Source organism: Paenibacillus sp. 7523-1 (assembly GCF_002276415.1).
Lineage (GTDB): Bacteria > Bacillota > Bacilli > Paenibacillales > Paenibacillaceae > Paenibacillus > Paenibacillus illinoisensis_A.
On the sequence record NZ_NPBR01000004.1, the window covers coordinates 57672 to 173014 of the forward strand.

General features: G+C 44.2%; 94 protein-coding genes and 1 pseudogene (2 of these 95 cut by a window edge). 78 read left to right on the forward strand and 17 right to left on the reverse strand.

The features are described 5' to 3' along the window. A protein-coding gene (locus CHH60_RS02275) for a carbohydrate ABC transporter permease (protein ID WP_255247781.1) crosses the window boundary here: on the forward strand, window positions 1–507 show its 3' portion. 168 nt of this gene lie to the left of the window's left edge; the window shows 507 of its 675 coding nt (coding positions 169–675); its start codon lies beyond the left edge, outside the window; it ends in the stop codon at window positions 505–507. 18 nt (window positions 508–525) lie between these two features. After that, window positions 526–1383 (forward strand): carbohydrate ABC transporter permease, encoded by an 858-nt coding sequence (locus tag CHH60_RS02280; RefSeq protein WP_255247782.1) that lies wholly within the window; start codon window positions 526–528, stop codon window positions 1381–1383. Here CHH60_RS02280 and CHH60_RS02285 read toward each other — a convergent pair. Continuing rightward, window positions 1373–2179, reverse strand: a complete 807-nt coding sequence (locus CHH60_RS02285) for a helix-turn-helix transcriptional regulator (RefSeq protein ID WP_095357715.1) — start codon at window positions 2177–2179, stop codon at window positions 1373–1375. The genes CHH60_RS02280 and CHH60_RS02285 overlap by 11 nt on opposite strands. Window positions 2180–2288: 109 nt before the next feature. Between CHH60_RS02285 and CHH60_RS02290 the strand changes: the two genes are divergently transcribed. Further along, window positions 2289–3710, forward strand: coding sequence for a family 43 glycosylhydrolase (locus tag CHH60_RS02290; RefSeq protein WP_095357716.1), 1422 nt, complete (start codon window positions 2289–2291; stop codon window positions 3708–3710). 91 nt (window positions 3711–3801) lie between these two features. Here the strand turns inward: CHH60_RS02290 and CHH60_RS02295 are convergent, their stop codons facing one another. Then, the gene (locus CHH60_RS02295) at window positions 3802–4716 is read right to left on the reverse strand and encodes a helix-turn-helix domain-containing protein (protein WP_095357717.1); all 915 of its coding nucleotides are present in this window, start codon (window positions 4714–4716) and stop codon (window positions 3802–3804) included. 169 nt (window positions 4717–4885) lie between these two features. On the opposite strand from CHH60_RS02295, the gene CHH60_RS02300 reads away from it, so the two are divergent. From CHH60_RS02300 to CHH60_RS02330, 7 genes are all read left to right on the forward strand, one after another. After that, window positions 4886–5761: a fumarylacetoacetate hydrolase family protein gene (locus tag CHH60_RS02300; RefSeq protein WP_095357718.1), complete on the forward strand. Its 876-nt coding sequence runs from the start codon at window positions 4886–4888 to the stop codon at window positions 5759–5761. Between the two features lie 21 nt (window positions 5762–5782). After that, the gene (gene gucD, locus CHH60_RS02305) at window positions 5783–7249 is read left to right on the forward strand and encodes an alpha-ketoglutaric semialdehyde dehydrogenase GucD (protein ID WP_095357719.1); all 1467 of its coding nucleotides are present in this window, start codon (window positions 5783–5785) and stop codon (window positions 7247–7249) included. Window positions 7250–7265: 16 nt separating this feature from the next. Then, entirely contained in the window at window positions 7266–9239 is a 1974-nt protein-coding gene (locus tag CHH60_RS02310; RefSeq protein WP_095357720.1) for a YjhG/YagF family D-xylonate dehydratase, read from the forward strand. A gap of 58 nt (window positions 9240–9297) precedes the next feature. After that, window positions 9298–10887, forward strand: a complete 1590-nt coding sequence (locus CHH60_RS02315; RefSeq protein WP_095357721.1) for a glycoside hydrolase family 43 protein — start codon at window positions 9298–9300, stop codon at window positions 10885–10887. 375 nt (window positions 10888–11262) lie between these two features. Continuing rightward, window positions 11263–12936 (forward strand): carbohydrate-binding protein, encoded by a 1674-nt coding sequence (locus tag CHH60_RS02320; protein WP_095357930.1) that lies wholly within the window; start codon window positions 11263–11265, stop codon window positions 12934–12936. A 137-nt stretch (window positions 12937–13073) separates the two neighbouring features. Beyond that, window positions 13074–13724, forward strand: coding sequence for a hypothetical protein (locus tag CHH60_RS02325; RefSeq protein ID WP_095357722.1), 651 nt, complete (start codon window positions 13074–13076; stop codon window positions 13722–13724). Window positions 13725–14105: 381 nt separating this feature from the next. Beyond that, entirely contained in the window at window positions 14106–14528 is a 423-nt protein-coding gene (locus CHH60_RS02330) for a DUF3237 family protein (RefSeq protein ID WP_095357723.1), read from the forward strand. 147 nt (window positions 14529–14675) lie between these two features. Here the strand turns inward: CHH60_RS02330 and CHH60_RS02335 are convergent, their stop codons facing one another. Then, window positions 14676–15140, reverse strand: a complete 465-nt coding sequence (locus CHH60_RS02335) for a Rid family hydrolase (protein ID WP_255247783.1) — start codon at window positions 15138–15140, stop codon at window positions 14676–14678. A gap of 329 nt (window positions 15141–15469) precedes the next feature. Here CHH60_RS02335 and CHH60_RS02340 point away from each other — a divergent pair, with 329 nt between their 5' ends. The 6 genes from CHH60_RS02340 to CHH60_RS02365 all read left to right on the forward strand — a co-directional run bounded on the left by CHH60_RS02340 (window position 15470) and on the right by CHH60_RS02365 (window position 24970). Continuing rightward, window positions 15470–15940 carry an NUDIX domain-containing protein gene (locus CHH60_RS02340; protein WP_095357724.1) on the forward strand — a complete coding sequence of 157 codons (471 nt, stop codon included), beginning with the start codon at window positions 15470–15472 and terminating at the stop codon, window positions 15938–15940. Window positions 15941–16263: 323 nt separating this feature from the next. After that, on the forward strand, window positions 16264–18585 hold the full coding sequence (locus tag CHH60_RS02345) for a helix-turn-helix domain-containing protein (RefSeq protein ID WP_095357725.1): 2322 nt from the start codon (window positions 16264–16266) through the stop codon (window positions 18583–18585). Window positions 18586–18919: 334 nt separating this feature from the next. Continuing rightward, entirely contained in the window at window positions 18920–19774 is an 855-nt protein-coding gene (locus tag CHH60_RS02350; RefSeq protein ID WP_095357726.1) for an ABC transporter permease, read from the forward strand. Window positions 19775–19801: 27 nt separating this feature from the next. Beyond that, window positions 19802–20728 carry a carbohydrate ABC transporter permease gene (locus tag CHH60_RS02355; RefSeq protein ID WP_095357727.1) on the forward strand — a complete coding sequence of 309 codons (927 nt, stop codon included), beginning with the start codon at window positions 19802–19804 and terminating at the stop codon, window positions 20726–20728. A gap of 34 nt (window positions 20729–20762) precedes the next feature. Beyond that, complete coding sequence (locus tag CHH60_RS02360; RefSeq protein ID WP_095357728.1) at window positions 20763–22412, forward strand: ABC transporter substrate-binding protein; 1650 nt, start codon at window positions 20763–20765, stop codon at window positions 22410–22412. A gap of 281 nt (window positions 22413–22693) precedes the next feature. After that, window positions 22694–24970 carry a glycoside hydrolase family 95 protein gene (locus CHH60_RS02365; protein WP_095357729.1) on the forward strand — a complete coding sequence of 759 codons (2277 nt, stop codon included), beginning with the start codon at window positions 22694–22696 and terminating at the stop codon, window positions 24968–24970. 192 nt (window positions 24971–25162) lie between these two features. On the opposite strand, the gene CHH60_RS02370 is transcribed toward CHH60_RS02365, so the two are convergent. After that, the gene (locus CHH60_RS02370; RefSeq protein ID WP_255247785.1) at window positions 25163–26236 is read right to left on the reverse strand and encodes a HAMP domain-containing sensor histidine kinase; all 1074 of its coding nucleotides are present in this window, start codon (window positions 26234–26236) and stop codon (window positions 25163–25165) included. Continuing rightward, on the reverse strand, window positions 26226–26903 hold the full coding sequence (locus CHH60_RS02375; protein ID WP_095357730.1) for a response regulator transcription factor: 678 nt from the start codon (window positions 26901–26903) through the stop codon (window positions 26226–26228). The genes CHH60_RS02370 and CHH60_RS02375 overlap by 11 nt, the downstream gene beginning before the upstream one ends. Window positions 26904–27208: 305 nt before the next feature. On the opposite strand from CHH60_RS02375, the gene CHH60_RS02380 reads away from it, so the two are divergent. The 3 genes from CHH60_RS02380 (at window position 27209) to CHH60_RS02390 (ending at window position 32353) form a co-directional block, all read left to right on the forward strand. Continuing rightward, window positions 27209–28174: an alpha/beta hydrolase gene (locus CHH60_RS02380; protein ID WP_095357731.1), complete on the forward strand. Its 966-nt coding sequence runs from the start codon at window positions 27209–27211 to the stop codon at window positions 28172–28174. Window positions 28175–28267: 93 nt separating this feature from the next. After that, window positions 28268–29776: an alpha/beta hydrolase family protein gene (locus CHH60_RS02385; RefSeq protein ID WP_095357732.1), complete on the forward strand. Its 1509-nt coding sequence runs from the start codon at window positions 28268–28270 to the stop codon at window positions 29774–29776. Window positions 29777–30025: 249 nt separating this feature from the next. After that, window positions 30026–32353, forward strand: coding sequence for an ABC transporter ATP-binding protein/permease (locus CHH60_RS02390; RefSeq protein WP_255247786.1), 2328 nt, complete (start codon window positions 30026–30028; stop codon window positions 32351–32353). Window positions 32354–32469: 116 nt separating this feature from the next. On the opposite strand, the gene CHH60_RS02395 is transcribed toward CHH60_RS02390, so the two are convergent. Continuing rightward, window positions 32470–33795, reverse strand: coding sequence for a PepSY domain-containing protein (locus tag CHH60_RS02395; RefSeq protein WP_095357734.1), 1326 nt, complete (start codon window positions 33793–33795; stop codon window positions 32470–32472). A gap of 246 nt (window positions 33796–34041) precedes the next feature. Between CHH60_RS02395 and CHH60_RS02400 the strand changes: the two genes are divergently transcribed. Next, window positions 34042–34500: an NUDIX domain-containing protein gene (locus CHH60_RS02400; protein WP_095357735.1), complete on the forward strand. Its 459-nt coding sequence runs from the start codon at window positions 34042–34044 to the stop codon at window positions 34498–34500. 148 nt (window positions 34501–34648) lie between these two features. On the opposite strand, the gene CHH60_RS02405 is transcribed toward CHH60_RS02400, so the two are convergent. Together CHH60_RS02405 and CHH60_RS02410 are read right to left on the reverse strand one after the other, a co-directional pair. After that, window positions 34649–37594, reverse strand: a complete 2946-nt coding sequence (locus tag CHH60_RS02405) for a hybrid sensor histidine kinase/response regulator (protein ID WP_255247787.1) — start codon at window positions 37592–37594, stop codon at window positions 34649–34651. Between the two features lie 231 nt (window positions 37595–37825). After that, on the reverse strand, window positions 37826–38968 hold the full coding sequence (locus CHH60_RS02410) for a response regulator (RefSeq protein WP_095357736.1): 1143 nt from the start codon (window positions 38966–38968) through the stop codon (window positions 37826–37828). Between the two features lie 266 nt (window positions 38969–39234). Between CHH60_RS02410 and CHH60_RS02415 the strand changes: the two genes are divergently transcribed. The 15 genes from CHH60_RS02415 to CHH60_RS02480 all read left to right on the forward strand — a co-directional run bounded on the left by CHH60_RS02415 (window position 39235) and on the right by CHH60_RS02480 (window position 58894). Next, complete coding sequence (locus CHH60_RS02415) at window positions 39235–39408, forward strand: hypothetical protein (protein WP_176475948.1); 174 nt, start codon at window positions 39235–39237, stop codon at window positions 39406–39408. Between the two features lie 382 nt (window positions 39409–39790). Then, complete coding sequence (locus CHH60_RS02420; protein WP_095357738.1) at window positions 39791–40828, forward strand: NAD(P)/FAD-dependent oxidoreductase; 1038 nt, start codon at window positions 39791–39793, stop codon at window positions 40826–40828. Between the two features lie 342 nt (window positions 40829–41170). Further along, the gene (locus CHH60_RS02425) at window positions 41171–41791 is read left to right on the forward strand and encodes an NAD(P)-dependent oxidoreductase (protein WP_095357739.1); all 621 of its coding nucleotides are present in this window, start codon (window positions 41171–41173) and stop codon (window positions 41789–41791) included. A gap of 85 nt (window positions 41792–41876) precedes the next feature. Continuing rightward, entirely contained in the window at window positions 41877–41990 is a 114-nt protein-coding gene (locus CHH60_RS30045) for a DsrE/DsrF/DrsH-like family protein (protein ID WP_217989969.1), read from the forward strand. 154 nt (window positions 41991–42144) lie between these two features. Continuing rightward, window positions 42145–42699, forward strand: coding sequence for a cupin domain-containing protein (locus tag CHH60_RS02430; protein ID WP_255247788.1), 555 nt, complete (start codon window positions 42145–42147; stop codon window positions 42697–42699). A gap of 183 nt (window positions 42700–42882) precedes the next feature. Next, window positions 42883–46233: a DUF5107 domain-containing protein gene (locus CHH60_RS02435; protein WP_095357741.1), complete on the forward strand. Its 3351-nt coding sequence runs from the start codon at window positions 42883–42885 to the stop codon at window positions 46231–46233. A gap of 234 nt (window positions 46234–46467) precedes the next feature. Then, the gene (locus CHH60_RS02440) at window positions 46468–47841 is read left to right on the forward strand and encodes an extracellular solute-binding protein (RefSeq protein ID WP_095357742.1); all 1374 of its coding nucleotides are present in this window, start codon (window positions 46468–46470) and stop codon (window positions 47839–47841) included. 175 nt (window positions 47842–48016) lie between these two features. Beyond that, window positions 48017–49033, forward strand: coding sequence for an NAD-dependent epimerase/dehydratase family protein (locus CHH60_RS02445; protein ID WP_095357743.1), 1017 nt, complete (start codon window positions 48017–48019; stop codon window positions 49031–49033). Beyond that, complete coding sequence (locus CHH60_RS02450; RefSeq protein WP_095357744.1) at window positions 49034–50131, forward strand: dihydrodipicolinate synthase family protein; 1098 nt, start codon at window positions 49034–49036, stop codon at window positions 50129–50131. Next, entirely contained in the window at window positions 50128–51000 is an 873-nt protein-coding gene (locus CHH60_RS02455; protein ID WP_095357745.1) for a Gfo/Idh/MocA family oxidoreductase, read from the forward strand. Before CHH60_RS02450 ends, CHH60_RS02455 begins: the two co-directional genes overlap by 4 nt. 70 nt (window positions 51001–51070) lie before the next feature. After that, window positions 51071–52660, forward strand: coding sequence for an extracellular solute-binding protein (locus CHH60_RS02460; RefSeq protein ID WP_095357746.1), 1590 nt, complete (start codon window positions 51071–51073; stop codon window positions 52658–52660). An 86-nt stretch (window positions 52661–52746) separates the two neighbouring features. Beyond that, window positions 52747–53724, forward strand: a complete 978-nt coding sequence (locus CHH60_RS02465; RefSeq protein ID WP_095357747.1) for an ABC transporter permease — start codon at window positions 52747–52749, stop codon at window positions 53722–53724. Next, entirely contained in the window at window positions 53718–54581 is an 864-nt protein-coding gene (locus CHH60_RS02470) for a carbohydrate ABC transporter permease (RefSeq protein WP_095357748.1), read from the forward strand. Before CHH60_RS02465 ends, CHH60_RS02470 begins: the two co-directional genes overlap by 7 nt. Window positions 54582–54607: 26 nt before the next feature. Beyond that, entirely contained in the window at window positions 54608–55615 is a 1008-nt protein-coding gene (locus CHH60_RS02475) for a zinc-dependent alcohol dehydrogenase (protein WP_095357749.1), read from the forward strand. A gap of 24 nt (window positions 55616–55639) precedes the next feature. Then, window positions 55640–58894 (forward strand): PQQ-binding-like beta-propeller repeat protein, encoded by a 3255-nt coding sequence (locus CHH60_RS02480; RefSeq protein ID WP_255247789.1) that lies wholly within the window; start codon window positions 55640–55642, stop codon window positions 58892–58894. Window positions 58895–59475: 581 nt separating this feature from the next. Here CHH60_RS02480 and CHH60_RS02485 read toward each other — a convergent pair. Beyond that, entirely contained in the window at window positions 59476–60744 is a 1269-nt protein-coding gene (locus CHH60_RS02485) for an S-adenosylmethionine decarboxylase related protein (RefSeq protein WP_095357751.1), read from the reverse strand. A 259-nt stretch (window positions 60745–61003) separates the two neighbouring features. On the opposite strand from CHH60_RS02485, the gene CHH60_RS02490 reads away from it, so the two are divergent. The 8 genes and pseudogenes from CHH60_RS02490 to CHH60_RS02525 all read left to right on the forward strand — a co-directional run bounded on the left by CHH60_RS02490 (window position 61004) and on the right by CHH60_RS02525 (window position 68100). Continuing rightward, window positions 61004–61783: a hypothetical protein gene (locus CHH60_RS02490; protein WP_095357752.1), complete on the forward strand. Its 780-nt coding sequence runs from the start codon at window positions 61004–61006 to the stop codon at window positions 61781–61783. 65 nt (window positions 61784–61848) lie between these two features. Further along, window positions 61849–62211, forward strand: coding sequence for a hypothetical protein (locus tag CHH60_RS02495; RefSeq protein WP_095357753.1), 363 nt, complete (start codon window positions 61849–61851; stop codon window positions 62209–62211). Between the two features lie 28 nt (window positions 62212–62239). Continuing rightward, a pseudogene (locus tag CHH60_RS02500) lies at window positions 62240–62910 on the forward strand (Type 1 glutamine amidotransferase-like domain-containing protein). Window positions 62911–63098: 188 nt separating this feature from the next. Beyond that, complete coding sequence (locus CHH60_RS02505; RefSeq protein ID WP_255247790.1) at window positions 63099–63416, forward strand: ArsR/SmtB family transcription factor; 318 nt, start codon at window positions 63099–63101, stop codon at window positions 63414–63416. Further along, entirely contained in the window at window positions 63413–65920 is a 2508-nt protein-coding gene (locus CHH60_RS02510) for an FAD-dependent oxidoreductase (RefSeq protein ID WP_095357754.1), read from the forward strand. The genes CHH60_RS02505 and CHH60_RS02510 overlap by 4 nt, the downstream gene beginning before the upstream one ends. Window positions 65921–66168: 248 nt before the next feature. Further along, window positions 66169–67386, forward strand: coding sequence for a DNA polymerase IV (locus tag CHH60_RS02515; protein ID WP_176475967.1), 1218 nt, complete (start codon window positions 66169–66171; stop codon window positions 67384–67386). Continuing rightward, a complete protein-coding gene (locus CHH60_RS02520; protein ID WP_095357756.1) occupies window positions 67383–67748 on the forward strand; it encodes a YolD-like family protein in 366 nt (121 codons plus the stop codon). The genes CHH60_RS02515 and CHH60_RS02520 overlap by 4 nt, the downstream gene beginning before the upstream one ends. Next, window positions 67732–68100: a hypothetical protein gene (locus tag CHH60_RS02525; RefSeq protein WP_095357757.1), complete on the forward strand. Its 369-nt coding sequence runs from the start codon at window positions 67732–67734 to the stop codon at window positions 68098–68100. The genes CHH60_RS02520 and CHH60_RS02525 overlap by 17 nt, the downstream gene beginning before the upstream one ends. A 519-nt stretch (window positions 68101–68619) precedes the next feature. Here the strand turns inward: CHH60_RS02525 and CHH60_RS02530 are convergent. Then, complete coding sequence (locus tag CHH60_RS02530) at window positions 68620–69168, reverse strand: hypothetical protein (RefSeq protein ID WP_095357758.1); 549 nt, start codon at window positions 69166–69168, stop codon at window positions 68620–68622. A gap of 227 nt (window positions 69169–69395) precedes the next feature. Between CHH60_RS02530 and CHH60_RS02535 the strand changes: the two genes are divergently transcribed. The 13 genes from CHH60_RS02535 (at window position 69396) to CHH60_RS02595 (ending at window position 87789) form a co-directional block, all read left to right on the forward strand. Beyond that, window positions 69396–70190, forward strand: a complete 795-nt coding sequence (locus CHH60_RS02535) for a Cof-type HAD-IIB family hydrolase (protein ID WP_095357759.1) — start codon at window positions 69396–69398, stop codon at window positions 70188–70190. Window positions 70191–70426: 236 nt separating this feature from the next. Further along, window positions 70427–71446 (forward strand): LacI family DNA-binding transcriptional regulator, encoded by a 1020-nt coding sequence (locus CHH60_RS02540; RefSeq protein ID WP_095357760.1) that lies wholly within the window; start codon window positions 70427–70429, stop codon window positions 71444–71446. A gap of 434 nt (window positions 71447–71880) precedes the next feature. Beyond that, complete coding sequence (locus CHH60_RS02545; RefSeq protein WP_095357761.1) at window positions 71881–73071, forward strand: MFS transporter; 1191 nt, start codon at window positions 71881–71883, stop codon at window positions 73069–73071. A gap of 45 nt (window positions 73072–73116) precedes the next feature. Next, complete coding sequence (locus CHH60_RS02550; protein ID WP_095357762.1) at window positions 73117–74304, forward strand: MFS transporter; 1188 nt, start codon at window positions 73117–73119, stop codon at window positions 74302–74304. A gap of 28 nt (window positions 74305–74332) precedes the next feature. Continuing rightward, window positions 74333–75238: a shikimate dehydrogenase gene (aroE, locus tag CHH60_RS02555; RefSeq protein ID WP_095357763.1), complete on the forward strand. Its 906-nt coding sequence runs from the start codon at window positions 74333–74335 to the stop codon at window positions 75236–75238. A gap of 282 nt (window positions 75239–75520) precedes the next feature. Beyond that, window positions 75521–77299, forward strand: a complete 1779-nt coding sequence (locus tag CHH60_RS02560) for a sensor histidine kinase (protein ID WP_095357764.1) — start codon at window positions 75521–75523, stop codon at window positions 77297–77299. Next, window positions 77272–78846: a response regulator transcription factor gene (locus CHH60_RS02565; protein ID WP_176475950.1), complete on the forward strand. Its 1575-nt coding sequence runs from the start codon at window positions 77272–77274 to the stop codon at window positions 78844–78846. Before CHH60_RS02560 ends, CHH60_RS02565 begins: the two co-directional genes overlap by 28 nt. Before the next feature lie 228 nt (window positions 78847–79074). Continuing rightward, entirely contained in the window at window positions 79075–80676 is a 1602-nt protein-coding gene (locus CHH60_RS02570; RefSeq protein ID WP_255247792.1) for a glycosyl hydrolase, read from the forward strand. 54 nt (window positions 80677–80730) lie between these two features. Then, complete coding sequence (locus CHH60_RS02575) at window positions 80731–82893, forward strand: alpha-galactosidase (protein ID WP_095357766.1); 2163 nt, start codon at window positions 80731–80733, stop codon at window positions 82891–82893. Window positions 82894–83113: 220 nt separating this feature from the next. After that, complete coding sequence (locus CHH60_RS02580; RefSeq protein ID WP_095357767.1) at window positions 83114–84073, forward strand: ABC transporter permease; 960 nt, start codon at window positions 83114–83116, stop codon at window positions 84071–84073. Window positions 84074–84087: 14 nt separating this feature from the next. Then, window positions 84088–85026, forward strand: a complete 939-nt coding sequence (locus tag CHH60_RS02585; RefSeq protein ID WP_095357768.1) for a carbohydrate ABC transporter permease — start codon at window positions 84088–84090, stop codon at window positions 85024–85026. 91 nt (window positions 85027–85117) lie between these two features. After that, window positions 85118–86797, forward strand: a complete 1680-nt coding sequence (locus CHH60_RS02590; RefSeq protein ID WP_095357769.1) for an ABC transporter substrate-binding protein — start codon at window positions 85118–85120, stop codon at window positions 86795–86797. A 29-nt stretch (window positions 86798–86826) separates the two neighbouring features. Then, entirely contained in the window at window positions 86827–87789 is a 963-nt protein-coding gene (locus tag CHH60_RS02595) for a glycosyl hydrolase (protein ID WP_095357770.1), read from the forward strand. Between the two features lie 123 nt (window positions 87790–87912). Here the strand turns inward: CHH60_RS02595 and CHH60_RS02600 are convergent, their stop codons facing one another. Further along, window positions 87913–88962 (reverse strand): YeiH family protein, encoded by a 1050-nt coding sequence (locus CHH60_RS02600; protein ID WP_095357771.1) that lies wholly within the window; start codon window positions 88960–88962, stop codon window positions 87913–87915. 154 nt (window positions 88963–89116) lie between these two features. Between CHH60_RS02600 and CHH60_RS02605 the strand changes: the two genes are divergently transcribed. The 6 genes from CHH60_RS02605 (at window position 89117) to CHH60_RS02630 (ending at window position 94336) form a co-directional block, all read left to right on the forward strand. After that, window positions 89117–90010: a LysR family transcriptional regulator gene (locus CHH60_RS02605; protein ID WP_095357772.1), complete on the forward strand. Its 894-nt coding sequence runs from the start codon at window positions 89117–89119 to the stop codon at window positions 90008–90010. Between the two features lie 181 nt (window positions 90011–90191). Continuing rightward, complete coding sequence (locus CHH60_RS02610; protein WP_176475951.1) at window positions 90192–91154, forward strand: zinc-binding dehydrogenase; 963 nt, start codon at window positions 90192–90194, stop codon at window positions 91152–91154. A 217-nt stretch (window positions 91155–91371) separates the two neighbouring features. Next, complete coding sequence (trxA, locus tag CHH60_RS02615) at window positions 91372–91689, forward strand: thioredoxin (protein WP_095357773.1); 318 nt, start codon at window positions 91372–91374, stop codon at window positions 91687–91689. Between the two features lie 122 nt (window positions 91690–91811). Further along, window positions 91812–92582 (forward strand): SDR family NAD(P)-dependent oxidoreductase, encoded by a 771-nt coding sequence (locus CHH60_RS02620; RefSeq protein WP_095357774.1) that lies wholly within the window; start codon window positions 91812–91814, stop codon window positions 92580–92582. A gap of 50 nt (window positions 92583–92632) precedes the next feature. Beyond that, entirely contained in the window at window positions 92633–93739 is a 1107-nt protein-coding gene (locus tag CHH60_RS02625) for a flavin monoamine oxidase family protein (protein WP_095357775.1), read from the forward strand. 21 nt (window positions 93740–93760) lie between these two features. Beyond that, window positions 93761–94336 carry a TetR/AcrR family transcriptional regulator gene (locus tag CHH60_RS02630; protein WP_095357776.1) on the forward strand — a complete coding sequence of 192 codons (576 nt, stop codon included), beginning with the start codon at window positions 93761–93763 and terminating at the stop codon, window positions 94334–94336. Window positions 94337–94414: 78 nt separating this feature from the next. Here CHH60_RS02630 and CHH60_RS02635 read toward each other — a convergent pair whose 3' ends face one another. After that, window positions 94415–95080: an ArsR/SmtB family transcription factor gene (locus tag CHH60_RS02635; protein WP_095357777.1), complete on the reverse strand. Its 666-nt coding sequence runs from the start codon at window positions 95078–95080 to the stop codon at window positions 94415–94417. A 250-nt stretch (window positions 95081–95330) separates the two neighbouring features. Between CHH60_RS02635 and CHH60_RS02640 the strand changes: the two genes are divergently transcribed. Beyond that, window positions 95331–95618 carry a hypothetical protein gene (locus tag CHH60_RS02640; protein ID WP_095357778.1) on the forward strand — a complete coding sequence of 96 codons (288 nt, stop codon included), beginning with the start codon at window positions 95331–95333 and terminating at the stop codon, window positions 95616–95618. Between the two features lie 172 nt (window positions 95619–95790). Beyond that, a complete protein-coding gene (locus CHH60_RS02645) occupies window positions 95791–97101 on the forward strand; it encodes an MFS transporter (protein ID WP_095357779.1) in 1311 nt (436 codons plus the stop codon). A gap of 144 nt (window positions 97102–97245) precedes the next feature. On the opposite strand, the gene CHH60_RS02650 is transcribed toward CHH60_RS02645, so the two are convergent. Next, window positions 97246–98781 carry a carboxylesterase/lipase family protein gene (locus tag CHH60_RS02650; protein WP_095357780.1) on the reverse strand — a complete coding sequence of 512 codons (1536 nt, stop codon included), beginning with the start codon at window positions 98779–98781 and terminating at the stop codon, window positions 97246–97248. Window positions 98782–98982: 201 nt separating this feature from the next. On the opposite strand from CHH60_RS02650, the gene CHH60_RS02655 reads away from it, so the two are divergent. Further along, window positions 98983–99798 carry an AraC family transcriptional regulator gene (locus CHH60_RS02655; RefSeq protein ID WP_095357781.1) on the forward strand — a complete coding sequence of 272 codons (816 nt, stop codon included), beginning with the start codon at window positions 98983–98985 and terminating at the stop codon, window positions 99796–99798. 47 nt (window positions 99799–99845) lie between these two features. On the opposite strand, the gene CHH60_RS02660 is transcribed toward CHH60_RS02655, so the two are convergent. Then, window positions 99846–100049, reverse strand: a complete 204-nt coding sequence (locus CHH60_RS02660) for a hypothetical protein (protein WP_095357782.1) — start codon at window positions 100047–100049, stop codon at window positions 99846–99848. Beyond that, window positions 100050–101213, reverse strand: coding sequence for a glycoside hydrolase family 27 protein (locus CHH60_RS02665; RefSeq protein ID WP_095357783.1), 1164 nt, complete (start codon window positions 101211–101213; stop codon window positions 100050–100052). It abuts the gene before it with no gap. Between the two features lie 358 nt (window positions 101214–101571). On the opposite strand from CHH60_RS02665, the gene CHH60_RS02670 reads away from it, so the two are divergent. The 6 genes from CHH60_RS02670 (at window position 101572) to CHH60_RS02695 (ending at window position 107625) form a co-directional block, all read left to right on the forward strand. Beyond that, window positions 101572–103503: a fructose-1,6-bisphosphatase gene (locus CHH60_RS02670; RefSeq protein WP_095357784.1), complete on the forward strand. Its 1932-nt coding sequence runs from the start codon at window positions 101572–101574 to the stop codon at window positions 103501–103503. 219 nt (window positions 103504–103722) lie between these two features. Then, window positions 103723–103911, forward strand: coding sequence for a hypothetical protein (locus CHH60_RS30150; protein WP_095286843.1), 189 nt, complete (start codon window positions 103723–103725; stop codon window positions 103909–103911). A gap of 90 nt (window positions 103912–104001) precedes the next feature. Further along, window positions 104002–104922: a helix-turn-helix transcriptional regulator gene (locus tag CHH60_RS02680; protein WP_095357785.1), complete on the forward strand. Its 921-nt coding sequence runs from the start codon at window positions 104002–104004 to the stop codon at window positions 104920–104922. A 23-nt stretch (window positions 104923–104945) separates the two neighbouring features. Beyond that, the gene (locus CHH60_RS02685; RefSeq protein ID WP_095357786.1) at window positions 104946–105944 is read left to right on the forward strand and encodes a hypothetical protein; all 999 of its coding nucleotides are present in this window, start codon (window positions 104946–104948) and stop codon (window positions 105942–105944) included. Window positions 105945–105962: 18 nt separating this feature from the next. After that, the gene (locus CHH60_RS02690; protein ID WP_095357787.1) at window positions 105963–106979 is read left to right on the forward strand and encodes a hypothetical protein; all 1017 of its coding nucleotides are present in this window, start codon (window positions 105963–105965) and stop codon (window positions 106977–106979) included. Window positions 106980–107247: 268 nt separating this feature from the next. Further along, window positions 107248–107625: a MarR family winged helix-turn-helix transcriptional regulator gene (locus CHH60_RS02695; protein WP_217989970.1), complete on the forward strand. Its 378-nt coding sequence runs from the start codon at window positions 107248–107250 to the stop codon at window positions 107623–107625. A gap of 214 nt (window positions 107626–107839) precedes the next feature. Here CHH60_RS02695 and CHH60_RS02700 read toward each other — a convergent pair whose 3' ends face one another. Beyond that, complete coding sequence (locus CHH60_RS02700; RefSeq protein WP_095357789.1) at window positions 107840–108691, reverse strand: aldo/keto reductase; 852 nt, start codon at window positions 108689–108691, stop codon at window positions 107840–107842. Window positions 108692–108859: 168 nt separating this feature from the next. Between CHH60_RS02700 and CHH60_RS02705 the strand changes: the two genes are divergently transcribed. From CHH60_RS02705 to CHH60_RS29670, 3 genes are all read left to right on the forward strand, one after another. Further along, window positions 108860–109312, forward strand: a complete 453-nt coding sequence (locus tag CHH60_RS02705) for a MerR family transcriptional regulator (RefSeq protein WP_095357790.1) — start codon at window positions 108860–108862, stop codon at window positions 109310–109312. 369 nt (window positions 109313–109681) lie between these two features. Beyond that, complete coding sequence (locus CHH60_RS02710; protein WP_095357791.1) at window positions 109682–109903, forward strand: hypothetical protein; 222 nt, start codon at window positions 109682–109684, stop codon at window positions 109901–109903. A 279-nt stretch (window positions 109904–110182) separates the two neighbouring features. After that, complete coding sequence (locus tag CHH60_RS29670) at window positions 110183–110329, forward strand: hypothetical protein (RefSeq protein ID WP_176475952.1); 147 nt, start codon at window positions 110183–110185, stop codon at window positions 110327–110329. 204 nt (window positions 110330–110533) lie between these two features. Here CHH60_RS29670 and CHH60_RS02715 read toward each other — a convergent pair whose 3' ends face one another. After that, the gene (locus CHH60_RS02715) at window positions 110534–112132 is read right to left on the reverse strand and encodes a PucR family transcriptional regulator (RefSeq protein ID WP_176475953.1); all 1599 of its coding nucleotides are present in this window, start codon (window positions 112130–112132) and stop codon (window positions 110534–110536) included. A gap of 273 nt (window positions 112133–112405) precedes the next feature. Between CHH60_RS02715 and CHH60_RS02720 the strand changes: the two genes are divergently transcribed. The 4 genes from CHH60_RS02720 to CHH60_RS02735 form a co-directional block, all read left to right on the forward strand. Beyond that, window positions 112406–113203, forward strand: a complete 798-nt coding sequence (locus CHH60_RS02720) for an ABC transporter ATP-binding protein (RefSeq protein ID WP_095357793.1) — start codon at window positions 112406–112408, stop codon at window positions 113201–113203. Window positions 113204–113233: 30 nt separating this feature from the next. Beyond that, a complete protein-coding gene (locus CHH60_RS02725; protein ID WP_091037235.1) occupies window positions 113234–114112 on the forward strand; it encodes an ABC transporter permease in 879 nt (292 codons plus the stop codon). Between the two features lie 26 nt (window positions 114113–114138). Further along, entirely contained in the window at window positions 114139–115167 is a 1029-nt protein-coding gene (locus tag CHH60_RS02730; protein ID WP_095357794.1) for an ABC transporter substrate-binding protein, read from the forward strand. Window positions 115168–115230: 63 nt separating this feature from the next. Further along, window positions 115231–115343: the start of a cysteine hydrolase family protein gene (locus CHH60_RS02735; protein WP_095357795.1), read on the forward strand. It continues 700 nt past the right edge of the window; only the first 113 of its 813 coding nucleotides appear in the window; it begins with the start codon at window positions 115231–115233; its stop codon lies beyond the right edge, outside the window.

A 115343-nucleotide genomic window follows, 5' to 3' on the forward strand; every position in this document is an offset into this window, starting at 1 on the left:
TGGATTTTTAATGCCCAGTTTGGCTTTATCAATTATTTCCTTTCTCTATTCGGTATTACCGGTCCTAACTGGTTAAGCGATACGAAATGGGCGATGCCGGCGATTATTATTATGGGGATCTGGACCATCGGGAATTCCATCATCATTACACTGGCGGGGCTGCAGGATATTCCGGAAGCCTTGTATGAGAGTGCAGAGATTGATGGAGCGAGCAGTTTAGTTAAAATTACGCAGATTACCCTGCCGCTGATCACGCCAACGCTTTATTTTAATCTGATTATGGGGATCATTGGTGGTTTCCAAATCTTTATGCAGCCTTACATTCTGACCGAGGGTGGCCCCAGCTACTCCACCTACACGTACATGATGCATATTTATAACAGCGGATTTAAATACAACGAGATGGGTTATGCATCAACGCTGGCCTGGTTATTGTTCGTCGTTATTATGATCATCACGCTAATCGTAAACCGGACTTCCCGACACTGGGTTTATTACGATAACTAAAATTTGGGAGGTGCAACCATGGAGGCTTATTACAAAAGTAAAAAAAACAGCGGCCGGATTAAAGTCAGCCTGAGTTATGTGATATTGACGATCATTGCAGTCGTGTTTATCTTTCCGTTTATATGGATGCTTTCAACCGCCTTTAAAATCCCTTCGGAAGCCTATACGCTGCCTCCCAAAATCATCCCGGAAACGTTTACTTGGGATAACTTCATTCAGGGCTGGCAATACGCGGATTTCACCCGTTATACATGGAATACCTTAATCGTAACAGGACTTGCGACGATTGGAACGGTTCTTTCTGCCTCATTCGTAGCCTATGGCTTTGCGCGGTTTAAATCTCGATACAGCGGATTGTTATTTACGCTCGTGCTTGCTACCATGATGCTCCCCAGTCAGGTCACTCTCGTTCCTACTTACCTCTTGTTCACCAAGCTTGGTTGGCTCGATACCTTGATGCCTCTTATCGTTCCGTCCTTTTTTGGGGGAGGTGCGTTTAACATTTTCCTGCTGCGGCAATTTTTCAAAACGATTCCGAAAGATTTGGATGAAGCCGCATATATTGACGGTGCCAATGCATTCCAGATTTATTACAAAATCCTGCTGCCTGCAATCAAACCGGCTTTGATTACGGTCGGTCTCATGTCGATAACCTTTCACTGGAATGATTACATGTCTCCGCTGATTTATCTGAACAGCGATCAGAATTTCACACTCGCTATCGGTTTGCAGTTCTTCCAGAATTCTTTTGGCTCCTCGCAAATACAGATGCTGATGGCCGTTTCATTAATTACCGTTATTCCTGTGCTGATCCTCTTCTTCATCGGACAGAGATATTTTATTCAGGGGATTACCATGACCGGAATCAAAGGATGACCTTTTCGGAATCTGCTGGGCCGGGAGTTAAGTTACTCGCGCGTTTGTGGAATTTCTTGGGTGATGAACCTGTCATTTGTTTGAACTGTCTGCAAAAATGCTCCACATTGCGGTAACCGCACCGGTCTGCAATCTCCGCAACCGTATACTGATCATGCCTGAGATATTCTTTGGCTAGGCGAATCCGGCTGTGAATAACATCATCCATACACGAGAGGCCAAACAATTTTTTGTAAATCAACTGCAGGTATCCCGGACTGATGCTAATAATTTTAGCCATTTCCGATATGGTCCAGGGGTGGCTTGGATTGTTATGAATGGCCGCACGCAGCTTTAAAAGGTTGTAGTGCTGAGGACTAATTTCCTCTTGAAAGTAAGACTCCAGCAGTTTGTTGAACAGGGTTCGGAGCAGACAATCAATGGAGGATTCTCTGTAATCCTTATTGAATGAATTCTCTACGACGAGCAGCTGGAACAGCTTGTGGCAATATTCAGGATCATCCAAAGGAAAAGGCTTGCCATAGGGAAGCGAAGTTTCGGTTACGTAAGGTTCATCGCTTGCAAAGCGGATCCAGTCATTAATATATTTCCCTGCGGAAGCCCGATAGTAAATTTTTTGATGGGGCTCGAAAAGAACAGCACAATGAGGAGGGTATTCCTTGAGTTTTCCATCTACCCAGAACTGAGCGGGAGTCTTTGTAATGACCAAAAGCCAGCAGGGATGTCCTTGGGGAATATCAAAAACAAAATTGCTATGATGTGCTGCGTCATTTTCAACGTAAAATATATTTGTCATTGATTTTCACCTATATCATGTAAGTTTGTTAGATGGACTATTTTTCTATTATACCGAATTCATTTTCGATTCATATTGCTTAATTACTTTGACGAGGAGTGTAGCTTTTATGAAAAAACAGGGGTTAAATCCATATCTCCCATCCTGGGAGTACGTCCCTGACGGTGAGCCTTATGTATTTGAGAATAGAGTTTATGTGTACGGTTCGCATGACCGGTTTAACGGACATGTCTTTTGTCTAAACGACTACGTATGTTGGTCGGCGCCTGTGGACGACCTCGGGAATTGGCGCAATGAAGGCGTAATCTACCAAAAGGCAGATGATCCGCTTAATCCGGGCGGCAGTATGTGCCTTTACGCCCCAGACGTTACGCTTGGTGCTGACGGACGATATTATCTTTATTATGTGCTGGATAAAGTGCCGGTTGTTTCTGTGGCTGTATGCGATACACCTGCAGGCAAATTTGAATTCTACGGATACGTGAAATATGCGGATGGCACCAGGCTGGGGGAAAGGGAAGGGGACGAGCCCCAATTTGATCCAGGCGTGCTGACCGAAGGAGAGCGTACATATCTGTATACCGGATTCTGTGCGCCCGGAGACCGATCGAGACACGGTGCGATGGCAACGGTGCTTGGTCCCGACATGCTCACGATTGTGGATGAGCCCGTATTCATAGCGCCGAGTCAGCCATACAGCGAAGGCAGCGGATTCGAAGGACATGAATTTTTCGAGGCTCCTTCCATCCGGAAAAGAGGGGAAACCTACTACTTGGTTTACTCCTCCATTGTCATGCATGAATTATGTTATGCTACCAGTAAATTTCCTAACAAAGGGTTTGAATATCAGGGTGTAATCATAAGCAACTGCGATCTACATATTGACTCCTATAAACCAGCTGACAAGCCGATGTATTATGGCGGGAACAATCACGGCAGCATCGTTGAGATCCATGAAGACTGGTACATTTTCTATCACCGCCATACCAATGGGGACGCATTTAACCGTCAGGGCTGCATTGAACGTATCTCTTTTGACGAGCATGGATTGATATCTCAGGTCGAAATGACTTCCTGCGGCGTGAATAGGGGCCCTCTTGTAGGAAAAGGGGAATATCCCGCTTACCTTGCATGTAATCTTTTTGCAAAAGATGATCAAATGTATACCGGTGGTTTTGGAGGGGGCGCTTGGCTGGACAGCCGCTTTCCGAAGATTACCCAGGATGGACGAGACGGTGATGAAGAGGTCGGATATATTGCCAATATGGTGGATTCAGCCACAGCAGGTTTTAAATATTTCAATTGTGATGGGATTCGCCAGGTCACGGTGAAGGTCCGCGGATATTGCAATGGAGAATTTGAGATTAAAACCGCATGGGACGGTCCTGTACTGGGAACGATTCCGGTCCATTTTACAAATGAATGGAAAAAATATACGGCTGACATTACCGTTCCAGACGGCAAGCAGGCTTTGTATTTGACTTACAGGGGAGCAGGAGGCGCGAGCCTGGCTTCTTTTACATTAGCATAACGGATACCACAGATGGATTGAAACATCGTTAAGACAAGGCAAAGCAGCTGCTGGTAACCCGGCAGCTGCTTATTTCATGTGGAAAGGTTCTTCAATCACCGAGATGCTCGGCTGCAGCAGTCCGCTGGGAATGGATGCGAAATTCGCTTGGCGTGATGCCCGTCCATCGCTTGAACTGACGGCTGAAATGCGCATTGGTCTTGTACCCCAGCATCATCGCAATATGGTCAATGTTCAGGTCTGTTTGTTTTAACAGCCGCTGGGCTTCGTTCAGAAGGGTTTCTGATAAAAACTTGCGCGGGGCTGTACCATATACCTCCCGAAAGATCCGGTTGATCTGTGAAGGGCTAATGTTCAGTGACTTCGCGATGTCTTGGATCCAGGTTCGTTCGCTCTCCCGAACGTCACCATGAAGATGGATATATCTTACGGAGTCCTCAATGTGCTCGGCAATTTGGTGGGCGATGGTTTCTTTTCTCGATAAGGTAACGGATGCGTTCTGAGATAACTGGCCAACCAGGGAGCCGAGCAGTTCGAATACGGCGGCATGGACTTTCATCTGTTTGGAGGAAGACAACGGCATGGATAAGTGTTCTGTAGCCAGATCATACAAGGTACACAGTGAAGAGGACAGTCCTGAAGCCAGGCTCGAATCTGCCGGATAATAAATGTCCTTACAGCGGTTGAGTTCTCTGCAGAAGGAGGTATCGTGTACGCTGAAATGAACAGAAAAGTATGTGAAACCCTTCGGTCCGGCACCTGTGCAGGAGTGAGTCATACCCGGACGGATAAACAGAAGGTCTCCAACGGATTGACTGTACGACTGACCGTTGACCACCATGTTCATCTCGCCGTCCAACATCCAGTGAATTTCATACATGGAATGCTCATGAGACGGATACGTCCAGTTGGAATCGACTTGTCTTGCATGCAGTCCCAACAATTGAAAAGACATGCGAACATCGGGCAGACGGCCTAAATATACGGCTTCTGAAAGTTTGGTCACAGCTACCTCCTCGTAACGCTCTGTATTCCAAATACGAATAGATTTATTTTAACAGAAAAATAATGCGTGAAAAGGGTAAGTCGTCGGAGTGATAAGTACATCGTCATGAAACATCGCTGGTGCTATGGTAATGTTATCAACCCGGTAGGGAGATAGGGGGCAAGCTGGAATGAGAATTATTCGATTTTTGGATGGACAACAGAAGTGGTTGGCAGCCGTTACGGATGATGAACAAGCGTATCGTTTGCCGCAAGCAGATTTTATGACTTTAATCTATCAGGCGAGGGAGAAGGGTGTTACTCCGGTTCAATGGATTGAAAGCGCTCTTAAACCGGTAAACAAGCTGACCGATGATTGGACTTCTCTGCACCTGATCACACCAGTCGATGCACCGGAAGTGTGGGCAGCAGGTGTGACATATCAGCGGAGCCGGGAAGCGCGGAATTATGAAGCTACGGATGGAAAGTTGGATGCGGAAACTTTCTACGATAAGGTCTATGACGCAGAGAGACCGGAGATCTTCTTTAAATCCACAGCAGCCCGGACTGTCGGGCCGAATGAGGCAGTCACGCTGCGCAGCGATTCTACTTGGCAGATCCCGGAACCTGAGCTGGGATTGGTGCTTGCCGCGGATGGCAGCATTGTGGGATACATCGCCGGAAATGACATGAGCTGCCGCGATATCGAGGGGGAAAACCCGTTGTATCTGCCACAAGCCAAAATATGGCGCAATTCCTGTTCCATAGGTCCAGCTATTCGACTAGCGGAAACGGTGAAGAATCCCTATGAATTCAGCATTGTCTGCCAAATCTATCGGGATGAATCAATGGTTGTTAAAAGTGAAGCGAGTACGTGTGAATTAAACCGCAAGCTGGATGAACTGGTTTCCTTTTTGGCAAGGGATAACGATGTGTATGACGGTACGGTACTTTTGACAGGCACTAGCATCGTGCCTCCGAATGATTTCACCCTTGAACCAGGAGACCGCATTGAAATTTCCATAAGTGATATCGGAACACTGATCAATCCTGTCATTACAAACTAGTTTAGAAGGAGGATGAATGCGATGAGCGCATTTCAGTTAGAGCAGACCTATAACAATTTTATTAACGGGGAATGGGTAAAACCAACGTCCGGATCGACGGAACCGAGCATTAATCCGGCGAATCGCAAAGAAATCGTGGGTTATGTGCCAGCCTCGGGTGTAGAGGACCTGAACAATGCAGTCGCAGCGGCAAAAGAAGCAGCGAAGGCCTGGCGGAACTTAACGGGTGCGGAACGGGGGAATTATCTTTTTCAAGCTGCTAATGTGCTGGAGCGCCGGGCCGACGAGGTGGCAGAAGCCATGACCAGAGAAATGGGGAAGACATTCCCGGAAGCCAAGGGAGAAACGATGCGCGGCGTCGCCATTTTGAGATATTACGCAGGGGAAGGCATGCGAAAAACGGGTGATGTGATTCCCTCCACGGATAGGGAGGCACTAATGTTCACAACCCGTGTGCCGCTTGGCGTAGTAGGTGTAATTGCACCTTGGAACTTCCCGGTGGCTATTCCCATCTGGAAAACGGCACCGGCTTTGATCTATGGCAACACCGTTGTGTTGAAGCCAGCTCAGGAAACGGCGGTTACAGCAGCCAAGGTTTTGGAATGCTTTGAGGAAGCCGGCATCCCGGCTGGTGTTCTCAATCTCGTGAGCGGAAAAGGCTCGGTAATCGGCTCGGCACTTGCTGAGCACCCCGATGTAAACGGGATAACTTTTACTGGTTCCAATGAAGTCGGGAAGCGGGTCGGCGCCGCAGCACTTGCTCGTGGAGCTAAGTATCAGCTTGAAATGGGTGGCAAAAACCCGATTATCATCGCGGCAGACGCTGATTTGGATTTGGCTGTTGAGGCCACGATCAGCGGCGGCTTAAAATCAACTGGCCAAAAATGTACGGCCACCAGCAAGGTCATTATTGAACGAAAAGTATATGATGCCTTTAGAGAAAAACTCCTGTCGCAAATCCAGGAAATCCGTCTGGGTGACGGGATGTCTTCCGGAAGCTGGATGGGTCCATGTGCGAGTGAAAGCCAGCTGAGTACCGTGCTTGGTTACATTCAAAAAGGACAGGATGAAGGTGCCGTACTGCTCGCTGGAGGAAAAAGACCGGACAATCCTGAGCTCGCAGAAGGATTTTATGTACAGCCGACCGTATTTGAAGGTGTCGAATCGCACATGTCCATTGCCCGGGAAGAAATATTCGGCCCCGTTCTGGCCCTGATTCCTGTGGATTCCTTGGAAGAGGCCATCGCGTCGGCAAATGACAGCGATTATGGTTTGAGTGCTTCAATCTATACACAAAACGTTGGGGCCATGCTGTCCTTCATCCGGGATATGGATGCCGGACTCGTAAGAATTAATGCGGAAACTGCCGGCGTAGAACTGCAGGCACCGTTCGGTGGAATGAAGATGTCAAGCTCGCATTCCAGAGAACAGGGGCAAGCGGCCATCGAGTTTTTTACGGCGATCAAAACAGTCTTTGTGAAGTCATAAACTGTGGGAGGCTACCATGTACGAACAGATAATGTCGATTATGGGGGAGAAGGAGTCTAGCAGCTATGATATTATAGCGCATGCTCCAGGGGCAACAGGACGTCTGCCTTTAACCGATGATTTGCTGCGGAATGCTCCAAGCGGCGACTTGTTCGGCATGTCCCAGAATGTCGGAATGGGCTGGAAGCCTGGAGAATTGAACGGAAAACAGTTTCTGATCTTAAGTACGCAGGGCGGTATCCGCAATGAAGATGGCAGTCCCGCAGCTCTTGGCTACCATACGGGACACTGGGAAGTCGGTTTGCTGATGAAAGCTGCCGCAGAAGAAATATCGAGCCACGGAGGAATCCCGTTTGCTGGCTATGTCAGCGACCCTTGCGACGGCAGGTCTCAAGGAACAACCGGCATGTTCGACTCACTGCCGTACCGGAACGATGCCGCGATGGTATTCCGCAGATTGATTCGATCCCTGCCCACGCGAAAAGGCGTGCTCGGCGTTGCAACTTGTGATAAGGGATTACCCGCCATGATGCTTGCACTTGCAGGTATGCCGCAGCTGCCAGGAGTTATTGTTCCCGGCGGCGTTACGCTTCCGCCTACCGATGGGGAGGATGCAGGTAAAATCCAAACCATTGGCGCAAGGTACGCGAATGGAGAGCTCTCTCTTGAAATGGCATCGGAGCTAGGGTGTCGGGCCTGCGCTACACCGGGCGGCGGCTGTCAGTTTCTAGGGACCGCGGCAACCGCCCAGGTGGTAGCAGAGGCGATGGGCATGACGGTGCCGCATGCCGCTCTGGCACCTTCAGGGCAGCCCATCTGGTTCGAGATGGCGCGCCAATCTTCGCGTGCACTGATCAACATGGAGTCCCAAGGGATTAAGATGGCAGACATTGTTACAGATGCGTCCATTCGCAATGCTATGGTCGTTCATGCCGCGTTCGGCGGATCTACCAATCTGCTTCTTCACATCCCGGCTGCTGCCCATGCAGCGGGTTTAACTGTGCCAACGGTACAGGACTGGATACAGGTGAACAAGAACGTTCCAAGACTGGTTAGTGCTCTGCCGAACGGACCGATCTTCCATCCGACCATACGGGTTTTTCAGGCCGGAGGTGTTCCTGAGGTTATGCTTCACCTTAGACAGCTTGGCCTGCTGGATGAATCTGTACTTACAGTAACAGGTGCGTCACTGGGTGAAGTGCTGGATTGGTGGGAATCGTCGGAACGTCGTCATCTCATACGCAAGCAATTGAAAGAGAAGGACGGGATTGATCCGGACAGTGTGATCATGAGCAGAGAGCACTCGCAGCGTCTTGGGATTTCTTCGACCGTGACCTTTCCAACCGGGAATATCGCGCCAGAAGGCTCTGTCATCAAATCCACATCCATTGATCCTGATGTGCTGGATGAGCATGGCGTGTATCGGCATCGTGGCCGGGCAAAGGTATTTACAACTGAACGCGAGGCAATCCGTGCCATTAAGACTGGCGGGGTTCTGGCTGGCGACGTTGTTGTACTGCTCGGTCGTGGACCTTCAGGAACCGGGATGGAGGAAACGTATCAGCTTACTTCTGCGCTCAAGCATTTGTCTTTTGGGAAGTATGTTTCGCTCATCACCGATGCCCGCTTCTCGGGAGTTTCAACCGGAGCATGTATTGGCCATGTTGGGCCCGAAGCACTGGCAGGGGGGCCCATTGGCAAACTCCGAAACGGCGACTTGATTGACATCGTTGTGGATCGGAGCAAGCTGGAGGGCAGCGTGAACTTCATTGGTGAAGGAGATACGGAGTTTTCGCCGGAAGAAGGAGCTATCATTCTGGCTCAAAGGACCTTCCATCCAGATATGCGTCCTGATGAAAATTTGCCAGATGATACCAGGCTGTGGGCTGCGCTGCAAGCTGTCAGCGGCGGAACATGGAGAGGGAATATATATGATGTAGACCGGATCATAACTGCCCTGGAAGCCGGCAAAAAAGCACTGGCATGGTGATGCATTTTTATCATTTGTTGTATCTGCCATTATTTTAATACCGGAGGTTGCTTCTATAATGAATATGATTACCAACCCCATTCTTCCCGGTTTCCATCCCGATCCGTCCATATGCAGGGCGGGGGAAGATTATTATATCGCCACTTCCACCTTCGAATGGTTCCCGGGTGTACGAATTCACCATTCCCGGGACCTAGTTCATTGGCGGCCGATAACTTCTCCGCTGACCCGCAGCACTCAGCTGAATATGGAAGGAAACATTAATTCCGGAGGGGTATGGGCGCCATGCCTTAGCTTTGACAACGGCGTATTTTACCTGATCTACACAGATGTCAAAAGCCGTGTAGGGGCTTTCAAAGATACTCACAATTACCTTGTGACCGCAACAGATATCGAAGGGCCATGGTCCGAACCGGTTTTTCTGAACAGCAGCGGCTTCGATCCTTCCTTGTTTCACGATGAAGATGGTCGCAAGTGGCTGGTTAACATGATCTGGGATCATCGGAAGGGCAAAAATCGGTTTGCAGGCATCGTGTTGCAGGAGTACTCTGTTCAGGACCAAAAGCTGATCGGACCTGCCATTAACATTTTTAAGGGAACAGAACTGGGGCTGACAGAAGCGCCTCATCTATATAAATACAAAGACTATTATTACTTGATTACGGCTGAAGGCGGTACGGGTTATGAACATGCCGTTACGGTTGCCCGCTCTCGTTCCCTGCAAGGTCCTTATGAAGTTGATCCGGCGAATCCAATTCTTACTTCATACGGCAGGCCGGAATTGACTCTGCAAAAGGCCGGTCATGGCAGTCTTGTCGAAACTCACACGGGTGAATGGTATATGGCTCATCTGGTCGGAAGGCCAGTTCATGAGAAATTTTGCATCCTAGGACGTGAGACTGCTCTTCAACCGTGTACGTGGAGCGATGAAGGCTGGCTGAAGCTTTCAAACGGTGGTCGGCATCCGGAGGTTTCGGTGCCTGCACCGAAAATCTCGTCGGTTCCATTTGAACCGGCACCCGAAATGGACCAATTCGATCAATCAGAGCTCCGGAACGATTGGAATACCCTTCGTATCCCACCAGATCCATCTTGGCTCAGCTTGACGGAACGTCCTGGTTACTTGCGCTTGCGCGGGATGGAGTCCATGAGCTCGACACACAGACAAAGCATGGTTGCCCGGAGGCTTCAGGATTTCAGGTGTGAAGCTGAAACTTGCCTGGAATTTGCCCCGGACCATCCACAGCAAATGGCAGGACTAATACTGTACTACGATACCAAAGACTATCTCTATTTACGGGTCACCTATCATGAAGAGAAGGGAACGTGCTTGGGAATTCTTCAGTCGAGATACGGAATATACGATGAACTGTTGGAGGATATTCCCTTGAAATCAGTGAGTCGGATTCGGTTGAAGGTGGCGTATGAGTATGACCGGGCCTGCTTTTACTATGCATGTGATGATGAACCATCCTGGTATCCTGCAGGTGGATGGTTGGATGTCACAAATCTGTCCGATGAATCTCCGGAATACATCCGGTTTACAGGAACTTATATTGGTCTCTGTGTGCAGGATCTTGGCGGTACCCGCAAGCATGCTGATTTTGATTACTTTTTGTATAAGAAAACAAAGAACGAAACGACATAAATGAACCGATTCAATGCTGAATTAAGACCTTTGTAGTAAACAGGTGAGGACCAACCTTGAAGTTGCGAAGTACTTAACAGATGACTCCTGTATTCTTCAGGGGTCATTTTTTTTTTAGCTTTGACATCTGCCAAGCTGCTGATCTGGTGGTCTGCTATATATCTCCAACTTACGCAAACCAGAAATAACCTATAATTTGTCAGGTTTTAGCTAAATGAATAATATAGTAAGATTTACAAATAAAATCTAGTTTTTGTTTTTGATCTGAAAGGGAGTGGTACATGAATTTCTATTCGCTGCTGGACAAGTTGATATTTTTGAATACGCTTTCATAACTACAACAATTTGAGGAAGGTGAAGATATTGAAATTTAAGATGAATTTAAAAAAATCAGTTCATGTTCTGTTGGCCTGTTTAACAGCCCTGCCTCTAATGTTAACGCCGACACACGTATCAGCAGCAAGTGATGCCAACATTAATTTGTCTTCCGAAAAACAGCTTATCAAGGGGTTTGGAGGCATTAACCACCCAGCCTGGATTGGCGACTTGACGGCAGCTCAGCGAGAAACGGCCTTTGGCAACGGACCGAATCAGCTTGGTTTTTCCATACTGAGAATCTATGTCGACGAAAATCGAAATAACTGGTACAGGGAGGTGGCTACCGCGAAAAGAGCCATAGAGCAAGGTGCGCTCGTATTCGCTTCTCCCTGGAATCCGCCAAGCGACATGGTCGAAACCTTCAATCGCAACGGGGATACAAACGCCAAACGATTGAGATACGACAAATATGCCGCGTACGCACAGCATCTGAACGACTTTGTCACTTACATGAAAGATAACGGTGTAAATCTGTATGCCATTTCGGTACAAAACGAGCCGGATTATGCCCATGAATGGACATGGTGGACACCGCAGGAGATGCTTCGTTTCATGAAGGAGAATGCAGGATCCATCCAGAATACCAAAGTCATGGCTCCTGAATCGTTCCAGTATTTGAAAAACATGTCTGATCCGATTCTAAATGATCCTCAGGCACTCGCCAATATGGACATTCTGGGAGCACATACGTACGGGACACAGTTCAAAGATTTCGCATACCCGCTCTTTAAGCAAAAGGGAGCCGGCAAAGAACTGTGGATGACCGAAGTGTATTACCCGAACAGTGATAACAACTCGTCAGACCGTTGGCCTGAGGCACTGGACGTATCTTACCATATGCATAATGCCATGGTTGAAGGGGATTTCCAGGCTTATGTATGGTGGTACATTCGGAGACAATATGGCCCGATGAATGAGGATGGAAGCATTAGCAAACGTGGATATAATATGGCCCACTTCTCCAAATTCGTGCGGCCAGGCTATTACCGAGTCGATGCAACCAAAAATCCGGATACCAATACTTTCGTTTCAGCCTACAAAGGTGATAATAAGGCGGTCATTGTGGCGATTAATCGCGGCACCTCGGCTGTAAGCCAAAAATTTGTCCTGCAGAATGGTAACGCTTCCACTGTATCCTCTTGGGTTACGGATAGCAGCCGAAACCTGGCAAGCGGAGCACCGATTACGGTGTCAGGTGGAGCCTTTACAGCACAACTGCCAGCCCAAAGCGTAACAACGTTTGTAGCCAATATTACCGGTGGTAGTGTCACTCCAGGCAGCGGAACCACGTACGAGGCGGAAACGGGCACTACACTTACCGATGCCGTGATCGAGACGCTCTACCCGGGATACACTGGGACCGGATACGTGAACTTTAATGCGTATACAGGTTCAGCCATTCAGTGGAATGCCATCAACAACACGATAACAGGTACCAAAAACGTAAAATTTCGTTACGCCCTGGAAAGCGGAACGCGTAATCTTGACATTTTCGTTAACGGAACCAAAGTCATCAGCAACGAACCCTTTCCCGCAACAGGCAGCTGGTCGACCTGGAGTGAAAAAACCATTCAGGTCCCCATGAACGCGGGAACCAATACGATTAAAGTGGTCACAACTGGTACAGAAGGGCCAAATATTGATAACATCAATGTCACTGCAGTCCAATAAGTGTACCGTTATGACAATGTAGAGAATAATTAGCCAAGCCCCCGTCCTGCTTTTGAACCGCTAATCGGTTCCTGGGATGGGGGTTACTCATGATTTTGAAGCTGCGTCCTTACTACCTTACAAGGAGCGTGTAGACTTTGGAAATGAGGAATGAAGAGGGAGAAGTGTTAGCCATTTTAAATATCGATTCATCTCAAGGGGAGAGTACCATTGATCGCATTGTTCGCCAATTAAAACCTGGGATGGGAAGAGGGATATATCTTGCCGCTGATAAAAAAATCAGTCAGCAAACAAATTACGGAGCAGTGAAGTGGCTCGGAGGTGTTACAGAGTTAATGGCAAAACTATCACCATGGGAGCCCGTATTTCCTGCTGATGCTAATGTGTTGGATATTCAGGTTTATTATGGATTTGACAATCTGACAGAGGAAGAAATCGATGAAATGGCTATGGAGAGTTCAGAAACTGGCAAAGATGTTGTGAGAGATCTCAAACCAAATGATACGTTCGTTGGTGTCAGTTTATTATATCGTAAAGATGAAACGCTATTTCAATTCCGGATTTTCGGAACGACGAAAAGTCGTATTCAGGTACCTGATATAGAGAAACAAACGATTGAGAAGTTAACAATTCGTTCCAACGAAGCCGTTTACATCGGAGACAATGAATCACAGAGATTGATTTGGGCGGAGGTAGGACCGACTAGGGGCAAGGCATTACAGTATGAAGTCGTGGCTGAAGATAGCAGCCGTGATTGGCTAATTTCTATTACGGAGTCTTTGAGCTAACGAGAAACGAGATCATCAACCCGATTCTAAAACCTCTTATGAAAGCAAGCTATTATTCCGCAAAAGGGGGGTTATTACAAGATGGTGGAGAAACAGGAATTATAGATTTGTGATCATTTGGAGGAAAGGAATACCATCAAGTTGAATTGATGAAATTGGGCTGTCCTCTAGAATCGAATTGCAATCAGTGCCTTCCGCTGTGTGTCAATATATTTACGATTGAAGATTGAAGTTACTAGTGACCTAATGTTTTATAAGAAGATATGTTATAAGGTTTTGTCTACGCTGTGATAACTGCTATTTAAGGACTATTTCAGTCCAACAGATGTTGATAACGATAAAATTGTAGATGACTCTATACTTAAAAAGCAGGTGAATTTCATGGCATGGGAAAAAGTATTCACGGTACATGTTGCGATAGGGGATACTACGGATCTCTCCAACAATAATGATGGCGACTCCGTAGTCATGATTTCTTTTGGTGGCCATGTCACAGGAGAATATTTCGAAGGTGACATTCTTCCTGGAGGGGTAGATACTCAAATTATTGGTCCGAATGGCGGTCGGCATAGCTTATCTGCAAGATACATGCTTCAAGGTAAGGATTATACAGGTGAAGTTTGTAAAATGTATATTGAGAATAATGGGATGTTCGAAGAGAAACTGGAGAATGTATTGTTTCGAACCTCTCCTAAAATCATCACGAACAGCCAAGCGCTGTCCTATTTGAACAATGATGAACTAATAGGCGAGGGCATACCTTCGAATACAGGAATAGATATTCATATCTATAGAAACGTATAGCTTAGATGATCGCCAAACTGAATTTTCGTATATCGTGAAAGGGACGAAGCAGCTTAGAACACTGCTTCGTCCCTTTTAAAATCCTTCATTATTTTTTCTTTTCCTTAATTGAATTCTGAAGATTTCGAGGCATCTCTAGGCGGTATACTACTCACCCCGCACCGAAGGGGCGTACGCCAACACTTCCATCTCAATCAAGTAAGGGCCTAATCCGCTGAATACGGTAATACGGGCAGGATAGGGCTCTTTCATCATTCGCTTGTATACTTCGTTGTATTGGTCCTGATCTTCTACTCGCGCCAGATGAGTGGTTGCCTTAACGATATGATCGAGTGTGAGGTCCGCTTCCTGGAGGATAACTTCTATATTGCGAATGCACTGTTCCGTCTGCTCCTTAATGCCGCCAATTGGATCAAGCGTCTGCGGATCAACGCCTACCTGACCTGCGACGTAGACAAAATCTCCTGCGCGGACAGCGTGTGAGAAGGGGAGCGGGAATTGGGGTGCATCCATAATGTTAATGGATTGTACCAAGCGATTGAGGCCGTGATGCCCAGCGATAACCTTTGCTTTGGATAGAATGGGGATAGTCAATAAATGCTGCAGATCCATCTTCAACCCACTCGCTTTCGTAATGGTAATGTTATAAAAGCTAACACATATTTGGGAGGTCGTAAAGAAAAAAATTAGGTCATCAAAACTTATACTTGACTCTAAAGCAAAACGATGGGTATTATTTCCATAGTCACTGATTGGAGGAATGAACCATGTTCATTTTAGAATTAAAACAACGTCATCATCATGGAGAGCGTTAATTTATTCCTTGAAAAATTAGGGATGGGTTAACGCTATACGCGCTTACCATCCTGCGATATACAACGCGCAGGACTTCGGTCTGGCGCGTTTTTTATTTTTTTATAACAGAAATGGAGGATGTGTGCATGACAATCATGACGGATTCAAAAGGCAACATTTTTTTGGAATTTAATCCTATCAAGGATGAAAAGCTCATTACAATGACGCTGGATGCTCCACTAACCCATGGCCTAATTGTGGTAAAGTGCCAAGGGAAGTTCCTCCTTATGCATAATAAGTGGAGGAACAACTGGGAACTGCCGGGAGGTATGATTGAACCTGGTGAAAGCGCTGAACAATGTGTCATTCGAGAATTGTTTGAGGAAACCAATCAACCTATGGACACGGCTGAATTTAAAGGTTTAATGAAGTTTAAACTTCAGCCTAGTTTCCATGGACCTGAACGGACAGAATATGGGGCTCTGTTTATGGGGGAACCATCCCAACTTCATGATTTTGTTGAAAACGATGAAGCTTCTTCAATTATTCTTTGGGATGGTACATCGGAGATAGGTGATATCGCAGAAATAGATAGGAAGTTAATTGAGTTTGTGTGATACACGATTAAGCTAAACGGAAATGATTGCTTAAAAAAAGCAAGGAGACAGCCGATCGAGCTGATCGGCTCTTTTCGTTAGGCTTGAGCCGGTTGAGTGCGTGAAAGGTGAGAAACAAAAACACCGCCACACCATACAATAACGTTTAAAAACGAACCAATAGGTTGGAAATAGCGAGGACTTTTCAGTGAATGATTTCGGTCATAAGTAGGAATTTAAGGATTTGTACCCAAAAGCCGAAGTTGTACCTTCACCTTGTGCAAATGATAGGTGTATCATTAACAAAACAGTTTTGTAAACGCTTACGAAAGAAGGGGGTACATATGCAGCGCTTATGGTCCAAATTCTCGCCTTTGTTTCGCAGATTCATGATTTCGTATCTTATTGTTCTCATGATTCCTCAAATTGCCGGATATGCCTCCTATCGAACATCCATTGAAGCAGCGAGGACCAGCTCGATTGAGAACAGCCTCAAATCGCTCAACCTGAGCAAGGAGATTATTGAACGAAATTTGATGTTGGTTGAAGATTTCACGAGACAACTGGCCATTAACCAGGATTTAAACCGTTTGATAGCTGATCCCAAGCCGCATGACGTTAATAATGTCTATGGTTTGAGCCGCATGCAGCGCAGCCTGTCCATGTACAGCAGTACGAATGATTATTTGTCTCGTTTTTTCATCTATATCCCCAACTATAATGTCATTATTACGCCTACGACGGTTTACTACCGACCTGAACATTATTTTGCTGCCAACCGCCTGGAAGGCATAACGTTCGCAGAGTGGAAAGAGAACGTATTAAAAAAGCCGCATTTAAATGAAATCATTCCCCTACAAAGTTATAAGAAGGAGATTCGAAGTGATGTGTTTGTGGACGCTCCAGCCATCACGTTTCTTCAGTCGATTCCTTTAAACAGCTTCAACAAGCCGCAGGCTACCATTGGCGTCATGATTGATGAGAATCAGATGGCGAGTTTGACTCAACATATTGTGGAGCAATATGGGGGGTGGACATTGGTGACAGATTCGAATGGGGATATTATTTTTTCACGTGGTATAGATGAAGCCGAGGCGGAAAACTTGAAAGGTATGCCTGCTAACAAGAACGATGAAGTGATGCCAATGGACGACGGGCGGCTACTCATTTCCATTCACTCCAATCAAAATGGCTGGAATTACATGGCTGGCATCCCCGAAGGTGCGCTTATGGTAAAAGCCGATCAGATCAAGCAGGTTACCTTAACTTTTACGCTAGCAACACTTGGTATTGGATTATTGATTGGGCTAATGCTGGCTTACCGACACAGTGCGCCGATTCACCGGCTTCTGTCGGTCTTCCGGGAACAGGATATAGGGCTGCCTGGAAAGACAAGCAACGAATATGATTTTTTGGCAAGCAATATCACCAGCCTAATCACCAATAACCATGTACTTAAGAATGCATTAAATGAACAGATTCCCATGTTAAGGGATGGATTTATCAAACGTCTGCTGACAGGTGAGTTTTACACCATCCGTGAGTTGGAGGCGATTTCTTCCCAGACCGACATATCCCTTCATACGAGCCGAGGGGTTGTAGGAATTGTGAAGGTAGACGGTTATGGAAGTCCGGATAGCGAAGAAATTATTCAAGAACTAAGCGTTGCGAGGCTTATCGTGCATGAAGCTTTGACGACATGGAATTCAGAGATCTTGATAACAGACTGGGGAACAGATCAGATTGCTTTTGTACAACCGCTTAGCGTAGAAGCTTCGGATATATCCTTGCACACAACGGTATCCGAACTGAGCAAACAGATGGATGCAGTTTACCGGGAATACCGGGTATCGACCACTGTTGGAATGGGTGCTTCTTATGAGGTGTGGAATGATGTTGGCCGTTCGTTTAACGAGGCCAGACAAGCATTGGAATATGCCATTCATATGGGAACTGAGCATCTGGTGAGATTCGAGGACACCGTCAAGGAAACCGAATTGTATTACTATCCGATGGAGTCCGAACAGCGTCTGCTCAATACGCTGAAGGCGGGTGAAATGGAAGAATCAGTTCGGGTTCTGGATCAGTTGTTCCACCGCAATTTTACCGAGCGAGAGCTGTCTTATGACATGACACAGCAGTTCGTTGTGGAATTGAAGGGAACATTTCTGAAGCTGGAACCTAAGATCATGCTTGACGAAGCGCTTGTCGATGAGTTTAAGAATCGGATTGCGGCTATTCAGGTAACCGACAGTGTAACCATACTCCGGGAAAAGTTTCATCAACTGGCGAAAGACATCTGCCTGAACATACAACGCAAAAAATCCAATATGCATACTGAAATTATCAACGAAACGATGGCTTACATTCAGGAACGCTATGCGGATGCAACCTTAACGGTATATCGCATTGCAGAACAAATGGGTAAACCGGAAAAATATATCTCGCAGTTATTCAAAGAGTATACCGGAGAGAACCTTTCCGACTATGTGGAGAAGGTACGAATTAACAAAGCTGCTGAACTGCTGCGTGAGACTGAACGGACGATCGATGAGATTGCCCTGACCACCGGATACAACAGCGCGCATTCGTTCCGAAGAGCCTTCAAGCGAGTCCGTGGGATTTTGCCTAGTTCATTTCGCCAGATGGAGAACGAAATGAAATGAAGCTGGCACAATCATGATTATCAATCCAAGCAGAAACATCAAAAAAATCATTGCCAAATTAAAGCCATATCAGGCTTCTCGGCCTTGTTGTCCTTGATTCGTACCTCAACGAGTAAAGTGTACCTTTACGTGACTGAGGGAGCTCTCTTATGATTACGAACAAGAAAGCGCTATCAAAAAAAGAGGGCCTTATTCATATAGGCTACCTCCTGGGGGGATGACTCTGAGAACAACAATCTCGAATGGCAAAACGGTAGTAAAACAAGGCAGGCGGTCTGCAGTGAAACTGGCCTTGTCCAGAAGCTGGAGGAGGCATTGGCAGCTCTATCTTTTGATGATTCCTCCCGTCGCGTACTTCATTATTTTCAAGTATGTACCTATGGTTAATGCAGTGCTCGCTTTTAAGGATTACAACGTGATCAAGGGGATCTGGGGAAGTCCATGGGTAGGCACCAAATATTTTGAGCTGCTTTTCCAAAATCCGGCGTTCGCTACCCTGATCAAAAACACACTGTATATTTCGTTTTACAGTTTGGTCGTGGGTTTTCCAGTCCCGATACTTCTAGCACTGGCGTTGAACGAAGTCAAGAATGCCAAATTCAAAAAAACGGTACAGATGGTTACTTATGCACCTTACTTTATTTCAACCGTTGTTATGGTATCCATCATCATGCTTTTCCTATCGCCACGGCTGGGCATCGTGAACACAATCGCAGGAACGCTTGGTTTTGAAGCGGTCAATTTCCTTGGAGAGCCTGGGCTGTTTCGTTCCATCTATGTATTTTCAGATGTCTGGCAGAGCATGGGATATTCCGCAGTCATCTATTTGGCAGCACTTGCAGGTATTGATCCTTCGTTGTACGAGGCAGCCAAGGTTGATGGAGCTAACCGGTTTCAGAAAATGGTGAACATCGATCTGCCCGGCCTGCTGCCGGCGGCAGTCATTATTCTGATTCTGAGCGTTGGCAATATCATGGCCGTCGGATTTGAAAAAATTTATTTGCTGCAAAATCCGTTGAACTTATCGGCTTCCGAGATTATCTCCACCTATGTGTACAAAATGGGTTTACTGAATGCCAATTACAGCTTTGCTACCGCAGTTGGCCTCTTTAATTCGCTTATTAACCTGATTCTGTTGTTAACGGTCAATGCTGCTGCCAAGCGTCTGTCCAATACAAGCTTATGGTAATGCGGCAAAAGGAAAGGGGGGAATCAGATGAGCAAGTTGCAGTCCCAAGCCGGTTCAGCGGTTAGTCAGAGGAGTACCATCAGAGAATCTTTTGGGGACCGGGTGTTTATAGCCATCATCTACCTCATTCTGACAGTTGTCTTGATTGCAGTACTCTATCCACTGATCTATATCGTAAGCTCTTCTCTGAGCAGCCCGGCAGCAGTTACATCCGGAAAAGTCTGGCTGTGGCCTGTTGATATGACACTCGACGGCTATAAGTCTGTATTGCGCAACGATCAGGTTATCATGGGTTACGCCAATTCGTTATTTTACACCACAATAGGAACAATCATTAGTGTAGCGCTGACCATTATGATTGCTTATCCGCTTTCCAAAAAAACCTTTGTTGGGCGCAGCCCTCTCATGATGTTTATTACATTCACCATGCTATTTTCCGGCGGATTAATTCCAACGTACCTCGTGGTTAAATCCATGGGACTGATTGATACACGCTGGGCTCTGTTGATTCCTAATGCCATCTGGGTGTGGCAGGTGATTATCGCACGTACTTTTTTTCAGAATTCCATCCCGGAAGAGCTCTCCGAGGCAGCCGATATTGACGGATGCAGTGATATCCGTTTCATTTTCAGCGTCATTTTGCCTCTCGCCAAACCCATCGTCGCTGTTTTGTCATTGATGTATGCCGTTGGGCAGTGGAATGCGTATTTTGATGCCCTGATTTATTTAAAAACGCAATCGCTCTATCCGCTTCAGTTGATTCTCCGCAGCATTCTGATTCTGAGTAACAGCACGGGGAATATGGATGTGGGAGAGATGGTGAAGCAGCAGCAAATGGCCGAGTTGATGAAGTTCTCACTCATTGTTATGGCCAGTTTGCCGGTACTCGTCATTTATCCGTTTGTGCAGCGATATTTCGTTCAGGGCATGTTGATTGGCTCCGTCAAGGGCTAGTTCACTACATTCATTCATAAGGGAGAGGGTCTATTTGAGAAAAACAGGGTCATTCGTACTTGCTTGTATACTGCTCTTGTCTGTGGCACTAGCGGGATGTTCATCCTCAAATCAGGGCAGCGGAGAAGAGGGGAGCGGCCCTTCATCCGGGGACAACGTGACCATTAATGTGTTTGCTCATCAAAGTTCGGATACCAACCTTCAAACGAACAAGTTTACGAAAAAGATGGAAGAGAAGTTTAACGTGAAGATCAACTGGACGACGGTTCCTTTTGATGGCGCGGCTGAAAAAAGACAGATATCATTGGCTTCGGGGGACTACCCGGATCTGTATTTGCTCATTCCATGGGTTGACCGTTTTTCTCAAACGGACTTGTTGAAATTTGGCCAGCAAGGTGTCATTGTGCCGCTCAATGATCTAATTGAGCAATACGCACCGAATATCAAAAAGGTACTGGACAGCAGTGAGTATTACAAAGCAATGAATACTGCGCCAGACGGCAATATTTACGGTTTGACGGGCTTAAATGAATGTTTCCACTGCTCATACCCGAACAAAATGTGGATGAATACGAAATGGCTAGAACAGCTCGGCTTATCCGAGCCTACAACGACGGAAGAATTTAAGGAAGTGCTTAAAGCGTTCAAAACCAAGGACCCGAACGGCAACGGTAAAGCGGATGAAGTTCCGCTGAGCGGTTCTATTGAAAATTTCGGCGTGCACATCATTCCCTATTTGATGAACGGGTTTATCTACGACGATGACAGAACCTATCTCATTGCAAAGGAAGGCCGGGTTGATACGGTTGCGAACAAACCGGAGTGGAAGGAAGGACTGGCCTATATCAAGTCGCTGTACGATGAAGGTTTGATTGACCCCGGTGCGTTCACGCAAAATGTGGGGGCCTTTAAAAAAATCGGAGATAATGCGGATGCGCAGCTTCTTGGCGCAGGTGCAGCCATGCACCCATCTCTTTTTGTAAATACAGCCGAGGGTGCTCCGTATGGGAAGGATTATAATCCGATTCCTCCTTTGAAAGGGCCGCATGCCAATTATGCGACCTATAACTATCCAATTGATCCTGGAGCATCGTTTGTACTCACAAACAAGGCAAGTGAAGAGACGCAGATTGCAGCCATAAAAATGCTGGATTATCTCTACACACAAGAAGGAGCCATGAGTGCATATTTGGGTGAGGAGGGCACCAGCTGGCGCAAGCCGGAGGAAGGCGACATTGCCCTTAATGATCAGGTAGAGCCACTCTACAAAGCCATTCCCCTCCCCACAGGTGAGGAGCCTCGTAATGACAGCTGGGGTGCGCTGAGTCAGTATAATCACCACAGAGCATATCGGGATGCCGAAGTACAAGGCAAGGACATCTATGCAGGTGACGGTTATGAGCGCCGACTTTATGAGGCAACACTCTTGATGGAAGGCAAAGAACCCCAGGAAGTTTTTCCGCATTGGGCCCTATGGGTGGACCCGGCAAATGCGGACGAAACAAGCATGATGCAGACGAACCTCAAGGATTATATTGACCAGAATGCCCTGCAATTCATCACAGGAGCAAAGAGTCTGGAAAAGGATTGGGATGATTATGTGAAAGGGCTGGAAGGCCTCAACATCAAGCGTTATCTGGAAATTATGCAGGCAGCGTATGATTCTTCATCCATTTCCAAGTAGGGAGAATGGGTAGGTATATACCAATCCTGGGCGACAAATCATCTATTATTATCAAACACGGGCCGGTTCGCATTCTTGCGAATCAGGTCCGTAATCTTTTATGGCAGGAAGCCAATCTCATTGATGTTTATCGAAGAAAATCTCCCAATACATGATCTTCTCGATTCTCATATCATGAAAGAGTATGGATCTGCATGAATACGTTATTTTTATTCTTTGTTACGATGTTATTATGAGATTAATCTCTTATCATTCATTGAAATTCATAGTGGAGGTCCAGAATGAAAGAATCTAATCGGAACAATCATCGCATGTGGTACAGCAAACCGGCAGAGATATGGAACGAGGCCTTGCCAATCGGGAACGGCCGGCTTGGGGCAATGATTTTTGGAGGCGTAGCGGAGGAGCGTTTGAAGTTAAATGAAGACTCGATGTGGTATGGGGGCCCCCGGGATCGGAATAACGATGATGCACTGCCCAATCTGCCCAATATCCGCAAGTTAATCATGGAAGGGAAACTTCGGGAGGCTGAAGAGTTGGCCAGCATGACGATGGCCGGGCTTCCTGAAGCCCAGAGACATTATGTGCCACTTGGTGAGCTGCAGTTATCATTCGGCAATCATGATGGTCCTGTTGAAGATTATGTACGTGAGCTGGATTTGAACCGGGGCATCTCCCGTGTTAGCTACCAGGTTAATGGTATCCGTTATACTCGTGAGCTGTTTGCCAGCCATCCGGATCAAGCCATTATCATCCGAATCTCAACAGACAAGAAGAATGCCTTGTCTATGAAAGCCCGTTTTAATCGACAGAATTGGAGATACCTGGAGAAAACCAAGAAGTGGGAGCAAAGCGGACTCATTATGCTTGGTGATTGCGGTGGTACAGACGGCAGCTCCTTCACAGCTGTGTTGAAAGCGATACCAGATGGAGGCGCCTGTCAGCTCCTTGGCGAGTATTTGCTGGTGAAGGAGGCGAGCTCGGTCACACTGCTGCTTGCTGCGGAAACGACTTTCCGCCAGGAAGATCCTGAATTATACAATAAACTTCGTATAGAAGAGCTCAGTCGGATTCCTTATGAAACACTGCTTGTACGGCATACATCGGATTATCATGAACTGTACAGCAGGGTTTCATTGAACCTGTCCAAACGTTCTGATCGTCATGATGGTCCGACGGATGAGAGATTAAAACAATTCCAAAGGGGAGAAGAAGATCCCGAATTGATCGAAACCTATTTTCAGTTTGGTCGTTATCTGCTGATTTCCTCAAGCCGGCCAGGCTCCTTGCCTGCTAATCTTCAAGGTATATGGAATGACAGTTTCACTCCGCCATGGGACAGCAAATTTACGATCAACATTAATGCCCAAATGAACTACTGGCTCGCCGAAAACTGCAATCTAGCCGAGTGCCATGAGCCATTGTTCGATCTGATTGAGCGAATGCGGGAGCCTGGCCGAATTACGGCACGAAAGATGTATGACTGCCGTGGGTTTACCGCACATCATAATACGGATATTTGGGCAGACACAGCCCCTCAGGATACCTACCTGCCGGCTTCCTTCTGGCCGCTGGGTGCTGCTTGGTTATGTCTGCACTTATGGGAGCATTATCGCTATAGTCAGAATCTCATTTTTCTGGAGGAAGCATACGAAACGATGAAGGAATCTGCGCAGTTTCTCCTTGATTATCTAATTGAGGATGCAGATGGCCGTCTGATTACTTGTCCATCCGTCTCTCCAGAGAATAGCTACAAGCTGCCAAATGGTGAGGTAGGGGTTCTATGTGCAGGCGCTTCGATGGATTTTCAGATCATTGAGGCTCTATTCACTGCATGCATTCAAAGTGCAGAGTTGATCGGAAGGGACCATACCTTTAGGGAAGAACTTGCTGCTGTTCTGACGCGAATTCCGAAGACACAAATCGGCAAACACGGCCAAATCCAGGAATGGATGGAGGATTACGAAGAAGTGGAACCGGGGCACCGGCACATCTCGCATCTATTTGGTTTGTACCCTGGAGAAAGCTTCACTCCACACACGCCCGAACTCGCAAAGGCCGCACGTACAACGCTCGAACGTAGAATGGACAATGGGGGTGGACACACCGGATGGAGCCGGGCCTGGATCATTCACTTCTGGGCAAGACTTCAGGATGGGCAGAAAGCTTATGAAAATGTAAGAGCTCTCCTGGAGCACTCCACGTTGCCTAATCTTTTTGACAATCATCCTCCGTTTCAGATTGACGGCAACTTCGGGGGATCCTCTGGAATTGCTGAGATGTTAATGCAGAGCCACACCGATGTGATCCGGCTTCTACCTGCCTTACCAGACAATTGGTGTGACGGGAGTGTGGAGGGGCTCAGGGCCCGTGGCGGATATACCATTGGATTTTCCTGGGCGAAATCAGAAATTACTGAAGTCACCGTAAAAAGTTCAGTTGCTGGACTTTGTCAGTTGGAAGGTCCTGGCCTTAAGCCGATTTCTTTCAACGCAGAAGCTGGCGGAACGTATACGTTTACACCGACATCGTCTGAAATGTTGTCACAAACCCAATGATCGGATTAATAAATCGATCTGCTTCGGTAGAAGCAGAATATCCAGCTCATTGTGCTACGGATGAACGGAAAGAGTGTGCTGTCTAATCAGCCTTATGAGACGGTTTACTGTTTATCCTGTCTGTCATCTTCTCCAACGTTTTCTGAGAAAGCAGTGGATCTTTGAGATCTGCTGCTTTCTTTCAACTAATCGCTAACTTAATGGAAGAGCAACCTCAAAAGTGGTACCGTTGTCGTCAGATTTTGCAACTCTAATTGTTCCACCGTGCAATATCACGATCTTGTGAGCGATACTTAAACCCAAACCATTACCAGGGGAGGAGTGGGAGGCATCACCTTGATAAAATTTATCGAAAATGTATTTTTGTTGATCCAACTCAATCCTTGGCCCATTGTTGTGAATTGAAATACTGACTTGTCCATCTTTCGACTTCGTACTAATGGTAATTTCTGAATTCAAGGGCGAAAACTTGATGGCATTGTCCAGAAGATTGATCCAAACTTGGCTGAGCATATCTTCATTTGCGATAATCATCACTTCAGCTGAATTAACCTGAAAACTGATATGTTTTGCGGACCATTTTGACTCAAGCAATACAATAACCGTTCTAATTTGCTCTGTTAAGTTATAAGAAGTCTTTTCGGCTATAATGGCTTGACTTTCTATTTTGGATAGCTGGAGGACATTTGTGGCAAGTTCAGCAAGACGTTCTGACTCATTAATAATGATATCCAGATATTCATTGCGTTCCAAGACGGACAGGTTTTCTCTTTTTAGGACTTTTGCGTAACCTCTTAGGGAAACGATTGGTGTTTTGAATTCATGTGAGAAATTATTGATGAAATCGGAACGCAGCATTTCAAGGCTGCCGAGTTCTTCAGCCATATGATTGAAACTTTTGTTCAATTGTCTTAACTCTTTTGGCCCTTTGAGATGAATCCGGACGGAAAAGTTTCCTGTAGCCAGTTTTTCGGATGCATGAATAACCTCACGGATGGGAGCTAGGGGGATTCGGCTGAAGATCAACGAGGCAAAGATACTGACGAGAACAGTAACCGAACCGAAATAAGCAATAAACATCACAGCGCCCCCAGACTCTGGATCTTCTGTTGAAGGTGGTGTGTAGAGGCCAGTGTACACAAGAAACACGATGATGAACCACGCTAGAAAAATGGAGATGAGAAAAATAAAGAGCACAATGAACATAAACATGAACGTGAGTCCAAAACCACGCAAGGATATATTGTTGTTTTTTCTAGTCTTCATGTTTTACCGCCTTGTAACCAATTCCCCGAATGGCGATGATTTCAAATTCAGGATAATCGCCAAATCGCTTTCTTAACCGATTTATATGAACATTTAACGTAATATCGCTAGTTTCGGAGTCCATACCCCATATTTCATCCATTAACTGAATGCGGGTAAAAATTTTATCTGGATACGACAGCAATTTGTACAATAAAAAAAACTCTTTTTGCGGTAACGTCTGTACTTCGCCTTCTCTTGTCACAGACAATTCATCATATTGAAGAGTGATTTTCCCTACTTGAAGTTTTCGTTCGTTCTGGATCTTGGCTCGCCGCAGCAAAGCCTTGATTCGAAGAAGCATTTCGTCTTCGTCCACTGGTTTGACCATATAATCGTCAGTGCCTGATATAAAGCCTTTACGCTTGTCAGCAGGTAGATGTTTTGCGCTAACCATCAGAATAGGAATATCATTTCTGCTCTCCCGAATCATTTGGGTCAATTCGAATCCATCCATGTGAGGCATCATGATATCAAGCACAATCAGATCAAACTGCTGCTTGTCCAATAACTCTAACGTCATAATGCCATTCTCCGCCAAGAATACCTCGTATCCGGCAGACCCGATAATGGTTTTCATTAATCTGGCTGTATTTTTGTCGTCTTCTACAACGAGGATTTTGAACATCTTTCTCATTCCTTTCCATTACATCTGAACTTAACTGAACTGCATTCTATCACAAAATATTGCTTCAAGTGAACAAGGGGTTAATACGCTTCTTGTTTATTTTCAGTTTATTTTTTCATGATAATGTAACTCCAATAAACGCTAATTATATATATCGCACTACCAGAAAACGAAGAAAAAGGAGAAACGATGTTAACCAAAAAACGTGTTGTTATTCTTGCCATAATTGCAGTTATCGCTTTTGTATTAGGAAGATTAGCAGTTAGTGTGTTGTTAAATATGCTATTGGGAGGAAGACTATTTTAATGAAAAAAATGATGTGGATACTAACTTGTATCCTTACCTTTGTATTCGTCTTCTCTGGTTCAGTCTTTCTCAAACTAAAGGTTCCTACACTTAGTAACCCATTACATGTGGACTGGAGTGATTCCGTTGGAACGGTGTATACAGATCTTGTGTACGGTGAAGAAGAATTGAACAACTATGACCTGTATGTTCCAGCTGATCAATCCAAGGATACTTATGGACTTGTCGTTTATCTTCATGCAGGCGGATTTACGAGTGGAGATAAGAGTGACGATGCCGATATGCTGAAGTATTTTACATCCAAAGGTTATGTAGCTGCGGGCATTAATTACAGCTTACGAACCGATACGAATACAGTTAACCTTAATCAAATGTCTCAGGAAATTAAGCAAAGTATACCCGTCATTACAAAAGAGGCGGCAGAACTGGGGTATAACCTTGATGAAATGGCCATATCGGGCGGGTCTGCTGGAGGTGCACTTGCTCTACTTTATGCATACCGCGATGCAGATTCCTCACCGATCCCGTTAAAAATGGTCTTCGAAGGAGTTGGCCCTCCTAGCTTTGAACCTTCTATTTGGCTTGGTATGGATAATATGGATGACCCATATGAAACAGATGAAGCTGCCAAAGCAGGTGCATCGTTTGCTTCAGTTATGACAGGTGAAAGCATCACCGTAGAGATGATGAGAAACGGGGAGTACAAAAAATACGTAGATGAAATTTCACCTTACACACACATTACCAAAAACTCTGTTCCAACATTAGCTGCCTATGGCACTTATGATAAAGTGGTGCCTTTCGGCCTAACCAAAAATTTCATCGAGGCGTTAAGAGATAATAGTGTTCCTCACGATTTCATCGAATTTAAACGATCAGGTCATGGTTTACAGAATGATAGGAAAGAATCACAATTATACTTTGAAAAAATCAATGAGTATTTAGACAAATATATGTCTCATTAACTACAGGCAGTATACGTGGCAGATAGGATATGAAGGCCCGGTTTATGTGGCAGTTACAGAAGACGAAGAAGTAATGTGTCAAGGAGAGTTCACATGAGAAAAATGATAAAAATAGTGGGTATTAGTATATTGATAGTCATTCTCTTGATCGTGGGATTGAAAATTAAAAATACGTTATTTCCTTCAAGAGATGATAGCAGTGAACTAGATATGGATAAGATATTTGCTCAACAAGCGCAATCACAAGGAGATATTCCTCCTCTTGAAAATATAGAACAGAGAACCATTGATATAAAATACATCAACAAGGACAGTATCGTGGATACCCGACAATTGAGGCTCTATATTCCGGAAGATACAGAGCAGCCGATGCCCCTCATCTATGTTCCGCACTATGAGATGACCGAAGATGCACTTGAATTGCGCAAGTATCTGGCTGAAGGGTGGATGGTTGCTTCACCGACGAACTTTGATAATAAATACAATGGACAGCTGACCGATGATGATTTGGTTTTTAATAATGCTGCCTTATATACACTTCGTCATATGGAAGAAGTCGATCATGAAAGAATCGCTCTTATTGGCGGAAGTGCAGGCGGATACACGACATTGATGCTCAATGCTTTACAGATGGGAATCAATGCTTCGATAGCGAATTCACCGATCACCAATGTATACTTTAATTTTTATCAGTACTTTCCGGAAGGAAACAAAGTAAACGATAATATGGGTTGGGTCATGCTTAAAGGATTCTATAAGATGATAACTGCCGGAGATAACGGAGAAAAAGAAATGCTGAAAACGATGATGGACCTACCGATTCCATTTTTAGGCATGGTGTCCGGAATGTTTGATCCGATCTTAGAAAACTTTCCGGACAAAGAAGATATCGCGAGATGGGAAGCATTTTCTCCCGTTGGTCTCACAGATTATTTCAGCAGCCCTATGGTCATCAATCATGTCACCTCAGATGTTTTGGTTCCAATCGATCAGATTTCAAGACGATTCACCTATGAAGAAAACGGAAATTCAATGCCGGATGGATTTTCGACAAGACTGGATAGCAGCAATCCAGGAGTTCTCGGACATTCTTTGGAAGAAGAACTGCCTTCAGAGCTTACAAGAACAGAACACATTATGATTACTGATCCAGATAAAGACAGTATACTTCCGTATGACAGTAAGAAACCGTTCAATCTGAATATCTACGACGATGGAACCGTAGAATCATACGGGAGCCATCGAGCGACATCCGGAACAGGGGTAACCGATGATATTCCGTATCTTCGAGATATGTTCTCCCGCAGCTTGGCAGAAACAGAAATGCTGATGCCAAGCAAACTTCTTTTACTTCTGGATCGTTATCAGGGAAGGAGTGTTCAATTACCTGCTCATGAAGGAATGGATGATACGGTTTATGGCTCTCTTGTCATTTATCAGCAGGAGGTCGTGGAAGAATTATCACAGTGGGCAAAAAATCATTCAATGGATGAACTGAATCATTTTGTTCAGAATTCAATCACAAACATTGAGGATGAAGCGGCCAAAAATCGGTATGCAGACGCATGGAGAAAGATAAAGGTAGAATTATCTCGAATGTAAACACATCCTACAGTCCGCCCGCCGATTACTCGCTTTAAAATAAGATGTAGCAATACCTTAAATAGGAGTCTTTAAATCAAAGGTGCCCATATCTAATGGGGACCTTTTTGTTTGTATCTTTTGAGGGTGCAATTCAATTGGTTTATAGCCATCATCCTATTCGTTTATTTTCAGTTTATTCAGATCAGGTATATTACATCAAGGCAAAAAAGACATATCTTTAATTGAAACAATCTGGAGGAACGTATGATGAAGCTTAAACTAATTGATGTTAAAAAAACGTATATGAGCGGTGAACAAGTTACTGCCGTACAAGGAGTAACCGTTGGATTCCGTCAGAGTGAACTGGTCTCAATACTCGGGCCATCGGGTTGTGGCAAAACGTCCCTTCTGAACATTATTGGCGGTTTGGATCAATATGAAAGTGGAGATCTAATGATCAACGGAATTTCCACCAAGAAGTTTAAAGAACGTGATTGGGATGCTTACCGTAATCATTCCATTGGTTTTGTTTTTCAGAGTTACAACTTAATAGGACATCAAACGATATTACAGAATGTTGAGATAGCAATGACACTTTCTGGTGTTAAGCCTGCCGAAAGGAAAAGACGAGCCAAACAAGCATTGAATGATGTTGGCCTTTCTAAACATGTAAATAAAAAGCCAAATCAGTTGTCCGGGGGTCAAATGCAGCGGGTTGCCATAGCCAGGGCACTGGTGAATAACCCTGATATTATTCTTGCGGATGAACCAACAGGCGCACTTGATAGTCATACCAGTGATCAGATCATGGACATTTTAAAAGCAGTTTCCGAAACAAGACTTGTTATTATGGTGACACATAACGCTGAGCAAGCAGAAATGTATTCAGACCGCATAATTCGAATGCTGGATGGCCAGATCATATCGGACAGTGATCCGCTGAATGAAGATGAATCGTTAACCAAGCACACTTCAAATACAGATAAGAGGAAAATAAAGAAAACAGCCATGTCCATGCAAAGCGCAATGATGCTTTCGTTTCGAAATCTTTTAACCAAAAGAGGAAGAACGCTAACGACAGCTTTCGCAGGCAGTATTGGTATTATAGGAGTGGCACTGGTTCTGGCTCTTTCCAATGGTTTATCTACTTATCTGGATTCCATGCAAGCCAGTACCTTAAGCGGACTACCAATTAACATCACCGCCGGCACTGTTGAAGGAACAGATGAAGATCCAAGCCCAACAACAGAGTTAAAAGAATATCCCACTCAGGATGTTGTATATCCTTTTCGTCCGGAGTTGGAGTATCAGAAGCATACGAACGAGATAACAGATGAATTTCTAAACTACATCCAGAACATTCAGAATGATATGCCAAGCTCCGTTACCAATGTTACGTTTAATTACGGACTGCACCTGAATCTTTTGGCGAAAGCACAAAACACCGTAGTTGATTTCAACAAAGGGAACGAAGCTGGAGGGAAAGCGTATTGGCAGCAGCTTCCGGAGAACCACGACCTCGTTTTATCCCAGTATGACCTGATTGGAAAAGGAAGTAAGTTACCTACTCAGAAGAATGAAGTGGCCCTTGTGGTAGACAAGTTTAATCGGTTGGAGGAAGCCTTCTTTGAGAAGATCGGGATAACGGATGTGAAATCTGATTACCCACTGACTGATTTTATCGGAAAAACAGTCCTGAAGGTCATCCCTAACAATCTTTTTTATGCGAAAAAGACTGATGAATTATTTGTAGCTGCTACTCCGAATGATTACAGCAGATTATATAATAACTCATCTGGAACAAACCTCAAAATAACGGGGATTTTACGTCCTAAAGAAGGAATCAATAGCAGTCTTTTAACGGAGGGTTTTGCTTATTCTTCCGATCTAACAAGCGCGATGCTCGATGACTCACAAAAAAGCTCTATTGCACAGGCACAGGCCAAGACAAATACCGATGTGTTACGGGGTGTACCTTTTGTGAGTGAAGAAGCAAGGGAGAGGGCGGAGATATGGCTTGGTGTGACGAATACGCCAGTTGGCATAGACATTTTCCCTGCAGATTTTCAAGGCAAAGAACAAATTAAAGATGATCTCGATCGATATAATGAAGGGAAATCCAATCAAGAAAAAGTAATTTACTCGGATTTTGCAGAAGGGATCACCTCTATCACCAAAAAACTTCTCGATGGGATTACTTCCGTGTTAACTGGTTTTGCCGGAATATCGTTATTTGTTTCCACAGTTATGATTGGTATCATTACGTATGTTTCTGTTATTGAACGTACCAAGGAGATCGGAATCCTTCGCAGTGTGGGTGCACGCAAAAGAGACATTTCAAGGGTGTTCAATGCAGAAACCATCATTGTAGGTTTGGCTGCTGGACTGCTTGGTGTAGGGATCACTTACGTGATTTCGTACCCCATCAATGTTCTCGTTCAGAAGTTCGCTGATATTTCCAATATCTCCAACCTGAGTCCTCTTCATGCATTATATCTCATTGTAGGAAGCACGCTGCTTACGCTCTTGGCGGGAGTATTTCCATCTCGAATGGCTGCCGCGAAAGATCCTGTTGAAGCGTTACGAAATGAATAAAGGTAAGCCGTAACCATGCTCTCGGATCAAAAAGAAGTATGAACAATCCTAACAACACATAAAAAGAGACAGTCCATAGCGATGGTATTCGCGAGGCTGCCTCTTTTTGTTATAGGTTACAGGTTATAGTCAATACCTTCTCCAGCGCCTGTGCGGGCGTTAATGTATACGTGAGTAACGCCTTCGATCCCGGTGACGGGAAATGCATAGACGAGTTTGTCGTTGTGGAGCTTCAGCTTTGGCTTACCCGAGACGTTTACGTATGGGCCAAGCTTTGCAGAGGCTTGCTCCGCTGTCAGCTTCGGGTGAAGGGGGAAGTTTTTATTATAATGGGAAAAATAATTAGACGCATCAAAGCTTATCAACGCACCTGTACGACGATCAAATCGCCATACGACTTTCATCTGCGTAATGGAGATTTGCTCCCGGACTGGAATATAGACGAGATAAATGGAAGTTTCTTTTATCTCTTTCGCTGTTAATGTCAGACGTTCGTCAGACCAGCGAGTCATCCAGGCGTCCGCAACTGCGATAAACTGCTTTAAGTCCATATTTTGCTCTACAGCAGCATCTTTGGAGATTGAGCCCTTGCGTCTCACTTGGAGCACGTGTCCGCTTTTACTTAGTTTGACGGTATAGGGACTGGTTGATTTTCCATCAGTGTCCGATAACCTGAAATCCATGACTTCTCCGAACTCGGGGCTGCTCCCGCCAGAGGTCATGTGGACGATTTGCTTACCTGCCCCTTTATTCCAAGTCTCTCCCATGAAGATCTTTGCTTTGGCCGCAAGCTCCATAGCCGTATACGTGGTTTCACCGGCGAAAACGGTTCCTGGCTTCAGAGGTATGTAAGGATCTTGGTTGTACCGGAATTCATTATAGGCTTTATTGCCGGATGTGAAGACCATGTCGAGCTCAGACAAGGCCTCTTCCATTTCGGTCGAAATCTGTTGTATATCTGCAGGAGAGGAATCAAAAGCTTTCTTTCTCATCTGCTCGAGATACGGTAGAGCGGTCCTCGCGAACGTTCTCAAGCGCTGAATTTGTTCTAATTGATCCGGGGTGAGCGACATTCCCTTCTCACTGGCGGGATAGGCCAAGTAGTGGCTGCCTTCCGTGATGAACCACTCATACGAGGACGAAGATTGAAAGTTCATCGTGATCGATCCGATCCTTACATATTCCGAGATAATATTGGCATGTTTAATCGCAGATTGAAGTGCTGCTTGCCGATCTGCAATCGTAGATGCAGCAAGGGATTCCGCAAGCGCATAGTCAAAATCGCGCAGGTAGATAGATTGTATATTCGACCAGTGTTGCGTACTGCTCTGTTGCTGCCGCTCCCATTGTCGATTATTCTGATGCTCCGTATAGCTGAAATACGCGCCTGCTAAAGTCGTCACGCAAAGCAGACCAATGATAGATTTGGTGCGAACGTTCATGTCTATTAAAACTCCTGTCTATGTCATCATAATGCTTATCCACTTTAGCAAAGATGTGAGCACTGTTTAATGAGTAAATATTACCAATACAAATTGCCTCGCACGTTGACTAAATCTGTACGCTAATATTGACGAAAAATACATTAGAGGTGTTCAGAATATGTTGAGACTGGTATGCTAACTTAGTTTTAAGCGCAACTGAACCTGAGGATAAAATCAATAGGAATATAGGGGATAGTAGATAAGATGGAGAGAAGGATAAGAAATTCCGTAAAGGCCTTGATTATTGAAGACAGAAAAATGTTGGCAATTAAGATAGACGATGATGGCGATGCTTTTTATATACTGCCTGGTGGAAGCCAAAGTGCGGGGGAGACATTAACTGAAGCCGTAAAGCGTGAAGTCGCAGAAGAAATTGGAGTCGAGATCATTCCTAATTCATTGGAATTTGTCATTGAAGGCGTATATGGCGAGGCGTTTCATCGTGTGGATTTTGTGTTTTTATGCGAATATAAAGGATTAACTGACCATTTATTCTTCCAAAGTGACGGACATCAAGTCCGTTATGAATGGCTTGATATCGATAATTTGATTGGGCAACCATTGTATCCTTCCAAATTGCGAAAGCAAATTCAGCAGTTATTCAATGGAGAAAAAACCGAGATGTACTTAGGAAATGAGGAACCAGGTAATCCTAGTATGTAGACTGAGATTGTAGCTAACATGGTTCATTTATAAGAAAAGCATCCAATGGCGCCATTCGGCGAGCGATATCGTAAAAGGCAAGCTTTTGGCTTGAAATTAATAAAAGAAGGAGCCGCATGAAATCATGCTCGCTCCTTCTTTTTGTATGCTATGGGTTCGGTACGATGAAGGTAACCGTAGTTCCTTCACCAGGTTTACTTTGAATCGTTAAGCCTTGTCCATACATTTTTTTGAGCCGTCGATCGGTATTCGTTAATCCCACACCAGAGGTTCCCGCTTTTTTATTACGATCTAATAGGGAGGACAGTTTGGTCTCATCCATACCCACTCCGTTATCATGTATGATGAATTGGATGTAATCCGCTTCTTTTGTAGCAGATAGAGTGAGCTTTCCTCCACTGGTACGGTTCAATATTCCGTGCCGGATGGCATTTTCTACGATAGGTTGGATCGTAAGTGGAGGAAGTTTAGCCTCCAACGGATCAGGCAGATTCCACTCTATTTCCAATCGCTCTCCAAATCGTTCCTTTTCGATATACAAGTAAGCTCGCAGTAAATCAAGTTCATGGGACAGAGGAACCTGGCGCTCTAAGTTCCTTGAATTAAAGCTTCCCTTTAAGTAATCACCGAAGGCTTCGAGCAGCGTAATCATGCGGTCTGGATCTAATAGACTAAGCGAAGCAATGGAATTGATTGTATTAAACAAAAAGTGAGGCTGAATCTGAGCTTGGAGCCACGCAGCTTCCATACGTAATTGCTCGTCTACAGACTGTTTAAAATGAATTAAAGCGCGAATTCTTGACTGAAGCTCTAACATATCAACCGGTTTTGTTAAATAATCATTAGCACCCGCAAGAAACCCGGTATGAGTATCTTCTGGTCTGATTCTAGCCGTCAATAGCAGTATAGGCAGCTCGAAAATGGTAAACTTCTTTCGTATCATTTCAGTCAGGGTATATCCGGACATTTCCGGCATCATCACATCGGTTACGATCAGATCCCACTGTTGTTTATGGTTAATTTGTCTAAGGGCCTCTTGAGCACTATTTACAGCGGTAACCTCATAGTTGTCCAGCTCCAGCAATGATTTTATAACCTTCAGATTGATGGCATCGTCATCCACGATAAGAATAGACCCCTTGATATGATCCACCTTGTATTTATTCTCTGAAGAAACAGCTGCATCCATCGCTGCATCCATCACGTCAGATCCCAGGTGATTGAAATGAGACTCTAATTCTTCACCGTTCTGTACACCCTTAACAGCCGGTACGGCGTCTGCCAGAGGTAAGGAAAATGTGAAGACGGATCCTTGTCCAATCTTAGACGTCAGCTCCAGTGTTCCGCCATGAAGTTCTACTAAATTTTTGCTTATGCTGAGTCCCAGACCTAAGCCGCTGCCTGGAGAAGTTATGCTGGAATCCGCTTGTTCATACGGGGAGAATATGCGCTGCAGCAGTTCTTCGTCAATTCCAATACCCGTATCTATAATATGAACATAAACAGCATCATTTAGCGTCTCCGCACGAAGGGAAACACGGCCTTCCTTGGTATATTTCAATGCATTGTGCACTAAGTTGAACATAATTTGGGTAAGTCGGTTTTCGTCAGCTGCTACGTTAGGTAATGTATCAGGAATCTCGTTGTGCAGCTGCACGTTCTTATCTACCGTCATATAGTTCAGCATATGGACAACTCCCTTGGCCACTGCTGGTAAAGAGACACTTGTTGGTTCTAGCGTAATCCGGCTATCCTTCAGTAGGGTAATATCAATCAAGTCATCGAGCAGACGTGACATGCGTTGTCCAACTTTGGTAATTAGCATCAAATCTTCTTGATCAGATGTATCGAGCTTACTGCCCCTCCGAATGATGATGGATTGAGACATATTAATGATTGCATGGAGCGGATTACGAAGCTCGTGCGACGTATTCGCGAGAAATTCATCTTTTTGTTTGTCCACTTTCTTGAGCGCTTCCGCTTGTTTCTCGGCACGTATTGCTGTTTTGGTGAAGCGTACAAACCAAAAGGATGCAAACACAACAAAGGCTACAATCAGGTCAATCGGGTAATACGGCAGGTCTTTATTAAACCATGACTTGAACAATCCACTGAATGCTATATTAAATGATACGGCAATGCCCGCAAGTAATATTGAAGTGGCAGCTTCTTGACCACTCCTCACAGCCTGTCTTGAAATAATCGGTACGAGTAAGATGGCTATGACCATGAAAATTCCTAGAATCTTAGAGGTATAATCCAGCCAACGGATCGGAAAGAAAAGTGTAATGGATACATAGGTGTAAAAGAAAATAGAGAAAATAAAAATCAGTTTCTTAAAACTATGTACGCCAAGCAGGTGCTTTGTACATAACACTAGACAATAACAAAGGGCGGAGTATCCAATAATCCTCATACGTACTGCCCATTCGAAGTTGATTGGTAACCATTGAAGCAGCATTTTATCATCGTCTATTAACGTAACAAGCAAGGCAAACAAAATAATTCCGGCAAAATAAAGAAGCTCTTTCTGTCGGTGCCCTACGAAAAGAAGAATAACGATATATAACATATGAAGCAGCAGAATAATTCCGACGAGCAGCTGCATATTTTCGCTAAAGTGTATTTCATTCAGGACAGCAGATGGAGTACCAAATTTAATGGATTGAATAATGCCACCTTTATTATGATAGTGAAAATTACTGACATGAATGACAATATCCATGGTGGACTGCTCCACGGTAAAGTTACCTGTATAGGGTACAACCTTAGAGATCGTTCCAATCGGATTGTCATCAGGATGACCTGATTCATATAGAAGGCTTCCATTAACATATAAGCGATAAGCCGTCTTGATTTCAGGAATATGAATGCCATAAGACGCATTAGATGTAGGCAAAAGTACGCGAAGCCGATATGTTCCGAAATTGGATTCTGGACTCGTATCGTTAAAAGTACCGGGAACCTCTGTCAAATTAGCAGAATGTAATGTATGACTAAAGGATGTGCTTGGCTGAATGAAGGTACCCGGAGTAAAGTTCCATTCCCCGTTCAGTGTGATCGTCTGTTGATCCGTAAATTTCAAGTTGGACAAATCAAGTTCTCCCTGGGCTGCATGTGGCTGATTCGGAGGGGAGAATTCCGTATACCAGAAAAATCTTACTCCAATCAAAGCTGCTAAGTATATGAGGATGAGCCAAGCCATCCTGTGTTTGGATATGGTTTTCTTAATAGGTGTGAATGATGGCAACATGAACAATCCTTTATCATACGTTATAGTGGGCTTGTAAAAAAGCTCTTATCTGTTATACATCTAAAATACGGATCAAGAGGGCAGTTGTTTCTCTTGCCACTCCTTAAACCATAGTTGAATATCGTTTCCGGGGAGGATATCATATTCTTCTTTTAGTCGTGTCGTGAGTTCTTGATAAGTTTCTATCGTTTTCTGTGGCTCGTTCAATTTGTCATACAGCTTCATTAAGGCAAACGAAGACTTTTCCTCTATTGAATAGAGGCGGTGAATTTTCAAGTATGTAGTCAACGCATCGCCAAATCTCTGCTGATCCTCATACCAACTGCCGACACTTAGAGCTGTGTTTAGCCATAATTGTTTAAGCCTATGCCTTTCTGCCTCGGCCCACCAATAATCGTATTCCTGTAAATATTCACCCGTATAGCTGTTAATCTTCTCCAAATGAAGCTCCAGGTTATCCTCTGAGATATCGATGGTCTGCATAGAATCTTCCCAAAGTGCTACGTCCAAAATGATATGGTTCAGCTCTAGTAAATATCCTTCATTTGCACTCTTAATCTGAAATCTCTTTCCATACGCAGTAAGCGTTTTGCGAATATGATAAATGGTTGTATATAACTGTGAGTAGGCTTTGTTTACATCTGTATTGCTCCACAATAAATCAACGATAAACGATTTACGAACAAGCTGTCCCCTATGCTGAAGAAGATACAGGAAAAGCTCCTGCGCTCTGAAGGTTCTCCATTGCATCAACGTAAATTGTCCAGGCGATTGTGGTTCCTCAATCATGACTTGTTTGAACATGGTCATCCTGAGAGGTTGATGGGGATCAGGGTTATCCAATCTGGCGGTACTCTTGCTCAATATCCGATTCATTGTTTTGGACAATCGATCAAAGCGAACCGGCTTCACAATGTAATCTATGGCGTTTAATTCGAAGGCGTCCACAGCGTATTCTTGATAGGCTGTAACAAATACCACCATCAGGTCAGGGTCATACTCTAACAAGCGTTCCGCCAGTTCAATACCATTGATCTCAGGTAACTCTATATCAATAAAGGCGATATCCACTTTGGCATGTTCAACGATATCCAAGGCATCGTATGGGTTTGTAAATTTACCAATAATATTAAGGCTGAAGTTTTCCATCTTCAGTAGTTGAAGCTCCAAATAAGACAACGCTAAAACTTCATCGTCAATAAGAATAGCTTTCATGTAAAAATATACTCCTTATTAGCGTTTATTTAGTTATATCGATTTTAACATGGATGTTGAAAAATGGAATAAAAACTCGAATGATGTAGCAGAGCTAGTCGTGTATCTTGAGTTTCGGGTCAGTGGGGCTGAATGAAATGTTGGTCCTTTGGCCACTGAATTTCTCCTATTTGACTAGTGTTTTATGTATTCGATAGGATAGACATAACCATTAGGCGAAACCCGAGGTGATGAGCATGAGTATATTAAGATACAGTTATCCTACGATGTTAAAAAGAAGCAAAAGCTTGTCTTATCGACAGCAAGTTACTTCAATGACAACGGTAGGGAAAAGATCTATAACAATTAACTGGTGTTCTACTAAAAAATTCATGAGTGGGGATGTTAAATGGATTGAACAAGCTGCAAATGTAGCTCTTATGAAGGGAAACCATTATTAAATAATGAAGACATTATGACTGCGGAGCTTAACCTTAACTCGGCGGTTATTTGTTGTTCATTTTAAAACGATGTAGTGATGGCACTTAATAGTCAGTAAGCAAGTGAAGAGCGTATTTCGGCGGACCACATTATGCACCAGGTGGATTTTCTAACTTGGATGTATAATGGAATGATCTCCAACGGCAAAAAAATCGATGATATCCTGTGATCGTTAGCTTGATTTGGTTTCACTTGTGAATGGTGGAACGGCAACTTCCATTTTGTATAAAGTAACCGTCGGTTTTGTCCATTGTTATTGTCACGCTGTCGAAGCTACAATGATATTGATAATGATTATCATAAGCACGGATGTTACATAAGCCGGCTGGAGGAGGACATCAATTGACTGGGCAGCTTGAATTATACGATGTGACAATTATTGGCGGTGGTCCTGCGGGAATGTATACTGCTTTTTATAGTGGAATGCGTGATTTAAAGACAAAGCTAATCGAAGCGAAAGACGAGCTGGGCGGGCGGATGCTTATTTATCCCGAGAAGATGATCTGGGATGTTGGAGGGGTTACGCCGATTCTATGCGAGAAATTAATTGCCCAATTGGCGGAGCAGGCGAAGACGTTCGACCCGACCATTGTATTCGGCCAGCACATTGTTGGATTGGAGAAACAAGCGGATTCGACGTACATCCTGGAGGCGGCAACAGGGGAGAAGCACTGGACACGTACAGTCATTCTGGCCATTGGCCGCGGCATTCTGCGAATGGCGAAGCTGGAGCTGGAAGGGGCTGAGCGCTATGAGGTATCCAATCTGCACTATACGGTGCAGGAACTTGAGCCTTTTAGAGGGAAACGGGTCCTTATTTCGGGAGGGGGGAATTCCGCTGTCGATTGGGCGAACGAGCTGGTTTCCATCGCTGCTCAGGTCACTGTTGTGCATAGACGCGACCACTTTGGCGGGCATGAAAAAAACGTTGTTCGAATGAGGGAGTCTTCTGCAGATGTGCTTACGCCATATGAAGTCACGCAGTTATACAGCGGCAACGGAAAGTCGATTGAACGGGTAACGATTAACCACATCGAATCAGGTGATTCACGCGAGCTAGAAGTAGATGAGGTTATTGTCAACCACGGACTGAAGTCCGATTTTACAGGGATCATGGATTGGGGACTGGATATGGACGACTGGAACATATTTGTCAGCCCGAAACTAGAGACGAACTTGCCGGGTATCTTCGGGGCTGGTGACTTTGCCAATTACGAAAGCAAGCTCAACCTGATTGCAGGGGCATTCACGGATGCCGCCTTAGCACTTAACAGCGCCAAACGGTATATCGATCCCGAGGCGCCTAGAATGGCTTATGTATCGTCACATAACGAGAGGTTTAAGGAACGGAACAAAGCGCTTGGCGTATCCAGTGAATAGTAGGTTTTGCCATCAGTAGACGGACGGTTACAGAGCCGTTGTGAAACTGTAGATCCTGAGCAATGAAGGAAGTTAGTTCGAATATTAATTCGTACATTTGTGTCTTACAAGTAAATTAGAATTAAGCTCTTACGTCCTGTTGATGATGATGTAATACATTCAATTGATGGTAAATAAGCCGCTGATTAGCGGCTTTTTTCTTTTTAAAATATGTCTGCTATTGATTTTGTCATATACTGTCTGATACTTTTATTCAGAAATGTTGTTGCCGGCTAAGCTACTTGTTATTAATCAAAAAGATAATAGATGGAACACTGCAGAAGATGGAGGGTCATTAGAAATATGCAAATTCTAGTATTGGGTGCAACTGGACGAGTAGGCAGTCAGATCACTGCCAAGGCACTTAAGGATCAGCATCATGTAACTGTACTGGTTCGTCATCCTGAAAAATGCCAGTTTCATGATGAACATTTAACAATCATTCAGGGTAATGTATTGAATCAGGAAGATATTAAGTGTGCTATCCATGGAGCCGATGTCGTTATTAGTGCTCTAAACACGGATGGGACCCATACACTATCTGAAAGTATACCTTTGATCATTGATGCAATGTATGAAGAAGGGATAAAACGAATCATTACTGTAGGGACAGCGGGTATTCTGCAAAGCAGGCTTTCTCCGAGTATTCTACGATATCAATCCAGTGAATCGAGGCGTAAATCTACCCGTGCTGCTGAGGAACATCATCGAGTGTACTCGCTGCTTCAAAAATCAACATTGGAATGGACGATAGTGTGTCCGACGTATTTGCCGGATGGAGAACAATTAGGCGAATACCGAGTAGAGCGTGACGTTCTGCCTGAAGGTGGGACGGAAATATCTGTGAGTGATACAGCAGAATTCACCTACAAGCAAGTTAAAGAGGACACTTATATCAGATATCGTGTAGGTATTTCATATTAGGTACTGTCGAGAGACAAAACATATATCCTATTAGAGTCGCTATTACCTTAGCGGCTTTTTCCTTACTTCAAGGTGGGCATTAGAAATGAAATTTGACTCAGAAAATAGTCACAAGCTTGGCTTGTCCAGAATGAACATGATTGGTGTCGGGCTTAAAGTGATTCGCGGGATAATGAAGAAAAAAACCTGGAGGAATTGATGTACTTCACTTTAAAGATGTATCTGATCAATTTTCAGCCGGAAAAAGTATCCATGAAAACTGAGGAACCAGTTCAGCCCTTTGTTTCGCTAGGCACATTCCCTGTATGCAGTCATATACTGACTTCATAATATTTGTAAAGGGATGGTGCAAATTGTATTACTACCACACACCAGCACATCAATATGGTGGATACACGATTGGACATAATCCATATTATTATCCAACTTATACAGAAAGAAACAATCATCCACTAGACCAAGGATCTCAAATGGGTATGGAAAATACAGGGCAGCAAGTGATGCTTCTAAAGGATTACGGGAAGAGACCTTTGGTGGTAGATATCGAAAAAGTAACTAAGCTTAATAATAATTTTCGTACAGCTTTATGGACGGGGGAACACTTCCAAGTAACTCTTATGAACATAAATGTAGGTGAAGATATCGGATTAGAAGTTCATCCGAATACGGATCAGTTTATTCGGATTGAAGAAGGTCAAGGATTGGTTCAAATGGGGGATCGTAGAGAGAATCTCGATTTTATTGTGAATGCCTTCGAAGACTATGCAATCATGATACCTGCTGGCAAGTGGCATAACATAACAAACACAGGCAACAAACCACTTAAAGTCTATGTGATTTACGCTCCACCGCAACATCCATTTGGCACCGTCCATCCAACAAAAGCTGATGCCATGGCTTCAGAATAACACACTATTTAAACGTTATTTAACTTATTAGAGACCGCTCTATTGAATAGAGCGGTTATTTCATTACCCACATTTGTGCAATCAAGTTTAAGAATATAATCCATCAACTACCGACTTTCGTTAATTGTATGAAAGGGGGGGGCGGCATTACATTAAACGTATAACACAAAGGAGGATCTCGATATGAGTACAACAGATTCATCAGCTGTTTCTAATCAAGTGCGAGTATGGGAGGAACAGGTTGAAATTCCCACTTACGGAACAGGCAAACCTGACAAAAACCCCATGTTTCTGGAGAAACGCGTGTACCAGGGGAGTTCCGGACGAGTCTACCCGCATCCAGTCATCGATAAAATCCTGGATGAGAAAAAATCCAAATCCTATTGCATGGCCATTCTTGAAAACGAATACATTCGCGTCGAAATTATGCCTGAAATTGGTGGGCGGATCTACCGCGCATTAGATAAAACAAACCACTATGATTTCGTGTATTACAATCGTGTTATCAAACCGGCTCTCGTTGGGCTTGCTGGCCCATGGATTTCAGGAGGTATCGAATTTAACTGGCCGCAGCATCATCGACCGAATACGTTTGGACCTGTACAGCACACGGCAACGGAGAATGAGGACGGCAGCGCAACCGTATGGGTTAGTGAGATTGATCGCATGTACGGCACAAAAGTAACTACCGGTTTTACATTGCATCCAGGTAAGGCCTATATCGAAATTAATGCGCAAATGTATAACCGGACCTCCGAGCCGCAAACGTTTTTGTGGTGGGCCAACCCGGCTGTGGCTGTCAATGATCATACACAGACCGTATTTCCACCTGATGTCACAGCAGTCTTTGACCACGGAAAAAGGGATGTATCCAAATTCCCGATTGCTACAGGGACTTATTACAAAATGGATTATTCCGAAGGCGTTGATATCTCCAGGTACAAAAATATCCCGGTCCCGACTTCTTATATGGCATATAAATCCGACTACGACTTTGTAGGCGGTTATGACCATGGCGTGCAAGCAGGATTGCTGCATGTAGCCAACCACCATATCTCCCCAGGCAAGAAGCAGTGGACGTGGGGCAACGGAGAGTTCGGCCAAGCCTGGGACCGAAGTCTGACGGATGAAGACGGACCCTACATCGAATTGATGACTGGCGTATTCACCGATAATCAACCTGATTTCACCTGGCTCCAGCCGTATGAAGAAAAGTCGTTTACCCAATATTTCATGCCGTACAAAAACATTGGTGTTGTAAAAAACGCTTCAATTGATGCAGCAGTCAATTTAGAAGTGGATGAACAGCTCCGAGTGGCGACGGTTATGGCCTATGCTACATCGGTCTTTGAAGGAGCAACCATAACATTGAAGGGGCGTAAGCGGACCTATGTCAATGATGTTGCCACCCTTTCTCCAGAATCAACCTATAGAACCATCATTACGTTGGACGATGAAGATCAACCGCATGACTTACTTGTCACAGTGCGAGATGCCAAGCAAAAGCTGCTCATCAGCTACAAGCCGGCGAAACCATCTATCGAACAGATTCCGGATGCGGCCAAACCGCTTCCTCTTCCAGAAGAACTCATGAGTACAGAACAGTTGTATCTTGCCGGCCTTCATTTGGAGCAGTACAGGCACGCTACGTTTGAACCGGAAAGCTATTACGAAGAAGGATTAAGAAGAGATGCTTCGGATATTCGTCTCAATATCGCTTATGGTACACTTCTGCTTCGAAGAGGGTATTTGGAGAAAGCGGAAACGCATTTCCGTAAGGCCATTGAGTCATTGACCTGGAGAAATCCCAATCCATATGACAGTGAAGCGTACTATCAACTTGGCTTGACACTCCGACTTCAGGAACGAAATGAAGAGGCTTTCAAAGCCTTTTATAAGGCAGTATGGTCTGCAGCATATCAGGATAGTGGCTACTACGCATTAAGCCAGATTACTTCCGAGCAGGGGGAGTTTATCGAAGCGCTGGATCTGGTAGAACGTGCATTGATTCGCAATACAAGAAACTACAAATCAAGGCTCGTAAAAACGGCGCTGCTTCGCAAGTTGGGTCGTTATGAGGAAGCTATTGTGTTTGCAGACGAAACGCTGACAATGGACATTGCGGATTTTGGTGCTAGATATGAGAAATTCATGAATCTCGAAGCCATCGGGAAAAACGAAGATGCTCATCTGGTGAAATCAGAACTCCGCCGGTTGTTGAGAGATGACGCGCATAATTACTTGAACCTGGCTTGGGATTATGCAGGAAGTGGTTTCTATGAGGAAGCTTCACGTCTATTAGAAGAAGTTTCATCCCATCCCGATGGACTGGCGTATCCTATGACTCATTACACACTTGCCCACGTCTATGACAAGATGGGACTCACTGATAAAGCTGAACATGAACGTCACCTTGGAGGGGCTGCTGCGCCAGATTACTGTTTCCCAAACAGCCTTTTTGATCTAAGTGTATTGCTTCATACCGTGCACAAAAATCCATCGGACAGTAAGGCCCATTATTATCTAGGTAACCTGTATTACGATAAAAAACGAGCGGAAGAGGCCATAAAGCACTGGGAGATTTCCATTAGCCTTGAACAACAATTCGCCACGGCTCACCGCAATCTTGCGCTGGCCTATTATAACAAACGTCATGATGCAAAGACATCATTGCAATCACTTCATCAGGCGTTTGCATGTGACAAGGATGATGCACGAGTTTTCTACGAGCTCGATCAGCTGCTTAAGAAAACGGGCGTTTCAGCACAAGAACGTTTAACGAAGCTTCAGGAACACATGCACTTGGTCGAACAACGCGACGATCTTTATCTCGAATATATTACACTGCTGAACACGCTAGGCAAACATAATGAAGCACTATCTTTATTATTAAGTCGCCGCTTTCATCCTTGGGAAGGCGGAGAGGGAAAAGCAACGGGACAATATACACTAGCTCTCGTTGAGCTTGCCAAGCAGGAGAATACACGTCAATCCTATCAAGAAGCCATTTTGCTGCTTCAACGGGCGCTTCAATATCCGGAAAATTTGGGTGAAGGCAAGCTTGAAGGCGCGCAGGAGAACAATATTCACTACGAGCTGGGCATGGCTTATCAGGGACTCGGACAGCGAGAAGAGGCTGTTTATCATTGGAGACTCGCTGCGGAGGGGGTGGAGGAACCAGCGAGTGCGATGTATTACAATGATCAGCCACCAGAGATGATATTCTATCAAGGCCTTGCATGGAATCAATTGAATCATTCAAAAGAAGCAAAGCGCCGATTTAACAAGCTGATCGACTACGCAGAACGACATCTGTTTGATGATGTGAAAATCGACTACTTTGCTGTATCCTTACCCGATTTTCTGGTATTTGAGGATGATTTGAATAAGCGGAATCAAACCCACTGCTTGTTTATGCTTGGTCTTGGGTTACTGGGTCTTGGGAACAAAGAAGAGGCCAAAAACCGATTTAATGAAGCGTTACAGCTGGAGCCTAACCACCAGGGAGCGCGAATTCACTTGGAATTATGTTAAAGCATATAGGGATAAAAACTCATGGGCAGCAGAGTTAATCTTAAGGAATCCGGGACAACAAGTTCCGGATTTTTCTTGTTTCCAAGAAACTTGGAGTGAATGAGGTTGTGAATTCATTTACTTACTGCGTGTAAAACTGGTTCATATCTGGTATAATAAAAATAATAATCAGGAAATACAATGAAAATATAGGTAAAATATAAAAAAAGATGAAGAGGATAGGTGGAACGGCCCATGGCGAAAATAGATCGTCATACTTTTCAGACCAGAACCAGACATATGTCTGCCGACCTGAAGCAAAAAATTAACTCCGGCTCTTACAGCCCGGGAGAATTTCTGCCTTCTGAGTTGGCACTAACAGAACAGTACAATTTAAGTAAAAACTCCGTGAGATACGTACTGGATGAGCTTGTACAGGATGGATTGATCGTTAAAATCCCCAGGGTGGGCACGCAGGTGGCAAAGCCAGCTTCGCGGGAAACCATTCGTTTTGGTGTATATCCCTCACTTTATAAAGAAGCAGGGATGGAGGAACTCATTAAGCGATTCCACGAGAAACACCCACATATTCATGTGGAGACCATTGAGCTTCCTTATATGAATTCAGACAGTATCGCCAATCTTGTCAAATTAGGGATTGTCGATGCGTTAACCATCAACTTGCAGGATATGTACCAATTCCAAGAAAAAAAGTACCTTGATTTGTTGGTCGACCAGGATCGAGACGATACAATTTACCCTTTTCTGACAACATATTTTGAGAAGGAATCGGGTGTTTTGGCAGCACAGCCTTTCATATATTCACCTGTTATTCTGTGTTACAACAAGGAGCATCTGAGAGAGAAGAGACTGGGGGAACCCAATAGTAGCTGGAGCTGGGATGAACTGGCGGCGCTGCTCAGAGAACTTAAGGCGCCTCATCGCTACAGTATCGCTTTTCAGTTATTCTCCATGAATCGGTGGCCGATTTTTTGGATGCAAAATGAGGACGATCTATCTTCGACGGATCCCAGTCCAGCTCAGAACGGAACTAGCTTTCCTACAGAAGGATTAAGATGGCTGAGGGATCTTGTGACAGAGGAAGGCATATTTCCGCTTGCCTTGGCACAAGGTGAATTTGAAGCCGAGAAGTTGTTTAAGAAGCAGAAGATATCCGTCATGCTAACCACATATTACATGCTGAATGAGCTAAAAAATGCGGATTTTTCCTATGATATCGCACAGTTACCACATTTTAAGAATGATAGGACACTTCTTCTGTCAACAGCCATTGCTCTCAGTGCAGAATCGAGCCAAAAGGACACGGCAGCCTGCTTTGTGAATTATCTCCATTCAGATGAGGCACAGACCTATATTAGGCAGCAGACCTACAGTCTACCTGCAAGCAGATATATAACGGAAACATGTTCAGTGGAGCTTAAAAACAAACCGTCCAGGTTGGAGCTTCACCGTGACTATAGTTCGAAATACATGACGTATCGGGACCTGTCGATTTCCATGCAAACTCAGATTCGTTTCGGAGAAAGCCTGAAGCAGTACATGTCTTATCTAATGGATGAAGAGGGACTTGCTGAAGTATTGCTTCCGTCTAAAAGCCTCAAGTTATAAAATACGAATAGAAGCTTTAAAAAGGCACTGCCATCAGGTAGTGCTTTTTTTATTTTATATGAACTACAAAAGAACCAGTTGACAGAAAACGTGCCGTATGCTAATTTCTTATTGAAAATAAGAACCACATATGATCCAACTATGAAAGTTAATAGGGAGAGGTGACCGTATTCGGATGAAGACCGTGGCTGAATTGGAAGCAAAGCTTTCGGAGGCATCAGATCGGCTAATCAATGACTTACATAAAGTGGATGGGGATCTTCTTATCTTGGGCGCAGGCGGGAAGATGGGCCCAAGTCTTGCGAGATTGGCCGCACAAGCCATCAGAGCGGGAGGAATGAACAAGAAGGTGACTGCTGTATCCCGGTTTCAGAATCAGGAGGTGAAGAACGATCTTGAAAGCGCTGGAATTAAGACGATTTCCTGCAATCTTTTGGACGATCAAGAGTTCATGCAGCTGCCTGCAGCGGACAACATCATATATATGGCTGGCAACAAGTTTGGTACAACGGGCAGAGAGTATTATACATGGGCAATGAATACGTATTTGCCGGGAAAAGTGGCAGAAAAGTATAAAGATTCGCGTATCGTCGTTTTTTCTTCCGGGAACGTGTATCCCTTTTCCCCGGTGGCTCTCGGCGGAGTAGATGAATCAGTACCCCCAGAACCTCTCGGCGAATATGCACAATCCACTCTGGGGAGAGAGCGAATGTTTGAATACTTCTCTCATAAGTATGGCACGCCGATGCTGCTGTACCGCTTGAACTATGCCATTGATTTACGTTATGGGGTGCTGCTCGAAATTGCCCAAAAGGTCCATGAAGGCAAGTCAGTATCACTTACGATGGGGCATGCCAATGTGATATGGCAGGGAGATGCCAATGAGATTGCCTTAAGGAGCCTGCTTAAGTGCCAAAGTCCTCCCGAAATTTTGAATGTGACTGGACCTGAAACCATGTCCGTACGCTGGGCAGCGCAGCAGTTTGCCAAAAGATTTGGTGTTACCGCATCGTTTGAGGGAAGTGAATCCGAATCGGCTCTACTCAGCAATGCAGCTAAGGCGTTTCGCGAATTTGGTTATCCGAGAGTAGGCTTGCTGGAGATGATCGATTTCATTGCTGAATGGGTTGAATCCGGCGGACCTACGTGGAACAAACCAACCCACTTTACGGAGAGGAAGGGGAGGTTCTGAATGCACAAAAAACAAGCTTCACTTACACCGGAACTGGCAGCTGCATTCCATGAAGGGTTGGTCATCCCCGCTCATCCGCTTGCTTTAAATGAACGCAGAGAGCTGGATGAAGTCTATCAGCGGGTGCTGACAAAGTACTACATTGCATCAGGAGCTGGCGGAATTGCAGTTGGTGTGCATTCCACCCAATTTGAGATTCGGGATCCCAAGGTTAACCTCTATGAACGGGTGCTCCGCTTGGCGGCAGAGGAAACGGAGCAAGCTCGCCTGCAGCGGCCCTTCATCAAGGTGGCGGGCGTTTGCGGGGATAGTGAACAGGCGACGGAAGAAGCCCGGATTAGTAAATCCCTCGGATATGATGCGGTACTGCTGAGTATGGGTGGACTTCATGATTGGAGTGAGCAGGACCTACTTCGGCATACGGAAAAGATAGCCGAAATGATGTCGGTCATCGGATTTTATCTTCAGCCTTCTGTTGGTGGCCGCTGGCTAAGCTTCGACTTTTGGCGGGCCTTTGCTGAAATTGATAATGTCATCGCCATCAAAATAGCTCCTTTTAACCGATATCAAACGATTGATGTTGTCCGAGCGGTTTGCTGCTCAAGCCGCCGCAATGAAATTGCACTGTACACAGGGAATGATGACAACATCCTGATGGATCTACTTACAACTTTTCGGTTCGAAACGGAAGAAGGTACCATGGAAAAAGATATCGTTGGCGGGCTGCTGGGTCACTTCGCTGTCTGGACACATCAAGCGGTCCAGCTGCTGGAAGAAGTGAAACGTCTCCGCAAGCCCAAGGGATCACCGTTGTCACGGGACTTGCTCACGCGAAACGTGGAGATTACAGATACCAATGCCGCTTTTTTTGATCCTGCCCATCAGTTTGCTGGCTGTATACCGGGGATACACGAGGTTCTTCGAAGGCAGGGTCTCTTGAGAGGAATTTGGTGCTTGAATCCGCAGGAGACCTTATCCGACGGGCAAAAAGAGGAAATCGATCGTGTATACCGCCAGTATCCTCACCTGAATGATGATGATTTTGTGAAGCAGCATCTGGATGAGTGGCTTAGGATAGCTGCGCTTTCCCAGTCATGAATGTCGGAATCATCGGCCTTGACAGCTCTCATGCCCTGGCATTCACCCGTATTCTTCACGAAAGTCAGGAGACTCTTTTTGCAGATGTGACTGTGACGGCTGCATATGCGGGCGGATCTCCGGATTTTGCACTCAGCATCACCCGTGTGAACACTTTTGCCGGCCGGATGATAAAAGAATACGGAGTGAGACTGATGCCCACGATGCAGCAAGTAGCAGAAAACACCGATGCCATCCTTATCTTGAGTGCCGACGGAAGGATACATCTGAATCAGTTCAAGGCGATCTGTTCTTACCGAAAACCCGTATTTATCGATAAACCTTTTGCTTTGTCTTCAGCAGACGCAGGTGAAATCATCAGACTCGCAGAAGAGTTTCAAATCCCGTTAATGAGTGCTTCAAGCTTGCGTTATGCCGAAGTCTTGACTGAATGCACAAGAGGAGACATCCTGGGGGCGGACGTGTACGGCCCGATGCACATCGAATCTACGCAGGGACATTATTTTTGGTACGGCATCCATTCGGCAGAACTACTCTTTCAAGTCATGGGCCCTGGATGCAGGGAAGTGACCGCATTCTCTACCGATCATGGCGATCTCATTACTGGAACCTGGAAAGAGGGGAGGATGGGAGCGATCCGCGGAATTCGACATGGCCCAGAGAACTTTGGAATAACGCTGCACACCAGAAACGCTAACCAGCATATCTCGCTTGAACCGAGCTACAAAGAGCTCCTGAAGTCGGTCATGAATTGGCTCAAAAACGGTGTGTGCACCGTGCATCCTTCCGAAACGCGGGAAGTTATCCGGTTTTTGGAGTGCGCAGAGCAAAGTCGTCTACAAAAATGCACCATCCTCATGGAAATGTGATCAAACCTTATACGTGCTTGACTCCTTGCTCTAGTGAATCAGATCCACCTATCTGAAGGAGGAATGTTTGATGAAGCTGAAAAAGAGGATTTCCATACTACTTGCGATCACACTGTTGACCTCAATCCTTGCCGCATGCAGCAGCGGTACAGACAAAGGCGGTTCGACCGCCCTACCGCCCCAGGAACCCGGACAGTACGGTGATACAGGGGGGCTCACTTTGCCTCTTGTTGATGAGCCGACAACCATCACGTACATGCTGCCAAGCAATGCAAAAGACCTTGGCCCGAGCAAACTGGTTGTCCAGGAGCTTGAAAAACGGACCGGTATTAAAGTGAACTTCCAAACGTACTCCCCACAAACCTACCAGGATAAATTAAAAGTCATTGTGGCATCCGGTAAGCTGCCGGACATTTTTACAGGGCTAAAACCGGCTGAACTCAAGAAAATCGGCAAACAAAACGGTGTCGTTGCCATCAATGAATACGCAGATCAGCTCCCTAACTTCAAAAAGCTATATATGGAAGAAAACGACTGGGTCATCAAATCTTTCGGCGATGAAGCCGGCAATATATATACCTGGCCTATCTACAATCTCAATCGCAAAGTCAATCACGGATTCATGTTCAGGAAGGATATTTTTGATGAGCTTGGTATCAAGGAATGGACGAACACAAACGAGTTTTATGAAGCTCTGAAAAAAGTAAAAGAAGCTTATCCCGATTCTTACCCTTATGCTTCCAAGAGCTTGGCTAATATCTTTAGAGATTGGGCCTTCGGCTGGGGACTCGGCAATACGGATCAGTACCCTGCCTATTACGATGAAAAAGACGGCACATGGAAGTACGCCGCAGTACAGCAAGAGCATAAGGACATGCTTGATTTCATGAAGAAGCTGTACAACGAAAAACTGCTTGATCCAGAATTTTTGACGGATACGCAGGATTCCTGGACGACCAAGATGACAACAGACCAATCGTTTGTCACGTTTGACTGGATTGGGCGCCTGGATCTCTTTTACAACCAGATCAAAGAGCAAAATCCAGACTATGACCTCAGGTATGCCAATCCCGTGGGACCGACCGGCAATATTAGAACACTGCCCGAGGTTTCAGATTTCAGCGTTGCCGTTGCCAAAAACAAAAATACAGAAACCTCGCTTAAACTGCTCGATTATCTGACCAGCCCATCCGGGAGCGAGTTAATGACGATCGGAGTGGAAACGGTGAACTTCGAATGGGGCGAGGACGGATATCCGGTGTACCCTGAACTAAAGGATCTTCCCCTTGTGGATATAACCGTGCTCGAAGATCGTTATGCCATGTGGCTCGAAGGAGCTTATCTAAGACCGGACCATCGAAGCATCTATTATCGTTTCTCGGAGAAAGAACAGGAGGCGCAGGATAAAATCGTGAAAGAGGAGCGTTTTGAGCCCCTTGATCCGATACTTAATTTTACGGACGACGAAACCTCCAAGATTGCCGAGCTGCAGACATCACTGCAAAAAGCAGCTGAAGAATTCAACTCCAAATATATTCTTGACGCCGGCTACGGAGATGCCGAGTGGGAGAATTTCAGAGGTCAGATCAGCAAAGGCGGTGTGGAGGAACTGATGGCAATCTATAATGAAGCTCAAAAAAGATATGACGAATCCAAATAAATGAGCTTAAGACATGATTGAACTGGAGGAGGCGATGCTTCGAACGTTTCCTCCTTAGGGAAAAAGGTATTGGAGGCGATAATCTTATGGCAGACATCGGCACGGAACATTCGGCAGCTTACCATAAAGAACTGCGAAAGAAGAGCTTCAGAGGTCGGCTTAAACAGACGTGGAATCATATTAAGCGCGACAGGCAGCTGCTTCTGCTGTTTCTTCCTTGCATCCTATTTTATGTCATCTTTCGTTACGGGCCCCTATATGGATTGATTATTGCCTTCAAAGACTACAGTGTGTTTACAGGAGTGCTTGGCAGTGAATGGGTCGGACTGGAGCATTTCATCAAATTCTTTACGAACCAGGATTTTTGGCTGCTTTTCCGGAACACGCTGCTCTTGGGATTATATACGCTTATTTTCGGCTTTCCCTTTCCCATCATGCTCGCCCTTCTGCTGAACGAAGTCAGAACCAAATGGTTTAAAAAATCGGTTCAAACCTTCAGTTATTTGCCTGCCTTTTTGTCCGTGGTCATTATCAGCAGCATGATTATCGATTTTCTCTCCCCAAACCATGGTATTTTGAATCAAATGCTGGCTGCACTTGGTTTTGAGAAAAAATACTTTCTCGTAGATCCGGGCTGGTTCCGTCCGATCTATGTCATTTCGGAAATATGGGCGAACGCAGGATACGAATCCATCATTTATCTGGCAGCCATTGCGGGAATTAGTCCTACGCTTTATGAAGCAGCCAAGGTGGACGGTGCCAGTCGTTTCCATACGATCCGCCATATTACGCTTCCTGGATTGTTTCCCACGATGCTTATCATGTTCATCTTGAAAATGGGCTCCATGATTCGCGTCGGTTATGAGAAAGTGCTTCTGCTCTATAATCCGATGACCTATGACGTTGCAGACGTATTTTCAACGTATGTATACCGCAAAGGACTGCTTGAATCCAATTACAGTTATGCAGCCGCAGTAGGATTATTCGAAGCGCTCGTGGCAATGGTGATGCTGCTGTCCGCCAATGCGATCAGCAAACGGCTGGGAGGTAATGGCTTATGGTAGGTGAGCGCAAAATATCGGTTTTTAGTGTCATGAATTCGCTGATCCTCTGTCTTGTTGCTGTAGCTACACTTTATCCCATCGTGTACATTACGGCTGTTTCTTTAAGTGATACTGCAGCGGTCGTTCAAGGTAGGGTGTTTCTTTTTCCGAAAGGGCTGAACCTTGAGGCTTATATCGAGGTGCTTAAAAATGACACGATTCCAAGAGCCTACCTGAATTCTATTTTTTATACGGCATTCGGTACGTTTGTGAATTTACTCTTTACGGCTGTAGCTGCATATCCTTTGTCGCAAAAAGGATTTTTCGGACGCAAGTTTTTTATGATGGCCATTGTCCTCACCATGTTTTTGAATCCCGGCATTATTCCCACGTATGTGGTCGTGCAGCAGCTGGGGTTAACAGATTCGGTTTGGGCACTCGTACTTCCCAATGCCATCTGGACAATGGAACTGATCATTCTTAAAAGCTTTTACGAAAACATGTCTTCCCAGATACGCGAAGCAGCCCTGATCGACGGAGCTTCCGAATACCGGATTCTGTTTAACATTGTCATTCCCTTATCCAAGCCTGCGCTTGCTTCCATCGGACTTTTTTATTTCATGGGCCACTGGAACAGTTTTTTCCTACCGCTGATTTACTTGAACGATCCGGATAAATATCCTTTGCAGGTCGTGCTGCGGGATATGTTAATCTACAGCGCAGAAAACGACGCGGGACTTGTGGATCGTTCAGCCCTTGCCCCACAGTCTATTAAAAATGCAACCATCGTACTTTCGATGATCCCCGTTTTGCTCATGTATCCGTTTGCCCAGAAGTATTTCGCTAAAGGGGTGATGCTCGGTTCGGAAAAAGGCTAAATCGACTGAAGGAGGAGCCGTATCTAATGAAAATCGTTGCTGCAAAGGAAGGGAAGGTCACGATACTGCAAGCGGATATACCCGAACTGAACAAACGACATGTGCAAGTGAGGACCGAATATTCTGGCATTAGTCCTGGTACGGAAATGAGTGCGATTAAAAGATCAGGCGTATCCCCGGTATACCTTGGCTATAGCGCTGTTGGGATTGTGGAAAAAACGGGAAGTGAAGTCAGAGATATTATACCGGGAGACCGGGTAGCTTGTTATGGTGTGCCTTATGTAAGGCATGCTGAACTCATTTCGGTACCGACCAATCTGGTAACCAAAGTACCTCAACATGTCAAACCAGAGGAGGCCGCATTTACGGGGCTCGGAGCCATCGCCATACATGCGCTTCGGACGGCTGACGTGAGATTCGGCGACAAGGTGCTTGTTGTTGGACTGGGCATTCTCGGTAATCTTGTGGCCCAAATCGCCGCTGCTGGTGCATGTCACACGGCTGCATACGATCTGAGCAAAGCACGGGTTCAGCTGCTTCAGGAGCAGATGGGCATTCAAGCAGGCTTTTCAACTGAAGAGGAAGTGGAGCGTTTTGTGATGAACGAAACGGGAGGTTTAGGATTTGATTCCATCCTCTTATGTGCTGGCGGGCCTGGAGAAGTGCTGATCAACAAGTCACTTGAGTGGCTTCGTGATCGGGGAAAAGTCGTGATTGTTGGTGATTTGTCTATGGAGTTTTCTAGAGATTTGATGTTTCGCAAAGAAGCCCAGGTACTTATCTCTAGAGCAGGCGGACCTGGAAGGTACGATCTGCAGTACGAGCAGCACAATCAGGATTATCCCATCGGTTTCGTGCGGTGGACAGAAGGAAGAAATATGGACGAATACGTCAGGCTGCTTGCTGATAAGCGAATTACGGTAAGTCCTGCCATCACGCATATGTATGCCTTGGATGAAGCATCTGAAGCTTATGAAAATTATCAATCTGATTCGGCTCAAGGGGCACTTGCCACGTTGATCAAGTATTTTTAATGCATGAAGAAGGGGAGATGTGTGATGAAAAAGCCTTTTTTCAACCTGATCATCATGTTCATGAGTTGTTTACTTGTTATTGTGATGTTTCCCGTGCAGTCTGCTCCTGCCCAAGCAGAGGAATCCAGGCTTACTCAAAAAAACTTCGGCGACCCTGAAGAACTGCTTGTTCCCAACAATTACACGGTAGCTGTCTTTAACGGAACTGTAGGCTATGAGGATGGAAAACCAGTCATGTATGCCACGAGTAAAGGCAAGCCTGGCTTCCTGAATGTGATTGACCTCGAAGAGTACAAACTGCTTCGTACGATTTCACTTGGGCCATCGGAAAGCTCCTGGGCGCATACTGTTGCGCCGAACGGTACGCTTTATGTGGCTGCCGAAGGATCGGGTGCACGATTATGGGAGTATTCGCCAGTCACCCATCAGGCTGTTCAAGTGGCTCAATTCGAAGGACAGTCTGTCTCTAATAGTATCACGACGGATGAACAGGGTAGAGTGTATGTGGGGACTTATCCGGGCGGAAAGGTTTGGCAGTATGATCCTGTGACCAAGCAAGTGAGGGATTATGGCCGTGTTATCGGTGCGCTTGATCAGGAGTATGTTCGCTCCATTGCTTACCAGGGGGGATATATTTATGCCGGTACAGCCCATGAACAGATCGTGCGTGTGGATTTGGCTACGGGTGAAAAAACGAATATTGCCGCTTCGCTTACCGTCAAAAACGATACAGTATACGATTTGAGTACGATCGATAACCGTTATTTGTTCGCGCGTTATACGGATGGAAGTGGTGTACCGGGTGAGGGTTATATTTACGATACTACAACAGGAAGCTGGCTTGATGTGGAGCTCCAGCAGGTAACCGGTCTTCACGCAGCTGACTCTGTGGATGGAAAGCTGTATTATATGTCCGAGAAAAAACTGAAAACCTTTGACCTCGCGACACATCAGGTAGAGGAAACCGGCATGACCTATGAGAGTGGGTTCAGAGGGGCGGATTGGGTAGAGTTTCAGAACAATCCCGAGCTGCCGGGAAAAACGCTCGTTACGGTACGATATGACGGTGGAGTTGCCATGCTCAATATCGATACCCAAAAAGTCATTGTACAGCCGCCGATTATTCCGGGATTGCCGGGAGTCGTCAATCGTCTCCAAAGTGTTTCCGATACACAGCTTATAACAACGGGTTCTCAAGCCAGATCTTCGTTAGTTGACTTAGAGACCATGACGACAAAACCTTTCAGCATTGGTCAAGCGGACAGTGTATATCCAATTGGAAATAAAGTCTATATGGGAGTCTACCCGGAAGGTGGCTTGTACGTTTATGATCTGAATCAAGAACCGGGAAGCACAAATCCGCAGCGTCTCGCTGTACTCGGGAACGATCAGGAACGTCTTGTGCATATGTCTGAAGGGGACGGTAAACTGTTTATTTCGACCATCTCAGGATACGGGACGCTGGGAGGATCGCTTACAGTCCATGATACCGCTACAGGTGAAACCAAAGTCCATCGAAATGTAGTTCAGAATCAGAGTGTGCTTAGTACCGCTTATGTAGACGGGAAAGTTTTTGGATCTACGACCATCAGAGGAGGACTGGGCTCCACGCCGAGCGAGCAGGAGGCCAAAATTTTTGTGTGGGATGTTCAAAATGAGCAAAAAATAACGGAGTTTACGTTGGATATTCCCGAACTTGTCGATCCGATTTTCATTGGGGACCTGTCTCTCGGGCCGGATGGATTGATCTGGGGAGCATCCTACGAATATATATTTGCAATCGATCCGGATACGTACCAACTTGTAAAATATAAAAAGATTTATCCGAAGCTCTATTACACCCAGTGGCATCATCATCCGATGCGTTGGTCGGAAGACGGACTTTTGTATGTCCTGTTTAACAACAAGCTGACAGTGATTGATCCCGAAACACTGGATTTCAGAACATTAACGGATGCTTCGAGATTTGATCTTGGGATGGATGGGGACCTGTATTTCACAGATCTCGCAACCAATACGGTTCTGTATCGAATCCAAATTGATGGTGAGATTGTGGCCGAACCGCCGGGGCTCCCTTTACCGGTAAATAATGCCGGGTTGGAGCAGCCAGAAGAGAGCGGAAAGCTGCCGGGCTGGACTTCACTGTTTGCAACAAGTGGGGATGTTAAATTTGAGCGTAGCAGCAACAAGAGTTACGCAGGTGATTACAGCCTGAAAACAACGGATCTTATTCGTACTGGCTCCGTTGCAGTGCAAAGCGATCCAATCGCATTAGTGCCTGGAGAGGAGTATACCGCAAGTACTCAAATATATATTGAGTCAGGCCAGCCTGGTTTCATGTTCCGATTTTATAATGCAGAAGGGCACAGCTTGTCTACTTTGGAAACGCATCTGGATGAATCGCGACTTCACCAATGGCAAAAAGTAACTCTCCGCGGTACGGCACCGGAAGGAACGGCTTATGCCAGACTAATTGCGGTAACCAGCCGCTATAATATCTCCACAGCTTACTATGACGATTTTTCCGTAACGGTTAAAGATAATACGGCTCCCTTAACTGAAGCTGCGTTTAATCCGCAGGCAAATGAGCAGGGTTGGCACCATGAAGATGTTTCGATTACTCTAAAATCGGAAGGAGCAAGCTCTATCTTTTTCGAAACTACGGGGGCTGAGGAAATCAATCAGCGTGAGACCGAAGGTGGTACCACTGAGTTTACCGTACGCGAAGAAGGAGTGACGGCCGTAACTTATTGGTCGGCATCGGCTTATGGTGTGCCCCGGGTACCCTCTACTACCGAAGTTAAGATTGACAAAACGGCTCCTATCATCGAATTTTCAGGGAATTCCGTCTACGAGCTGGATGAGGAAGTGCGGATCGAATGCTCCGCTCAGGATGCATTATCAGGTGTAGCTAAAAGTGATTGTGATGCTGTGCTTGCGGATCGCCACGCCTATTTGAATGGTGTTGGGGAGCATTTGGTCCATGCTTCCGCCCATGATATCGCTGGGAACGCTACGAATTCTTCTTTTTCTTATGAGGTGATCCTTACCTATAAAGGTATGGCAGGACTTATCGACAAGTTTCTCGCTAATGATCAAGAGCTGGCTGATAGACTAAAGGAACAATTGACCAAAGTAGAAAGAGCCGATGAATCAGGTAATGAGGGAGGAAAAAAAGGCGCAATCAACGGATTTGTCCATCAAGTGCAAGCCAAGATTGGCAAAGGATTAGCTCAAGAAGATGCAGAGGTTTTGATACAGTTCGGGTCACAAATGTAATCTTTATTTGACCATTGAAGCAGCCCATCCATCTTTTCAAGTGGAAATGATGACTACTTAAGTTATTTAAAATGGAAATATCTATTAGACGATGCTCATATTTTTTCAATGATTTATGATAAACTAAATGATAGCAATTGGAACTCATGGGCTGATCCGCTTGCATCCAACATTGTTTTTCCTTCCAAAGTAGCAATGAACCGGGCTATTATGCTACAAATCACAGACAAATTGTTCATAGAGGCAGCCAAGGCGGGAGAACTTTTTCTTGCGAAATCTAGCTGAGCATCCAGCAGAGTGATTAGGTCATGTCATATTCACTGTAGGGCAGTTCCAGTCATGCGGCTTTTTTTGAAAAATTATCGTAAGAAAAATGGCAGCCGACCAACATGATCGGCTGTCTTTTTATTGAGCTAAGGGCAGTTTAGATGAATGAAACTTTGGAAGTGAAAACTAGGGAGGATTCTTGAGATGCGGCTTCTTTCCATTTTTGTGCAGTACTATCCATTACCTTATACCTGCTCTATAGACTTGTCCGTCTTCGTCAGCTTATTGCATATGGTTGTACTCTAAGCCATCTATCATTTAGTCCATTTTAATCTTTGATGAAGTAATCCATCGGAATCTTTATTTTCTCCCACGACAAAATCAGTCATATGGTACGTTAGATATTGTTCGTACTTGCTTTCGGTTTTGAGCAGGAGCTCATGAACGTTATAAATACCTACAGGAATATCATCCAGTATTAGGCTGGCCAAGGCAGCATAAATGCCGCATGCGACTTGAAAATACGTGGCATTTGTTTTGTACTGAGCATAAATGCTACTACTTTTCATCGAATTATACATAAACTTTTCATGATCCTCGTAAACCAAAAGAACTCCAACGAGGTCAGCCCCTTCAACCTCCCCTTTGTCTGGATCAATTATGCGCTGGTTCCAATTCCATAAATCGTCTACTCGATCTAAATGGTTTCGAATTAAATTCGTTGTATACTCACTAACACGATAAATAAATCCAATCTGCATATCAAACAACTCACCTAGTGTTAGCACTTCTTCATGCGGCATCAGACATCCGTAAAATTCCTTGTCTCCTAACCTTACTTTGTATTCCATTGAATAGACCTGTTCATAAAAATAATGAGGCAAATGATTATGAACAAACATCGGATAGCTTAATATGGCTTCATCCAGGAAACATTCGACTGACCAAGAAGTATAAATGGTGTTAGGTTCAATTAATGTTTGGTCTGCAAAAAAGGAGGTATCATGCTCAACAATGTAGCAGGCTAAAGGTTTTTTATCTGGATTTTCTTGCATCAGTTTTATAGCCATCCATTGTACGACGCCAGGATTCATACCTGAGCATGTAATGGCGGTTGTATGGGTGAAATCAGTTTTTCTAGTTTGATATTTAATATTTCGCTCTGCAAGGGGAAACCCGTGCATGCTCTCGTTATTATCCACCTCCTCATTCTCAAGGGCAGAATTAACATATAATATGCCTAGTTCGTTACAGCAGTTAAGCATCTCGATCGTATCGGCCCATGATACATCAATGACTACTTTTGTGTTTGTTTTAGTAAGGTGCTTTCGGAAGTCGCTGACTTTTTTAAGATCTAACTGGTTGATTTTGATTTGTTTCGAAAGATGGGGGCAGAGTTGATCATAATATGCTTTATCCTTTTGGTTCATATCAATGAGGTGGAATTGTGATTGGTTAATGATAGAGTGCATAGGGTCATTTTTATCTTGAACGGATTGATTAAGAATGGCTAATACCGCTTTAGCCGCACCTCCGCTGCTGCCTAGTATCGTAATGGAAGGAGAGATTATACAATCCAGCATCTTATCACTTCCTTCATAGTTATTCATGTTTATGTATTAATATATGATTCTACTAATCGCAACGATCGTGCTTCTACCTATTAATAGATGAGAAATAATAGATTAGAGGGACAGCTAATTAGCTGAACAGGATGTATGGGAAACCTTATCATAATCGCGTTGAATTAATGGGTAGGACAGTTTAATGAAATAAAAGGGATCACAATTACTCGCATGGAAATAATAATAGTCAAAGTAGATTGTTAAATGGAGGGTGAATATGTTTCTCATTACTAATCCTAAAGTTTCTGGATTTACGCCCCAGTGGTCACAATTTAGAGGATTCTCAATTCTATTTGATAATCCATCAGACCGATTATTTCCCTTAGATGAAAGTAGAGAGCTGAGGTTACTTAGTTGTGATATTGAAACTGAAGAATTAAGATTATACAAAAGTTTATATCAAACTCTTACAATATTCACAGAATTGAACAATACATATCTGTTTTGCCCTTTACCTTCCCATTCTTATCATGTGACGCTTTGGGATGGAATTAATGAAGCCAACGTTCAAGCTGTCTCACGCCAACATAGGTTCAAAGCCGAAGATCTGCTTGAAGGTTTACCGCATTCCTTTCTGAGAGAAAATGAGTTTCTCTGTATCGAAAACCAGCCGCTAAATATCAACATGAAAGAACCCATTACATTTCAATTTGATAGACTCCTAAAGTGGGGGAATTCTGTGCTAGTAGCAAGTCTAAAACCTGCGAATTCTCATTCTCAAGCCATCTTACATAAGATTGAAAAAGAAAGAAAATACCTTATTGAAGAGTATAAGGGACATTTCGGATTAGAAACGTGCGGATATTCCTATACACCTCACATCTCTCTAGGGTATTTCGCTAATAAAGAATTGGCTGAATTGACTACCTCCATGATTGATTCTTGGAATGAACATTTTTTAACAAACACCAAGGGACAAACCATTACATTTACTAGCAACAGTCTGTACGGTTTCAATCAAATGTCTACTTTCTTCAAAAAAGCTGTAAGAAATTAGTTGAAACAGCATTCAAATCCTCATTTTGGGAAAAATAAAATATCCCAACTATGAGGTGATTGCATTTGATAAAAATAATTTTGACGTTCGTTTTAGCCCTTGGGTTAGCTTCGCTAATAGAAACCCCAGCTTCGGGCGAAGACACTCTGCCAGCAACAAATACAACGCCATGCACGTTAATTCAACAGGCATTGATAGTTGAATTGAATCCTCAAATAATGAGTGCTCTTCGTCAAAAGTACCAAGACAACTTTTTGTACTCGAATGTCCATGTGTTACCGATCCAAGGCTCAGACACTCTGCAGATAGAATTTATTTTAGAAATGACGGTGATGAAAGGAGAGCAGCCAGAAACAGTTCAAATGTCGTTTCGACGAGATGGTCTTAATGGATATAGGGTAGATGATATAGCTAATAAGCTGAATTAAGAAGTTCCAAGCGACTAGGAGTGAAGCTATGAAATTATTACTAACTTCTGCGGGCCGTTAATAACAAAAGCATACGCGACGCGTTAGTGGACATGTTGGACAAGCCGATCGCCGACTCCAACGCACTGTGTATTCCCACCGCAATGTATGGACACCCCTGGGTCGGACCTGGCGTCAATACCTGGGAGTCCATCAGCGGGAAATCCGAGGACCCCATGGTTAACCTGGGCCGGAAGTCTGTTGGTGTGTTAGAGCTCACCGCGCTGCCAAGCATCAGTAAAGACCGCTGGGTGCCGCTGGTTCAGGAAATAGACGTCCTGCTGGTGGCGGGCGGCGACGCCTTCTTCCTGAACCACTGGATGCGGCAGGTCCGGACTGACAGACCTCTTTCCATCGCTGCAGGCAGTTTATGTGGGAATGAGCGCGGGTAGTATGGAGATGGCACCCAACATTGGGGGGATACTTTGTTGGCTGGATTCCACCCGGCGGTGGTGATGCGTCACTGGGTCTGGTTGACTTTGCAATTTTTCGCATCTTGATCATGAAATGCTTCCAGAAAACACCATGGCTGCTGCTGAAAGATGGGCCGCTGGCATTCAAGGGCCTACATATGCGATTGATGATCAAACCGCCATCAAAGTGATCGATGGAACAGTAGAAGTTGTTTCCGAAGGGCATTGGAGGCATTTTACGTTATGATATTCACGCTGTTGGTGACATAAGTAAGTTTCATGAATTGATTTGTGAAGGAAGTGAGATCAACGTAGCTTAGTCGTATCCAAGAAGAGCATTCAATACATAGGATAGAAAATAACAAATACAGGAGTTTGACTTTCATTTTACTATATCGTATTATTCTAATATAACGATACGGAGGGGGATTACGTTTGGATAAACTCGAATTTAACGATAGCGGTGATTTGAAGCAGTTTGAGGAACCTGCTAACTTACTGAAGGCCCTTTCCCATCCTATACGCCTGTGCATTGTGCGTGGGTTGATGCGTAAAAAGAAATGTAATGTTTCCTATATGCAGGAGTGTCTGGATCTGCCGCAATCAACCGTTTCCCAGCATTTACAGAAGCTGCGCAGTGCAGGAATTGTTGATACGGAGCGAAATGGCCTCGAAGTGAATTATATACTTGCAAACCAACGTATTGAACAGATTATAACTGTTTTATTTGGAGAGGATGAATGTGAATCATGAGTAAGAAAGTAGTCATTGTTGGTGGAGTAGCGGGCGGTGCGTCAGCAGCAGCCCGCCTACGCCGGCTGGATGAACATGCGGAAATAGTCATATTTGAAAAGGGTCCCTACATTTCATTCGCCAACTGCGGCTTACCTTATTATGTAGGCGGAACGATTGCTGAGCGTGACCGTTTGTTAGTACAAACACCTAAAGGAATGGCAGATCGCTTCCGAATTGATGTACGTACACAGAGTGAGGTCATATCCATCAACCCCCAGCATCAAACGATTCTAGTGAACAGCGAGGAGCTCGGTCAATACGAAGAAACCTATGACGAGTTGATTCTGTCTCCCGGTGCACGTCCGATGCTCCCTGATTTGCCGGGTATAGATAATCCATTGATTTATACAGTGCGTAACATTCCAGATATTGATCGAATCAAAGATGCAATAAGTGCATCTAACAACGAATCAGCAATCGTTATTGGTGGTGGATTTATTGGTGTTGAAATGGCAGAAAATTTGAGGGAAGCTGGACTACATGTAACGCTGGTTGAGGGTAACGAACAAGTGCTCACTCCATTTGATCCTGAACTCGCAGCTTCACTGGCACAAGAAATGGAGCAGCATGGTGTTAATTTGCAGTTTTCCAAGCGTGTAAAGGGTTTTCGTTCACTGGAGCATGGCATCGGGGTCGAGCTTGCAGATGGTCACATTTTAAAAGGAGATCTTGTGATTCTCGCGATTGGCGTGTCGCCAGATACCTCATTTCTGCAAAGCAGTGGTATTTCCTTGGGGACACGTGGACACATCATTGTTAATGAGGCCATGGAAACCAATATACCGCATATATATGCGGTTGGTGATGCAATTGAAGTCAGTGATTACATCCATGGAACCAAGACAGCGATTCCGCTTGCAGGTCCTGCCAACAAACAAGGACGTATTGCTGCGGATCGGATTGCTGGCATTAATTCTACCTACAAAGGAACACAAGGGACTTCTATTATTAAAGTGTTTGGACTGACTGGAGCAACCACGGGCAGCAATGAAAAGTTATTAAAACGTCATAACGTGGATTATCATACGGTGATTGTTCATCCTGCTTCTCATGCATCGTATTATCCAGGATCGAGTGCAATTACTCTGAAATTGCTGTTTTCACCTGAAGGAAGAATCCTGGGTGCCCAGGCAGTTGGATTTGAAGGAGTGGATAAACGGATTGATGACATTGCGGTTGCAATTCATTTTGGGGGTCATATAAGCGACTTGACTGAACTTGAACTGAGTTATGCACCGCCCTATTCATCAGCAAAAGATCCGGTTAACATGGCTGGGTATGCAGCAGAAAATATTATGGCCGGACGTGTCAAAACATTCACCTATGATCAGCTGTCTATGCGCCAGCCGGAGCAAACCATACTACTAGATGTACGTAGCGAGCTAGAGCATCGGAATGGCCACATTCCCGGATCATTAAACATCCCAGTGGATGAGCTTCGTGAGAGAATGGATGAGCTAGATGTCTCTAAAGAAATCTGGGTATACTGCCAAGTAGGTTTACGGGGATATACGGCAACACAAATTTTGCGTCAGCACGGTTTCAACGTTAAAAATTTGAGTGGTGGATTCAAAACGTATCGCCAAGCTCAATTTAAACCAGCTCCGTATTCTGGCCAAAAGCATGAGGTTACAGATGATCAGAATCATAGCGATCATGTTTCTCATTCAAAGCAAAATGCATTACATCAGAAGGATCAACCGTCTGCTCAGTCTCAGTCCCAACGTATCGATGAAGAATTGGATGTATGTGGATTGAGCTGCCCTGGTCCTTTAATACAAGTAAAGCAGAAGATGGATCAACTATTAGATGGAGAAACGCTACGGGTAAAAGCTTCTGATCCAGGGTTTTACGAGGATGTAAAGGCATGGGCAGCAATGTCTGGTGCAGCACTCATACAGTTGGAACGTGGTAAGAACGGTATCATTGAAGCAGTACTAACCAAGCAGACAGAAACGGTCAAATCATCTGCTTCGGAAGCTCAACATGTGGAACCTGCCAGTACGATGGTTGTCTTCAGTGGCGACCTGGATAAAGCCATAGCCTCTCTTATTATTGCTAATGGCGCAGCTGCAAGCGGGCGCAAAGTAACCATGTTTTATACATTCTGGGGACTAAATATTATTCGCAAGCATCAGCCGGGACCGGTATCCAAAAACATGATAGGCCGTATGTTTGATCTTATGCTGCCACGTGGTAGTCACAAGTTAGGCTTGTCCAAAATGAATATGATTGGTGTCGGTCCTAAAGTTATTCGCGGCATCATGAAGAAAAACAACGTCGCCTCTTTGGAGGAATTGATTCAAACTGCGTTAGCACAAGGTGTTGAAATGGTTGCTTGTCAGATGTCTATGGATCTGATGGGTATCCAGCGGGAAGAGATCATGGATCAGGTTACGATTGGTGGTGTAGGTTACTATCTGGGCCAGGCTGACAAATCAAACCATAATCTGTTTATATAGAAGGGCGTATCCACCTATATATTAATTAAATCAATCATGAAAAAGTCTCAGATCGACCTTGAGGGTTATTCCCTCAAGGTCTTTCTTTGTCGTAAGACACGCTTATGAAAGTTGAGTAGGACCATCCCTCCGATGAATATAAATATTTACCTCTTGCATAAAGAACGTGTGTTCGGTTTATAATATATACAAACATACGTTCTTAAAGTACAGGAGTGATTTCAGTGTTGACTAAGCAGCGAACCATTATGCTCATTGATATGCAGAGCTTTTATGCTTCAGTCGAAAAGGCGAAAATGCCTCAATACAAAAATAGACCCCTCGCCGTTGCAGGCGACCCAGCAAGACGCTCTGGAATTATTCTTGCTGCTTGTCCATTGGCCAAAGCGAAAGGTGTATCCACCGCAGAACCACTCTGGCAGTCGCTTCAGAAGTGCCCTGAACTAATCATTGTTAGACCTCATATGGAAGAATACATTGAAGTATCCACTCAAATCATGTCCATTATTGAGGAGTTTACCGATCTGGTTGAGCCGTACAGTATAGACGAATTATTCGCTGATTTTACAGGGTCTATGCATCTATTCGGTAATGATCCCGTCGATCTAGCCAAGCAAATTCAAGATAAGATCTATAATGAAACAGGGGTTTACGCAAGAGCGGGCATTGGTGAAAACAAAATCATTAGTAAATTGTGCTGCGATATGATCGCTAAAAAGGCCAATGGCGGCATTTTCCACTTAAAGAAAGAAGAATTACACCTCCACATTGGAGATAAGCCCATTCGCGATATGTGGGGGATTGGCTCAAGAATGGAAAAACATCTGTGGAAGATGGGTATCCGAACCATTAGAGACTTGGCGAACACACCACTTACCAAACTCAAAAGTAAATGGGGCGTTAATGGAGAGGTGATCTGGCGCATCGCCAATGGACTCGATAACTCACCGGTAACCGTCAACACACACAGTACACAAAAGGATATTGGCAACGGAATGACCTTGCCTAGAGATTACACAGAGGCTTGGGAGATCGAAGTGGTAATCCTCGATATCTGTACTGAAGTATGCCGAAGAGCTCGTAAAAAAGGACTGATGGGTAGTGTCGTTTCCGTGAGTGTGTCTGGAGCAGATTTCGACCATCCAACAGGCTTTCACAGGCAGGTTAAGCTGTCTGATCCAACAAACATAACCGTTGATGTGTGCAAGATCGCCAAACGCATATTTCATCAACACTGGGATGGGCAACCGGTGCGCCGTGTAGGCGTATCCCTTTCTCAATTATCCGACGCGGATACATATCAACTATCTTTCTTTGATGATCAGGAGCACAAACGGGCTATTGATCAGGTGATGGACGACATTAAGGATCGATTTGGCGACATTGCCATACTTCGAGCAAGCTCCATTACAGCTGCTGGTCAGGCAATCGATAGAGCATCTAAAATTGGGGGGCACTACAAATGAGCAAAAAACTTGAGGCCAATGGATTATGGGAATCGAGCCGCATGATGCTTCCACAACATAAAGAACGAATCATACAGCATCGTACTCAAATTCATGTTCAAGCCAAACCGCTAATTCATGAGGATGAGTGGGAGATCATTGCTCAAAATGTAGATATGTCGCTCAACTATACATTACAAGCCACCATTGAAGTGTTTAATGAGTCGGGCAATCGATATATACACGGAATCATTACTTCAGTCAGTACCGTTGGAAAGAAAATCAAAATTGAAATGCACAATGGATTTGAATGGGTCGATTTTGATCAATTGGTCACGGTCAAACTTGAAGAAGGAGGCGTGTACGGTGAGACAGACTTCTGAGGAACTTGCACTCGTGAAGAGGCTGGTAGAGCTTCCCTATCTGTTAAGTGCTCTGGAGGTAGATAAGCATAAAATATACGCTTCAAACTTTAAGATGAAATCGGTCTATGTTGATTACTTAGACGGTACCCAAAAGAAAATCGCTTTAGAGATGTACCGATCCAAACAAAGTTTAAAGGAACACCATATTAAAATCATTGATGAACAGAGATCTGAGCTAAGTTTAACGGTAAATTATTCGGTGAGAGGTTACATTCATAAAATGACGTTATTATGGAGCAAAGTGAAAGTGGATGTTACCTTAATGCTTACGGAGCATATGAACGTTGATATTACAGAATTGTCCAAATAACAACTAGAGTTAGAGCAGAAGATGGTATATAACTGCAAAGGGTGGACCATAATGCAGTTATAACCATTGTTTTCTTCTCCCGAATGGGTAAACCGACCTTTGAAGTTGAAAGGTCGGTATTTTTGTCGTTTATGGTCAGGAAGACTGATCATCTACCTAGCGCTGGAAGATAAGACGCAAGTTCCACTGGTTCTGTTCAAAGAAAGACTGGTGCGGTACGGTAATGTACCCGTCGTTTTTGAGGTGTAGGAAGGTGCTTCCAAACATTCTGGAATGGTTTAGGCAAATGTTGTCATTTTTATTCTAAACTATCCAAAACGGAATATGACATGTGCGATCCATGAGAGGTGGTTTACAGTTGACCACTGAGTTTAATGAGAATTTTGGCTTAGCTCATGTCGGAGAGGAGAGTCTCGGAGCCTTCTTCAACTACGCATCCAACTTGATTCTTTTCGTAATAATGGAAAGGGCTATTTCTTATTAATAAATCTAGATTGAAGCAGATGCAGATGAATGACCCTAATCAATGGTATAGATATCCCAATCTCGTTGTGCATTCTGCCGGATTGCATACATCAATTTTACTTCTTCAACCGAGCCGGTTGTTGTATCCAGACGTTCACCAAGAACCGTAATATGCACCTGATTCCTAATAAATGTACTTTCCTCAATGCTTTCGATACTTGAGAATTTATATTGGAACTGCTTCCCATAATAAAATTCCATCGCATCGGCAAGTCGTTCATCAACAAAACCCGATCGGTACATTTTGTGATCATGCTGCACGAGAGCAGTCAGGTTCTTTTCGAGTACACTCAGCACGGGGCGCTCATTTTCATTTAACAAGTCTTTAGCTGATTCTAGGTCAATGGTTAATCCAGCTTCAAATTCAATATTAGACGATGATTTAGTTACTGCATCTTGCGTTTTTGTTATATCGGAAGCTGCATCATATTTCAGTTCACTTTCCGATATGCTTGGTTTATCTTTTAGCAAACTATCGTTGCTACATGCTGTCAGAAAAATTAGAAAGATAGACAGGAATGTTATTACAATGGCTTTTGGCATTGAACCCTCCTTATGGCATTTGAAGATTAAACACGACGAAGTACGAATAAGTTACACTCCAGATCATTGCTCTCGAACATAATCTTAGGTGTAAATGCGTACTGATCGTTTTTCCAACCACAATGGTTGTATGCTCTTCCTTCATATCTGCAATTTCTTTTTTCGTTGACGATACCTCTTAAAGCGTAGTATTATTTTACCAATTTAGCTGTGTGAGGAGGATTCGGATGTCTACGATTAAGGCCATTGTACTGGACCTGGACGGAACTTTGCTCGGAAGTGATAAATCGATATCGCCCAGGAATGTTCAGGCTGTTAAACGATGTTTTGATTTAGGGATACATATTATAATTGCCACGGCAAGGCCGCCAAGAGCGGCAAATCAATTTGTGAAGCAGTTTCCGTTTGTAGATTACATGATTTATTACAATGGCGCTTTAGTTACATGCAAATCCAAACAAAATGAGCGCCATATTCCTATCCCTCTGGAGATCAACCAACAGATTAATACATTCATCGAGTTAAACATGCCTCAATCCATAATCTCATACGAGGTTAATGATTCATGGTACACAAGAAAACCAATTCTGGACTCGCAATGCACTCAATTCGGTATCCGTCCGAATGATCTGAAACCTCAAGTTGTTGACCAACACTATATAGACTCTCTATCCCCGACCAAAATATTAGTTCTAGGTTGTAACACATGGAAGGATCTAAGCGAGCAATTTGGTGACCATGTAAACGTGATCGCAACGGATGGAGGCGTATTGATCCAAATCATGCATAAATCAGCTTCAAAGGAAAAAGCCGTGGAATGGGTGTTAAGTGAAATTGGGGTAAAATCAGAAAATGTGATGGTGTTTGGGGATGATTTTAACGATTTAGGCCTATTCCATCTGTCCGGATTTCCTGTAGCCATGGGGAACGCGATCATTGAACTAAAAAAATGCGCCGTTTACATAACCGATTCAAATGATAATGATGGTGTGGCTAATGCCATTGGAAAATTTGTGATATAACCTACTACAGTGAAGTATTTTGACGAACTGAAACGTCAGCTTTGATACAACTTCTCTATATACGAATGAGTTGCAGAAGAAGAACACGTTCCTGTGAAAAGCAATAACATCACCGAAAGTGGTTGTAGACGAGAATATGTAGTAAAATTCTTGTTGAAGCTTTTGATATAAAAAAAAATTTTTACTACGATTCAAATAAGAAAATATATTAACATAGATAAAAGTTGGTGGAATAGATGAAAAACACAAATTCAAAAAAACGAGTAACCCTGAAGGATGTAGCGGAGCACGCCGGTGTTTCTACAACGACTGCTTCTCTGGTGGTTAGAAATAATCCCAGAATTCCACAAGCAACTCGTGCAAAAGTGTTGAGTTCGATTGAGGAATTAGGTTACATCTATGATCGAGTAGCTGCCAATATGCGATCACAAAGTTCAAATTTGATTGGCGTGATTGTGACTAATATTGCAAATAAATTCATCTCAGAATTTCTGATTGGAGCGCAGGACAAACTTGAGGAATTCGGTTACACGGTGTTACTCGGTACAACCTCAGATAATGCAAGCAAGCAGCAAAATTTAATCTCAACGATGGTTGAACACAGGATTGATGGTCTGATCCTGAATCCATCCTCCATCAGTTTAGAAAAGACCGTAAAACAGTTAAATAATCTGAAAATTCCTTTAGTGCTGGCGAATAGGGAAATGTATAATATTCATGCCGATTATGCGGGTATCGACTATGAAGAAGGAACGTACCTGGCTATCACACATTTAGCAAAAAAAGGGCATCAAAGAATAGCTTTTCTAGGCGGCATTAAAGAATCTTCGACATGGACGAAAAGAATGGATGGATACCGGAAGGCGTTTATGGATCATAATCTAGAACTCGAAGAGAGTATTATCATAGCCAGCGACCCTACAAGCGAAGGCGGAGAGGAAGCCGCGAACGTTTTATTACGTTTACCGAATCCTCCTACAGCCATTTTTTGCTTTAGTGATTTGATTGCCTTCGGAGTAATGAAGGTGTTAACTAGGGAGGGGAAGGTTGTGGGACGGGATGTAGATGTTGTCGGATTTGATAACATACCAGACGCAGAAAATTACCACCCACCACTAACAACGGTCTCATCCTTCCCTAAATCGATCGGGATTCAAGCTGCCAAGCTTCTGCATAGTAAGATTATTGGTGAAAGTGAAGGACTTCAACGGATTATTCTTAAGCCGGAACTAGTCGTCAGAGAAACATCTAAATAATAAAAATTTTTTCCAAATTGGATAAAACACAAAAACACCTCTCAGTGAGAAAAGGATCGTTACTTTAACGTTCCAAGTATCGCTGAAAGGTGTTTTTTTTGATTTATCATTCGATTACTCAAATGAAAGGACGTCCCCATAGGACGCTAAACGTGATAACGAAACAACTGTGAAATTAATCACAATATTGACACATTTTTTTTAGGGGAGTATAGTAGGTTCTGCGCAACATTGGTATATCGATATACTAGATATAACCCTTGATTTAAAAGGATGATACTTATATTTTTTTATTATTTTTGTGCATCGATATACCACGGTTTATACATCAAGGTATATTTCCGAATATAGGCGTACAAAATTGTATCATTAGGGGGCAAAGGAATGAAATTTTAACGAATTGTTGAAGTTGTATTTCGCAAAGGGGACAGCAAATGAAATTTCCGTATCTAAAAATGGGATTAGGGATTTATCTGAGTTATTTACTGCTAGGAATGGTCAATATCATGCTCGCATCCAATATGACATTTTTATCGGAGCGATTACATGTTGCCCAAACAGATATTAGCTTGCTTATTTCTGTTGTTGGGATTGGCCACTTACTAACCATTAATATTGCAGGTAAATTATCCGATCGTTATGGAAGAAAACCTTTGATCATTGCAGCTGCTGTGTTATACGCTGTTTTTCTTGTCGGAACACCATTATCAACTCACTTCCAGATTGCTCTCTTATTCGCTTTCTTTGCCGGAATCAGTAATTCGCTTTTGGATTCTGGTGCTTACCCAGCCTTGAATGAAAGCTTCAAAGAGGCAGCAGGTACGGCAATTGTGTTAATAAAAGCATTCATGTCAATAGGAGCCATCATTCTACCGGCATTAATATCCTTTTTTATGTCTAAAGAATTGTTTTTTGGTTATGCATTTTTCATACCTGCGTTTCTGTTTGCTCTGTTAGGAATGTATTTTGTAACGATTCGATTTCCTGGAATGACTACCCAGAATCCTGACAAGCAGAGAAGTGAGACAGATTCCGGTGAGCAAAGGACCGACTTGTATAGCTGGAAAGAAGGTTCTGCTCTGGTCATCATCGGTTTTTTTTCTGTGTCGTTGTCATCGGTTATTCAGACATGGCTTCCTACTTATGGTAAACAAGCTTTACTTCTAAATGAGAAGAGTGCAGTAGAGTTACTTAGTTTTTACAGCATGGGCGGATTAATTTGTGTTTTGGTGCTTGCATTCTTGTTGAAGAAATTCATTAAACCTATTACGGCAATGATCGTTACACCAGGTGTCGCAACCCTCTTTTTGGTTGTGCTGCTTGTGTCCCGTAATCCTTTGTTGGCGCCGTTTATCGCATTCTTCCTTGGTCTGTTTACTTCAGGAATGTATCAATTAGCTATGACGGTAATGATTGATTTATTTCCGGCAAAAAAAGGGGTAAGCGTTTCATACGTAAGTGCTGCTGCAAGTGTGGCTTTCATGGTTATCCCATTTGTCACAAGTTTACTCGTTAAATATATTGGCATATCCGCAGTATTTGTTTTTGACTTATGTATTGCTGTGATGAGTACATGTCTGGCGCTTTATTTATCCAAGCAAATAAGAAAGATTACTATCAAATAAAGTCTCACTAAATATTTGCTTTTAATATAAGAGGAGAGAAATGAAATGAAGAATCCATATATTAAAACGTCCCTTGGCATGTACTTGAATTATTTTATGCTCGGGATGATCAATATTATTATAGCCTCCAATATGAGTGCCTTATCCGAAAACTACAATCGACCAGTTGAAAAGATCAGCTTGCTTGTTTCTGCAATTGGTATTGGTAAGCTGATTGCTTTATTCTTTGCCGGCCGGTTGTCCGACAAAATTGGTCGTAAACCAATTATCATCACAGGAAGTTTTCTGTACTTACTGTTCTTGGTGGGTATTCCTTTAATGACAAGTTACCCCGTGGCGTTTGTATTGGCTATCACGGCTGGGATAGCGAATTCATTACTTGATTCAGGAACATATCCTGCATTGATTGAATCCTTTCCTAAGAAATCCAGCTCGGCGACGGTCCTTGTCAAAGCGATCATGTCCATTGGAGCTACTTTACTGCCATTCATTCTTGCAATTCTAGTTGCTAACGATATCTCATGGGGTTGGTCGTTTTACGCTCTGGGTGCCTTGTTCTTGATCAGTGGAATTTACTTGATCTTTATGCCGTTCCCAGCCTTTAAAACCAATTCGAAAGATGAAGTAGAAAGTGAAGGTGGAAAAAGTCGTTTCAAGGAAGAACCGAAATTCTGGGGAGAAGGACTTGCCATTATTTTGATTGGATTTACGTCCACCTCATTGTTTGTGGTTTGGCAAACATGGCTTCCAGAGCTGGGGTCTAAATTTATTGGACTGAGTGAAAATGTTTCGGTTCAGCTTCTAAGTTACTTTAGTATTGGAGCATTGGTGTCGGTTCTATTGCTTGCAGCTGTACTGGATAAGCTCGTTAAACCAATCACTGTTATGATTCTATACCCATTGATTGCCTTCTTATCCATGCTGAGCTTGTTCTTTGTTCAATCGTATCCAATTGTTATTATTATGACATTTATCTTGGGATTATCTACTTCTGGTACCTTCCAATTGGCTATCACTGTGATGACACAATTTTTCGTCAAGAACAAAGGAACGACAACGTCGTATGTGAATATAGCAGGAAGTCTTGCTTTCATATTGATTCCTTTCATCTCCAGCTTCTTGGTGGGACAGGTGGGTATTTCGATGACACTTGTACTTGATATGATTATTGCACTTCTGAGTGCATTGCTGGCAGCATATGTGCTTGTTCGTAGCAAAAAAGTGTTTCGTTAATAAATATAATGTATAAGGAGTCTTTACAATGAATAATTACGATAAAAACCTTGCAAAAATAGATGCCAAAACGACTTTGGTTGGATTACTCGCTACACCAATTGGACATAGCGTTTCCCCACAAATGCATAATGTGGGTTATACAATAAGTGGCTTGAATTATGCCTATTTGGCTTTTGAGGTTGGACCGGACAAGTTGAAAGAAACAGTTGAGGGTATGAAAGCGATGGGCGTTGCAGGATTCAATGTATCCATGCCTAATAAAATGGATGTCATTCAGTATTTGGACGAGTTAGATGATACTGCGAAGTTCTCACGAGCCAGCAATACGGTTGTAAACAAAAATGGCAAGTTGATCGGATATAATACGGATGGATTAGGTTATGTTAAAAATCTTGAAGAACATGGAGTCGACTTACAAGGGAAAAAAGTAACTTTAGTTGGCTCTGGAGGTGCTGCAACACCAATCGCCATACAATTGGTGCAGTCCGGCATTAAAGAGATCAGCATCTTCGCAAGAAATGACAAATTCTTCTCCGCAGCAGAAGAGAATGCAGCATATATTAACAACGAAATGAAAGACTTTGGCGTGAAGGCTAACGTTTTTCCTTTAGAAGATAAAGAAGCATTTCGTAAAGAAATCGCTGAAAGTGCTGTTTTGGCAAACGCAACAAGCTTGGGCATGAAACCATTAGACGAATTAAGTATCGTTGATGAGATGACCGATGTATTGCGCAAAGATTTGATTGTGACAGATGTGGTTTATAATCCTCGCAAAACCAAACTATTAACACAGGCCGAAGCTGCTGGTGCCAAAGCGATCAATGGTCTCGGTATGGTCTTGTGGCAGGGCGCACTTGCTTATAAACTTTTTACTGGGGAAGATATGCCCATTGCAGAGGTTAAAGAAATCGTATTTGGTAAAGAAGTATAAAAAGAGATCAGGGCATGTCATTAATTCGTAGACCTATTGTCTAGGGACAAAAAAATGCTTCCATCGAAGCCGCTATTATTAGCGGCTTTTTTGATTTTTTAGGGAACTACGTTATGTCCCATGCAGTAGATAAGAAGCGTGTACCTTTGCCGAAATGGAAAAGAACGTTAGTTCATTGCTAACCATACCTCATCAAAATGTTTCATTGACTATCTAAAAAGAGAAGAGTACATTTGGTTTTATGCTAAAAGGAGAACTAAATGTAGGAAAGAGGATCGTGCTATGCGTTTTATGCGAAGACTAAATGACATCAGACTTAAAAGTAAGCTGTCCTTGATATTTATAACGGTGGCTGTACTCCCGCTTTTAGTAAGTGGTATCTATCTAACAAGCAAGTTGAGGGAAGTCATGATCCTGAACGCCTTTGAGCAAGCAACGAATAACGTAGAACGTGTCCAAAAAAGAACCGAGGAGGTAATCAATGTAGCCATAGATATTTCCTATCAACTCTCCAATGATAACCGGATGAAATCCATAGTGAGCCGAAGCTATGAAAGCTATAACGAAATTATTCAAACCTATCGTCAATACACGGACATTCGAGATTATATGCGGCTGTATAAAGAGATTAAGTCAATACGGTTATACACGGACAATCCAACCATGCTTAATAACTGGGAATTTATGCAGCCAGATGACCGAACAAAAGAGTCTGATTGGTTCAAGTCTGCCTTAAGTCAAAAGGGGCTGGCTGGTTGGGGCTATATTGAGGATGAGCGTGATCAAAAACATTACCTCAGCCTTGTTCGAAAAATCAATCTGGATGATCTGAAAAATGAGAGTGTTTTGGTTATTAACGTGAATTCTGATTTACTGAATTCAATTCTGTCTCAGGAGACATTTTCCACGATGATTGTGGATGACAACAACCATATCGTTGCGGCCAATCGGCCAGATCTTTACGGTAAGAACCTCGCTTCTGTACACGGAGGGAGCAACATGATGTCTCAAACCCAGGGCAGCTACGAAGCTGTCATGGATGGAAAGAAATCCAAGGTGGTCATCGCAAACGTAACTCCTCAAAACAGCTGGAATGGATTCCGCATTATTTCCGTTTTTACGGTATCGGACATTCTGCAAGATGCAAACGCTATCATACGTTTGGCCACTTTGGTGATAGGTGGATGTCTAATCATTGCAATAGTGCTTGTTTATATCTCCGCATCCTTTATAGCAAGAAGATTGCTCCGACTCAGTAAACATATGTCCCGAGTAGGCACGGTATCCTGGGATACATACCTAGACCTCGACGGAAAAGATGAGATTGGACAACTATCTCGGCAATTCAATGATCTGGTTCACCGGATCAGTGAACTGATGTTTGAAGTGGAAGAAAGCAATCAGCAGAAACAGTTATTATTACAAAAACAAAATGATATCAAATTCAAGATGCTGGCAAGTCAGGTGAATCCCCACTTTCTGTTTAATACACTTGAATCCATCCGAATGGAAGCTCATCTTCGCGGGGAAGAGGGGCTGGCCCAAGCCGTATGGCAGCTAAGCATGTTGCTCCGAAACAGTTTGGAGGTCGGAAGCCGTCAGATTCCGTTATCGGATGAGTTGAATATGGTACGTTGTTACTTGGAACTACAAAAATTTCGATATGAAGACCGGCTTCAATACAGTATGGAAATCGATCCGGAAACCGAACAGATAGAAATCCCACCGCTGATCATTCAACCTTTGGTTGAAAATTCGATCGTCCACGGGCTAGATCGCAAAGAGGGCCCAACGCTGATCACTATTCGGACTAAGTTTAATGATCAGAATATGCTTTTGATCGAAATCCACGATGATGGCGCAGGTATTTCACCCATGAAAATGAGCCGGCTAGAAAAACAGTTAACGGGCTCCGATGAGTCAGGGGATCGTATTGGTCTTCGTAACGTAAATGACCGATTGGAACTCACCTACGGTACAGCTTCAAGGCTCACCATCAATAGCATAGAGAAGAAAGGCACCTGTATCACATTTTGCATACCGAAGGAGGGTCGAACTTAATGTTTTCAGTGATCATTGTTGATGATGAACCCAAACTACGGTTGGGGTTGCAAACGTTAATACCTTGGAAAGAATTGGGGTTCGAAGTGATTGGAACAGCAGCTGGTGGGAATGAAGCGCTTCGGATATTTGAAAAAACGATTCCTGATGTATTGTTGGTGGATATCCGTATGCCGGGAATGGACGGACTTGAACTCCTTCAGGAAATCCGCCACCGTGGCTGGCCAAGTCATGTTATTATTCTCAGTGGTTATGCTGATTTTGAGTATGCACGCCAGGCCCTTCAATTCGGCGTCGATGCTTATCTGTTGAAACCGGTGAACAAGGAAGAACTGTCGGCATCTCTCCAAAAGATTCACGAACAGCTCTCGAAGGTGCACGAAAAAAGCCTGTTACAACAAACAAATACGCCAGAATGGATACTTTACTCCTTACTAACCGGTAAACATGCGTTAGATGATTCCCTTTTGAGTGAATGGTCAAACTCATTTGAAGTGAACTGGACAACCTATCAAATTGTTTTAATTGCCTTCTCTGGCCTGGACCAAGAAGAAAGCGAACAAATTCAGAATTTCAAGGATGTGGTGAGCAGAACCTATGCTTCCGGGCGTCAAGGAGTCGTATTATATTTCGCTCCGTACATCGTCCTGCTGCTTGGTAGCTCTCCTGTAAGCGAAGCAGGGTGGAGTGAACTCTATAAGAACCTTCAACTCTTATCGGGAGAGCTTCGATTCGAAATGGACATAGCGTTGGGCCAGCCTGTTCGGTCACTAGATAACATCATTCATTCTTTCAAAACGGCACGATCTCTTTTGGAATATAGTTTCTTTTACGATAGGGGAAGGCTCCTGACCGAGGAAACACCAGAATCTTATCGACAGGAAACGGATCAACATTCAGGATCTTACCTATCCAGCAAAGAAGAAGAGGCCTTCAGGCTCCATTACCTGGTCGATGTTGGACATGCAAGTGCGATCTCTTCTTTTTTAAACGAAATAGCATGGCAGCAAGTGGCTGCTCAAGCAGAGGAAAAGCAGATTCGTGACCGTTTCTTCTACCTGGCCAATGAAACGGTTCGAAAAGTCCATCCACGTGTCTGGTCTATGAGTGGTTATCCAGGCGAGCCGGCCCAATTTCTTGCTGAAGTATATCATTCCCGTTATATGCGGGATCTCGTTGACCGAGTATCAGTTGTCATGGAGAGGCTGGCCCAATGTGCAGATTATAACAGCAAGGATAATGAAATGAAACGATTGCTGGATTATATAGATCGCCACTATGGAGATAATCTAAAATTGGAAATGCTGGCCGTCTTGTTTAATTACAGCAGCTCCTATTTGGGTCAACTTTTCAAAAGTTATACAGGAGAATATTTTAACGCATATCTTGACCGGATACGGATCCAAAAAGCGAAGGAATTACTGGCTCAGGATATGAAGGTATACGAAGTCGCTGAAAGGGTAGGATATTCAAACGTCAATTATTTTTATAGTAAATTTAAAAAGCTGGAAGGAAGATCACCTTCTTTCTATCAGAAAAAAGAATGAGCAAAACTCCTCTACTAATGGAATTAACGAATAGTAGGGGAGTTTTCTGTTATTAGTATGTAAATAAAATGAGGTTTTCTGAAAACATAGATAATTTTAGAATGAAAGGATCTGAGATTTATGATATGTCCTGGATGTCCCTGTGCCAATATAGTGGATACGAAAGGAGGGAATACAATCATTTGAAAGCGATAACAGAAATGCCATGAACAGAGGGGAGGCAATAAAATGAAGGGAAAATCAGGTTCACCTATTAGATATTCAACATCAAACAATACGTATTTTATGATTGGATCGGCCATTTTCGTTCTGTATATCCTCATGTTGAGTTTTACTCATTCCAGGGTGGAAGCAGCTATTACGGTACCGGGATTTGTTGTTGAACCCCATACTTCTTCTGATCAAAACCAGGCCATAATTGCCACATTCAAAGATGCTTCAATCGAAGGGTACGGGATCAAGAAACGCGATGAGACAACAGCCAAAGCGGAGGACCATCTCTATGATGGTACAGGTTATATCTCTTATTTTTTTGAAGAGGATGAAAAGGCCACAGCTCAGAAGGGAAGCACTACATTCCAGGTTAAAGCACCGGAAAATGGGCTTTATGAGTTAAGTTTGGGATACTACATCCCAGAAGGAAATGGGGATAAAGCGACTTCCATCCAAGTAAATGGTTCGGGAGCCGGCGAGCTGACGCTCAGTGCGCCAAAGCCAGGGACGGTTCGAGCAGAAAAAAAGATGACAAAGGTGCTTCTGAACAGCGGTAATAACTCCATTCAAATATTACGGGGGTGGGGGTACTATGGCATTGAGTATATCAAGCTTGAACGTGTAGAACCCCGCATAACCACGCAAAAAACAAAGATGGATCCCTTAAGCAACTCCAAAGCATCCCCGCAAGCCAAAGCATTAATGAAATTTATGACCAACCAGTACGGAAAAAAGATTATATCAGGGCAGCAAACCCTAGAGGACGCAACGTGGATATACCAGCAGACTGGTAAGTACCCTGCACTGGTTTCCAGTGATTTGATGGATTATTCTCCATCCCGTGTGGAAAACGGAAGCACCTCGAATGAGGTAGAAAAGATGATGGAGTGGTACAAGCGTGGAGGCATTGTCTCCTTAAGCTGGCACTGGAATGCGCCGAAAGGAATCGGCGGCAATGAACCAGGCCACGAGTGGTGGCGGGGGTTTAATACAGAATTCACAACATTCGATGTAGAGTATGCCCTGAATCATCCGGAATCGGAAGATTACAAGCTTTTAATCCGGGATATTGATGCGATCGCTGCTCAATTGAAGCGGCTGCAGGAACACCATATTCCCGTACTTTGGAGACCGCTGCATGAAGCGGAGGGCGGCTGGTTTTGGTGGGGAGCCAAAGGTCCTGAACCTGCCAAAAAATTGTATAGATTAATGTACGAACGATTGACGGAGAAGCATGAGTTAAACAACCTCATTTGGGTTTGGAACTCTGTTAAGGAGGAGTGGTACCCGGGAGATGATGTGGTGGATATGGTAAGTGTCGACATTTATAATCCACCCGGTGATCACAGCCCGAACATTGCCAAGTACGATGAGCTCTTGTTTCTGAGCAAGCATAAGAAACTTGTGGGACTCGCCGAAAATGGGCCTATTCCCGATCCTGATCTGCTGCAGACATACGGTGCACATTGGAGCTATTTCAATACCTGGACTGGCGATGTTCTGCGTGACGGTAAAACGAATACAAAGGAACATTTGAAAAAAGTCTACAATCATGACAACGTGATCACACTGGATGAACTTCCCAAGGGATTGTACGGCAGTCCTAGATGGAAATAGCATTCATTTTATTATTGAGCAGGAACAAACCAGTTTAACAGGAGTGAATAGTGTATGGCCATTTATATTGACGAGTCACAGCATATTTTTCATCTGCAATCCCGTGTAACCAGTTATGTTATTCAGATCGTAGACGGTTTTCCATTATTGGTATACTGGGGTCAACGGTTGTCTGAGAAAGGGAATTTAGAGAACCTTGTACCGAGGTTGGAAAAAAAGGAACCTGATTCTATGCCTCAGGAGTATCCGCAATATGGAGCAGGTGATTTCAGGTCGCCTGCCTATCAAGTTCAGCTTGAAGACGGAAGCCGAATCACAGAGCTTCGCTACAAAGGGTATTCCACAGGAGCCGGTAAACCGGGAATTGAAGGTTTGCCTTATGTGTACACGGAGTCGGATGATGAAGCAGATACCTTGGAGCTGGAATTGGAGGATGCATATTCAGGATTGACCGTTTTACTACAATATAGCATCTTCATGGATGGGGCTATTACCAGATCTGCGTCATTTAAGAACAATGGTCAGAGTACCGTTAGACTTTTACGTGCGCTTAGCGCCAATGTCGATTTATATGGTAAGAGCAATTATGAGTTATTATACCTTGCGGGACACTGGGCACGAGAAGCCCAGCTTCAGCGCAGGCCGCTGGGCCCAGGAGGTACAAGCCTTGGGAGTAGACGCGGAATGAGCAGTCATCAGCACAATCCTTTTGCGGCTGTGGTTAGCCCGGGTGCCGATGAGGAGCATGGTGAAGTTTTTGCAGTGAATTTGGTGTATAGCGGTAATTTTCATGCTGAAGCAGAAGTCGATGCTTTTGGAGTCGTTCGTTTGGGCATCGGGTTGAATCCGTTTGATTTTTGCTGGATGCTAGCTCCCGGTGAATCCTTCCAAACCCCTGAGGCTGTCTTGGTATATTCAAATGAAGGGATCGGAGGCATGTCCCGAATCTATCACCGACTCTATCGTAACCGTTTATGCCGCGGAGTACATAGGGATAAGGAGCGCCCGATCCTTGTGAATAATTGGGAGGCTACTTATTTTAATTTTACCGCAGATAAGATTGAAGCCATTGCCGAAACTGGCTCTCAACTAGGGATTGAACTGTTGGTGCTGGATGACGGTTGGTTTGGCAAACGTGACAGCGACAACAGCTCTCTCGGGGACTGGGTTGAAGATCGTCGAAAGCTTCCTAACGGTTTGCGTGACTTGGCTGAACGAATTGAACGTCAAGGCCTGCAATTCGGTTTATGGTTTGAACCTGAAATGATCTCACCCGACAGTGAACTGTATCGAAAACACCCGGACTGGTGTCTGCACGCAGAAGGCCGCAGGCGGACCGAAGCGCGATGGCAATTGGTGCTGGACCTTTCACGGCCGGAGGTCCGCGATTATCTGTACAATGCAATGGCTGATATCTTTGCCAATGTACCTGTTTCCTACGTGAAATGGGACATGAACCGCCCATTGACCGAAATCTGCTCCGCAGCGGCTTTACCCGAAAATCAACAGGAGATTGCACATCGGTATGTACTTGGACTCTATGAACTTATAAATAAATTGACTACTGCATTTCCGCAAATTTTGTTTGAGAGCTGTTCCAGCGGCGGAGGTCGGTTTGATCCCGGAATGCTCTATTACATGCCACAAACGTGGACAAGTGATAACACGGATGCCGTTGAACGGCTGAAAATCCAATACGGAACAAGCCTGGTGTATCCCGTTAGTACCATCGGCGCTCATATCTCTGCCGTTCCGAACCATCAAGTCCACCGGGAAACCTCGCTTAAATTCAGAGGAGACGTCGCAATGTCGGGGAATTTTGGTTATGAACTTGATCTGACCCAGTTCACCGATGCTGAGAAAATCCAGGTGAAGGAACAGGTGGCCATGTATAAGGAACATCGATCCCTCATACAAAAGGGTGATTTATTTAGACTTCGAAGTCCTTTTCAAGGCAATGAAACCTCCTGGATGTTTGTTTCGGAAGATCGATGTGAAGCGATCGTATTTTATTTTCAAGTGTTAGCCAAGCCCAATCCTGCTACGGATGTTCTTCAGCTCAGAGGCTTGGATCATTCGTATACGTATGAGGTGAGTGGAGAGAGTGGACACGTGGGATCATTCCATGGGGACCGTTTAATGCAAGCAGGATTGATTATCCCGCCTCTTACAGGAGATTACACCAGTGTGTGGTTTAAATTAAGAGCTGCTCATTGAGAAGATCAAGTAAATATAGAATTTTTTAATTAATACTATTCAATGTCCTAAAAAGTCCTCTGCCTTGTTTAACTGCAGAGGACTTTTATATATCACTTTATGAAAATATTAATGAATTTGCTGAAAAGAGTATAGATTTTTGAATGAAATTGTAATGGATCTCTGATATGTTACCAAAATTGTAATCGCTTTATGATGAGAGAAGAAAGGGGGGGATGAAATGAAAGCGATAACAGAAGAGAAAAAGTTTCGCATGCATCAACAAAAAAAATCACAAAAGTGGAAAGTGTTCAAAAATCAAAAGTACTTGTACATGATGTCATTTCCATTTGTGATTTGGGTGTTTGTTTTTCAGTATTTGCCTTTATGGGGTTGGACGATGGCATTTCAAAACTACAGACCGGGCAAAGGGTTTTTCGATCAGAAATGGGTTGGATTCGATCATTTTCAGGCACTTTTTCAGGATGAACACTTCTATCTGGTGCTAAGAAATACGCTGGCCATGAGCCTTATGGGACTGGTTGCAGGATTCGTGTTTCCAGTATTGTTCGCCGTGATTCTGAATGAGGTGCGGGTTCAGTTTATGAAGCGTTTCGTACAAACGGTTTCTTACCTGCCTCACTTTGTGTCTTGGGTCGTGGCCGCTGGAATCGTCATTAAAATGCTGTCAACCGACGGAGGCGCGATAAACGATTTGCTCTTGGGGCTGAATTTAATAGACCAGCCCATACAATTCATGGCCAAGGGGAATTTGTTCTGGGGAATAGTGACCGGAGCGGATGTTTGGAAGGAGACCGGTTGGAATGCCATTATTTATTTGGCGGCCATTTCGGGGATTGGGCCTGAACTGTATGAGGCAGCGAGGGTCGACGGAGCCAGTCGATTAAGACAAATATGGCATATTACACTCCCGGGCATCAGACCAACCATTATCGTACTGTTTATTATGTCGATTGGCCATCTCGTTGGAATCGGATTTGAAAAACAATTTTTGCTTGGCAATCACATGGTCAGTGATTATTCCGAAGTATTGGATCTGTATGCATTGAATTATGGTTTATCCATGGGGAGATATTCCTTCGGTACCGCTATAAGTATCTTCAACTCGGTAATTAGCGTGATTTTGCTGTTCGTCGTGAATGGCCTCTTCAAAAAATTCGCTAACGAGAGCATTATGTAAGAGGAGGAACAGACATGGAAGCATTCCAGCAGACACCTTCTTCTGTCAAACCCAAACGACCGAAGATTGGCGCAAAATCTCCCCAAGACTTGATTTTCGACACCTTTGTTTATGTATTCATAGGAATTGTCACTATTGCGACTCTTTATCCTTTTTTGAATGTGCTTGCTATTTCGTTCAACGACTCCGTGGATACCGTACGGGGTGGAATATCTATTTTTCCTAGACAATTCACTCTGGAAAATTATAAGCTCATCTTTAGTTATGAAGGGTTGATCACCGGCTTTAAAATATCGGTTCTTCGAACGCTTATAGGGACACTCGCGGGTCTTGTAAGTGGATCCATGGTCGCTTATACACTGGCTCGAAGAGAATTTCAGGGAAGACGTTTTGTTTCCGTATTTCTGGCGATTACCATGTATGTGTCCGGCGGGTTGATTCCTGGTTTTATCCTTATTAAGAATCTGGATCTGATTAATACATTCGCGGTTTATATTTTGCCCGGACTCGTAAGCGCCTTCAATATATTTATCATCCGTTCATTTATTGATGGCATCCCTTATGCACTGCAAGAATCAGCCAAGCTTGATGGGGCTAATGATTTCACCATTTACTGGCGTGTCATACTCCCGCTTACCAAGCCTGCACTTGCAACTGTAGCCTTGTTTCTTGCTGTGGGGCAATGGAATTCTTGGTTTGATACGTACCTTTATAATGGGTCAAATGATTCCCTGACGACCTTGCAGTATGAGCTTATGAAAGTGCTTCAGAGTACAACTACGAATTCTAACAATATACGCGGGGAAAACATGTCCCAATTGATGTCGCAGGTGTCTCCTGACGCTGTGAAAATGGCGATTACCATCATCGCAACCGTGCCTATTCTCATTGTTTATCCTTTCTTGCAGAAGTACTTTGTTAAAGGCATGACGCTGGGTGCTGTTAAAAGCTAATGAGACACTGAAACGTCAATGACTTAGTATTCAAGCGATATGTTATTGGCCTATTCACCTTAAATAATCTGAATTATGGGGAGTGTTTGTTTTGAAAAAGGGAACCCGAAAAACAACGGCAGCCATACTTTCAGCGGGTCTGTTACTCAGTCAGCTCGCAGCTTGCAGTGGAAGCGGTGGAGGGGAATCCGCCGCTGGAAACGGAACGGATCCGATTACGCTTTCTTACTTTTCAGAGGATGGGAGTCCTAACTGGAACAATATGAAGGACCGCATAGGAAAAGTCATTACAGAGAAAACAGGCGTCGTATTGGATGCTGAATTCGCAGTGGGAGACCCTGTGCAAAAGGTATCGATCATGGCCGCCACCGGTGAAGTTCCCGATCTTATAGCTGCAAAGGCTGATCTGGGCAAGCTCGTGGATGTAGGAGCAGTCCTTGACCTAACTGACTTAATTGATGAACATGCGCCCAACATTAAAAAAATGCTTGGCGATAAAATCGTTCGTGCCAAGTACAGCTTAGAGGATCAGGCCATTTATGCAATTCCAACCTGGTCTGCCATCGAAGAACGAAAGTTCAAAGCCGACGGTGGTTTCCAGCTGCAGCATCGTGTTGTGAAGGAAGCCGGATATCCCGAAATCCGTACAGTAAAAGACTATGAAAAGGTAATTACAGACTATTTGGCTAAACACCCAACAGATGAAAACGGCAACAAAAATATCGGACTCACCATTAATGCGGATGACTGGCATATGTATCAGGTGACGAACATGGGATTCTTTACGACAGGCGCGCCGGATGATGGTGAATACTATGTGGACCAAGAAACATTCGATGTAACTTACCATTTTAGACGTTCGGAGGAGAGAGAATACTTCCGCTGGTTGAACCATATGAATGATATCGGTTTACTGGATAAGGAAAGTTTCGTGCAAAAGACGGATCAGTTCAAATCTAAAGTGTCATCCGGTCGTGTGCTTGGTCTGATCGACCCTGCATGGGATTATGGCGATGCTCAACAAGCACTGAAAGCTGCGGGCAAATTTGACCAGACTTATGGTCATTATCCAGTAACGTTGTCTGATGAGTATAAGGATACAAATTTCTGGTCCGCTGGTTTTGATGGGGGATATGGAATAGCGATTTCCAGCGAATGCAAAGATCCGGTAGCTGCCATCAAATTCTTGGATTACCTCGCTTCAGAAGAAGGTCAGATTCTGATGAACTGGGGGATCGAGGGACAAGACTATGTTGTCGAGAACGGAAAAAGAATTGTACCGAAGGAAGTTCAAGAAAAGATGGACCGTGAAGGTAGTGCCTACATGAAGGAATCCGGTCTTGGACTGTATTGGAACCTTTCGGTTCATTATGGGGATGGCATTGAGGACTCGACAGGCAATTACTTTACGAAAACGAACAGTGATCTTCTGACAGCCACCTATAGTGGACCTGAAAAAGAAGCCTTGGCTGCTTACCAAGTCGAGCACTGGAGAGATCTTTTCCCGAAAGAAGAGGAGTTTCCTGAAAGGAAGGCCGGTGCGGTATACAATATTTCACTGCCAAGTGATAGTCAGGCAACAATTCTAATGGCCAAAATGAAGGATATCACTTGGAAACGAATTCCTGAGGCAGTTATGGCCAAACCGGAAAATTTCGATAAAGTCTGGGATGAGTACATGGCTGAATTGGAAAAAGCAGGAGTAGAAGAGATGGAAGAGGCTTTTGGTCAGTATGTGAAAGATCGCGTTAAACTATGGAGTGGTCAATAACCCTTCCATGATCAGAAAGGCAGGCAAAGATGAAAACGATACCTTGCAATCCTAATGCATCGGAAGAAGTACGGTCAGTGCTCAACTATTTGAGCAAGATTCAAGGAAAGGGCATCATTACAGGACAGCATACACAAACCATGGCGCAGGAAGAATTGAACTACGTTAATCAGGTAACAGGGAAATGGCCTGCGCTATGCGGATTTGAGCTCCTCGGTTATTCTCCAAATATCAATTATGACGATAGTGGTGAAGAGTGTTTGCTGGAAGTCGCTGAAAATCAGGATACACTACAAAAAGCTTGGGAGTGGACGGAGAAAAAAAGAGGACTGATTACATTTACATGGCATTGGTTTTCTCCTCTTGGTGGACGGGACAAAAGTTTTTATACAGAACATACAGATTATGATGTGAGGAAAGCCATTGTAGAGGGGACCCAAGAACACAAAGCTTTGTTGTCCGACATGGACCATATGGCCGATATTCTCCGGGAATTTCGTGATAAACGCATCCCTATCTTGTGGAGACCCTTTCATGAAGCGGAAGGCACCTGGTTTTGGTGGGGGAGTCAAGGTCCGGCTATTGCGAAAGAGTTGTACCGTATCATGTATAAGCGATATACGTATGATCATGGTTTGAATCATTTGATTTGGGTTTGGAATTCACCTTTAGTTGAAGGTTATGTCGGAGATGACGTGGTAGACATCATTTCAAGGGATATGTATCCCCCGGCCCATCAACATACCGATTTACGTGAGGAGTATGAGGAACTGATAGGCGTCACACGCACCCCCAAATTGGCTGCCATCGGTGAGATTGGACCCGTACCAAGCATCAGAAACTTATCCGAATCGCGTATTCCATGGTTATGGTTTATGACGTGGTCCCGTGATTTTGGGCAGACAGAGAAGTTTACGACCAATAATGAGTTACGCAGCGCATATCATTGTGACTATGCTATTACACTGGACAAACTGCCAAAGCTTTATTGATATTGCTAGGCAAGAGAATTTTCATGAATAGCCGCTATATTAGCGGCTTTTTTCAGTTATCATAGTAAGGTTAGTCCGACTTATGGGGTTCTAAGGTGGGATAGATGGCACATACTTTTTCCATCAGCCAAGATTAAATAGCTTTAAAAATACATATCCGATGAGGGAAAGAACGATGGAGCCAATAAAGCCGGCTGCAAAAGCTTTTAGGCCCAATTGCCGAAACGTAACTATATCTACACTAAGACCCAGACCAGCCATGGCCATAGCAATCAGCATATAAGCGGCAAGAATGATTAGATTCGTCAAATCTGAAGGAATAACCTGCAGCGTATTGAGAGCACTCATCATGAGGAATCCAAAAATAAACCAAGGGATCGGGAGGGATTTCAGGCTTCTTTTATTCAACTTGCTGTTTCCTGAATTTTTGGATCGATCCAATCGATTCGTCCAGAATCCAATCAAGATAGCGACGGGCACCAACATGGCTACACGCGTTAATTTAACAATGACAGCCAGGTCAACAGCATCTTGACCCACAGGTTCTGCAGCTGCAATCACATGTGCGATTTCGTGTAAAGTAGCACCTGAAAACACGCCATATTCGGATGCAGACAAGTGTAGAAATGGATATAGAAGGGTGTAAACCATCGTGAAAATTGTTCCTAGAATCGCTACAGTAGCTGCACCGATGGCGGCTTCTTCGTCTTTGGCTTGGATCTGAGGTGCAATGGCTACAACTGCTGCGGCTCCGCATATCGCTGTTCCGCATGCAGTTAATAGCCCCAAACGTTTCTCGACGTTGAAAAATTTTGCAATGCCATACACAACAAAAATAGTGATGGTAATGTTCAGGAAGGAGATCAAGACAACCTTGGGTCCCGCATGAAGAATGTCCTTCAAATTGAGCCGCATGCCAAGCAAAATGATTCCATATCGCAGAAGCTTTTTAGCTGAAAAGGAAATTCCGCTTACCATATGATCAGGTACTTTCCTAACCGCTCTCCAGATCATGCCAAACAAAATGGCAAGTACAAGCTGGCCCATGATGTGTAGAAAAGGAAAATTGGCTGCATATTTGGCAGCAAGCGCAAGCATTAGAGTAAGCCCAATTCCCAGCACAAACCCTTGTTTATTCTTTTTCTCTTGTTGCATGACAGAAGTTGAATTCATGGATATCACGTCCGATTTCTTTATTTCTTGTTCACTTGTAACTATAATTAGTTATGATTGAAAAGAGAAATACCAGAATGAAATGCTTATCATAACAAATCATAATGATTGAAATGATATTTGAGGCTAAATACTATCAAGGGAGATGCACTTTATGATCGTGGAAAGCTTGAAAGTATATATAACTGTAGTGGAACAGCGCAATTTTTCTAGAGCGGCAGAACTATTGCATTTATCACAACCCGGTGTTAGCTTACACATTCGTAAATTAGAGAAGGAATTTGATGTTAAGTTAATGCATCGTTCGCCCAAATGGGTGAAACTGACGGAGGCTGGGGAGCTGCTATATGTACGTGCCAAGGAAATGGTGAATCTATATGAGTCGGCGAAATTGGATATTGCCAGATTGCAGGATGATGTTAGTGGCTCATTGCAGATTGGAGCTAGTTTTACGATTGGAGAATATGTTTTACCTCGCCTATTTTCGTCATTTGCCAGGCAATACCCTGAAGTGGCCATGGAAGTATTCATCGGTAATTCATCTCAAGTTGTGGAAGCAATTCGAGATAATAAAATGGATTTTGGTTTGATTGAAGAGGACATTGAGGCCCAAGATCTGACCGTGACACCATTCATGAAGGACGAATTGATTATTGTGGCAGCGGAAGGATATCCTCTTAACGCTTCGGTGAATGCGGATCTGGAACAATTGCAAGATCAAGTGTGGATACTTCGCGAAATGGGATCAGGAACCAGATCATTTAGTGATCGATTTCTGGCTCAGACAGGACTCCGGGTAAACCGTTCTTATGTGTTCAACAGCAGTCAGGGCGTCAAAGAAGCGGTGTTCTCAGGATTAGGCATCGCCATGTTGTCCCGCTGGGTTGTAAAAAGGGAGTTATCCGCTGGCATGTTGAAGGAAATCACCATTCCAGATATCCACCTTGAACGAAACTTTTCCTTAGTTCGCCGGATAGGTCATATTCCTACCAGAGCAAACGAGGTTTTCGCGGAAAGAATGCTGAAACTGGATGGTCATTTTATCTGATCTAAATCACTTACAGGATAACACTCTATATTGATCAACATTTTCGATATATAGACAATGGTGCTGTATTTCGGAATTGTAGTACGAGAAGTTAAATTGATCAATTATTCAATCTTTCAATTGAATAATATTGATTATTTCTCTATACTACTATTACTAACCGAAATAGGGGGAAAAACGATTGAAGAAAATGAGAGCAATTCAAGTTCCGGCCAAAGGAGAACCTATGAAATTGGTTGAAATTTTGGTACCTGAACCTGCAGAAGGGCAAGTACTTCTTCGAATAGAAGCATGCGGAATCTGTAGCGGGGATTCAAGTACAATCAAAGGATTTGCTCCAGCGTATCCGCGAATTCCTGGCCACGAAGTCGTTGGTATAGTTGATGAGCGAGGTAATGGATCGACAAAGTGGGAGATTGGGCAGCGTGTAGGCTTGGGGTATCATGGTGGACACGATCAAGTGACAGGATTGACCATCGACGGTGGGTACGCAGAGTTCATGATCGCATATGAAGATGCGCTCGTTTCTATACCCGACGAAGTCTCTTCTGAAGAGGCGGCTCCTTTACTGTGTGCCGGTGAAACTACATTTAGTGCGTTAAGAAATAGTCCGGCGCGTCCAGGTGATGTAGTTGCCATTTCGGGCATTGGTGGATTGGGACATCTTGCCGTCCAATATGCGAACAAAGCTGGTTACCGAACAGTGGCAATATCCCGTGGAGGGGATAAAGAAGGCTTGGCCAGAGAACTCGGGGCACATATTTACATTGATTCGGAAAAAGAAGACCCCGCCACAGCTCTAAAAACACTTGGTGGAGCAAAAGTTATTCTTGCCACGGCACCAAATGCTAGCGTAATTTCTTCTCTTATTCATGGCCTGGATACGGGCGGCGAACTGATTATTGTAGCGGGATCACGGGATCGTCTAGAGTTATCAGCAATGGATTTCTTAAAGGGGTCTCATTCTGTGAAGGGAACATTCACTGGAAAGTCTAAAGAAATTGAAGCAGCAGTCCAGTTTAGCGTTTTGACTGATGTACGGCCAATCATTGAAGTGTTTCCTCTAGAACGGGCAAGTGAAGCATATGAAAAAATGATATCAGCAAAGACAAGATTTCGAGCAGTCTTAAGTATGTCTGAATAAAAATGTGAAATCACCTTGCTATGTTTAGTGTTCCTCGAACGAATTCCCTTCGTGTTTTTTTACTTAAGAATGGTCGACAAACTTGAGACGGGGGAGAGTTCATAATAAATAGTAAATATAAAACGATGTTGACATAAGTTTTTTGCTGTTCTATAATTCAATCAATCAATTGAATATAATATCGATTGAATAATATATATAATAGGAGGTATTCCTTATGAGTGCAGTTTCATTAAATAGTCAGACCTTTCAAAAACAAATAGAGTCAGGCATTACGCTTATCGATTTTTGGGCAGCGTGGTGTGGTCCATGCCAAGTTCAGCTTCCCATCATTCACGAATTAGCTGATGGTCTAGCAGGAAAAGCTACAATTGCTACGGTTAATGTGGATGAACAACCTGAGCTTGCCTCGCAATTTGGTATTCGGAGCATTCCAGCGTTACTTTTGTTTCAGGAAGGCAAACTGATTGAAACAATGATTGGAATCCATCAAAGAGATGTACTCAAAACCAAAATTCTTAACCTTATCCAATAATTAATGGATAAGGGAATCAGCAGCAACCTACATTGTTGCTGATTATTTTTTAAAACATATGAAAGACAGAAAATATAAACTCAAACTACCTACTGGTAGATAAAAAAAGGAGATGCAGAAAGATGAAATTCGAGAATAAAACGGTAATTGTAACTGGTGGAGGAACAGGGATTGGTAAAACAACTGCACAACGTTTTTTTGAAGAAGGAGCTAATGTAATCATTAATGGACGCCGTGAAGATGTTTTAGCGAAGACTGCCCTGGAAATTGACCCATCTGGCAAAAAAGTTATCGCTGTCTCAGGGGATATAAGCTTGCCAGAAACCTCGAAAAAATTGGTTCAAGCAGCTGTTGAAGCGTTTGACGGGGTGGACATCTTAGTAAATAACACAGGAAAATTCAACCCAACCCCATTTCTGGACCACACGGAAGATGATTTGCAATCATATTTGGATACAATCATTAAAGGGACTTTCTATCCTTCACAAGCCGTGATCCCTGAGATGAAAAAAAGAGGTGGCGGAGCAATCGTAAATACCGGTTCAATGTGGGCCATTAGTGCGGTTGAATCCACACCATCCTCTGCATATTCAGCAGCGATGGCAGGTAGACATGCTTTGACTAAAAACTTGGCAGTGGAATTTGCTGGGGATCATATACGAGTGAATGCAGTGGCACCAGCCGTTGTTGAAACCCCAATTTACAACACCTTTATGAGTGAAGAAGAAGTCGCCGAAGTATTGCCAAGTTTCAATGCATTTCATCCCATCGGACGAAACGGAACAACAAATGATGTTGCTGAAGCCATTTTGTTCTTGGCTAGTGACTCGGCCTCCTGGATTACAGGTGTAGTTATGCCTTTAGATGGCGGCGTTACTGCTCGCCTTCGTTAATTCTTTATGGAGTAGTCTGGATTTTTCTATCATTATAAAGGGGTATTCGAATGAAAATGCAGTATAACAAGGATGAGTCTGTAATCATCGTCGGAGCAGGTTTAAGTGGGCTTCGTGCTGCTCATTTACTTCATGAACAAGGAATCCCATGCATGGTCTTGGAAGCGAGGGATCGCATTGGAGGAAGGGTCCTGAGCTTAGCGGTTGAAGGGGATCCGGCATTAGGAACATTTGATCTGGGACCGACTTGGTACTGGCCACGTTATGAATATGCAATGGACCGCTTAGTCAAAGAGCTTGGTTTGCAGACATTTGAACAATTCACTGAAGGAAAGATGCTGGTAGAACGATCCCGAACCGAGCCGCCATTACAGCATGATTTGCCCGCAGGAGCGATGGATTATTCATTTCGGCTTGTAGGTGGAGTAAAAGCACTTATTGATGCATTAGTTGCCAGACTACCAACCGAAACCATTCATTTGAATGCTAAAGTTACTGCTATTCATCAGCAGAGCAATGGCAAGGTGAAAGTTCAAACGCATGAGAAGGAATTTCATACAAGTTCAGTTATCATTGCTCTCCCGCCTAGGGTGATTGAACAAAATATCTCTTTCTTACCCAAAATGCCTGTTGAAGTACAATCCAATTTAATAAATAAACCGACCTGGATGGGTGGTCAAGCGAAGATTGTAGCGGTTTACGATAACCCCTTCTGGCGTGATCAAGGACTTTCCGGATTTGTTTCAAGTAGAGTAGGTCCTCTACAGGAAATACATGATGCCTCACCTTCTAGTGGTTCAGGTGCACTTTTTGGCTTCTTTGGCCTCTCTGCTAGGATGCGTTTAAGTATGGAAAAAGAACAGATCATTGAACTTGTGATGCATCAACTGATACATCTATTCGGCCCATCAGCTAAACATGTAAAAGCAATTCTATACAAAGATTGGTCTTCAGATATACACACTGCAGTAGAGAAGGACTCAGAGCCGCTGCTCGATTTTCCAAAATACGGTCCCGTAATAAACAAAAAAGATTCGTTACAGAATATTTTTTTCGCTGGAACCGAAATGGCATCACAGCAAGGAGGTCATCTTGAAGGCGCTCTACAATCAGCTGAAAGAGTCGCAAATGAAATCATTAAACGGTACATTCAATAAATGACAATGGAGAGATCGTTAATGATTATTAAAAGAAATACATTACAGGAGATTATGGATACAGGCCTCATCCTGGTTCAAGAGCGGGGGTATAATGGATTTAGCTATGCTGACATTGCCGATGCTATTGGAATACGTAAAGCGAGTATTCATTATCATTTTCCATCTAAACAAGACTTGGTTCAGGCTGTTTTGAGACGATACCGCAAAGAATTTATGTATAAACTTCAACAAATAAACGATCAAGATCCGAGTGGAAAGCAGAAGTTAGAATCTTTTTTCAAACTCTATCGTGAAACTTTGGAAAACAACACCAAGCTCTGTTTGTGCTCCATGATGGCTGCTGAACTGAATTCGTTTCCGACTGAAATTCGTGATGAATTAAACCAGTTTTTCAAAGCCAATACGGTTTGGGCCCATGATGTACTTGAACAAGGGAAATCAAGTGGCGAATTCTCGTTCTCTAATTCTGCTCTGGGACAAGCTAAGACACTTATCGCATTTGTACAAGGTGCTCAATTGTTATCCAGAACTTCGGGTGACATAGGATACTATGATTCGCTCGTCTCTGGCTATATATCATCGGTAGTTCAATAAACAGAGCAAGAAGTCTATTTGCATACAAAAACCACCTATTCATCAAAATGATGATTAGGTGGTTTTTGTTTAGAAGGCTTAATTGATGAAATGGCTTTGCCACTCATTGATACCTGCATCCATACGGTAGGCTTTGAAACCTTCTTGTTGCAATTTTTCTACAGCGATTGCTGAGTATGCACAAACGGGTCCCTGGCAGTAAGCAACGACTTCAGCGTTCTTTGGGAGTTCTCGCAGCATGATATCCAGCTTATCCATGGGCATTGAAATGGCTCCAGGAATATGTCCTGTCTCAAATTCTTCCTTCGAACGTAGATCCACTAAGATGATGGATTCATTATCAACTTTCTCCATGACTTCATCCATGGAGAGGGTTTGAATATCATTGAGGTTATTTATAAAATCATCTTTTAATTTCGAGATATCTGGAAGTTGCTTCTCGCTTATACGCCAAAGCGAAGACATAAAATCAATAATTTCCGGATCTGCTATGGAATAAATGGCATATGTCCCTTTTTTGGTGAACTTAACAAGCTTGGCATCAAGCAAAATTTGCAGATGGCGTGATACGTTCGCTATATTCATGCCTGTGAACTGTGCCAGCTTTTCAACAGTCTTAGGGCTTTGAGCTAGTACATTCAATATTTCAAGTCGTTTGTCGCTTGATAAACTTTTGCCGATTCGGGCGAGCTGTCTATACAGTTCTTCTTTTAATGCTTTTGCTGTATCCAATTTATCTTCCATCGTGAATAACCTCTATTCTAAGTAATAATGTTCTGACATGATATGAAATGTGTTTATCATCAATCATTAGCTTTAATGATTGAATTGATTCAATTGATTAATAAAATTGTATCATGTTCTTCCATGTAATCAAGAACCGGTCAAAAGATATTTACTTGACGAAGTAATTCATAGTGAAATATAATTCAATTAATTGATTGACAATTTGAATTATGCAATCAATACATTATTTAATGGAGGTTTTACAATCATGGCCAAAGCATATCTTCAAATTACACTCATAATTAATGCACAGGAACGAGAGGCGGCTGTAAATGTATATACAAAATATAAAGAGCCATTTCTTTCAGGTATTGCTGGTGCCGTATCTAAGGAATTGTTAGTCCGTGATGAAGATGTACAAGTTCTTCATGGCTTTAACAGCGAGGCTGAAGCTAATGCATACTTAGAAAGTGACCTTTTCACGAATGATGTTGTTGTTGGACTGAAAGACTTGCTTCAAGCTGAACAAGAGATTCGAATTTATAATACATTTTAATAAGCAATACATTCAGTTGTGTCAGTTTATGACATCAATCTAATGAGGTGTCTGGGGAAAGTAATGCGGGGAACTCTAGATTTTTCAAATCATATATGGAGGGATAGTCGATCATGGGAAAACAAAAAATTACTCTGAATACCGCTAGATATAATATAAGGGAGAACAGGAAATGTCTGAACACTCATTAGATTCCTTCGGCAAAAAAAATATCTCAGAATCACTAACAAAATATGTGGAGTCGCCTGAGAAGCAGCGTCAATTGTATAAAAGAACCATGATCATCGTTATTCTTTCACAGATTTTCGGAGGAGCTGGATTAGCTGCGGGCGTGACGGTGGGCGCGCTGCTTGCCCAGGATATGCTAGGAACGGATAGTTTCGCGGGAGTGCCGGCAGCACTATTTACATTAGGTTCAGCAGGTGCTGCGTTATTGGTTGGTCGCCTTTCTCAGAACTTTGGGCGTCGTGCAGGATTAGCGACCGGATTCATCGGAGGAGGAATTGGAGCAATCGGAGTTGTACTAGCTGCTGTAATGGACAATTTACCGCTGCTCTTTATTTCATTGTTAATCTATGGTGCTGGTACGGCAACAAACCTACAGGCTCGTTACGCGGGTACAGACTTGGCTCAGCCCACACAGCGTGCCAAAGCCATTAGTGCAGCCATGGTTTTCACAACATTTGGTGCAGTAGCCGGACCGAATCTCGTAAACATCACGGGGCAAGTGGCCATTTCACTAGGGGCACCAGCCCTTACAGGACCATTTATGCTCGCGTCCCTGGCTTATATCATTGCCGGAGTGGTTCTTCTCATTTTTTTACGACCGGACCCATTTATCGTCTCCAAAGCTATAGCAGAAGCACAGCGTGCAAAAGACATCCAAAACAGTGTGGATGGAACAACTCCTCAAGAACCAATTGTTAATAAATCTGGTATCATCGTAGGAGCTACAGTGATGGTACTAACTCAAATTGTCATGATAGCCATTATGACCATGACACCGGTTCATATGAAGCATCATGGGCATGGTTTAGGAGATGTTGGTCTTGTCATTGGTATTCATATTGCAGCAATGTATCTGCCTTCCTTGATTACCGGTGCACTTGTCGATAAATACGGGCGTACATTAATGTCCTACGCTTCAGGTATAACCTTGCTCTTAGCTGGCCTGGTGTCTGCGCTTGCTCCAGGCGATTCAATGGTACTTCTCATTCTTGGTCTTGCACTTCTTGGCTTAGGGTGGAACTTTGGATTAATTAGTGGAACAGCAGCTATTATTGACGCTACACCCCCTCAATCACGGGCAAAAACACAGGGAACAGTGGATGTGTTAATCGCACTAGCTGGTGCTTCTGGTGGAGCATTATCGGGTGTGGTCGTGGCCCAATCCAGTTACACAACCCTTTCTTTTATCGGAGGGTTCCTTTCCTTGCTGCTTATTCCAGTTGTCGTTTGGTCCCGCAAAAAGCAAAAGGTTTGATTTCAGTCAGATTTATACTTTTTCAAACGCATCAATCATCTATGGTTTGACTAAGTAGAGTAAGCAATAAAAGGCGGGACAACGTAAAGAGCCGTGCATACTTGCATGGCTCTTCATTGTCTGATTCATATACACGGATGAATGTTACACAACAGGCTCATTCTGCTTTTTGAAATACTGTTCAATGACCAATTCAAGTACAGGCCCCGGCTCTGCACGCTGTAACTGGGACGTATCACCGAATTCCATGCGGTAAGGTCGCTCGATACTGCTTGGAATCCAATAGGGCAAGGGTTTTCCAGTGGAATCCAGACCATTCGGATCACCTGTCGCGATAAAATTGGACAGATAATTACACATCTGGCGTGCCAGGTCATAATGTTTACCGACGAAAGGCCGCCAGCATTTGGCGAGAGTTTCGAAGAAAAACCACAGATCAACGGAATGGAATGTGCCTGGCTGATCCCAGCCCGGAATCTCCGCGTCGAAATTATAATAATAGAGCGGTGTCTCGGACGGATGTCCACTATTGGAGCGGATCACAAGTTGAATCGCATGCTCAATCATGCGGATCGATGCCTGCTGTAATACATGATCGAGATCTTCAGTATCGGCTCCACAGCGCTGCAAAAAGACGGGCGCATCCTCTCCAAACAGTTCGGTTGCCGTTTGCTTCAGTTCCTCCATATTGCTTACCGCAGGCTTGGTCCAAAACTCGGAAGAGGTATGTCCAAGCATAACGGGAACGAGTTCGCGCTTATGCTGTATGAAACGAATGAACGGATCACCCGTACAGAACTGATCATCGATGACTGTTCCCCAGAAGCTTTGATATTCCAGGATTTTATCCCGCAATGTGACCGCGTCCAGCTGTCTGGCTTCGTCTAAAGTGGATACGCCCAGAAAACGGAAAAAATCAACGCCCTTCTGCTCGGCATCCCGCAGTGTGCCACGGACAGAAGGTACGCGCACATTGGGATACAGTTCGGTTGCAATTCCACTCATGATGACAGCTCGCTGGAACAGGCCTTTGTTTTGCGGGGAAGTCATCTGACTTAGCACACTGCCGCCGCCTGCAGATTGTCCACCAATGGTAATCTGATCCGGGTCACCGCCGAAGGCAGCGATGTTACGCTTCACCCAAGCCGTACCTGCCTGCTGATCCAGATGACCAAAGTTCGCAGGTGCTTGTGGGGATTCAGCGCTGATCTCGGGGTGGCATAAGAAACCAAACGCATTCAGACGGTAATTGACGGTAACCACGACAATGCCCCTGCGGGCAATGCGCTCACCATCAAATTCCATTTCAGCAGTATGACCCACCTGAAGCCCACCGCCAAAATACCAGACAAACACAGGCAGCTTCTCATCCGTTCGTTTGGCAGGTGTCCACACATTCAAATATAGACAATCCTCACTCATCGGCAGATCGGGATCAACAGACCACTCTCGCGTATAGATGTTATTATCGTCAATGACGGTCGGGGCCTGCATAGAGGTGGGGGCAAAATCAAAAGCTTGCAGCACCCCATCCCAATCGGATGCAGGTTGTGGTGCACGCCAGCGGTTCTGGCCTACCGGTGGGGCGGCGAATGGGATACCTTTAAAACTTGTAACACGTGGGTCTGCGGCAGGCAGCCCCTGAACTTGGCCATTTTCTACCTGAACGATTCTAAGCAACACAACATTCTCCTCTCTGAATTGAGCATCCTTATTCATGTCGATCCAAGATGTTTGTGGTTGCGCTTACATATCTCTGTTTGGTTATGAGACCACTATTCCGATCATAAGCAACTTGAAAGGAAGTTTCTAGCATCAAAATAAATCAAAACTCCACAAAATCATATATAATGACTGGTATCAAGAAGGGAGGAGCCGGATGTGGACTCATTATGGACAGACGGGAGCAGGGCGAGTCAGGTTTATTTTATAAGCGGCGCCCATAAACCCGTCAATCTTCACCAGTGGGGACCGGGCGTGCGTGATGTTTATGCGCTGCATTATATCATGCAAGGGCAGGGTACACTGGAAACCGGGGGCCAGCAATTTCGGCTCGGTGCGGGAGAGAGCTTTATTATTTTTCCGCAAAAAGAAATCTATTACTACCCCGATCCCGCCGACCCGTGGGAATACGTATGGATGGAGTTCAATGGACGAGACGCAGGACGACTTATAGCGTTGACACAGTTCTCGGTCCAGCATCCCGTACTGCCAGCTGCGCCAGAAACCTTGGAACCCTGGTTTCACCTGGCCTGGAATGCGGGGGCATCACCAAGTGAAGTGTTTAGGGCGGATGCGCGTTTGCACCTGTTATTATCCTATTACATGGAGTATTTTCCATGCGAGACGCAGGAGGAAGCCAGAGATTATGTGTGGCTGTCGAGGACCTATATTGAGCAGAACTACTGGAAATCGACCTTGACGGTTGCGGAGATTGTACAGGCCGTGAATCTGGAGCGAAGCTACCTGTTCCGCAGATTCAAAGAAGCTACAGGCGAATCCATCTCGGCGTATATAACGGCATGCCGTATCCGGCGCGCCTGTGAGCTGCTGAAGTCATCCAGATTGTCCATTCAATCCATAGCCTATTCGGTTGGGTATAATGATCCGCTTTATTTTTCCAGAGTATTCAAAAAGGCAACATCACATACACCATCAGCCTATATGCTGTTACATCAGAAACAAGCAGAACTCTAAGGGAAAACGTTCAGTACACTAACGGATAGACAGATTACATATTGCTTTTATCGAAAAAGTGCACAGTTCCCGGATTCACGGTAGTAACGAATCAGCTTCTCAATCGGATCCCGCCCGCAATTCAGCTTCACACCGAGACAATCGATACAGAGGAATTGCTGGGCTGTGCGAGAGACCAGTTTGAGATAAATACCCACATCATCCGACGAGAGCGGAACCTGGCAAGTGGTGCACAGCCGGTTCTGTGCCATTTATTTCACCAATTTGGCTCGCACGACGAGACAATCATGAGCCCCAACCACCGGTGCATAACGCTCGCGGAATACACCCAGCTCCTTGTGTTCCCAGCAATCGTAGAGTGACAGGGAATAACCCGCAGCGTAAGGCAGCCCCATATCCCAGAATTGAAGGGACAGCTCGCGTTGACTGTCACTCAAGTTGAAGAATCCGATGGCAAGATCACCGTCTGTCAGCACCTTCACCAGCATGAATACATCATCGGTATGGAACCATTGAGGCTCGGGTTTGATGCGATAGGCTCCGCGTGCCTCCGCATCCTGGTTGATGGCAAGCAGGTCCGGGTTCATCAGAATATCCTTGGTTGCCTGATTGGCCTTGCGTACATCACATCCAATCATGAGCGGGGATCCCATCATGGACCAGAGCGAGAAGTGGGTTTTGTATTCAGTGTCGTTACAGCCGCCGATGGTTCCAATAAAGTCGTTGTTGCTTCCGCCGTACATGCCTACGATGAGCATGTCCATGTCATTATGGCAGAAGGAGCCAGTGTAGCTTTGTTTGCCGAGCTGAGACAGAGCCAGGTCCTTGACCGATTGCCAGTTGTCGCGAATGTCACCGGTGGAGCGATACATATGAGCCCCTGATTCACGAATCCACTCATATACGTTGTCTTCTCCCCAATTGCAGGCAGAGAACAGGATATCCCGCCCGCAGTTTTTGAGTGCAAGGCTCATGCGCTTGTATAACAGCTCACCTGAGATATGGCGCGGCTTGAAACAGTAGTCATATTTTAAATAATCCACGCCCCACTCGGCGAATAACGCAGCATCCTGGAATTCATGCTCGAAGCTGCCTGGATAACCTGCACAAGTATGTGTACCAACACAGGAATACATGCCAAATTTCAGACCTTTGTCGTGGATATAATCTGCAAGCGCCTTCATTCCACTCGGAAATTTAGCGGGGTCTGCGACCAGATTACCATCTGCATTACGTTCCTTCAGACTCCAGCAATCGTCAATGACGATGTACTCGTATCCGGCGTCCAGATAACCCTCTGTAACAAACACATCGGCAACATCCCGAATCAACTGCTCATTGATGTCCCACGTGAAGGTATTCCATGAATTCCATCCTAGTGCAGGGGCAAACCCCATTAACGAATGATTGCTCATAATCTCGCTTCCTTCCTAAATCCTGGTTTCATAAGTTATGAATAGCGTAAACACAACAATTAATATTTCAAAATAACTACAATGAACTTAAACGATAAATATGAATTCAGCCATAGCTTGACGTTGCTTCCATATGGACTGATGTTGTCCAGTGGGCTTAAATAAAGCAAACGCCAAGTACATTCATTCAATGAAATTTGTTGAACCATGAGAAACTGGAGTATAATGACCTTTGCGGATCGCATTTAGAAGGAATTCTGTGTTTGGTAAAAAACATATATAGAGTGGTTATAATTGCATTTGCAAAGATTGGACCCAACTATACATCACGATAATTCCTTGAAAGGGGACATCTGTTTTGGATGAGCAATTTTTAGATCTACTTGCTGAGAAATATGATACGGAAGAAAAAATCATAACAGAGATTATCAACCTTGAAGCGATCTCCAATCTTCCGAAGGGAACCGAGCATTTTGTCAGTGATTTGCACGGGGAGTTCCAGGCTTTTCAGCATGTACTACGAAACGGTTCAGGAACCGTTAAAGAGAAAATCAAAGAATTATTTCGTGAGGTTTGGACAGAGCAGGAAATTAATGATTTTGCGGCGTTAGTATATTATCCGGAAGAAAAAATAAAGCTGGTTATAGGGGACCTGAGCAATAAACAGGCTTTGAACCAGTGGTACAGACAAACGATTGAAAACATGCTTAAGCTTGTTTCTTACGCGTCTTCCAAATATACTCGCTCCAAACTGCGGAAAGCTCTGCCGAAACAGTATGTATATATTGTAGAAGAGCTTCTATACAAGACGGATACGACCAACAATAAGGATCCGTATTACGAGGAAATATATCGGCAAATTATATCTTTGGGTCAGGCGGACAATCTCATTATCGGCCTTGCTTATACGACCCAGCGTCTGGTGGTTGACCACCTTCATGTGGTTGGCGATATTTATGACCGGGGGCCGGACCCCGATAAAATTATGGATACGTTAATCAACTATCATTCTGTAGACATTCAGTGGGGAAACCATGATGTGCTCTGGATCGGCGCCTATGCAGGTTCTCTGGTCTGCCTTGCGAATATTATCCGGATCTGCGCGAGATACGACAATCTGGACATCATCGAAGATGTATACGGAATCAATCTTCGCCCACTGTTAAACCTGGCGGAGAAATACTATGAAGATAATCCTTCTTTCAGACCTAAGCTGCAGGGTGGCCATAACGTATCGGAGCAGGAAATTCTGCAGATCACCAAGATTCACCAAGCCATCGCCATGATCCAGTTTAAGCTTGAAATCCCGATTATCAAAAGACGCCCAGACTTTAATATGTCTGAAAGACTTCTGCTGGAGAAGATCGATTACGACAAAAATGAAATCAACATCTGCGGAAAAACATACCAGCTGGAAAACACCTGTTTTGCAACCGTAAATCCGCAGAAGCCTGAACAATTGCTGGAGGAAGAACGCCAGGTGATGGAGAAGCTGTTGTTCTCCGTTCAGCATTCCGAGAAGCTGGCCAGGCATATGAATTTCCTTATGAAAAAGGGCAGCCTTTATTTAAAATACAACGGGAATTTGTTAATCCACGGCTGTATTCCTTTGGATGAAGAAGGAAATATGGAAGAAATGCAGATTGAAGACAAGACGTATGCGGGCCGTCAGTTGCTCGATGTTTTTGAGGATAACTTACGTTACGCCTTTGCGCATCCGGAAGAGACAGATGATCTGGCGACAGATATGGTATGGTACATCTGGACAGGGGAATGTTCCTCGCTCTTTGGCAAGAGAGAAATGACCACTTTTGAACGGTACTTTATCCAAGATAAGGAAGCCCATAAGGAGAGAAAGAACCCTTACTACCATTTGCGTGAAAAGGAAGAGATCTGTCGAAAGATCTTGCTGGAGTTCGATTTGAATCCGGATCATGGACATGTCATTAACGGACATACGCCAGTTAAAGAAATTCGTGGAGAGAGCCCTGTTAAAGCAAACGGGAAAATGGTCGTCATTGACGGTGGATTTTCCAAAGCCTATCAATCCACAACGGGCATCGCGGGATATACCTTGTTGTATAATTCCTTTGGCATGCAGCTCGTCGCCCATCAGAAATTTAATTCAAAAGAAGATGTGCTGTGTAACGGAACGGATGTGTTATCTATAAAAAGACTGGTGGACAAAGAACTGGCGCGGAAACTGGTGAGGGAAACCAATATCGGGGAAAAGCTGCTGCAGAAGATCTCGAATTTGACGGATTTACTGGAATATCGCTCAATGAAATGAACTATTGCTAAACGTACTCACTCGGATCAAACGGTTTGAGTGCAATTTGGTGTAGACGCTCGTATTGGGCAGGGAAGTCATGTTACCCTGCCTGTGCGAGCTTTTCTTTTTTGTAGATCAATCTGATTTCAATACGAACTGCTGCGACATTCTATGTCGTACCATGACCTCTATAATAACGGTGAACACACAAACTACATTGAAAAGAGGTTCACACCATTGGCAAAAACCAAAAGAGGACGCGTCTTGTGGAATATTCCTTCCAGGGGGCGGGGAACATGTCCGGTATGCAGCAGCACACGTATTAAACTGTTGTATTCGCAAACGAAAACAGATGGTACCAGCCTGAAAGTATGCAAAAAATGTTCCAAGGCTGTACAATCCAGAGTGGATAGAGCAACCGTATAACGTAACAGGCCTGTTCTTCGGAGCGGGCCATTCGTTTGGTATAATGGGTTTACGTTTAGCACAATGTGGAATCAATGGGGGCCTGTAAAGATGAGTAATATGCATCGTATTAACTGGTTTGACGAGCAGATTCGAAGCGGACGTTTTCCGAACAGCAGCTGGCTTGCCCGTGAATTTGAAATATCCCGGCGTCAGGCACAGCGTGATATTGAATATATGGCGATTTCATTACGTGCCCCTTTACTATATCTTGCGAAATATAGAGGGTATTGTTATGAGGACCAGACCTATCGATTACCCCATTTATATATGACAGAAGAAGAACAGAGCGTCCTCAAGTATTTGGCTCATCGTTATCGGCATTTTAATCACGAACAATCTGATGTGGTAAAGCGTGTGGCGCATCTGTTAGAGCGATTTACGGCTGAAGAGCAGCAGATATTGAGCCAACCACTACCCACATTCGCGGCATCGCCGAAGCTTCTTCAGCATTTTGAATTATTATCCCATGCCATAACAGAATCACTTAAAGTACATATGTATTACCGAGACTTTTCCGGAGAAAGACAGTTTTCTTGGTGTCCATTGAAGATCGTGTCCCAGTACAATGCTGATTACGTCATTGGCTATGAAACGGATCCTGTACAGCAAAATGCCATACGGCTGGAGGGTATCGTTCATGTCCGATTGACGGATGAAACATTCGAATGTAATTCAGACATGCAGCTCAGTGGATGGGAAGACCCTCTACCTGTTCGAAAACCATTTGTAGCTGAGATTCGCTTAAAAGAAGTGCAACAAACAGAGCAGTGGCAAGGATACCGCATTCGAGACAAACAGGATCAAATCCACTTTATAGAATTTTATGATACAGAGGCTTTCATGCAGCATTTACTTATAAGTGAGTGGGAGGAATTAATATCTCCTGGGTGGCTAAGAAACAAGATGCAGAGCCATGCAAACGTAATACTTAACAGACTTCATAATTCAAATCATGCTCACGTGAAGTAAAGACCATGGAGGGAGAACTTATCTTGGCAGAAGTACAGCTAAACAACCTGATGTTAAAGCGAGAGTCTAAATCATTTGTGGATAGTCTGCATGCTATATTGACCCATACAGGTCAGTTTCAAGGGGCAAAATATTTGCTCTCCGGGTATACAGGGATGGCTTTTAAACTTTCGGTGCATCGCAGGCTTCTTCCCATGTCGGTAACGGCGTATGGACAATGGGGAGAAGCACACCGTCCTGGAATCGACAACCTGGGAATATTCACGATCTGGGATGGAGGACGTACGCGCCATTCTACATTCAATTATTATCAGCGAGATGCAGTGCAATGGGTTAAGCGAAGTCTGGACGAGGGAAAAGGAGTAATCTACTGGATTCCGGAGTTCGGCGTTATACATGGATATGATGACGATGATTGTATCTTTTACTTACAAGATGGGTCGAGTAAGGAGCCTCAGATTTTGCTATATGACAATTTTGGGCTAAATTTCACAGGTTTCTGGTATTGTCAGGTCTTTGGTGAGCAACTTCCAATACCCAAACAGGATATGTTGTTGGAATCCTTACGACTTGCTATCGAGGACTGGGATATCCTCTATCGCTTACTACCAGATCAAAACATCGCTTCTGGCCGATTGGCATATGACGTATGGGTGCAAGCTCTACGAAGTGGTGATTATGATCCAACGGGGGCAACTTATCTTTTAGAATCTTATTGTCAGTCTCGTGATGAAATTCGAATGTACCTGCAGGATATGCAAGGAATATGGGATGAGCTGGACCAAGCTTATTCATGTTATGACCAGCTTGGAACGTTAATTCACCAGATGAGGGAATTCATGATTCAGCAGGAGGATAAATGGACCCTGGAGCTGGATGCAGCGGACAAACTGGCACAAGTTCTAATGGAAGCGAAAGCACTAGAAGAGCAAGCGGTCAATCATTTTCGCGTCATATCCTTGAAATTCCCTGATCGTAAGCGTTCTACTGTGCCACGATGGGGGGCGCACTCGGCAAGATAGACAGAGGGAGGAAGGATCATGACAAAACAAGTTTATCTGGACTTGATTCAGGCCAAACAAGCGCAGTATTCTAAGGATCCAAACATGAGGTGTAGCGGTATGGGTTCATATGCAGATGTGATGCACCGCATTTTAATACATAAGAAGTGGACCGAATTCCCGCGTCACATGATTGCGGGCATGACAGCAACTGTGTTTCGGTTGGTCGTAGATCGGCATTTGACCGAAGAATCAATCTCAGCCTACAACTGGATGGCAGAGAACTTTGTAGCTGCTGATTTTATTGGAGTAACGGCCGGCCAGGCAGCAGGGTTTTCATTTGCACCGACGTTTCCTTTGTATCAAAAACAGGCATTGGTGGACATTAAGTCATCCATTGATCGGGGTGTGGGGGCTATAGTATGGCATGACCAATTTGTTATTGCTGCCGGGTATGATGATGTGGAGCAGATTTTGCTCCTCTGTAACAGCGAAGGCCAAGACGTTACTCGTTTGCCTTACGATTCTTTTGGGCGAAATAGTACGCCTTATTGGTATTATCAAGTGCTTGAATCCTGTAGAACGGTAGATGTATGGGAGGTCTGCAAGGAATCGTTGATTCAGGCCGTATACAAATGGGAAATCCATGATTACATGCTGCCACCTCAGGATTACGCCTGTGGATCTGCTGCATATTCTGCCATTGCTTCAGCACTGGAATCAAGAGTTTATGAACCAAGGCAAGCTGCTGCAGTCCTCCGATATTATGGCAAATCAAGAGAGAATATTGCCTCCTATATTACAGAGCTTGGATACCTCTCTGACCACATGGTTCAGGTCATACAAGAATATACGTCGTTGTCAGATCTTTATTTGGAGATGATTGGTTGGGTTGATCAGTCCAACTTATGGGATGTCAAAGAACCGGAGTGTGTACAGTCTGTGATAGCGCTTATCCATCAAGCGAGAGAGACGGAACAACGTGCCATTGATGCGATTAAGCAGGCCTTTCCCGAAACCATCGGCAATCGTTTTAAAGATGTTGGACTGAGATAGCTGTCATCATGCCGTGAATAAAAACCGAACCGAGCTCTATGAAGCCTGGGAGGTTTTTTTGCGTTTATCTGGCATCCTGGGGAATTGAATATGGAGGCTTTTTTAGTTATCAGTAACAAGAAATTTTGATGCTGAGCTTGATCTGAAATTGACAAAAGTACATATAACGAGTAATATTTAAATAAAGAATCTTAAAACTGAGATATATAAAATGGAGTGAAAAACAATGAATAATTTTCGATATCAAGCATGTCTTCATTTCATTCAAATGTCAAAAATGATTCAGGACCAATTTCGGAGCGAGTTAAAGAAAGCAGATCTCAATTTCACGGAACTTTCTGTGTTAGTATCGCTTGAACATGAAGAGAAACAAGCAATTCAACAGATTTCTCAACATGTTTCTTTGACTAGTGGTGCTTTGACGTATATCTTGGATAAATTGGAGAATAAAAAGCTGCTAACTCGGATTCCTTGTCATTCGGATCGTCGAGTGATATTCGTACAACTAACGGATAAAGGTAGACACTTAATAGATTGTATACTTCCCAATTTGTATAACTTGGCTGATACTCAGTTCAATTCGTTAACGATGGATGACGCTGATAAACTTGAAAAGTTGGTAACGAATATGGGGACCGTCGGTTAATACATCCAGCATCTGGCTGAGATCGGGTTTGGAACTTGCATGGTGAAAACTTGTGGGATATACAACCCGAACCGCGAAACACAACAAGGTTATATGGATGTAGAATTCTTCAATTACCAGTCCTTAAATAGTCTGCTTACGAATTGGATGATTAAAAAAATGAAGAATGTTGATCTGACAGATCAACATTCTTTTTTGCACATTACAATATGGTTTAAAGATCAATCTTCCAGTTTCCCATCATCTTGGCGACTTCCGGATCGTGATACGATAAGAAAAGACTCTTCCGCGTATCAAGGGCCGTAATTTGTTCAATATCCTCGGTACTGAGCTCAAAATCGAAGATGTTGAAGTTTTCGACGATCCGTTCTTTTTTCACTGATTTCGGAATGACAACGATTCCACGCTGGACAAGCCAGCGCAACACGACCTGCGCGACAGACTTACTGTGTTTTGCAGCAATGGATATCAGCACTTCGTTGCCAAACATGTTATTGAGCCCTTCAGCGAATGGAGCCCACGACTGATGTTGAACTCCTTGTTTTTTCATAAAAGTGGCACTCTCGGTTTGGTGATAGAACGGGTGAGTTTCGACCTGGTTAACAGCTGGCACGATTTCATTATGCACGATAAGGTCCATCAGACGATCTGGCAGGAAGTTACTAACACCGATCGCCTTGATTTTACCTTCATGGTACAGTTCTTCCATTGCACGCCAAGCACCGTAGTAATCGCCAAACGGCTGGTGTATAAGATATAAATCGAGATAATCCAACTGCAGCTTATTTAAGGATTTGTTAAAAGCAAGCTTAGCGCTCTCATAACTGGCATCCTGGACCCAGAGCTTGGTCGTGATGAACAGCTCTTCACGAGGCACGCCACTGCGCTTAATCGCACGTCCGACCGCTTCCTCATTTAAATAACCGGATGCAGTGTCGATCAACCGATAACCAGCCATCAGCGCTTCATATACTGCATTCTCACATTCTTCAGCATCCGGAACTTGGTAAACACCAAAGCCGATAACCGGCATTTTTACCCCATTGTTTAATGTTACGGTTTGCATCGTAATTCCTCCTAATATTTAAATATAATGCAATGGCCCTTGATTCGAATTCGGGCACCTCAACTGGGTTTACCTTCATGGTCGAGTTGCATTACAATGAGCCTATCACCTTCGTGTTACACGAAGGCAAGCATCTTCGGAATTTATATTTTTCAAGGAGGTCTTCACATGCATACCGTCAAAGAGGCCGCGCAGATAACAGGACTCACCGAGCACGCTATTCGCTTTTATACAGATAAAGGCTTGGTGCCAAGTGTACAGCGCAATCAGAATAATATTCGAATGTTTGACGAAGAATCAATCAACTGGTTACATGGCATCAAATGTCTCAAACAATCCGGGATGCCGATTGAAAATATTAAAATGTATGTTGATTACTGTCTCGAAGGAGATTCAACGATCCCACAACGGTACACACTTATGATGGAGCATAGAGAGGCAGCTCTTGCTAAGTTTGAAGAAGCCAAACAGCACTTAGCGCATTTGGAAGAAAAGACCGCTTTATATCAAGCCATAATGGAGAACCGTTCCCTAGACACAACCAATCCCGCTAACTGGGATCGAATTAAACATATGCATGGAGACGTATTTTACGCATCCTCTGCTGATGATCTACTATGAACGTTACAATCACTGAGGGATTTGTTACCACTTGCTGGCTTCAAATATGTAAAATCCCGCATAGCACTCGAGATGAAAACACAGGAATTGTTGATATCCATCTATCTTCAGGCCAATAGACAAAATGTAGCTGGAACGAGTATGGAAGTAATGGTGCACTGAAAAGTCACGCATAACAAGCAAAAGGCACATACGGGTCTACCGGAAAGCTACTATCAGCATTCTGAACTGAGATGGTATGAGTTATTCGGAAAAGAAGCATTTAAGGACAGCCTTATATCTATTATTGAGCATATTACACAGCACAACATACCATTGATCGAGCAGCTCTTATCTGATCCTCAATGTGTCATAGAAGAAAATGCCAAGATGCCAAAAAGAATTCTCAGCCCGTATTTTTACTATCGTTACGGTACAGAAGGACAATTTGAACAGGCGAGACAGCGATACGTTGCCAATTTAAGCGAAGCGCAGAAAAAGCAGTATGATGATGCTGTCATCAAGTTCCAAGCGGATGGATGCGGTCCGATCAGGCTCGGAAAAGATTGGGCGTATTTGACGGTAGCCAAGGCGGAGGGGCGTGAAATATGAGTGTTGATTCTCTCATTGTAGCCATGTAGTTGTACTGGAAGAGGTCAAATAACGGAGTGTTTAGTCTGCAGCTTTATTTGCCGCGCCTAATATTTTGTTTATCTAAACCTAGAAAAAAATCCCTTTACAATCATTTACAGTGGGTTATAATACAATCAACAAGTGGGTTACTTCACAAGAAAAGCGAAATATTGTAATTTCTTATTTGCAATGATGAAGTCACCCTCGACTCGTCCATTTTGAGTTGCTTATTACATAATAGATACCGGAGGTATGGTTATGGTCAAGAAGAAAATGTCCACAACTCTCAGCGCAGCTTTAATCGTTTCTATGCTGGCTACTGGCGTGATCGTCGCGATCCAAGGTAATACAACGTTAGAGGTAGCGAAGACAGCAGGGGATAAAAAGGTGGAAGTTATTAAATGAATAAGCTAGGTGCGGCTCTAGTAGTCAATTAGGGAGTATTCAAAGCACCCGATGCGAAATTCAAGCGGAATTAAAAAGACACTAGAGTGGCAGCAGCTAAAGATAAAAGTGAACATGTATAGTGAATTTATTAACCTCAGCTCGGTATACCTGCTGAGGTTTTTTTATTGGGGTGGAATGGAGCGCGACGACAATTGACCTTTTTTAAATTTGTCTATCAGGCGACAGCAAGTGCCTAAACATAAGTCCCAGCTTTAAGAGCAGCAGATGATCGGTATTCTTCAAATCCAGATTCAGCAGCCCCGAAATTTTCTCCAGCCTGTACAGTACGGTGTTGCGATGGATATATAACTCACGTGCAGTTTCATTCACTTGGCCGTTGTTGGCGAAATAGGCTTCAAGTGTGTGCATCATCTCGCGGGTGTATTCCTCTTCTTTGTCCAGCAGTGGACGGAATAAATAAGAGCAATACCTGATCATAACCTCCTGTGGAATATGCTTGAAGAGATAAATAAACTCCAGGTCAGCAAACATGACAACCGGTTCGCTTAAACCAAGCTCTGTACTGATTCTCTCAGCCTCCCGGCACTCCCGGAAGCCGTCGATGAACTCCTCCATGCCCGTTCTCACTTTACTGATAAAACATGTCCTTGTTCCGTGGTCCCATGAATGCATCAAATCCGCATACAAACGTACCGAATTCTCATATTTCCTTCGATCCTTGGCCTCTTCTTCTAGAAGGGGGAAGAGTGAATATATGCGATTCATCACATAAAAATGATGGGATTCCAAGGAGGACGTTTTGGGATGATCCTGAAGCCTATTCTGAATCTCCCTCAGTTTGCGCCTCTGACTTTCATGGTCCCAAGCATCCGCTCTTGTGGAAGATACCATGCATACGTAGGGTGTGCTCCAAAATGTGCTTCCCAATGCTTCGGCAAATTCGAGCACCGTTTTCAGAGAGGCATTCCCCTTTAAGTAACGTTCCATGGCCATGCCAAGACGACTGCCTGCCGCAGTAGCCTCCTGATTCTGGATGACCTCCAGATGATAGGAAAGAATGACGGCAGCTTGGTGAAAAATGCCCTCCATTTCATGTGCTTCCAGCAGATTTTCAGTTTGTATCAGCAAGTAACCGTATGACTTTCCGTTTTTCAGGAGGGGGACCCGATACAACAGGTTGCTCGCCGATTTGTAAAACCGATTGTCCTGATTCCAGGGCCAATTGCTCAATAGCTCCATATCGGAACAGCGGGTCATGTTATACAAGGTCTGTCCTTCAGAGGTAACGATGGCTAAAGGAACCCCTAAAATGCTTGTGATACTTTGAAAATAATTGGTGTACTCATCCGCCTGCATCGCAAAATCAACCAACTTCTTCTGTGTTTCAAGCAATTCATTCAGCCGGCGGGTATCGCGTTGGAACTCGGATTGGTAGAGAGCGGTGATCTGCTCGGAGAAGGTGAATTGAAAGGGAAGCTCAATGAGGGGCAAGCCCAGCCGATCGGCTTCCAGCAGAGCTATCTCAGGTATTTCTGCCCAGTATCGACCAAGCTTGATGCCAAGCCCGGAGGCTCCACGTTCATTCAGCTTTTGTAGCAAATTAACAAATTCCTCGGGTGAATCCCTAATCGCATAAGCTGTAGTCAACAAGAGTTCCCCTTCTTTCATCCAGTTGATCACATCCGGCGCATCCATCAAATTGATGGAGCTAATCGTTCGAGAAATTCCTTTTCTACCGGCTGCCAACTTCCCTTCCGATAACGGGTACACCGCCAACGCCTCTTCTATAGTTAATTGCATGTCAATCCATCCTCCCAAACGATACATATCTGAATCAGGTACCGGACATCACGTAACTTTTTAAGCAATTATATAGGGTCTTGTCGAATTTCTGCAATCCCTTTTGTTATATATATGTCACATAAGCTAACCTAAAACAAAGAATGTTCTGTTTTTGAACCAACGTAAAGCGTATACCATTAGATAAAAAACCAAAATTGTGTAAGGTATATTTACACGAATATTTTTTGGCTATATGATAGGACACAACTTCAAAGAGAAGAGGGGATTCAGATGCAGCTCACCCAAAATCAACAGGCAGCGGCCCAAAAGGACAGTCGTTCCATGCTTGTAATCGATGATGTCGGCAAAATCTACCCCAATGGCACTGTAGCTGTGCAGCATGCGAATCTGCATGTGGGGGAAGGAGAATTCCTATGTTTTGTCGGTCCTTCCGGTTGCGGGAAATCTACCATTTTCAATATGATTGCCGGTTTGACGGAACCGACCTCCGGTCATCTGACCGTGCTGGGTACTTCCCCAAAGGAAGCGCGTAAACAGAATGAAATTGCCTTTGTATTTCAGGAGCATACCCTGCTCCCGTGGGCCAAACTGATTGATAATGTCACCATGCCTCTTACTTTGCGTGGCGTATCCAAAAAGGAGCGGATTACCGAAGGGGAGCGGGTTCTAGAGCTGGTAGGCCTGAAGGATTATATGAAAGTGCTGCCCCGTGAGTTGTCAGGCGGAATGAAGATGAGAGTATCTATTGCACGAGCGTTGATATCTCGTCCCAAGTTGCTGTTAATGGACGAACCGTTTGGCGCCCTTGATGAAATTACCAGGCAGACGCTGCAGAATGAACTGCTAAATATTTGGGAACAGGACAAGAAGATGTCGGTTCTGTTCATTACGCATAACGTGTTCGAAAGTGTGTTCTTATCAACAAAAGTCGTGGTGATGACGCCTCGTCCCGGTAAAATTTCGGATTTCATTGATATTCCGTTTGCCTATCCGAGGGATGATGAATTCCGGACCCAACCTGAATTCGGTGAATATGTACGCAGCGTGTCCAAAGTACTGAATCATTGATAGCCAGAAATGAGAGGAGAGAGAAGCAACATGGAAGAGATGGTAGCTAATCCAGCCGTTGAAACGACACCAGGTATCCGAGCTTCTGGGAAGGACAATGCCCGCAGCCATCATCCGGCAGAAGAGAGCCCAGTCATTGGACTGCTGAAAAAAATTCTGCCGCCAATAGTCGTGTTTGTCCTGTTTATCGGTGGATGGGAATTAATTGTGCGGATACTCGGAATGCCCCCATATATCTTGCCCAAGCCATCCGATATTGCCGCAGCCGCTGCTGAGAACAGCGCGAATCTGATTACGTCGGTAAGCACAACCATTGTTGAGGCGTTGATCGGTTTTACGATCAGTGTAGTGCTCGGTATTTCATTGGCCATTCTACTGGCCCTGTCCAAAACGGTGGAAAAAAGCGTATATCCCTACGCTATTATCCTACAGACTATTCCGGTCGTTGCGGTAGCGCCAATCATAGTGATCTGGTTCGGAGCGGGAATAAATGCCATTGTGATCATTTCATTCTTAATCAGCTTTTTCCCGATTTTATCGAATACGCTGATCGGATTGAACTCAACGGATCAGAACATGAAGAATTTATTCTATTTGTATAATGCAAGCAAGCTGCAAACCATTTGGAGGCTTAGATTTCCGGCGGCACTTCCGTACATTATGGCAGGACTGAAAATTTCATGCTCCAGTTCGGTTGTCGGAGCGATCGTGGGTGAATACATTGCAGGCATTGGTGGCGGACAAGGCGGACTCGGTTACGGGATTACCGTTGCGGCAACCCGCCTGCAAACGCCTTATCTGTTCGCCTGCGGTTTAGCGGCTTCGGCCCTAGGAATCGCATTTTTCCTAATCATCAACATGGTGTCGAACAAACTTTTGAAGTCCTGGCATGAATCAGCAATGAAATAATACCAGAACCGGGGGAGAGATCCAACATGTCCAAACATCATATGAACTTTCGTTATAAGAAATGGCTGCTGTCGGCTGCTTCTTTGATCCTACTGCTTCTGAGCGCATGCTCCAATTCCTCCGCTCTAGAATCCGCCGCCCAGGCGGGAGGGGAAGCCGGAACAGATTTGAAGAAGGTAAAACTGATCGAGGGCTGGTACGCCAAAGGGGAAGATGGAGGCTATTTTGCGGCATTGCAGCAGAACTTTTATAAGGACAAAGGGATCGACATGACGATTCAGCCAGGAGGCCCCGAGGTGTCAACCATGCAGCTTGTCGCTGCAGGCAAAGCTGAATTCGGTATCTCTTATGCGGATGAAATCTTGAAGGCGCGGGAACAGGGAATCCCTGTTGTCGGTATCCTTGCCGGTTTTCAAAGCACACCGCAGGTTCTGATGTACCACAAGGGGGAGAACATTCAGGATTTCGCAGACCTGAACGGCAAAACCGTATACATCGGTACAGCGGTGCCTTACTGGGAATATATCAAGAGCCAATACAATCTGACAGATGTAAAAGAAATGAAGTATAACGGGCAGCTGGTCAATTTTATCAATGACCCCAGATCGCTCAATCAGGGTTACATCACGAATGAGCCTTACGCACTTTCTCAGCAGGGGGTTGAGGTAGACTATCTGAAAATCGCCGATTCCGGTTATGCGAACTATGCAGACGTTCTTTTTACGACGGAAGATTACCTTAAAGAGCACCCTGATGTTGTTGAAGCTGTCGTGCAGGCAAGTCAGAAAGGTTGGAGCTATTATCTAGACAACTATGAAAAGGTAAACCCGTTTATTCAAACCTACAATCCCGATATGACGGTAGAAGCAATGAATTATGAAGCAGTGCAGGAAAAGCCCTTTATTCTTAACAAGGAATCTGAGGCAAATGGTATTGGTTACATGACAAAGGAACGCTGGAGTACCCTCCAGGATCAGATGATCAAGGGTGGAGGATTAACGAAATCACTAGATGTTACCCAGGCGTTTACAACGGAGTATCTGATGAAGCCATAAACCTGAACCAAAAGTATGTAAAGCTTCAAATCAGAAATTTCAGAAAAAATGAGGGGACTTAATATGTTCAAACTTGGAAATCGAAAGAGCTATTGGCAAGTGTCCGAAACGCTGGTGGATCTGAGGCGAACGCAAAAGTACGGCAAGTCAGTAACCCTCCCTGCACAGCCGCAGGA

Bases quoted from the DNA above. Each gene is read 5' to 3' on its own strand.
- CHH60_RS02390 (WP_255247786.1), top strand. From the start codon at position 30,026: ATGAAGCTTAAACTAATTGATGTTAAAAAAACGTATATGAGCGGTGAA.
- CHH60_RS02695 (WP_217989970.1), top strand. From the start codon at position 107,248: ATGTCAAAAATGATTCAGGACCAATTTCGGAGCGAGTTAAAGAAAGCA.
- CHH60_RS02475 (WP_095357749.1), top strand. From the start codon at position 54,608: ATGAAAATCGTTGCTGCAAAGGAAGGGAAGGTCACGATACTGCAAGCG.
- CHH60_RS02630 (WP_095357776.1), top strand. From the start codon at position 93,761: ATGATTATTAAAAGAAATACATTACAGGAGATTATGGATACAGGCCTC.
- CHH60_RS02515 (WP_176475967.1), top strand. From the start codon at position 66,169: ATGCTCATTGATATGCAGAGCTTTTATGCTTCAGTCGAAAAGGCGAAA.
- CHH60_RS02435 (WP_095357741.1), top strand. From the start codon at position 42,883: ATGAGTACAACAGATTCATCAGCTGTTTCTAATCAAGTGCGAGTATGG.
- CHH60_RS02410 (WP_095357736.1), bottom strand. From the start codon at position 38,968: ATGAAAGCTATTCTTATTGACGATGAAGTTTTAGCGTTGTCTTATTTG.
- CHH60_RS02465 (WP_095357747.1), top strand. From the start codon at position 52,747: ATGGCAGACATCGGCACGGAACATTCGGCAGCTTACCATAAAGAACTG.
- CHH60_RS02415 (WP_176475948.1), top strand. From the start codon at position 39,235: ATGTTAAAAAGAAGCAAAAGCTTGTCTTATCGACAGCAAGTTACTTCA.
- CHH60_RS02370 (WP_255247785.1), bottom strand. From the start codon at position 26,236: ATGAAGACTAGAAAAAACAACAATATATCCTTGCGTGGTTTTGGACTC.
- CHH60_RS02520 (WP_095357756.1), top strand. From the start codon at position 67,383: ATGAGCAAAAAACTTGAGGCCAATGGATTATGGGAATCGAGCCGCATG.
- CHH60_RS02470 (WP_095357748.1), top strand. From the start codon at position 53,718: ATGGTAGGTGAGCGCAAAATATCGGTTTTTAGTGTCATGAATTCGCTG.
- CHH60_RS02540 (WP_095357760.1), top strand. From the start codon at position 70,427: ATGAAAAACACAAATTCAAAAAAACGAGTAACCCTGAAGGATGTAGCG.
- CHH60_RS02600 (WP_095357771.1), bottom strand. From the start codon at position 88,962: ATGAATTCAACTTCTGTCATGCAACAAGAGAAAAAGAATAAACAAGGG.
- CHH60_RS02380 (WP_095357731.1), top strand. From the start codon at position 27,209: ATGAAAAAAATGATGTGGATACTAACTTGTATCCTTACCTTTGTATTC.
- CHH60_RS02335 (WP_255247783.1), bottom strand. From the start codon at position 15,140: ATGGATCTGCAGCATTTATTGACTATCCCCATTCTATCCAAAGCAAAG.
- CHH60_RS02635 (WP_095357777.1), bottom strand. From the start codon at position 95,080: ATGGAAGATAAATTGGATACAGCAAAAGCATTAAAAGAAGAACTGTAT.
- CHH60_RS02530 (WP_095357758.1), bottom strand. From the start codon at position 69,168: ATGCCAAAAGCCATTGTAATAACATTCCTGTCTATCTTTCTAATTTTT.
- CHH60_RS02690 (WP_095357787.1), top strand. From the start codon at position 105,963: ATGACAAAACAAGTTTATCTGGACTTGATTCAGGCCAAACAAGCGCAG.
- CHH60_RS02300 (WP_095357718.1), top strand. From the start codon at position 4,886: ATGAGAATTATTCGATTTTTGGATGGACAACAGAAGTGGTTGGCAGCC.
- CHH60_RS02395 (WP_095357734.1), bottom strand. From the start codon at position 33,795: ATGAACGTTCGCACCAAATCTATCATTGGTCTGCTTTGCGTGACGACT.
- CHH60_RS02720 (WP_095357793.1), top strand. From the start codon at position 112,406: ATGCAGCTCACCCAAAATCAACAGGCAGCGGCCCAAAAGGACAGTCGT.
- CHH60_RS02725 (WP_091037235.1), top strand. From the start codon at position 113,234: ATGGAAGAGATGGTAGCTAATCCAGCCGTTGAAACGACACCAGGTATC.
- CHH60_RS02375 (WP_095357730.1), bottom strand. From the start codon at position 26,903: ATGTTCAAAATCCTCGTTGTAGAAGACGACAAAAATACAGCCAGATTA.
- CHH60_RS02385 (WP_095357732.1), top strand. From the start codon at position 28,268: ATGAGAAAAATGATAAAAATAGTGGGTATTAGTATATTGATAGTCATT.
- CHH60_RS02340 (WP_095357724.1), top strand. From the start codon at position 15,470: ATGACAATCATGACGGATTCAAAAGGCAACATTTTTTTGGAATTTAAT.
- CHH60_RS02355 (WP_095357727.1), top strand. From the start codon at position 19,802: ATGAGCAAGTTGCAGTCCCAAGCCGGTTCAGCGGTTAGTCAGAGGAGT.
- aroE (WP_095357763.1), top strand. From the start codon at position 74,333: ATGAATAATTACGATAAAAACCTTGCAAAAATAGATGCCAAAACGACT.
- trxA (WP_095357773.1), top strand. From the start codon at position 91,372: ATGAGTGCAGTTTCATTAAATAGTCAGACCTTTCAAAAACAAATAGAG.
- CHH60_RS02285 (WP_095357715.1), bottom strand. From the start codon at position 2,179: ATGACAAATATATTTTACGTTGAAAATGACGCAGCACATCATAGCAAT.
- CHH60_RS02485 (WP_095357751.1), bottom strand. From the start codon at position 60,744: ATGCTGGATTGTATAATCTCTCCTTCCATTACGATACTAGGCAGCAGC.
- CHH60_RS02440 (WP_095357742.1), top strand. From the start codon at position 46,468: ATGGCGAAAATAGATCGTCATACTTTTCAGACCAGAACCAGACATATG.
- CHH60_RS02665 (WP_095357783.1), bottom strand. From the start codon at position 101,213: ATGAGCAATCATTCGTTAATGGGGTTTGCCCCTGCACTAGGATGGAAT.
- CHH60_RS02450 (WP_095357744.1), top strand. From the start codon at position 49,034: ATGCACAAAAAACAAGCTTCACTTACACCGGAACTGGCAGCTGCATTC.
- CHH60_RS02310 (WP_095357720.1), top strand. From the start codon at position 7,266: ATGTACGAACAGATAATGTCGATTATGGGGGAGAAGGAGTCTAGCAGC.
- CHH60_RS02620 (WP_095357774.1), top strand. From the start codon at position 91,812: ATGAAATTCGAGAATAAAACGGTAATTGTAACTGGTGGAGGAACAGGG.
- CHH60_RS30045 (WP_217989969.1), top strand. From the start codon at position 41,877: ATGAAATTTGACTCAGAAAATAGTCACAAGCTTGGCTTGTCCAGAATG.
- CHH60_RS02700 (WP_095357789.1), bottom strand. From the start codon at position 108,691: ATGCAAACCGTAACATTAAACAATGGGGTAAAAATGCCGGTTATCGGC.
- CHH60_RS02480 (WP_255247789.1), top strand. From the start codon at position 55,640: ATGAAAAAGCCTTTTTTCAACCTGATCATCATGTTCATGAGTTGTTTA.
- CHH60_RS02455 (WP_095357745.1), top strand. From the start codon at position 50,128: ATGAATGTCGGAATCATCGGCCTTGACAGCTCTCATGCCCTGGCATTC.
- CHH60_RS02705 (WP_095357790.1), top strand. From the start codon at position 108,860: ATGCATACCGTCAAAGAGGCCGCGCAGATAACAGGACTCACCGAGCAC.
- CHH60_RS02710 (WP_095357791.1), top strand. From the start codon at position 109,682: ATGCCAAAAAGAATTCTCAGCCCGTATTTTTACTATCGTTACGGTACA.
- CHH60_RS02290 (WP_095357716.1), top strand. From the start codon at position 2,289: ATGAAAAAACAGGGGTTAAATCCATATCTCCCATCCTGGGAGTACGTC.
- CHH60_RS02570 (WP_255247792.1), top strand. From the start codon at position 79,075: ATGAAGGGAAAATCAGGTTCACCTATTAGATATTCAACATCAAACAAT.
- CHH60_RS29670 (WP_176475952.1), top strand. From the start codon at position 110,183: ATGGTCAAGAAGAAAATGTCCACAACTCTCAGCGCAGCTTTAATCGTT.
- CHH60_RS02660 (WP_095357782.1), bottom strand. From the start codon at position 100,049: ATGGCACAGAACCGGCTGTGCACCACTTGCCAGGTTCCGCTCTCGTCG.
- CHH60_RS02445 (WP_095357743.1), top strand. From the start codon at position 48,017: ATGAAGACCGTGGCTGAATTGGAAGCAAAGCTTTCGGAGGCATCAGAT.
- CHH60_RS02560 (WP_095357764.1), top strand. From the start codon at position 75,521: ATGCGTTTTATGCGAAGACTAAATGACATCAGACTTAAAAGTAAGCTG.
- CHH60_RS02315 (WP_095357721.1), top strand. From the start codon at position 9,298: ATGAATATGATTACCAACCCCATTCTTCCCGGTTTCCATCCCGATCCG.
- CHH60_RS02680 (WP_095357785.1), top strand. From the start codon at position 104,002: ATGAGTAATATGCATCGTATTAACTGGTTTGACGAGCAGATTCGAAGC.
- CHH60_RS02645 (WP_095357779.1), top strand. From the start codon at position 95,791: ATGTCTGAACACTCATTAGATTCCTTCGGCAAAAAAAATATCTCAGAA.
- CHH60_RS02280 (WP_255247782.1), top strand. From the start codon at position 526: ATGGAGGCTTATTACAAAAGTAAAAAAAACAGCGGCCGGATTAAAGTC.
- CHH60_RS02595 (WP_095357770.1), top strand. From the start codon at position 86,827: ATGAAAACGATACCTTGCAATCCTAATGCATCGGAAGAAGTACGGTCA.
- CHH60_RS02625 (WP_095357775.1), top strand. From the start codon at position 92,633: ATGAAAATGCAGTATAACAAGGATGAGTCTGTAATCATCGTCGGAGCA.
- CHH60_RS02320 (WP_095357930.1), top strand. From the start codon at position 11,263: ATGAATTTAAAAAAATCAGTTCATGTTCTGTTGGCCTGTTTAACAGCC.
- CHH60_RS02460 (WP_095357746.1), top strand. From the start codon at position 51,071: ATGAAGCTGAAAAAGAGGATTTCCATACTACTTGCGATCACACTGTTG.
- CHH60_RS02545 (WP_095357761.1), top strand. From the start codon at position 71,881: ATGAAATTTCCGTATCTAAAAATGGGATTAGGGATTTATCTGAGTTAT.
- CHH60_RS02330 (WP_095357723.1), top strand. From the start codon at position 14,106: ATGGCATGGGAAAAAGTATTCACGGTACATGTTGCGATAGGGGATACT.
- CHH60_RS02535 (WP_095357759.1), top strand. From the start codon at position 69,396: ATGTCTACGATTAAGGCCATTGTACTGGACCTGGACGGAACTTTGCTC.
- CHH60_RS02640 (WP_095357778.1), top strand. From the start codon at position 95,331: ATGGCCAAAGCATATCTTCAAATTACACTCATAATTAATGCACAGGAA.
- CHH60_RS02580 (WP_095357767.1), top strand. From the start codon at position 83,114: ATGAAAGCGATAACAGAAGAGAAAAAGTTTCGCATGCATCAACAAAAA.
- CHH60_RS02585 (WP_095357768.1), top strand. From the start codon at position 84,088: ATGGAAGCATTCCAGCAGACACCTTCTTCTGTCAAACCCAAACGACCG.
- CHH60_RS02400 (WP_095357735.1), top strand. From the start codon at position 34,042: ATGGAGAGAAGGATAAGAAATTCCGTAAAGGCCTTGATTATTGAAGAC.
- CHH60_RS02365 (WP_095357729.1), top strand. From the start codon at position 22,694: ATGAAAGAATCTAATCGGAACAATCATCGCATGTGGTACAGCAAACCG.
- CHH60_RS02605 (WP_095357772.1), top strand. From the start codon at position 89,117: ATGATCGTGGAAAGCTTGAAAGTATATATAACTGTAGTGGAACAGCGC.
- CHH60_RS02345 (WP_095357725.1), top strand. From the start codon at position 16,264: ATGCAGCGCTTATGGTCCAAATTCTCGCCTTTGTTTCGCAGATTCATG.
- gucD (WP_095357719.1), top strand. From the start codon at position 5,783: ATGAGCGCATTTCAGTTAGAGCAGACCTATAACAATTTTATTAACGGG.
- CHH60_RS02350 (WP_095357726.1), top strand. From the start codon at position 18,920: ATGATTCCTCCCGTCGCGTACTTCATTATTTTCAAGTATGTACCTATG.
- CHH60_RS02730 (WP_095357794.1), top strand. From the start codon at position 114,139: ATGTCCAAACATCATATGAACTTTCGTTATAAGAAATGGCTGCTGTCG.
- CHH60_RS02550 (WP_095357762.1), top strand. From the start codon at position 73,117: ATGAAGAATCCATATATTAAAACGTCCCTTGGCATGTACTTGAATTAT.
- CHH60_RS02715 (WP_176475953.1), bottom strand. From the start codon at position 112,132: ATGCAATTAACTATAGAAGAGGCGTTGGCGGTGTACCCGTTATCGGAA.
- CHH60_RS02425 (WP_095357739.1), top strand. From the start codon at position 41,171: ATGCAAATTCTAGTATTGGGTGCAACTGGACGAGTAGGCAGTCAGATC.
- CHH60_RS02490 (WP_095357752.1), top strand. From the start codon at position 61,004: ATGTTTCTCATTACTAATCCTAAAGTTTCTGGATTTACGCCCCAGTGG.
- CHH60_RS02575 (WP_095357766.1), top strand. From the start codon at position 80,731: ATGGCCATTTATATTGACGAGTCACAGCATATTTTTCATCTGCAATCC.
- CHH60_RS02510 (WP_095357754.1), top strand. From the start codon at position 63,413: ATGAGTAAGAAAGTAGTCATTGTTGGTGGAGTAGCGGGCGGTGCGTCA.